This is a genomic window from Pseudomonas nitroreducens (assembly GCF_010994165.1).
Taxonomy (GTDB): Bacteria; Pseudomonadota; Gammaproteobacteria; order Pseudomonadales; family Pseudomonadaceae; genus Pseudomonas; species Pseudomonas nitroreducens.
In genome coordinates this window covers 784,473-873,368 of sequence record NZ_WMBX01000004.1, presented here as the reverse complement: position 1 = coordinate 873,368, position 88,896 = coordinate 784,473, and the positions used below count along the sequence as shown (strand labels likewise).

Below are 88,896 nucleotides of genomic sequence, written 5' to 3'. Positions count from 1 at the left end.
CTCGAATTCACGAGTGTTACTTGCGTTGCTGATAATCAGTCGATCATCAGTCTTACATCACAAGCACCCACACGAATTGCTTGATTCAACTTGTTAAAGAGCAGTTGGTTAAGGCTTTCATCTCAACCGAGGCGCGCATTCTACGCTAGCCTCATCTTTCGTCAAGCTTTATTTTTCGAAAATTTCTTTTCTACTCAATCGCTTGGGCTTCCGAGAAGCCAAACCTCTCATCAGCGGGAGGCGCATTCTACAGCGATCAAACTCGCTGTCAAGCACCTCGGCGACCTTCTTTTCAGCTCGCTGCCGGAGCAGCTAATGAAGAGCAGCAAGTGAATCACCTGCCTGATCACCACTCTCAACCTCTAATCTCTGTAAGTGCTTGATTTTCAAGTTCTTTCAGCGCTTCGTCGCTGGGAGTGGTGCGCATTATAGGGAGTTTAAATTGGCCGTCAACGACTAATTTAAACTTTCTGCAAAAAACTGTCCGATCGATCAGTTTATCGCCATCGCCTGCCCTGGCAGACGGCGCTCTTGGCGCAGCAGGTAGACACCTACCAACAGGCCGACCAAGCACAGCGCCACCACATAATAAGCCGGGCCCAGCGGATCCTCCTTCATTAGTAGCGCGACGACCATCGGGGTTAGGCCACCGAAGATGGCGTACGCCAGGTTGTACGAGAAGGACAGACCGGTGAAACGGACCACCGGCGGGAAGGCGTTGACCATCACATAAGGCACTGCGCCAATGACGCCGACGCACAGACCGGTAATCGCATACAGCGGGAACAACCAGTCCGGATGCGCCTTCAAGCTGGTATAGAAGGCCCAGGACACTACGCCCAGCAGGATGCTTCCAACTATAAAGGTGCGCCCCGCGCCGAAACGGTCGGCAAGGCGACCGGCCAGGATGCAACCGACGCTCAGGCAGACGATGGCCACGCTGTTGGCCTTCAGCGCGGTCGCCGCATCGAAGCCGTAAATGGTCTGCAGTACCGACGGGGTCATCAGGATCACCACCACGATGCCGGCAGACAGCACCCAGGTCAGCAGCATGGACAGCACCACCGCCGGGCGATGTTCACGCACGACCACGCCCAGCGGCACTTCCTCGGCCAGTTGCTTGCGCAGTTGCAGTTCGGCGAACACCGGCGTCTCGTGCAGCCAGCGGCGCAGGTAGACGGAAAAGAGACCGAAGATACCGCCCAGCAGGAATGGAATCCGCCAAGCGTAGCCATGGACTTCTTCCGCGCTGAAGACACTGTTGATCAGGGTCGCAACCAGCGAACCGATAAGGATGCCCGCAGTCAGACCCGACGTGAGCGTGCCGCAGGCATAGCCGACATGGCGGTGCGGTACGTGCTCGGCGACAAATACCCAGGCCCCCGGCACTTCACCACCAATGGCAGCGCCCTGGATGACGCGCAGCAGCAGAAGCGCCAGTGGCGCCCAGATGCCGATCTGCTCGTAGGTCGGCAGCAGGCCCATGATCAGTGTGGGCACGGCCATGAGGAAGATGCTGAGGGTGAACATCTTCTTGCGGCCCAGCAGGTCGCCGAAGTGCGCCATGACCACGCCGCCCAGCGGGCGGGCCAGGTAGCCGGCGGCGAACAGGCCGAAAGTCTGCAACTGGCGTAGCCACTCGGGCATGTCGGCGGGGAAGAACAGTTTGCCGACCACGGTGGCGAAGAAGACGAAGATGATGAAGTCGTAGAACTCCAGGGCGCCGCCCAGGGCGGACAAGGAAAGAGTCTTGTAGTCGCTGCGGGTCAACGGACGTGACGCGGGCGCGGCAGGAGCGTTCACAGAAGGCATGGTGCTTTTTATCTCTGCAGGCAAGGTGGCTGCGGCCGGCAGCCGCAGGTGCCGCACCATAGCAAATTGCGCGAAGACGACACAGCGGCCGCGCCCGCGGGAAAATCTCGAAGTCCTGCGGTCGTCGCACAGGGCCCTGCTTCTATATAATGCAGCCGGGCCGATCAAAAGCTGCCCCAAGGCCTTGCACCGGCAGGTGTCTTGGGAGAGTTTTTCCACAACCTCACCATGAGTACGCCGGGGGCACGAGGCCCTTACCTATGATCGAGCTTGAACAAGAAGACCCCATCCCGCAGGGCGACCTGGCCTTGCAGATCACCGCCCTGCCACGCGAAACCAACGGCTTCGGCGACATCTTCGGGGGCTGGCTGGTGGCGCAGATGGATCTCGCCGGTACCGCCATGTCCAGCCGCATTGCCGGCGGCCGCGTAGCCACGGTAGCCATCGACCGTATGGCGTTCCTGGTCCCGGTCGCTGTCGGCGCGCAGCTCTCCTTCTATACCCAGACTTTGGAAGTGGGCCGCAGCTCGATCCGCATGCTGGTCGAGGTTTGGAGCGACGACCCGCTGTCCAGCGAGTGGCGCAAGGTCACCGAGGCGGTGTTCGTCTTCGTCGCCATCGATGGCAGCGGCCGTACCCGTCCGGTTCCTCCGCGTCGTGGCTGAAAACTGAAAACGCCGGCTCTCTCGCCGGCGTTTTCGTCTCCGCTTTACGGAATCAGCGTAGCGGTTTGCCGCGCACCGGAGCACCGTTGGCCTTGTAGTAGTCGGCGGTACTGCGGGGCAGTGCCGGACGGCCGCGCACCTTATCGGCGAGCTTCTCGGCCATCATGATGGTGGTGGCGTTGAGGTTGCCGGTAATGATCAGCGGCATGATCGACGCATCGATCACCCGCAACCCTTCCATGCCGTGCACGCGGCCTTCCCCATCGACCACCGCCATGTCGTCCTCGCCCATCTTGCAGGAACAGGACGGGTGGAACGCGGTTTCCGCATGCTCGCGAATGAAGGCATCCAGGTCGGCGTCGCTCTGCTTGTCCAGGCCCGGGCTGATTTCGCGGCCGCGATAAGGGTCGAGCGCCGGCTGGTTCATGATCTCGCGAGTGAGACGGATACCGTCGCGGAACTCCTGCCAATCCTGTTCGCAGGACATGTAGTTGAACAGGATGCTCGGGTGCTTGCGCGGGTCGCGCGAGGTCAGGTTGATTCGCCCGCGACTGGGCGAGCGCATGGAACCGACATGGGCCTGGAAGCCGTGCTCGCTCACCGCGTTGCTGCCGTTGTAGTTAATCGCCACCGGCAGGAAGTGGTACTGGATGTTCGGCCACTCGAATTCCGGACGGCTGCGGATGAAACCGCCGGCCTCGAACTGGTTGCTCGCGCCCAGCCCCGTACCGAGGAACATCCACTGCGCGCCGATCTGCGGCTGGTTCCACCATTGCAGCGCCGGGTACAGCGACACCGGCTGCTTGCAGGCGTACTGCAGGTACATCTCCAGATGGTCCTGGAGGTTCTGGCCGACGCCGGGCAGGTCGTGCACGACCTCGATGCCCAGGTCGCGGAGCAAGGCGGACGGGCCGACGCCGGAGCGCTGCAGCAGTTGTGGGGAAGCGATGGCGCCAGAGCAGACCAGCACTTCGCGGCGTGCTCGGACTTCCTTCAGCGCGTTGTCATCGCCATGCAGATAGGTCGCGCCAATGGCGCGCTTGCCGCTGAACAGGATGCGGTCCGTCAGTGCATGGGTGACGATGGTCAGGTTGGGGCGCTCGCGAGCCTGGTCCAGGTAACCACGGGCGGTGCTGGCGCGCCGGCCCTGCGGGGTAACGGTACGGTCCATGGGACCGAAGCCTTCCTGCTGATAACCGTTGAGATCCTCGGTACGCGGGTAACCGGCCTGCACGCCGGCCTCGACCATGGCGTGGAACAGCGGATTGTTGCCAGCCTTGGGCGTGGTGACGCTCACCGGGCCGTTGCCGCCGTGGTAGTCGTTGGGGCCGATGTCGCGCGTCTCGGCCTTGCGGAAATACGGAAGGCAGTCGAGGTAAGTCCAGTCTTCCAGGCCCTTCTCCTGTGCCCAGCCGTCGAAATCCATGGCATTGCCGCGGATGTAGCACATGCCGTTGATCAGCGAGGAGCCGCCCAGGCCCTTGCCGCGCCCGCATTCCATGCGGCGGTTGTTCATGTACGGTTCCGGATCGGTCAGGTACGCCCAGTTGTAGCGGCGGCCCTGCAGCGGGTAGGCCAGCGCGGCGGGCATCTGCGTGCGGAAGTCGGCGCGGTAGTCCGGGCCGCCGGCTTCGAGCAGCAGGACGCTGACGTCGGCGTCTTCGGTCAGGCGGGTGGCCAGTACGTTACCGGCAGAACCGGCGCCGATGATGATGTAGTCGTATTCCTGGGACATGCAGGCCTTCCTCTTTTTCAGGCATGACACCGCCCGCGACGCGTGCGCGCCGGTGTCTGCGTGTGGGGAATGGCCGGTGGTCAGGGAGTCATGCCTGCGACCGGCCTTTCATGGCTCGATCGCGGCGATCAGAACACCGAGGTGTAGTCGCCCAGCTCTACCTGTACGGATTTGATGCGAGTGTAGTGAGCCAGGGTGGTCAGGCCGTTCTCACGACCGACCCCCGATTGCTTGTATCCGCCAACCGGCATCTCGGCCGGCGACTCGCCCCAGGTGTTGATCCAGCAGATGCCTGCTTCCAGGCGGTGAATCGCCCGGTGCGCGCGGGCCAGGTCCTGGGTGACGACGCCAGCGGCGAGGCCGTACTCGGTGTCGTTGGCGCGGCGGATGGCCTCGTCTTCGCTGTCGTAGACGAGGATGCTCATGACCGGCCCGAAGATTTCCTCGCGGACGATGGTCATGTCGTCACGGCAGTCGGTGAACACGGTCGGGGCGACATACGCGCCCTTGCCGAACTCGCCCTGGGTGACGCGCTCGCCACCGCACAGCAGGCGGGCCTTCTGTTCTTTGCCGGACTCTATATAGGAGAGCACGCTCTCCATGTGTGGAAAGCTCACCAACGGGCCGAAGTTGGTGTTTTCGTCCTGCGGGTTGCCCAGGCGAATGCGCTTCACGCGTTCCAGCACCTTAGCCTCGAAGCGCGCCTGCAGGTTGCGCGGGATGAACACCCGGGTACCGTTGGTGCACACCTGGCCGGAGCTGAAGAAGTTGGCCATGACGGCAATGTCGGCGGCGCGGTCGAGGTTGGCGTCCTCGAAGATGATCAGCGGCGACTTGCCGCCCAGCTCCATGGTGACTTCCTTGAGCGAGGAGCTGGAAGCGCTGGCCATGACCTTCTTGCCGGTGGAGGTGCCGCCGGTGAAGGAAATCTTCTCGATGGCGGGATGCTCGGTCAGCCACTGGCCGACTTCGCGGCCGCTGCCGGTGAGCACGTTGAACACGCCATCAGGAAGGCCGGCCTCGGTGTAGATCTCGGCGAGCTTGAGCACGGAAAGCGGGGTGACTTCGCTGGGCTTGAAGATCATCGCGTTACCGGCGGCCAGGGCCGGCGCGGATTTCCACAGGGCGATCTGGATCGGGTAGTTCCAGGCACCGATACCGGCGACCACGCCCAATGGCTCGCGGCGGGTGTAGACGAAGCTGGTCTCGCGCAGTGGGATCTGCTCGCCTTCGATGGCGGGCACCAGGCCGGCGTAGTACTCCAGCACGTCGGCGCCGGTGACGATATCGACGAAGCGGGTCTCGGCCAGTGGCTTGCCGGTGTCGAGGGTCTCCAGTTCGGCCAACTCGTCGTTGCGTTCGCGGAGGATGTCGACGGCGCGGCGCAGGATGCGCGAGCGCTGCATGGCAGTCATCGCCGCCCAGACTTTCTGCCCTTCCACCGCGCTCTGCACGGCGCGCTCGACGTCTTCCTTCGAGGCGCGTTGTACCTGGGCGAGGACTTCACCGTTGGCCGGATTGATGGTTTCGAAGGTGGCGCCGCTGGTGGCTTCCACGTAGCGACCGCCAATGTAGAGCTTCTGTACTTCGAATCGAGCCATGGTGCGGTGGTCCTCTCTTGTCGGTGTCAGCGCAAGGCTGCGCCCGCTACCCGGGGCGCTTGGCCAGTTGTTGGTCGAGGTAGTCGTTGGCAATTGCCAACGCCTGCTCGGTGTCGAAGGCGTCGCCCGAAAGCGCGCCCCGCAGCCAGAGGCCGTCGATCAGCGCGGCCAGCCCGCGAGCGGCGCTGCGGGCCTGGGCCAGCGGCAATTCGCGGCGGAACTGGCTGCACAGGTTCGAATACAGCCGGTGGTCATTGATCCGTTGCAGGCGACGCAGCTGCGGCTGATGCATGCTGCTGGCCCAGAACGCCAACCAGGTCTTCATGGCCGGGCCGTTGACCTGGGAGCTGTCGAAGTTGCCCGCGATGATGGCGCGCAGATGCGAACGCGGTTCGTCGTTGCGCAAGGTAGCGCGGCGCTCGGCGACGGCCTTGCTCAATGCCGACATCAAATGTCGCATCGTCGCTTCCAGCAGCCCGTTCTTGTCCTGGAAGTAGTGGCTGATGATGCCGTTGGAAACCCCCGCCAGGCGGGCGATCAGGGCGATGCTGGCGTCGCTCATGCCCACCTGGTCCACCGCCTCGAGGGTCGCGTGGATCAGCTGGGAGCGGCGAATCGGCTGCATACCGACCTTGGGCATTTTTCAATCTCCTCTTCGCCGGGCGTACCTGTGCCGTCCGGCGATACTGTGGGCCAGTCTATTCGTTTTTTATTGAACGCTCAATCAACTAAGAATATGCTGCGTTGCATCAACACCTCCAGGCGCCCGCATGGCGGGGCCCGTACCGTTCATCGCTACGCCACACTCCAACCCGCAAGGATCGCAGAATCCGCACCGGATGTGTCGTAGCCGCTCTCCCCGGTGACGTCGCCTGACGGCACCTGCCCGTTGCGACGGGCCCTTCACAGCCCGGCCCCTGCCGGGCTTTCTTTTGCCCTACGTCAGGACCTGCGCCGCGCGCCAACGACTATGGTTTCAGTCATACCCCTCGCGAGGAACGCCGCCATGCCGCAACACCCACTCTGGCAAGCCCTGGGCCGCCACTGGAAATGGATCGCCCTGCGCGGCGTCGCCGCCCTGCTGTTCGGCATCCTCGCCATGGTCTGGCCAGGTATCGTGCTGACGGTGATGGTGCTGTTCTTCGGCGCCTACGCCTTCGTCGACGGACTCTTCACCCTGATCGCCGCCGCGCAGATGCGCGAATCCGGCCGGCCCTTGTGGCCGCTAGTGCTGGTGGGAGTGCTGGGGATTGCTGCCGGGCTGGTCGCCTTCTTCTGGCCACAGCTGACCGCGCTGGGCCTGCTGATGCTGATCGCCGGCTGGGCACTGGTGATGGGCGTGCTGCAGATCATCGCGGCGATCCGCCTGCGCAAGGCGCTGCAGAACGAATGGTGGCTGGGGCTTTCCGGCGTGGTATCAGTGCTGTTCGGCGTATTGATGATCGGTAACCCGGGGGCCGGGGCGATTGCAGTGGCCTGGGTGATCGGCGCCTATTCGGTGTTCTTTGGCGTCCTGCTGATCCTGCTCGCACTGCGCCTGCGCAAGACCTCGACTTTCGATGCCTGATGAGCGGGACTGGTGCCTGCTGCGCCTGGACGACAACGGCAACCGCTTCGTCATGCGCCGCCAGCTGACCCGCGCCGAGGCCGAAGCTCTGGCGCGGGACTACCAGGCGCGCGGCCACAGGCAGACCTACTGGGCAGAGCGCGAAACGCCCCGCCCGGCCTGACTCAGCAGCCGGTCAGGCGCTCTTCCACGCGCTCGGCGGGAAAGAAGATCGGCCGCAGGCGCACCCCCACGGTATTGCCGAAGAACGCCGCGACCAGCCACAACCAGCCATGCAGACTGCCGGAGGCGATGCCGCTGAAGTACGCGCCGATATTACAGCCGTAGGCCAGGCGTGCGCCGTAACCCAGCAGCAGGCCGCCGATCACTGCCGCGACCAGCGAGCGAGCGGGAATCTTCAGGCTCGGTGCGAAGCGACCGGCGAGGCCAGCGGCCAGCAATGCACCGATCATGATGCCGAAGTCCATGACGCTGGTGACGTCCTGCCAGACCGGCGCAGCCAGCGCCTTGGCGTTGGCGTCGGCCTGCCAGAACGCCCATTGGTCGACGGCTATCCCCAGGCTTTCGAACGCCTTCGCGCCCCACAGGGCGAAAGCCGAAGTGACGCCCCACGGACGCCCGGCCAGCGCCAGGGTCGCGAAGTTCAGCAAAGCCAGTGCCACGGCGCCCCACACCAGCGGCCAGGGACCGCGCAGGAAGCGACCGGCACCGTGCTCGCCATTGCTCGCTATCAGCTCCAGCGCGCCATGGCGACGACGTTCCAGCACGACGCTGACGGCTGCAATGCCGGCAAACAGCGCCAGGCTCAGTATCAGCGCGGGGAACAGACCAAGGGACTGGACGATCGAGGTCGGCGGCAACGACGGCAGGGCGAACCACCAGCCGATATGGTGGGTGGCGATCACCGAACCGAGGATGAAGAACAGCAAGGTCACCAGCATGCGCGCATTGCCGCCGCCCACGGTGAACAGCGTGCCGGAAGCGCAGCCGCCGCCCAGCTGCATGCCGATACCGAAGATGAAGGCGCCGACGATCACCGAGGTTCCGGCCGGCGACACCAGCCCCTTCACTGGCTCGCCGAACAGCGTACCGGCCGCAAGCGCCGGGAAGAACAGCAGCACCGCGATGGCCAGCATCACCATCTGTGCGCGCAAGCCGGCGCCACGCCGTTCACGGATGAACACGCGCCAGGCGGAGGTGAAACCAAACGCTGCGTGGTAAAGGGTCAGCCCCAGCGCACCGCCGACCAGGAACAACAGTGCCTGGCGCCCGCTCACCGCCTGGGCGAGGAACAGCACGCCGGCCAGCAACAGAAGGACGGCAATCCAGAGCGCGCTGGACTTGCGCTCGGGGACGGTGGACAAGGCGAGGCTCATGGCGGCTCCGGGTTTTTCGAGAGGGGCGACAGTCTAGGGAGCGTAGTGCCTCCCGCCAACTTCGTAAGTCAGCTAAGGAAATAACCAGGTGTCAGGACACGACTTCGGGCGCATAACGCCTCAAGCGTTATCCGCCAAAACCGCCGTGCCAGGGGCCGGACGGCGGATAACCGTGAACGGTCATTCGCCCTACGCCCAGGCCTTGCGCAGTGCCTTGAGCGCCTCGGCGATCCGCGCCTCCGGCACCGCCGCGAAGCCCAGCACCAGTCCGGCACGCTGGTCTTCCGGCTCGGTGGACTCTGGCAGCCAGTAATCGCTCAGGGCATTTACCTCCACGCCGACGGACGCCGCGCGCCGCACCAATTCCAACTCTCGCTCGCGGCTATCGACCCGCACGCACAGGTGCAGGCCGGCGTCCACCGTCGGCATCGCTGCACAGCCGGCGACCTCCGGCCAGCCACGCAGCAGCGCGTCACGGCGGCTGCGAGCGGCCCGGCGCATACGACGGACATGCCGCTGGAAGTGCCCTTCGGCGATGAAGTCGGCCATCACCCGCTGGGTGCCGACTTCGGAATGACGTACATCCAGCGCCCGGCGGCGGGCAAAGGCCTGCGCCAGCGCCGGCGGCACGACGAGATAGCCCAGACGCAGCGCGGGGAAGGCGATCTTGCAGAAGGTGCCGACGTAGAGCACACGGTCATGGCGATCCAACGCCGCCAGCGGCATCAGTGGCGTGCCGCTGTAGCGGTACTCGCCGTCGTAGTCGTCTTCGACGATCCAGCCGTTGCTGCGCTCGGCCCATTCCAGCAACTCCAGACGGCGCGCCAGCGAGAGCGTTACGCCGGTGGGGTACTGGTGCGAAGGCGTGACGTAGACCAGCCGGCAATCCGGCAATTGCTCCAGTTGGTCGGTTCGCAGACCGTCCGCGTCCACCGCAACGCCATGCAGATGCGCACCCGCTGTGGCGAACGCATGCCCGGCGGCGCGGTAGCCGGGGTTCTCGATGGCTGCGCCGTCACCCTCGGCCAGCAGTACCTGCGCGCACAGCGCGATGCCCTGCTGGGCACCGCTGGTGATGATGATCTGCCCGGCGTCGCAGTGCAGGCCGCGGGTACTGCGCAGGTAGGCGGCGACCAGTTCGCGCAGGCGCTGCTCGCCGGCCGGGTCGCCGTAGCCCAGGCAGTCCAGCGGCGGATCGCGCCAGAAGCGCGCCTGCAGACGCGCCCAGGTATCGAAGGGAAAGAGATCGAAGGCCGGCACACCGACCCGGAAAGCGCGCGGCGCACCGGTGGGCGGCAGCGGCAGATGATGGCGCGCGAGGCGCTCCAGCGACGGTGCGTCGGGGCTGCGCGTTTCATTGCGCACCGTATCAACAGAGGGCTGCACCCGTTCGGCCACATAGGTTCCATCGCCAGTACGCCCCTCGATATAGCCCTCGGCGTAGAGCTGCTCGTAGGCGCGCACCACGGTATTGCGGGAAACATTCAGCGACGCCGCCAGGTCGCGGCTGGCCGGCAATCGCGAACGCGCCGCGAGGCGGCCATCGAGAATCCGCTCACGCAGCGCCTGGAACAACTGCAGCCCCAGCGGGCGCGCGGGATCGAGGCGAATACCGGACGGGTTAAAAGGCAGCGGAACACTCATGGGGCAGCTTCCAGGGCAGCGGCAATGGTTCCTTTGATTTGATCACGAATGGCTCTTTAGCAGAACCAATTCAGCGCCTAGGCTGGAAGCATTCCAACGCACACAAGGCCGTCACCATGTCTTCCGCTGTCGAGATTCGCCCGATCACCACCGATGATCACGCCGCCTGGCTGCCGCTCTGGCAGGGCTACCAGCGCTTCTACAAGACCACCATCGATGAGGCCACCAGCGCGGTCACCTGGCAGCGTTTCCTCGATACGGCCGAGCCGATGCACGCGGCCCTCGCCTGGCGCGACGGCGAGGCCATCGGCCTGGTGCACTTCATCTACCACCGCTCCTGCTGGACCCAGGGCGACTACGTCTACCTGCAGGACCTGTACGTCGCTGAAGGCCAGCGCGGCGGCGGCATCGGCGCGCAGTTGATCGAACACGTCTACGCCGACGCCCGCGCCAACGGCGCCTCGCGGGTGCACTGGCTGACCCACGAGAGCAACACCGACGCCATGTTCCTCTACGACCGGATCGCCGACCGCTCCGGGTTCGTCCAGTACCGCAAGATTCTCTGAGCCGGAGCGCCCATGAACGACCAACCCCTGCTGAACTGGCACCCCGCCGCCAGCCCCGAACGCCGCACCCTGACCGGCCGCAGCATCTACCTCGTGCCGCTGGACGTCGCCCTCCACGGCGATGACCTGTGGCTAGCGCTGCAAGGTCCGGATTCCGACCCGCTCCTGTGGGACTACCTGCCCTACGGGCCCTTCCCCGAACGCGCGCCGTTCGATGCCTGGCTGGCGGGCAACGCGGCGAGCAATGACCCGCTGTTCTTCGCCGTGATCGACCGTACGAACGGCCGCGCTGTCGGCCTGCTCAGCTACCTGCGGATCTTCCCCAAGGACGGCAGCATCGAAATCGGCCACATTGCCTACGGCCGCGTGATGCAGCGCTCGCCGGCCTCCACCGAGGCCGTGTACCTGCTGGCCAAGTGGGCCTTCGAGATGGGCTACCGCCGCCTGGAATGGAAGTGCAACGCGCTCAACGCCCGCTCCATGCGCGCCGCCGAGCGCCTGGGCTTCGTCTTCGAGGGCACTTTCCGCCAGGCTACGGTAGTCAAGGACCGCAACCGCGACACCGCCTGGTTCTCCATCATCGACAGCGAGTGGCCGCGCTGCGAGCAGGCCTTCGAGGCTTGGCTGGGTGCGTCCAACTTCGACGGCGAAGGGCGACAGCGCGCACACCTGGCAGAGCTGCGCCTGCGCTGATCTTTTCATTCTCCGGGAACTGCCTGCGCCGCGAAGGATCGGTGATACTGAAACTTTCGCAGCGCAGTCCCGGAGACCACCATGAGCAGCGACATCCAGACTCCCCGCGTCGAACAGGTGCAGATCGATGAGCTGCCCTGTTGGCGCATCCATACCGCTTATGGTGAAGCCCTGATTGCCCAGCAGGGCGCGCAACTGCTGAGCTACCAGCCCCACGAGCAACCGCCGCTGGTATGGCTGAGCGACACCGCGGAGTACCGCCATGGCCAGTCGCTGCGCGGCGGCGCGCCCGTCTGCTGGCCCTGGTTCGGCAACCTGGAGCGCAACCCGGTGGAAATCCGTACCGCCTACCAGGGCGACAAGCCCCCCGCCCACGGCCTGGTGCGAGCGCTGGACTGGCAGCTGGACGATATCGCCGACGAGCTGGGCCAGCTTTCCGTGCACTTCAGCTTCGACGCGCGCAACGGTCTGCCGGGCTGGGCGCACTCCGCACGGCTGGAGCTGGTGATGCGTTTCGGCGAACACCTGACGCTGGAAATGACCACCCACAACCTGGGCACCGCGTCGTTGCCGATCAGCCAGGCCCTGCACACCTACTTCGCCGTAGGCGACGCGCGCCAGGCCAGCATCGAGGGGCTGCAGGGCTGCCGCTATGTCGAAACGCTGGAAAACTGGGAGCTACGCGAGCAACACGGCGTGGTGCGCATTGCCGGGGAAACCGACCGCATCTACCTGGACGTGGAGAAGCCGCTGGTGATCCGCGACCCGGCCTGGGAGCGCGACATCCACATCAAGGCCAGCGGTTCGCGCTCGGCGGTGGTGTGGAACCCCTGGATCGACAAGGCCCCGCGCCTGTCACAGTTCCCCGACGATGCCTGGCAGCAGATGCTGTGTATCGAGACCGCGCGGGTCTGGGACGACGTGATGAGCGTGGCGCCGGGACGCAGCGAAACGATGACGGTGGAAATCTGGGGCAAACCGCTGGAGGGCTGATGCCTCAGCGGTATGACAATACGTAGGAGCGGACTCCGTCTGCGATCGGTCCGCATCGGGCCGTACGCCAATCGCGGACGGAGTCTCCTACGAGATGCTTCTGCGCTTGGGGTGAGGGAAGGCACTGGCACGGACTTATCTGAAGAAGACCGTTGCTCCTACGAGGGCAATACCCTACAGATCGCTCTCCTCCACCGGCCGCACCTTGGCGTCGTCGATGGCGTAGGCCGCATCGGCCAGGTCATTGCTGACCTTTTCAACCTTCAGCGTGCCGCTGACCCAGATCGGGTTGTAGATATCGTCGATCCGGATGCCCTTGGGGTAGCGCACGAGCACGATCTGGTTCGGCGGCGGCGGCGGCACATGGATGCAGGCGCCTGGGTAAGGCACCAGGAAGAACTCGGTGACACGCCCCTTGGCGTCGTTCTCCAGCGGCACCGGGTAGCCGCCCAGACGCAGCGCCTTGCCATTGAGCGCGGCAACGGTTTTGGTCGAGTACATCACCTGCGGCAGCTTCTTGTCGGACTGCTTGAGCCCGCCCTTGTTGGTGAAGGTGCCATTGGCCTCGGGGCCGTTGTGGGTGATTTCCGGCATGTTTTCCAGCGCCTTGCGGTCACTGGGCGGCATCAGGGACAGCCAGTCGGTTTCCGGGAGTTCGGCGGCGGACGCCAGGGAAGTCAGCAGAATCAGGCAGCAGGCGAGCAATGGTCGGCGCATCGTGGACTCGAGAGGCCCGGTCGGGCACAGGCGGGATATTCCTCCAGCGCCCTCCCCCTGGTGGGAGAGGGCCGGAATTCACCGTCAATTCTTCTTGATCAGGCCGTAAATGACCAGCAGCACGATGGCGCCGATCACCGCGCCGATGAAGCCTGCCGCCTGGCCGGCCGCGTAGATGCCCAGCGCCTGGCCGCCATAGGTGGCCAACAGCGAGCCGCCGATGCCGATCAGGATGGTCATGATCCAGCCCATGCTGTCATCGCCGGGCTTGAGGAAGCGTGCGATGAGTCCGACGATCAGGCCGATGACGATGGTTCCGATTAATCCCATGACAAACCCTCCTTGTGGGTTGAGCGCGGTGAGTACGCGCTTGTCATGGGACAGTGTAGGAAACGTCGGCGTTCCGTGTTTTGCCGCGCCCCAGAGCGACTGCCGGTGTTTCGCCAGCCTTACAGCGTTGTGGAAGACCGGCATGAAAAAAGCCGCGCCAGTGATTGACGCGGCTTCTTTCGGAGCACCGTAACGGTCAGCCCCTGGCGATCAACGCCTCGACCTCGGCGATACGCGCCTTCAGGGTCGGCAGGTCAGCGCTGCGCAGGGTGGCGTGGCCCACCTTGCGCCCGGCCTTGAAGGCCTTGCCGTAGTGGTGCAGGTGGCAGTCGGCGATGTTCAGCACCTCGGCCACCGGCGGCACTTCGCCGATGAAATTGAGCATGGCGCTCTCGCCCACTTTCGCCGTGGAGCCCAGCGGCAGGCCGGCGATGGCGCGCACGTGGTTCTCGAACTGGCTGCACTCGGAGCCTTCGATCGTCCAGTGCCCGGAGTTGTGCACGCGCGGAGCGATCTCGTTGGCCTTCAGGCCGCCGTCGACCTCGAAGAACTCGAAGGCCATCACACCGACATAGGCCAGCTTGTCGAGCACGCGGCCGACGTAGTCCTCGGCCAGCTGCTGCAGCGGATGGTCGGTGCTCGCCACGGAGAGGCGCAGGATGCCGTTCTCGTGGGTGTTGTGCACCAGCGGGTAGAAGCGCGTCTCGCCATCACGGGCACGCACCGCCACCAGCGACACTTCGCCGGTGAAGGGCACGAAGCCTTCGAGGATGCAGGGCACGCTGCCCAGTTCGGCGAAGGCGCCAGTGACGTCCTCGGCCTTGCGCAGGACCTTCTGGCCCTTGCCGTCGTAGCCCAGGGTGCGGGTCTTCATCACTGCCGGCAGGCCGATGCTGGCCACCGCGGCGTCGAGGTCGGCCTGGGACTGCACGTCGGCGAAGGCCGGGGTCGGAATCCCCAGGTCCTTGAACATGGACTTCTCGAACCAGCGGTCGCGGGCGATGCGCAGCGACTCGGCGTTCGGATAGACCGGCACGAACTGCGAGAGGAAGGCCACGGTCTCGGCCGGGACGCTCTCGAACTCGAAGGTCACCAGGTCGACCTGGTCGGCCAGTTGGCGCAGGTGGTCCTGGTCGCTGTAGTCAGCACGGATGTGCTCGCCCAGGGCTTGCGCGCAGGCGTCCGGCGCCGGGTCGAGGAAGGCGAAGTTCATGCCCAGCGGGGTGCCCGCCAGGGACAGCATGCGGCCCAGCTGGCCGCCACCGATGACACCGATCTTCATGGTTCTGCTCAGGCCTCGCGCGGATCGGGATTGTCCAGCACCGTCTCGGTCTGGGTGGCGCGGAACTGCTTCAGCGCCTCGTGGTATTTCGGGTACTTGGCGCCCAGGATGCTGGCGGACAGCAGGGCGGCGTTGGTGGCGCCGGCCTTGCCGATGGCCAGGGTGGCGACCGGGACGCCCGCGGGCATCTGCACGATGGACAGCAGCGAATCGACGCCCGAGAGCATGGAGGACTGCACTGGCACGCCGAGCACCGGCAGGTGGGTCTTGGCGGCGCACATGCCCGGCAGGTGGGCGGCGCCGCCGGCACCGGCGATGATCACTTCGATGCCGCGGCCATCGGCCTCTTCGGCGTACTGGAACAGCAGGTCCGGAGTACGGTGGGCGGAAACCACCTTCACTTCGTACGGAATGCCGAGCTTGTCCAGCATGTCTGCGGTGTGGCTCAGGGTGCTCCAGTCGGATTTGGAACCCATGATCACGCCAACCAGTGCGCTCATCGTCGTGCCTCTCTCAAGTGCGCTCTTGGGCGCGTCAGAAACCAACAAGCCACGACTCCGTGAGGGCGTGGCTTGTACGTGGCCAAACCGGCGGGCAGTGCCGGCTTGAAGGCGGCGCAGTATACCGCAAAGGGCACGACGGAGTGCACTGGGCATGACCGTTGGTCCCGATTTCGTCATTCCTGCATCGAAGATGCCTGCAACGACCTCCGAAGAGACTTCGGAAAAGCTTGCCTCAGCTCAAGATGGCCTAGGCTCAGGGGCTCAGACTCTTCTGACACGTTCCTGTCCCGGACGGGGCAGGTCCCTCACCCTTCAAGGAGCGAGTGCAATGTCCACGACCCTGCCCACGACCATGAAAGCCGCTGTCGTCCACGCCTTTGGCGAGCCGCTGCGGATCGAGGAAGTCAAAGTCCCGCTGCCCGGCCCCGGGCAGATCCTGGTGAAGATCGAGGCCTCCGGCGTCTGCCACACCGACCTGCACGCTGCCGAAGGCGACTGGCCGGTGAAGCCGAGCCTGCCGTTCATCCCCGGCCATGAAGGCGTCGGCTTCGTCGCCGCGGTCGGCGCTGGCGTCACCCGCGTGAAGGAAGGCGACCGCGTCGGCGTGCCCTGGCTGTACACCGCCTGCGGTTGCTGCGAGCACTGCCTGACCGGCTGGGAAACCCTTTGCGAAAGCCAGCAGAACACCGGCTACTCGGTAAACGGCGGCTACGCCGAATACGTGCTGGCGGACCCGAACTACGTCGGCATCCTGCCGAAGAATGTCGGCTTTACCGAGATTGCGCCGATCCTCTGCGCGGGCGTCACCGTGTACAAGGCGCTGAAGGAAACCGAGGCACGTCCCGGCCAGTGGGTGGCCATTTCCGGCATCGGCGGCCTGGGCCACGTCGCCGTGCAGTACGCCAAGGCCATGGGCCTGCACGTGGTGGCAGTGGACGTGGATGACGCCAAGCTGGAGCTGGCGCGCAAGCTCGGCGCCAGCCTGACCGTCAATGCCAAGAAAGAGGACCCGGTCGAAGTGGTGCAGCGTGATATCGGCGGCGCCCACGGCGTGGTCGTCACCGCCGTGTCCAACAGCGCCTTCGGCCAGGGCATCGGCATGGCCCGCCGCGGCGGTACCGTGTCGCTGGTCGGCCTGCCGCCGGGCGACTTCCCCACGCCGATCTTCGACGTGGTGCTCAAGGGCCTGCACATCACCGGTTCCATCGTCGGCACCCGCGCGGACCTGCAGGAAGCCCTGGACTTCGCCGGTGAAGGCCTGGTGAAAGCCACCGTCGCCGCCGGCAAGCTGGATGACATCAACGCCATCCTCGACCGCATGCGCGCCGGGCAGATCGAAGGACGGATCGTGGTGGAGATGTAGGCCCCGCTCCAAACACCAAGCTCTGCGTAGGATGGCGTGGAGCGCAGCGATACCCATCGATTGCGCTGCAGACAGCAAGGGTATCGCTGCGCTCCACCCCTCCTGCAAAAGCGTCCGGGCTCAGCTTCAGAACTCCACAGTGGTCGAAACCTCGAACTGCCGCGGCTCGCCCACGGCGACGTAGAGGTTGTTCGCCGCCGACGGGTAGTAGGTGCGGTCGAACAGGTTCTTCACGTTGAACTGGAAGCCGACGTTGTGGCCACCCAGCTTCGTGTCGTAGCTGGCGAAGGCATCGGTCACGGTGTAGGACGGCAATTCGAAGGAGTTGGACGGGTCGCCCGCACGCTTGCCCACGTAGCGCGGCCCGCCGCCCAGGCGCAGGTTGTCGCCGCCGAAGATCGACCCCGCGTCGTATACCGCCGCCAGCGAGGCGGTTTCCTTGGCCACGTTCTGCAGGCGGTTGCCCTCCAGCACCGGGTCTTCGGTGACCTCGGCATCCAGCCAGGCGTAGCTGCCGATCAGGTTCCAGTGCTCGCTCAGCTGGCCGGTGACATCCAGTTCCGCGCCATAGGAGCGCACCTTGCCGGCGGTGCTGACGCGGCTGTCGCCGTTGGCGTCGAGCTGGGTGACCATCACGTTGCGCTTGCGGATATCGAAGAAGGCCAGGTTGGCGGTGACGCGGCCGGGGATGTCGAGCTTGCCGCCGATCTCCCAGGAGGTCGCTTCTTCCGGCTGGATCGCCGAGTCGATCACCTCGCCCGTGGACAGCGGCGCGATGGTGGAGTTGGGCTTGAACGACTGGGTGTAGCTGCCATACAGCGACATCTCGTCGTTGATCTTGTAGATCACCCCGGCGCGCGGTACCCACTTCTGTCCGCTGATATCGGTGTTGGCCTTGAACGGCCGGCCGCGCCCGGCGTACTGGTCATACATCTGGTAGCGCCCGCCGGCGACCAGAATCCAGTGGTCGTCCAGGTGCCAGGAGTCCTGCAGGAACAGCGAGTCGCTGCGCAGCTTGTCGGTCTGGTCGCTGTCCGCCGGGCTGACGCGCGTGGCGGGTGAAATCTGCCCGTAGACCGGATCGAGGTAATTGAAGGTGGTGTTCTTCGTGTCGCGGATCAGGTCGGCGCGGTAGATCTTGCGCTTCTCGCTGTCGATGCCGAAGCTGACTTCATGGCGGAAGCCGCCCAGTTGCAGGTCGCCGTTCAGCCCGGCGGTGGCGAAGCTGTCGCTGCTCACCGCGCCGCGGGTGGCGTCGGTGCGGCGGGTCAGGGTGCCGTTGCTGTTGACCCTGGTGACGCGGGCCTGGTTGTCGTCGTAGGTCTCGCGGGTCCAGCCGTAGGCGAAATGCGCCTTCCAGGCATCGTCGATGCGCTGCTCGACGTCCAGTCGAGTCAGGTCGGAGCGGCCTTCAGTGATGTTGAAGGGCTCGTCCAGGCGACGCGTACGGGGGATATCCAGCGGCTTGTTGGTGCGCGGGTCGATGGCGGTGCCACGGTCGAACGGCGTCTTGAACTCGCGGTGCTCGTAGCTGAGGTTCACCGTGGTGTCCTCGCCGAACCAGGCCAGCGAGGGCGCGACGAGGGTCTCGCGCTGCTGGCCGAAATTGCGCCAGTAGTTCTCGTCCTGGTGATCGACGATCAGCCGGTAGGCCAGGTTGGTCTCGCCCAGCGGGCCGGTGGTGTCGATCTGCGCGCCGCTGCCCTGTTTGCCGTGGGCGTAGGTCGAGCCACGCAGGGTGACGGCGTTGTACTGCTGCAGCTGCGGCTTCTTGCTCACCACGTTGACGATGCCGCCCGGGTCCTGGATGCCATACAGCAACGAGGCCGGCCCCTTGAGCACTTCGACGTGGTCGGCGGTGGCGGTGAGGTTGCGGCCCAGCACCGAGGGCAGGCCGTCGCGCATGATCGAGCCGTCGCGGTTATCGCCGAAACCCCGCTTCATCACCGCGTCCTGGGTGCCGCCGAGGGTGTTGGCCTGGGTGATACCGCTGATGTTGCCAAGCGCGTCGTCAAGATTGCGCGGCTTCTGGTCGTGCAGCGCCTGGGCCGGGACAGTGACGATGCTTTGCGGGGTTTCCAACACCGGCGTGTCGGTGCGGCCGATGGAAGCAACCGGTGCCGGTTGGTAGCTGGTCGACGCCGCCTGGCCGGTGACGGTGGTGTCGGTGAGGCTCAGGGTGTCGGTCGGTACGCGCTCCAGGGTCAGGGTGCGGCCATCGAGGGCGCGGAAGCGATAGCCGGAGCCCGCTAGCAGGCGATTCAGCGCGTCGTTGGCACTGAGCTGGCCGGAGACCGCCGGGGCTTTGAGGTCGTACGGCGCCTCGTCGGTGTAGACCACACTGAGGCCGGTCACCCGGCTGAACTCGCTCAGCGCCTGGGGCAAGGGTTGAGCCGCGATGGCGAAACCAAAGCGCGCCTGCAGGGCAGCGCCGGCGGCGGCATTCTCGGCCCACGCGGAGGGAGCCTGCGCGGCGACCAGGGCAGCGCCCAGCACGACGGCGGCAAGGGGTTTCAGGGATAGCTCGGGAACAACGCGGCGCAGCGGGATCATCGGGGCTCTCTTGCTCGAAGGTCGGACTACACATGCGAATAAATCGCATTCATGACCACTACACGGAGCAGCCGCCGCAGTACCTCACCCCTTTTTCGAAAAAATCTTCGCCCTCAGCGGATCAGCACGAAGCGACCGAGCAGAGGCTGCTGATGGAAGCCCACCACCGCCTGCAGGGAATCCAGCGCCGCCTGAGGGTCGGTGCTGCGGAAACTGCCGCTGACCCGGCGCTGCGCCAGCTCGCTGTCCAGCAGCACGATGCGGCCCGGGTAGTAAGTGCCCAGGCGCTCCAGCACCTCGCCCAGCGGCGCGCGGTAGAAGGTCAGCCAGCCCTGGCGCCAGGCCAACGCGGCCTGGGCATCGGCGGGCTGCGCATCACCGAGCCGCGTGCCGTCGATGCCGACCCGTTCGCCAGCGCCCAGCACCACTTCCGGCATGCCGGCGGCATGGCTGCCACGCACCGAGACGCGGCCTTCGGCGACCGTGACGCGGGTCTGCTCGCCCTGGCGACGGACTTCGAACTCGGTGCCCAGCACCCGCGCCTCACCCTCTCCGGCGCGCACCACGAAGGGTTTGGGCAGATGTTTCACGGCAAAGGACGCAGCACCGCGCAGCAGGTCGACGCGGCGTTGTTCACCGTCCAGGGAAACCGCGACGGCGCTGTCGGCGTCCAGGGTCAGGCGCGAGCCGTCGCCCAGGGTGATCTCCCGCACTTCGCCCGGCGCACTGACGTAGTCGGCGGAGAGATCGGTCAGCCAGTGACCCGGCGACCACCAGCCACCGGCCCAGAGCATCAGCAACAGGCAGGCGGCGCTGGCCAGCGGGTAGGCCCAACGCCGGTGGTTGCTCTGCGCGCGGCGCGGCGCCGGGTGGTCCATCGCGGTGAGATAGGCGCCCAAAGCATCGCCCTCTTCCCCCGCCAGCCGCTGCGCCGGCAGGGCGCTGGCCTGCCAGAGCGCGTCCACTGCGGCGTAGGCGCGGGCATGTTGCGGATCGGCCGCCAGCCACGCCTGGAAAGCCGCCAGCCATACGTCGCCGCCAGCGTCGTTCAGGCGCAGCAGCCACTGGCGCGCCTGCCGCTGGGCGTCCTCGGGCGAGGTGGCGATTTCAGGCTTCATCGGTCGGCGGCTCCACGGCGATCTGCCCGCGCGGCGGACTCAAGGCTCGCCTTGCAGGCATCGAGGGCGCGCATCATATGTTTTTCCACCGCGCTCTGGGAAAGCCCCATGGCCGCGGCGATCTCGCCGTAGGTGCGGCCATGCACACGACTGAGCAGGAAGATATGGCGGGTGCGCTCGGGCAACTGGCGCAGGGCGTCTTCGATGAGGTCCAGTTCGGCGCCGGCCTGCACCGCCTGCTCTGGGGAAGGCTGGGCATCGTCCTGGTCGGGCAGCAGCGCGCTCAGGGTTCGCCCGCGCGAATCTTCACCGCGCAGGTGATCGATGGCGAGGTTGCGCGCACTGCGCAGCAGGTAGCTGCCGAGTTCTTCCACTGGTGCCTGCGGGCGCTTCCAGAAGCGCAGGAACAGGTCCTGGACGAGGTCCGCCGCGGTGGCCCGGCAACCGACGCGGCGTCGTACCAGGGCTTCCATGCGCGGACGCTGGGAAAGGAACACCCGCAGGAAATCCTCGCGCGGCAACGCCTCGGCGGGCGCCGGGGCGTCCGCGGCGCGGGAATCGGCCGGGCGGTCGGAATGGGACATCGGGGCAGCAGGCTCGCCAGCGGTCCGCACCGAAACCGGTGCGAGGGGGAGACCGTGGAAAGTCGCAAATGATAATGCTTATCAAATAAACAGAATAGCCCCGGCTGTCTGCCTCATGGCGTTTCGTCCAGCCCCAGGCCGCCTTCGAGCTTGCGCCAGAGCAGGCGAATCTGCGCCTTGCGCACCAGCGCACAGCGGTACAGGCGGATTTCCTGCGGGACAATCCAGTGCGGGCCGCCGCACAGCGCCAGCTCACCACGCGCCAGCTCCGACTCCATGCTCAGGCGCGGCACCCAGGCCACACCCATGCCTTGCAGCGCCATGCTTTTAAGGCTGTCGGCCATCGCCGTTTCATAGACCGTCGTGTAACGCAGGTTGCGCTGGCGCAGCAGCAGGTTCACGCCGCGACCGAGGAAGGCACCGGCACTGTAGGCCAGCAGCGGCACGCTCTGCCCGCTGTCGAGATCGAAGAGCGGCACGCCGGCGGAGTTCACCGCGCACACCGGCAGCATTTCGGTGCGCCCCAGGTGCAGCGAGGGGAATACTTCCGGGTCCATCTGCAAGGCAGCGTCCGGGTCGTAGAAGGCCATCATCAGGTCGCAGCCGCCTTCGCGCAGCAGGTGTACCGCCTCGCCGACGTTGGTCGCCACCAGGCGGCTGGCGATATTCAGGCCTTCCGAGCGCAGCCGGGAAATCCACGCGGGGAAGAAGCCCAGCGCCAGCGAGTGCGCGGCGGCGAACTGCAGCACCTCGCCCTGCCCGCCTTCCAGGTGGTGCAGGTGGCGCACCACCTGGCCGAGTTGCTCAACCACTGCGCGGGCGGTGACGAGGAACAGTTGCCCCGCTTCGGTCAGTTCGATGGGCGTGCGCTGGCGGTTCACCAGGGTCAGGCCGAGGGCGTCCTCCAGGCTGCGGATGCGTCGGCTGAAGGCCGGCTGGGTGACGAAGCGCTTTTCGGCGGCCTGGGAAAAACTGCGGGTGGTGGCCAGGGTGCTGAAGTCTTCCAGCCATTTGGTCTCGAGGTTCACGTCAACTCCAACGCATTCACACGCTGATCGATTGGTCAGGAGCCGGGCGCGCGTAGCACAGTCATACGCTCGCCGTCATCAATTCGTCACAGGGTACATTATGCCGTTCGTGCATGAGGCAGCCTTTAACAGCATTGGCCGACGAAAGGCGAAATCCCTAGTCTACCGGGCATCGCGGCACTGGCCGTGTTTCCCTGAGACAATTCCCGTCATGTCCCCTGTTGCATCGTTCCGCATCGAGAAAGACCTCCTCGGCACCCTCGAAGTACCTTCTGACGCCTACTTCGGCATCCAGACCCTGCGCGCTGTGAACAACTTCCGCCTCTCGGGCGTGCCGCTGTCGCACTACCCGAAACTGGTCGTCGGCCTGGCGATGGTCAAACAGGCGGCAGCCGATGCCAACCACCAGCTTGGCCACCTGTCGAACGAGAAGCACGCTGCCATCAGCGAAGCCTGTGCCCGTCTGATCCGCGGTGACTTCCACGACCAGTTCGTGGTGGACATGATCCAGGGTGGCGCCGGTACTTCCACCAACATGAACGCGAACGAAGTGATCGCGAACATCGCGCTGGAAGCCATGGGCCACACCAAGGGTGAGTACAAATACCTGCACCCGAACAACGACGTGAACATGGCGCAGTCGACCAACGACGCGTACCCGACCGCCATCCGCCTGGGCCTGCTGCTCGGCCACGACACCCTGCTGGCCAGCCTCGACAGCCTGATCCAGGCCTTCGCCGCCAAGGGCGTCGAGTTCGCCGGCGTACTGAAGATGGGCCGTACCCAGCTGCAGGACGCGGTACCGATGACCCTCGGCCAGGAATTCCACGCCTTCGCCACCACCCTGGGCGAAGACCTCGACCGCCTGCGTCGCCTGGCGCCGGAACTGCTGACCGAAGTGAACCTCGGCGGCACCGCGATCGGCACCGGCATCAACGCCGACCCCGGCTACCAGAAGCTGGCTGTCCAGCGCCTGGCTGAAATCAGCGGCCACCCGGTCGTTCCGGCTGCCGACCTGATCGAAGCCACCTCCGACATGGGCGCCTTCGTGCTGTTCTCCGGCATGCTCAAGCGCACCGCGGTCAAGCTGTCGAAGATCTGCAACGACCTGCGCCTGCTGTCCAGCGGCCCGCGCACCGGCATCAACGAGATCAACCTGCCGCCGCGCCAGCCGGGCAGCTCGATCATGCCGGGCAAGGTCAACCCGGTGATCCCGGAGGCGGTGAACATGTGCGCCTTCGAAATCATGGGTAACGACCTGGCGCTGACCATCGCGGCCGAAGGCGGCCAGTTGCAGCTGAACGTGATGGAACCGCTGATCGCCTACAAGATCTTCGACTCGATCCGCCTGCTCCAGCGCGCCATGGACATGCTGCGCGAGCACTGCATCACCGGCATCACCGCCAACGTCGAGCGCTGCCACCAGCTGGTGGAGCACAGCATCGGCCTGGTCACCGCACTGAACCCGTACATCGGCTACGAAAACTCCACCCGTATCGCCAAGACTGCGCTGGAAACCGGCCGCGGCGTACTGGAGCTGGTTCGCGAGGAGAAGCTGCTGGACGAAGCCACCCTGGCCGACATCCTGCTGCCGGAAAACATGATCGCCCCGCGCCTGATTCCGCTGCGCGCCTGATCCTCCGCCCGGCGCGAGCCGGGCACGTCTCACCGGTTGAGGGGGAGTATTCCTCCCTCACCTTTCAGGGATTGGTTACCCCCAGTCCCTTCTTTTATACCCGGCGCCGCGGGTTTACCCGAGGCGCCACGTCTCACCGGTTGAGGGGCCTCTTGGCCCACTCTCCTTTAGAAGGGACACCGCTTACCCCGGTGTCCCTATTTTTTTGCCTGAAATCCGGGCGCGGCGAAAAACATGGCGGACGGAGTCCGCGCCTACGCCGGTTCAGGTTTCGTAGGAACGGACTCCGTCCGCGATTGGCATGAGTCGCACGGGACCGTAGGGCGCATAACCGCTTGCTGTGATCCGCCAGTTCCGTGCCAGGCACAGTGGCGGGTAACGCTGCGCGTTATTCGCCCTACAAAACACTTTCCTGGAGTTCCGGTCGTGGCGGTGCGGCTTCTGTAGGAGAGAGAGGTACGCCATCGTCATTGCTCGCGAACACGATCTCCCTCCCGTCAATACCGGCGCAGGAGGGGTTCGCGAGCAAGCTCGCTCCTACAAAAAGCAGGGGCTGCGGGAGATCAATCCTGCCGTTGCAGGTGATCGAGAATCCGCCGATTGAGAGCGGCGATACGCTCCACGGCGTCCGCCTCATCGCACTCGGTATCCGACGCACCGAGCTGGCGGGCGCAGAGGTTGAGCGCAGAGAGCACCATCAGCTCATTGCTGGTGACGTAGGGGAATTTCTTCTTGCTGGCGCTGATCTCCGCCTGCAACAGCGCAGCCGCGTCCTGCAGCCGGCGCTCTTCACCGGCCGGCGCCCGGACGCTGTATTCGCGCCCGAGGATGCGCAGGACGCGGACGCCGTCGCCACTCATGCGCTGGCGCGGCTGTCGCTGACGCGGCGGATCAGCGCCTGCAGGCGAGTCGCGGTGGCGTTGTGCTTCTCTTCCTGCTCCATGAGCGAGAGTTGCAGCGTGTCGTTTTCCTCACGGGCCTTGAGCAGCTCTTCACGCACCTGGGCGTTGTCCTGCACCAGTACTTCATTCTGCTGCAGCAGCTCGGCGACCAGCTGTTCAAGTTGTTCGAGGGTGGAATCGAGCATGGGAGCCTCCGCAAAGCCTTTCAAAGGGTGCGGAGGATAAAGAAAGGGGCGCGGCGGGGCCAGTAAAAACGCGGTTCTTCTGACAAGCCGTATGCTGTCAATTCAATGGCTTACGAGATAATTCTCGTGCTATTTCAATGATTTCCTACCGCCAACGAAATTTGGACCGGGAATCAACCCACAAGGTTCGCCTCCGGCGCCGGCTTCCGCTCCGATGGGGAAGGCATCCTGCAGGAGCGAGCTTGCTCGCGAACCAGGGCTCGCTGCGGGGATTGTTCGCGAGCAATATCGATGGCCCCTCGCTCCTACGAAGAGCCGGAACGTCAGATGCGAATCACGCCTTCCTCACGCAGCAGCTTGAAGATTGCCTCGGCGCCCGCCTCGGGAGAGACGTCCTTGAGGACCTGCCCGGTACCGCCAGAGGCCTTGGCGGTGGCGGCCTTCATGCGTTCGGCGCCGGTCTTCGCCTTGATCACCTTCAGCCGCTTGGGACGCGGGCGCGCGGGTTGCAGGTTGCCGTCGGCAAGCAGTGGATCGTCCACCACCTCCACTTCGTGGGCTTCCAGATAACCCCGGCGAGCCGGGCCGAAGGCGCTCTGGCGAGCCGCCGGCGCGGCATTGTCGACGCTGGCGACGAAGGGCAGGCGCACCTTCAAACGACGGCGCTGGCCGCGAGGCAAGGCCTGCAATACCTGGGCACTGCCGCCTTCGACCTTCTCCACTTCCGCCAGGCCGACCACCAGCGGCCAGCCGAGGCGCTCGGCCAGCAGGAAGGGCAACATGCCGGAGCCTTCACCGGTTTCCGCCTGGGTACCGGTGAGCACCAGTTGCGCATCGCTGTCGCCCAGGTAGGCGGCCAATGCTGGCAGTACGTCGGCACCGGCAGGCTGTTCGAGCACGGCCAGCTCATCCAGGCCCATGCCGAGGTAACCGCGCAGCGCTTCTTCCCCGGCATCACCGGCATGCACGACGCGCAGGCGCTTACCGGCGAGGTTCATGCCCAGTTCCACCGCACGGGCATCCTGGTCGGCGCGCCGCGCACGGCCAGAGGCCGGGTGGGCGCCGATGGACACCAGGGCGACGATGTTCAGGTCGTTCATAAGCCACCTCGGGCTTTCAAGCTGGCGTAAGGCGAATAACGCGCAGCGTTATCCGCCGATGATGCGTTGGCGGCGGATAAAGCCGAAGGCTTTATCCGCCCTACCGAGGAACTCATATCACGCTGCATCGCGCGCCGCTCCATTGCGATGGGCTTCGGCCAGGGCCATCAGCGCCTTGAGGATCGCGGCGGAATCACCGATCACCGAGAGATCGGCGCGTTTGATCATGTCGCAGCCCGGGTCCATGTTGATCGCCACCACCTTGTCGCAGGAACCGATGCCCTGCAGGTGCTGGATCGCCCCGGAAATGCCGACGGCAAGGTAGACCCGCGCGGTGACCCAGGTACCGGTGGCGCCAACCTGACGGGCACGCGGCATGTGGCCGTCGTCCACTGCCACGCGCGAGGCGCCTTCGGTGGCGCCGAGCGCAACGGCGGCGCGATGGAACAGCTCCCAGTCCTTCACGCCGTTGCCACCGGAGAGGATGAACTCCGCCTCGGCCATGGGAATCTGCGCCGGGTCCACGGCCACCGGGCCGAGGTCCTCGATGCGCGGCAGGTTGCGCGCGACGCTGCTTTCCAGCTCCACGGCGCGGGCCTCGTGCCGGGTTTCGCTGACCGGCTCCGCACACTCGGCGGCAGCCAGAATCAGGCGCGGCAGGTCGCGGTGCAGGTCCTGCTGGCCGGCTCCGGCGCGACCGATGCAGCGCTCGCCTTCGGCCTGCCAGACGCGGGTGGCCGGGCGTTCGCCCAGGCTGGCGGCGAGACGGCGGCCGAGTTCGCCGCCACCGGTGCGGCTGTCGGGCAGCAACCAGTGACGCGGTGCGAACTGGCTGTTGGCCGAACGCAGCGCCAGCACCCTTTGTTCCGGGGCGTAACCGTCGTATTCGTTGCCCTCGATCTGCAACAGGCGGTCGACGCCGGCGGTGTCGAAGGCGGTTTCCTTGTGCTCGCCGAACACCACGGCCAGCACCGCACCGTCGCTGCCGGCCAGCTTGCGGGCCAGGCCCAGCAGGTCGCGGTCGTGGCTGGAGAGGCGGCCGCCCACCATGTCGGGCACCACGGCAATCAGGAAGGCCGGCTGCTCGATGATCACCAGCGGCAGCTGCGTCACCTCCGGCGCGCTGCTGCGCTTGCCGCCTGCCGTACCTTGCTGGCCACCGGAACGGTCGATGCGCTTGACGCCATTGGCCCCGATGAAGCCGACGGCGTGGGGATTCTTGCGCACCACGCCGTTCGGCCCCATCCAGCGGCTCTCGCCACCCTGAGCCGATTGCATGGCCGCGTGCAGCGGGTGCAGGCGATTGCGGGCGATCCACTCGGCCCGCGGGTCGCGGCGGATGATGTCGCTCATGCTCGATGCTCCGGGCTGGAGTAGGGCGAATAACGCGCAGCGTCATCCGCCGAAGTGGCCGAGGCGGCGGATAAAGCCTTCGGCTTTATGCGCCCTACGGGGCTACGCAGGACGTTCACAGGTGCACCTCCACCGCTTCTTCACGGCGCGCCAGCGAGGGCTTTTTTGCCGGCACCTCGGTGGCCTCGATGAGGACCTCGGCGACCAGTTCGGCGATGTCCTTGATCTCCGGGCGCGGCGCGACCACGCCTTCGAGCATGGCGGTGCATTGCGGGCAGCCCACGGCAACCAGTTCGGCGCCGGTTTCCTTGATGTCGACCATGCGCATGTCGGGAATCCGCTGCTTGCCGGGGATGTCGGTGATCGGCGCGCCGCCGCCACCGCCGCAGCAGCGTGAACGGAAGCCGGAGCGGGCCATTTCCTTGACCTCGATGCCGATGGCCTTGAGCACGGCGCGCGGCGCTTCGTACTCGCCGTTGTAGCGGCCGAGGTAGCACGGGTCGTGGTAGGTCACGCTGCCGGCCTTGCTCTGGCCGAGGTTCAGCGCGCCCTTGCGCACCAGTTCATCGATGAAGGTCGTGTGGTGCAGCACCTGGTAGTTGCCGCCCAGCGCGCCGTATTCGTTCTTCAGCACGTGGAAGCTGTGCGGGTCGCAGCTGACGATGCGCTTGAAACGGTACTTGGCCAGGGTGGCGATGTTGCGTTGGGCCAGGGTCTGGAAGGTGGCTTCGTCACCCAGGCGGCGTGCCACATCGCCGCTGTCGCGCTCCTCCAGGCCGAGCACGGCGAAGTCGACGTTGGCGGCCTTGAGGACCTTCACGAAGGCACGCAGGGTGCGCTGGTTGCGCATGTCGAAGGCGCCGTCGCCGACCCAGAACAGCACGTCGGCCTGCTGCTTGTCCGCCAGCAGCGGCAGGTTCAGGTCGGCCGCCCAGTTCAGCCGGCCGCCGGGGGCGAAGCCGCCGGGGTTGTCGGTGGCGATCAGGTTTTCCAGCACCTCGGCGCCCTTGTTCGGGGTAGCGCCCTTTTCCAGGGTGAGGTGGCGGCGCATGTCGACGATGGCGTCGACGTGCTCGATCATCATCGGGCATTCCTCGACGCAGGCGCGGCAGGTGGTGCAGGACCAGAGCGTCTCGGCATCCACCAGCGCCTTGCCGTCCAGCGCGACGATCGGCTGGTGCGGGCCGCCGCGGTGTTCGCCCAGCGGTTTACCGGGATACGGGCTGCCGGCAAAGTTGGCGTCGCTGCCACCGGCAAGGCCGATGACCATGTCCTGGATGAGCTTCTTCGGGTTCAGCGGCTGGCCGGCGGCAAAGGCCGGGCACATGGCTTCGCACTTGCCGCACTGCACGCAGGCGTCGAAGCCGAGCAACTGGTTCCAGGTGAAATCGGTGGGTTTCTCGACGCCCAGCGGCGCCATCGGGTCCTGCAGGTCCAGCGGCTTGAGGCCAGTGGAGCGGCCACCGCCGAAGCGTTCGGCGCGGCGGTGCCAGGCCAGGTGCAGGGCACCGGCGAAGGCGTGCTTCATCGGGCCGCCCCAGGTCATGCCGAAGAACAGCTCGGACACACCCCAGGCCACCCCGATGGCAAGGATGGCTGCGAGGAACCAGCCGCCGAAACCCTCCGGCAGGATGCCGGCCACCGGCAGGGTGGCGATGAAGAAGCTCGCCGAGAACATCAGCAGGCTTTTCGGCAGGCGCATCCACGGGCCTTTCGACAGGCGCGACGGCGGGTCAAGGCGGCGCTTGGCGACGAACAGCGCGCCACCAAACATCAGCGCGGTGGCCGCCAGCAGGGCGAAACCGAGAATGCGGCTGTGCAGGCCGAGACCGTGCACGAGGATGGCCAGCAGCGCGGCCAGCACGAAGCCGCCAGCGGTGGCGACGTGGGTCTTCGACATGTACTTGTCGCGCTCGACCACGTGGTGCAGGTCGACCAGGTAGCGACGCGGCATCTTCAGCAGGCCGCCGATCCAGTCGACCTGCGCGGGCCGGCCACGGCGCCACATCGCGAAGCGCTTCACGGCGCCCAGCACGGCGAGGCCGAGGGCGGCGAAGAGCAGGATGGGGAGGATGATGTTGAGCATTTCTGGTCTCCCTACGGGACCTCAGGGGGCGCTGGACAAGCGCCCTCTCCCGCTTGCGGGAGAGGGCGGGGGGAGAGGGTGTTTCCGGTCGGCTCGGTCACTTGGCCCACCACCCTCTCGCCAACCCTCTCCCTGAAGGGAGAGGGGGTTGTCCGTGCTTGCCGGACATCACATGGCGTGTCTTAGAAGTCCTTGCACAGTCGCAGCGCGTCGTAGATCGCCGCATGGGTGTTGCGCTGGGCCACGCAGTCGCCGATGCGGAACAACAGGTAACCGTCACCCGGCTCGCTGAGACACGGCTGCGGCTTGATCGCGAACAGCGCCTCGACGTCGATCTGGCCCTTGTTGCGGGAGCCCTGCTTGAGCGCGTAGTACAGGCTCTCGTCCGGGCGCACGCCATTCTCGACGACGATCTGGTCGACCACCCGCTCTTCCTTCGCGCCGGTGTATTCGTTCTCCAGCACCGCTACCAGCTTGTCGCCCTCGCGGTAGACCTTCTCCAGCATCAGGTCGCCGGTCATGATCACTTCCTTGGGGTACATGCTGCGGTAGTAGGTCGGGAAGGTGGTGCCGCCGATGGCCACGCCCGGCTTGATGTCGTCGGTGACGATCTCGACCTGGGCGCCCTTGTCGGCGAGGAAGTCCGCCACCGACATGCCGCTGAACTCGCAGATGGTGTCGTAGACCAGCACGTTCTTGCCCGGCTCGACCTTGCCGTCGAGTACGTCCCAGCTGCTGACCACCAGCCCGTCGGCGGCGCCCCAGTGTTCGTTCTGCTCAAGGAACGGATGGCCGCCGTTGGCCAGCACCACCACGTCGGGGCGCAGGTCGAGGATGGTGTCGGCATCCGCGCCGGTGCCCAGGCGCAGGTCGACGTTCAGCCGCGCCAGCTCCAGCTGGTACCAGCGGGTGATGCCGGCGATCTGGTCGCGCTGCGGAGCTTTCGAGGCGGTGGTGATCTGCCCGCCGAGCTGTTCCTTCTTCTCGAACAGGGTGACGTCGTGGCCACGCTCGGCGGCGACGCGCGCGGCTTCCATTCCAGCCGGGCCGCCACCGACGACCACCACCTTGCGCTTCACGCCGGTGGTCTTCTCGATGATGTGTGGCACGCCCATGTACTCACGGGAGGTGGCGGCGTTCTGGATGCACAGCACGTCCAGGCCCTGGTACTGGCGGTCGATGCAGTAGTTGGCGCCGACGCACTGCTTGATCTGGTCGATCTGGCCCATCTTGATCTTGGCGATCAGGTGCGGGTCGGCGATGTGCGCGCGGGTCATGCCGACCATGTCCACGTAACCGCCTTCGAGGATACGCGTGGCCTGGTTCGGGTCCTTGATGTTCTGCGCGTGCAGCACCGGCACGTTGACCACTTCCTTGATGCCGGCGGCCAGGTGCAGGAACGGCTCCGGCGGGAAGGTCATGTTCGGGATGACGTTGGCCAGGGTGTTGTGGGTGTCGCAACCCGAGCCGACCACGCCGATGAAGTCGAGCATGCCGGTGTCGCTGTAGTACTTGGCGATCTGCTTCATGTCCTCGTGGGACAGGCCGTCCGGGTGGAACTCGTCGCCGCAGATGCGCATGCCGACACAGAAATCGTCGCCGACTTCGGCACGCACGGCCTTGAGCACTTCCAGGCCGAATTTCATGCGGCCCTCGAAGGTGCCGCCCCATTCGTCGGTGCGCTTGTTGACCCGCGGGCTCCAGAACTGGTCGATCATGTGCTGGTGCACGGCGGACAGCTCGACGCCGTCCAGGCCGCCGGCCTTGGCACGGCGAGCCGCTTGCGCGTAGTTGCCGATCACCCGCCAGATCTCTTCCGGCTCGATGGTCTTGCAGGTGGCGCGGTGCACCGGCTCGCGCACGCCGGAGGGCGACATCAGGGTCGGCCAGTTGAAGCCGTCCCAGCGCGAGCGGCGGCCCATGTGGGTAATCTGGATCATGATCTTGGCCCCATGCTTGTGCATGGCGTCGGCCAGGTTCTGGAAGTGCGGGATGATGCGGTCGGTGGAGAGGTTCACCGAGCTCCACCATTCCTGCGGGCTGTCGATGGCGACCACGGAGGAACCGCCGCAGATGGCCAGGCCGATGCCGCCCTTGGCCTTCTCCTCGTAGTACTTCACGTAGCGCTCGGTGGTCATGCCGCCGTCGGTGGCATACACCTCGGCGTGAGCGGTGGAGAGTACGCGGTTGCGGATGGTCAGCTTGCCGATCTGGATCGGCTGGAACATTGCCTCGAAAGCCATTGCGGCATCCTCACGGGATCAGAGGTTTCTTGTTGTCTGGCGGCCTTGCGGCTGCTTGTTCGCGAGCTAGCTCGCTCCTACAGGGGGCGAAAGATCAGAGCGGTTTGACGACGAACAGGCCGTCGTCGTGGCCTTCCTCGGCGCCGCTGTAGACCTGCTCGGCGACGGTGCGGATATCGCTGCCGCGTGCCTGGAGAATCTGGTCCATCGCGCCGGCGAACCAGCCGGTGAACATGTAGTCGACCTTGCGGTTGACCTTGCCGTAGACGTAGACGAAGGCCGAGTGCTTCAGGCGAACCTGGGCGGTGCCCTTGTCGAGGTCGATCTGCTCGATCTGGAACAGGCCCCAGCCGCGCTGGGACAGGCGCTTCATGTAGTGCTCGAAGACTTCCACGCCGACCAGGCCGTGGCACTCCGCTTCCTTCTCGCACCAGTGCCAGGCGGACTTGTAGCCGGCCTTGTAGAGGATTTGCGCGTAGCGCTCGGCGCCCAGCTCTTCCTCGATGCCCATGTGGTTGTTGACGAAGAAGTGCCGCGGTACGTAGAGCATCGGCAGGGCGTCGGTGGTCCAGACGCCGGTTTCGCTGTCGACTTCGATGGGCAGTTCGGGGGCGTGTTTGGCCATGTGTGCAGCTCCGATTCCGGGTAGGACCCGCTCGCTCTGGGAGAGGGTCGGGATGTAGAGGATCGCGGGTGAGCGCCGGCGGCCCTCACCCCTTGCCTCTCCCGCGAGCGGGAGAGTGGAAAGTCGCTGTTACTCGCCCCACACGTCTTTCAGGACGCGCACCCAGTTCTCGCCCATGACCTTGCGCACCACGCGCTCGGGCATGCCGCGCTTGAGCAGGGTTTCGGTGAGATTGGGGAACTCGCCCACGGTGCGGATGCCCAGCGGGTTGACGATCTTGCCGAAGTTGGTGAGGCGGCGGGCATAACCCTTGTCGTGGGTCAGCCACTCGAAGAAGTCCTGGCCGTGGCCCTGGGTGAAGTCGGTGCCGATGCCGATGGCGTCCTCGCCGACGAGGTTCATCACGTACTCGATGGCTTCGGCGTAGTCGTCGATGGTCGAGTCGATGCCCTTGGCGAGGAAGGGCGCGAACATGGTCACGCCGACGAAGCCGCCGTGGTCGGCGATGAACTTCAGCTCGGCGTCGGACTTGTTGCGCGGATGTTCCTTGAGACCCGACGGCAGGCAGTGGGAATAGGTGACGGGCTTCTTCGACTCGAGGATGACTTCCTCGGAGGTCTTGGAGCCGACGTGGGACAGGTCGCACATGATGCCGACGCGGTTCATCTCCGCGACGATCTCGCGGCCGAAACCGGAGAGGCCGCCGTCGCGCTCGTAGCAGCCGGTGCCGACCAGGTTCTGGGTGTTGTAGCACATCTGCACGATGCCCACGCCCAACTGCTTGAACACCTCGACGTAGCCGATCTGGTCCTCGAATGCATGGGCGTTCTGGAAGCCGAAGAGGATGCCGGTCTTGCCCTGCTCCTTGGCCTTGCGGATGTCCGCGGTGGTGCGCACCGGGATGACCAGGTCGCTGTTCTCGCGGATCAAATTGTTGCTCGTGACTATGTTGTTCACCGTGGCCTGGAAGCCTTCCCACACGGAGACGGTGCAGTTCGCGGCGGTCAGCCCGCCCTTGCGCATGTCCTCGAACAGCTCGCGGCTCCACTTGGCGATGATCAGGCCATCGATGACGATGCTGTCGGCGTGGACTTCGGCTGGGCTCATCTTGGCGTACCCCTTCTCAGGCTTGGCGCGCCGGGGCTTGTGCCGACGCTTTGCAGGCAGGATATCCCTGCCCCCCGAGGCGACCCGGTTCGAAAACGACCAGGGTCGACCCGAAAGCGTCAACCTCGCGACATGGGCGACAGCGTTTGCGTCGCGCTGGGGAATGTGTGGTGCGGAACCCCATGTGCTGCAGGGTTCGCAGTACCTGTAGGAGCGAGCTTGCTCGCGAATGCTCTTCGTTGCGGGACGCGGCGTGAGAGCTGAAAACGCCCTCTCCCCAGCCCTCTCCCTGAAGGGAGAGGGAGCGGTCCTGATTTCGCGGAAAGACCAGCGTCAACCAGCGAGCACTTGATCTGCCCGCTGCACGAACAGTCCCCTCTCCCTTCAGGGGGAGGGTTAGGGAGGGGGTATTTCGTCGGCGGCACCGGGTCCGCCGGGGGACATTCGCGAGCAAGCTCGCTCCTACAAGTAACGCTGCGCCAGGGCGATTTCAGCGCTTGCGCCAGCAGGCGAAGAGGTTCCACGCCACCAGGCCGGTGACGAAGGCGGAGCTGCTGTAGAAGAGCATGGCGTCCAAGGGGATTCCTCTTCAACGACAGCGCCCCCGCAAAGGGGGCGCTGGGTGGCGGGGGCTTACTTCTCGGCGACCAGGCGCGCGTGGGCGGATTCCTCGCCCAGGTTGTTCAACATCCGCTCGCTGTACCAGTCGAGGAAGTTGATCACACCGAACTCGTAGGTCTTGGAGTACGGCCCCGGCTGGTAGGCGGTGGAGTTGATACCACGCTGGTTCTCTTCGGCCAGGCGGCGGTCCTGGTCGTTGGTGGCGTCCCAGACTTCGCGCAGGCGCGCCACGTCGTAGTCGACACCTTCCACCGCATCCTTGTGCACCAGCCACTTGGTGGTGACCACGGTTTCCTGCGCGCTGATCGGCCAGACGGTGAAGACGATCAGGTGGTCGCCCATGCAGTGATTCCACGAGTGCGGCAGGTGCAGGATGCGCATCGATCCCAGGTCCGGGTTCTGGATGCGGCCCATGAGCTTCTTGCTGCCCTGCTTTCCGTCCATGGTCATGGACACGGTGCCCTGCAGCAGCGGCATGCGCACGATGCGGTTGCGCAGGCCGAAGCTGGCGTGGGCGTACGGAATCTTCTCCGCTTCCCAGGCGGTGGTGCAGGCCGCCACCTGGTCCTTGAACGCCTGGCTGGCGCGCGGGTCGGTGACGTCGTCCCACTCCAGCAGGGTGTTCAGCAGCTCCGGGTGCGAGCCGTTGCAGTGATAGCACTCGCGGTTGTTTTCCAGCACCAGCTTCCAGTTGGCCTTTTCCCGCAGCGTGGTCTGCACCGCCACCTTGGTGTTCTCCATGTCGTACGGCTCCATGTAGTGCTCGAGCGTACGCAGGAAGTCATCGATGGCCGGCGGGTTCTCCGACAGCGAGATGAAGATGTAGCCGCCGGCGGTCTTCACATTCACCGGCTTCAGGCTGTAGTCCTTCATGTCGAAGTCCGCGCCCATCTCGGTGCCGGCGAACAGCAGGCGGCCGTCCAGTTCGTAGGTCCACTGGTGGTACGGGCAGACCAGCTTGGCGACCTTGCCCTTGTCGCTGACGCACAGGCGCGAACCACGGTGGCGGCAGACGTTGTGGAAGGCGTGGATCTTGCCCTCGGCGCCGCGCAGCACGATGACCGGGTTGTCGCCGATCTGCAGGGTGAGGAAGTTGCCCTTGGCGGGGATCTCGCAGGTCATGCCGGCGATCAGCCACTCCTTGTGGAAGATCTCCTGCATGTCCAGCTGGAACAGGCGTTCGTCGTTGTAGAAGGGTTGCGGCAGCGAGAAGCTGTGGTCGCGAGTGCGCAGCATCTCGGCGGTGGCCTTGCGGGCCGGTTCCAGCGGATCGCCCAGACTCAGGGTAGTAGTGACGTCCATTGCTAGGTCCTCATGCCGCAGCCCGTTTGGCTGCCGGCGGAAATAAGTGGCTGATACGGTGTGCCACGCAGGGCATTTGCGGCAGGTGCCAGGCGCGCCGAGTGCGCCGTTTCCCGCCGTCTCGCTCAACCTGGGGGGTTGCTCGGCATGGAGCTGAGTGTGGGGCCGCGCCCTGTAGGAACCCTTATCCATGGGCGACACGGCCAGATCATTTCCCGACGCGCAACCGCACGTCCCAGGCGGCAGGTCGCGATAAGCATGCAAATGTCGCTGGCAGGTAAATGCATCGGTCATCCTCGTGCACACAATCCGCCCCATCAGGCATGCCGACAGGCCCCGTGCTTTCTACGCTCAAGCGACGTAGGCAACGGACCCCGGCGCTGCCCCCTCAGGCCCAGCACGGCCCGCGTGCGCGGAGAGACAGCATGTCGACGAACACCTTCCTCAACCCGGTGAACACCCAGACCTGGGCCAACGGCCGCCACCTGGTGCGCTGCGTGAAAGCCATCCAGGAAACCTGGGATGTGCGCACCTTCTGCTTCATGGCCGACGCGCCGATCATGTTCTTCTTCAAGCCCGGCCAGTTCGTCACCCTGGAACTGGAGATCGACGGCCAGCCGATCATGCGTTCCTACACCATCTCCAGCTCGCCCTCGGTGCCGTACAGCTTCTCCATCACCATCAAGCGGGTGCCCGGCGGCAAGGTCTCGAACTGGCTGCACGACAACCTGAAGGAAGGCGACCAGATCCCGGTGCACGGCCCGGTGGGCAACTTCAACGCCATCGATTTTCCCGCCGAGAAGGTGCTGTTCCTCTCCGGCGGCGTCGGCATCACCCCGGTGATGTCCATGTCGCGCTGGTTCTTCGACACCAACGCCAACGTCGACATGGTCTTCGTGCACAGCGCGCGCACGCCCAAGGACATCATCTACCACCGCGAGCTGGAGCACATGAACTCGCGGATCAACAACTTCAAGCTGTACCTGGTCTGCGAGAAGTACGAGATGGGCGAGTCCTGGGCCGGCTACCGGGGCTTCCTGAACAAGGCGATGCTGCAACTGATGGCGCCGGACTACCTCGAACGCGAAGTCTTCTGCTGCGGCCCGACGCCGTACATGCATGCGGTCAAGCGCCTGCTCGAAGCCGAAGGCTACGACATGTCGCGCTACCACGAGGAAGCCTTCGGCCCGACCCCACCGGAAGTGCGCGCCGACGTGAAGGAGCTGGCCGCCGAGGCCGCCGAAGCACCAGCCGTGCCGCTGGCCGAGCAGAACCTCGTGGAATTCTGCGAAACCGGCAAAAGCATCCGCGTGGCGCCGGGCGAGACCGTCCACGCCGCCGCTGCCCAGCTCGGCCTGCACATTCCCAAGGCCTGCGGCATGGGCATCTGCGGCACCTGCAAAGTAATGAAGCGCTCCGGCGAGGTGGAGATGGAGCACAACGGCGGGATCACCGACGAAGATGTCGCCGAAGGCTACATCCTGTCCTGCTGCAGCGTGCCCAAGGGCGATGTGGTGATCGAGTACTGATCACAGGCTGCCCCCATCCGTCCCACACGTTACCCACCGAGTTATCCACAGGAAAGGGGTGTCCCGGCGCAAGGCTGGAGACACCTCCGGCCGACCCGAATGGCCGCCTCGATCCCGCCTGCAACCCGCATGCCACGTGGCTTACAGCAGACCGGCGAGGCCATTGTGGCGACGCGTGGAAGCGCACAGGCACGGGCCTTTGCGGCGCCCGCCTGCGACAACTATCCACATTCGTTCAGTCTTCTTCCGGGGTTGCCTTGTAGCCACTGGACAGGCGCTGCTGCACGTCCTGTGGGACGGCGCTGTAATGGCTGGAGGAAAGGCTGTAGAGCCCCTGCCCGGCGGTAATGGATTTCAAGCGATTGGCGTAGCCGTCCATCTCCGCCAGCGGGACCTGGCCACGCACCAGCGCGACGCTGGCCGACAGCGACTCGGTACCCAGCACCTGGCCCCGGCGGCCGGTGAGATCGGCGGTGATATCGCCCAGATGCGACTCGGGCGTCGTCACCTCGATCTGCATCACCGGCTCCAGCACGATGCCCCCGGCATTGCGCAGCGCATCGAGCATCGCCTTGCGCCCGGCGGCCTGGAAGGCGATGTCCTTGGAATCCACCGAATGGCTCTTGCCGTCGAACACCGTGACCTTGACGTCTTCCACCGGGAAGCCGGCCAGCGGCCCGGCTGCCAGCGCCGCGCGCACGCCCTTTTCCACCGAGGGGATGAAGTTGCCGGGGATCACCCCACCCTTGATCGCATCGACGAAGGCGAAGCCCTCGCCACGCGGCAGCGGCTCGATGCGCAGGAACACCTCGCCGAACTGCCCCGCTCCGCCCGTTTGCTTCTTGTGCCGGCTGTGGCCCTCTGCCGCTCGCGTGGCGGTCTCGCGGTAAGGGACGGCCGGCGCGCGGGTCTGCACCTCCAGCTTGTATTGACCGGCCATGCGTTCCAGCAGGTAGCGCAGGTGCATCTCACCCATGCCGCGCAGCACGGTCTGCTGGGTCGAGGCGTTGTAATCCAGACGCACACAGGGGTCTTCGGCCTGCAGGCGCTGGAGGATTTCCGCCAGGCGCTGCTCGTCGCCGCGGCGGCTCGCCTCGATGGCCAGGCCCTGCATCGGCTCGGGGAATTCCAGCGGCTTGAGGTGGATGTGGTCCTCATCGTGGGAATCGTGCAGCACCACCCCGTACTCCAGTTCGTCGACCTTGGTCAGCGCGCCGAAGTCCCCCGGGATCAGCCACGGCGCCTCCTCATGCTTCTTCCCCTGCAGGCGCAACAGGTGTCCGACCTTGAACGGTTTGCGCCCGTCGCCGGCGAACAACTGCATTTCCCGGCGCACCGTGCCCTGATGCACGCGGAATACAGCCAGGCGGCCGACGAAGGGATCGATCACCACCTTGAACACGTGGGCCAGCACATGGGCCTTGGGGTCCGGCTGGCAGGTCACCGGGTGTTCCTTGCCCTTGTCGTCGGTGCGCAGGAACAGCGGCGGGTTGCCTTCGCCGGGGTTGGGCGCGAGGCGCGCGAGAATGTCGGCCAGCTCAGGGACGCCAGCACCGGTGCGGGCGGAAACGAAGCACAGGGGAATCAGGTGCCCTTCGCGCAGCGCACGCTCGAAGGGTTCATGCAGCGCCTCGGGCGCCACCTCGCCCTCCTCCAGGTAATGCGCCATCAGCGCCTCATCCACTTCCACCACCTGGTCCACCAGCGCCTGATGCGCCTCGGCCACGGAGGAGAAGTCAGCCTGCCCGTCAGGATTGAAGAAGCAATCCACAACCCGCGCGCCACCCTCGGCGGGCAGGTTGAGGGGCAGTACTTCCTTGCCGAACGACTCGCGCAAACCCGCCAACAGGGCCGGCAGGTCAACGCGCTCGGCGTCGATCTTGTTCACCACCAGCATCCGGCACAGGCCGCGTTCGCCCGCCCAGTCCATCATCCGCCGCGTGGACAGCTCGATGCCGTTCTGCGCATTCACCACCACCAGCGCGGTTTCCACCGCAGCGAGCGCCGGCAACGCGTGGCCGATGAAGTCGGGATAACCAGGGGTGTCGACCAGGCGGATGTGTGCGCCCGCGTGCTCGAAGTGCGCCAGTGCGGCGGCCAGTGAGTGGTGATACTCGCGCTCCATGGGGTCGGAATCGCAGAGGGTGTCGCCGCGCTCCAGCGAACCCATGCTGGGGATTGCGCCGGCGTGCTGCAGCAGCGCCTCGGCAAGCAGGGTCTTGCCGCTGTCACCGTGGCCGACCAGGGCCACGGTGCGGATCTGTTCCACCGAGTAACTGGACATGCTGGATCTCCCGCCACCAGGGTTTCTGCCCGCCGTGGCTAAATTATAGGCAGCCTCCCCCAGGGCCCTGGACAAATATTGATCAGCCCCGCGAGAGCCATAGGGAGCGGGGCTCGCAGCGATCCATCCACAACCCGCCCACAAGTTCCTGGCAGAACGCTGCACAGCCGATGTGGAAAACTCGCCGGAAAATCCGCTGGAAGCCAGTAACGACGCCACTTTCGCCATTTGATCAAAAAATGTACTGAGACGAGGACGGCGCGCCGTGCGCGGCCTCCAGCGATCTGGGTACAGCTTGTCCACAGCTTCCTCGAGATTCGCCCCACAGCCATTGTGGAAAGTTTTACGCCGCTCCCGGCGCCGGGGAAAAGTCGCTGTGGATCAATTGCTTGCTCCCTTGCTGGTCAATCCTTGAGCAAGGCTGTGAAACCCACGGCGGGCGTGGCACGGAGGATGTTTTCCACAGGAGGCGCACAAGCGGGTCAACACAAACCGGGGATAGCGGAGGAAAGATCGTGCACAGACCCTTTGCCGAAATCGATACACAGACTCCCAAGTGGTTGAAAAGAAGGAGTTGATCAGAAAACAGCCAGATTCTGGCAAGCCAGGCACCACCAGCTCCGCAGGCACCTCCCAACAGATTTTCCACAGGTTGGGCAAGCGTGCCTCCACAGCAGCTGTGGAGATCTCCCCAACGCTCACTTCTACCTCTGCAAGCCACGAATAACGGGCACCTTGCGAAAATGAGCGACGATTTTCCAGCCGTCACGAAAGTGCCGCGGGAGTGTCATTTTCCACCAGGTTGTCCACAGCTTTATCACAAGGTTTCCCCGGTATCTTCGCCAAACGCTGAAACACAGCCGGCGCGGCCTTCCCTGGGGTGCAGGGCTATGCTGGATTTCCCCAGCAGAGGAGCCAGTCCCATGATCCTGACCACCACACCCACCATCGAGGGCAAGACCATCCAGGAATACCGCGGCATCGTGGTCGGCGAGGCGATCCTCGGCGCCAACGTGTTCCGCGATCTGTTCGCCGGCCTGCGCGACATCATCGGCGGCCGTTCCGGTGCGTACGAGAAGGAGCTGGGGCGGGCGCGGGAGATTGCCTTCGAGGAGCTGCAGGAACGCGCCGAGGAGCTGGGCGCCAACGCCGTGGTCGGCATCGACCTGGATTACGAGGTGGTGGGCCAGAACGGCAGCATGCTGATGGTCAGCGTGAGCGGGACGGCGGTGCGGGTGTGAGCGGAGGCGTCACGCCTTGCGCGTCCGATTAATCCGCCCCAGGGCTTTCCCCTCACCCCAACCCTCTCCCTCAGGGAGAGGGAGCATTCCGTGCCAGCGATGGTACGGTTTTATCCTGCTCCGAACGGTCCCCTCTCCCTTGGGTGAGGGCTAGGGTGAGGGGCTCTGCGCGCTCTTGATTGAACTTTGAGCACATCGCTGCAGAACACGCCGCCCGTGACCTGCAAGCATCCATCCACAGGTTGGCGACAGGTTGCGCGAACAACCGTCCCCAGCGCCTGGGGACAACTCAGGCGCTCATCACCTTCCGAATATCCGCCGCCAGCGCCTCGACCCGCTCGATCTCGGTGTCCCACGAACACATGAAGCGCGCGCCGCCGGCGCCGATGAAGGTGTAGAAGCGCCAGCCGAGCTGACGCAGGGCTTCCAGCGCCGGTTCGGACATCTGCAGGAACACGCCGTTGGCTTCCACCGGGAACATCAGCTGCACGCCCGGCACATCGGCGACGCGCTCGGCCAGCAGTTGTGCACAGCGGTTGGCATGGCTGGCGTAGTGCATCCAGGCATCGTCCTGCAGCACGCCCACCCAGGGCGCGGCGAGGAAGCGCATCTTCGAGGCCAGTTGGCCGGCCTGCTTGCAGCGGTAGTCGAAGCCTTCGGCCAGTTCGCGGTTGAAGAACAGGATGGCCTCACCCACCGCCATGCCGTTCTTGGTACCGCCGAAGCACAACACCTCGACGCCGGCCTTCCAGGTCAGCTCGGCCGGGGTCGCGCCGAGGAAGGCGCAGGCATTGGAGAAGCGCGCGCCGTCCATGTGCAGATGCAGGCCCAGCTCGCGGCAGGTGGCACTGAGCGCCTGCAGCTCATCCGGGCGGTAGACGGTGCCGACCTCGGTGGCCTGGGTGATGGTGACCACGCGCGGCTTGGGATAGTGGATGTCCTGGCGCTTGAGGGCGATCTCGCGGATCGCAGCCGGGGTCAGCTTGCCCTGGGCGTCGGTGCGCGCCAGCAGCAGCTTGGAGCCGTTGGAGAAGAACTCCGGCGCGCCGCACTCGTCGGTCTCGACGTGGGCGGTCTCGGCGCAGATCACGCTGTGGTAGCTCTGGCACAGGGCGGCCAGGGCCAGGGAGTTGGCCGCGGTGCCGTTGAAGGCGAAGAAGACTTCGCAGTCGGTCTCGAACAGCTCGCGGAAATAGTCGGAGGCACGGGCGGTCCACTGGTCGTCGCCGTAAGCGCGCTCGTGGCCGCGGTTGGCCTCGGCCATCGCCGCCCAGGCTTCGGGGCAGATGCCGGAATAGTTGTCGCTGGCGAACTGTTGGGTGTTGTCGGTCATGGGGCTGCCTCGGCACTGCGCAGAAATGTCAGTCAGCAGCGTAGCGAAAACCCCGCCTCTCGTGCAGCCGGACTCTTACAGCCGCTGGTTCACGTAGGCGCTGACGAACTGCTTGGCATCCTGGGTCGCCGACAACTGCTGGTCGTAGCAGACCTTCCGGGTATTGCTCTCGCCGGGGAGCATCACTTCACCGCAATCGCCCCGCAGTACCAGGGCGATAGGTTCCCTGTCCTGGGAATGCAGCTTGAACAGGGATTCGTCGAGCAGGCTGAGGCCATCCATCCGATGGATGCGCATGTTCCATGCGTGGGCCACCCCGCCGATGCGCACCAGGAACATATTGGCCTTGCGCGGGCCTATCTGTTCAAGCCAGACCTTGACGCCGTCCGCACCGCTGTAGGCCTTGACCTCGGGTGCGGGTTGCGCGGGTATCTGCGTCGCATGGCCGGCCAGCGAAAACGCCGCTGCCAGCAGCAGGGGCAGGTTTCTCAATTTGAATTTCATGGTCCTCCACCTCGGCCTCTGGCGATCGGTAACGAACGATGCCGAGAATCTTCCTAAGAACTAGGTGAGATGGAGGATCAGAAACCGGAATGACTTCCTGTCAGATATATCTCTATCTGTCAGGGCAGCTTGGTCAGCGCCATCTGCTCGGAGATCGGCACGAACAGCTCGCGCAGGGACTGGGCGGTGCCGCCGTTGGGCTTGTCCGGCGAGGTCATGTTGAGCACGTAGCGGCCCTTGATCAGCCCCGTCAGGCTCGACTCGCCAGCCTTGTCGTCCGGGCCCGGCACGCTGATGGCCAGCGGGTCGCCCATACGGGTGCTGTCGATCACCGGCAGGTACTGCTCGCCGCCGAACTGCGCGGCGGTGCCGTTCTGCAGCGCGGCCTGGCGCGCCTGGTTGAGCAGCGAGACGTTCTTCGCGGTGGTGTCGCGCAGCTTGGCCTGGGCGGCCAGGTACTGCTTGGCGGCCTCACCCTGCTGGTCGGCGCCCGGCGCCGGCAGGCCGGTGTCGGTCAGGGTCACGACCAGTTGCTGGCTGCCATCGGCCTTGCCGTAGACGATGGTGGCACTGTCATAGCCGCATTCGCGGGACAGGTAGGGATAGCCGTAGACGGCCTTGGTCGGCGGCAACGCGCGTTCCAGTTCATGGCCGGAGCAACTGTCGCCAGCCGGGGTAGCGGCGGCGCTGCTGGCAGCCTGGGGCGCTTCGGCCTTGGCGGGTTTGCTGTCGTCACCACAGCCCTGCAGCGTCGCGGTGAGCAGCAGGGCGGAAAGCAGAGTCAGGGAACGGTTCATGGCGTCCTCGCATTTCGTGAGGGCCGCAGTTTAGTCCCTTGGCCGGGCGGTTCCTATCCGTAGCTTCGTTGCGCGGGTTTGCAAAGCCAGCGACCGGCTCCCTCGTCGAAGCCCGCGTCAATGACTGCGAGCCCATCGCCGCGCGACTCCAGGCAGAAGGTCCTCATGAACGTCGCCCGTGCGCCGTCCCCGCGGCTGTCGTGCCCACCAACGGTGACGCTGTACAGGCCCGGCTCGAGGGGCCGGGCCGGAGTTTTCTCGGTGAAGCCGGGGATCGCCTGGCCGTAGGCGAAGCAGGTGTCGCTGCGCAGCGGCACGCCCTGGGCCGGCTCGATACTGGAAGATGCCCAGAACGGCTCGTAAGGCTCGCGGGAGACCTCGATGTCATGCACCGCTACCTGCCGCTCATCCACCTTCAGCGTGCGGTTGAAGAACAAACCGGGCGACTTGAACGCCGCGCCGCCGAAGCACAGCGTCCTGCCCTGCATCCAGACATTGGCGTCGCCGTCGAACAGGCGCGACATGCCCCAGGCCGACCCCGTCGACACCAGCAGGGCAAGGCCCAGCGCCCCCCATAGAAAGCAGCGCTTCATCCGCATGACTCCACCGGCCACGCCGCCCTGGCGCAGGCATGTCGCATTCTGACCAGCCGTCGCGAGCAATTCCACGCACCCGGTCGCTTTTGCGCCTGTCGCGGCATGTCGCAAACGCACCTACCCGCGACGTGCGCAGGCATCTGGACCGGCTGGGCCAGTCATACCATCGCTGCCATGGGGGCCACTCGGCTCCGTACCGGCCATGGCGCTTCCGGGCGCCGCAGGGAGACCAGCGATGTTCAGCAAGCACGACCAGATCCAGGGCTATGACGACGAACTGCTCGCGGCGATGAATGCCGAGGAGTCCCGCCAGGAGGACCACCTCGAGCTGATCGCCTCGGAGAACTACACCAGCAAGCGCGTCATGCAAGCCCAAGGCAGCGGGCTGACCAACAAGTACGCCGAAGGCTATCCGGGCAAGCGCTACTACGGTGGCTGCGAGCATGTGGATAAGGTCGAGCAGTTGGCCATCGACCGCGCCAAGCAGCTGTTCGGCGCCGACTACGCCAATGTGCAACCGCACTCCGGCTCCTCGGCCAACGCCGCCGTGTACCTTGCCCTGCTCAACGCCGGCGACACCCTCCTGGGCATGAGCCTGGCCCACGGCGGCCACCTGACCCACGGCGCCAAGGTGTCGTCCTCGGGCAAGCTGTACAACGCGGTGCAGTACGGCCTGAACACCGACACCGGGCTGATCGACTACGACGAGGTCGAGCGCCTGGCCGTGGAGCACCAGCCGAAGATGATCGTCGCCGGCTTCTCCGCCTACTCCAAGACCCTGGACTTCCCGCGCTTCCGCGCCATTGCCGACAAGGTCGGGGCGCTGCTGTTCGTCGACATGGCCCACGTTGCCGGCCTGGTCGCCGCCGGCCTCTACCCGAACCCGCTGCCCTACGCCGACGTGGTCACCACCACCACCCACAAGACCCTGCGCGGCCCGCGCGGCGGCCTGATCCTGGCCAAATCCAACGAAGAGATCGAGAAGAAGCTCAACTCGGCCGTCTTCCCCGGCGCCCAGGGCGGCCCGCTGATGCACGTGATCGCCGCCAAGGCGGTGTGCTTCAAGGAAGCGCTGGAGCCCGGCTTCAAGGACTACCAGGCCCAGGTGATCAAGAACGCCCAGGCCATGGCCAAGGTGTTCATCGAACGCGGCTATGACGTGGTTTCCGGCGGCACCGACAACCACCTGATGCTGATCAGCCTGGTGAAGCAGGGCCTGACCGGCAAGGAAGCGGACGCCGCCCTCGGCCGCGTCGGCATCACGGTGAACAAGAACGCCGTGCCGAACGACCCGCAGAGCCCGTTCGTCACCTCCGGCATCCGCATCGGCACCCCGGCGGTCACCACCCGTGGGCTGAAGGAAGAACAGTGCCGCGAGCTGGCCGGCTGGATCAGCGACGTGCTGGACCACCTGGGCGACGCCGACGTCGAGGCCAAGGTGGCGACTCAGGTCGCCGGGCTGTGCGCGGACTTCCCGGTCTACCGTTGACGAACTTCCTTCTCCCTCTGGGAGAAGGTGCCCGAAGGGCGGATGAGGGGGAGCAACCCCCTCACCCCAGCCCTCTCCCCAGGGGAGAGGGGGAAGAGATCAGGAGCACCCCATGCAACGCTACTCCGGCTTCGGCCTGTTCAAGCACTCCCTGAGCCACCACGAGAACTGGCAGCGCATGTGGCGCACGCCCACGCCCAAGCCGGTGTATGACGTGGTCATCGTCGGCGGTGGCGGGCACGGCCTGGCCACGGCCTACTACCTGGCCAAGGAGCACGGCATCACCAACGTCGCGGTGGTCGAGAAGGGCTGGCTGGGCGGCGGCAACACCGCGCGCAACACCACCATCGTGCGTTCCAACTACCTGTGGGACGAGTCGGCGCTGCTCTACGAACACGCGATGAAGCTGTGGGAAGGCCTGTCCCAGGACCTGAACTACAACGTCATGTTCTCCCAGCGCGGGGTCTACAACCTCTGCCACACCCTGCAGGACATGCGCGACGGCGAACGCCGCGTGAGCGCCAACCGCCTCAACGGCGTGGACGGCGAGTTGCTCAACGCCCAGCAGGTGGCCGAAGAGATTCCCTACCTGAACTGCACCAAGAGCGCCCGCTACCCGGTGATGGGCTCCACCGTGCAACGTCGTGGTGGCGTGGCCCGTCACGATGCCGTGGCCTGGGGCTTCGCCCGCGCGGCCGATGCCCTGGGCGTGGACCTGATCCAGCAGACCGAAGTGATCGGCTTCCGCAAGCAGGACGGCGCGGTCATCGGCGTCGAGACCAATCGCGGCTTCATCGGCGCCAAGCGCGTCGGCGTGGTCACCGCCGGCAACTCCGGGCACATGGCGATGCTCGCCGGCTTCCGCCTGCCGATCGAATCGCACCCGCTGCAGGCACTGGTTTCCGAGCCGCTGAAACCCATCATCGACAGCGTGATCATGTCCAACGCCGTGCACGGCTACATCAGCCAGTCGGACAAGGGCGACCTGGTCATCGGCGCCGGCATCGACGGCTACAACGGCTACGGCCAGCGCGGCTCCTACCCGGTGATCGAACACACCCTGCAGGCCATCGTCGAGATGTTCCCGGTGCTCTCGCGCGTACGCATGAACCGCCAGTGGGGCGGCATCGTCGACACCACCCCGGACGCCTGCCCGATCATCGGCAAGGCTCCGGTGAAGAACCTGTTCTTCAACTGCGGCTGGGGCACCGGCGGCTTCAAGGCCACGCCCGGTTCGGGCAACGTCTTCGCCGCCACCCTCGCCAAGGGCGAGCCGCATCCGCTGGCCGCGCCCTTCTCCATCGAACGCTTCCACACCGGCGCGCTGATCGACGAACACGGCGCCGCCGCCGTCGCTCACTAAAAGCCGCCCGAAGGGCGAAATCTGATGACCCTCTCCCTTCAGGGAGAGGGTGCCCGAAGGGCGGGAGAGGGTGCTGAAGGCGCGAGCCAACCCTCAACTGAAACGAAACAACGGGAGAGCGACCCTCTCCCCAACCCTCTCCCTGAAGGGAGAGGGAGCCGGTCAGCCGGCAAGATCAGTTTCCGGAGGCTACAAAATGCTAAACATCTTCTGCCCCCATTGCGGCGAGCTGCGTTCCGAAGAGGAATTCCACGCCAAGGGCCAGGCGCACATCCCGCGCCCGCTCGATCCGGCCGCCTGCACCGACGCCGAATGGGGCGACTACCTGTTCTTCCGCGACAACCCGCGCGGCATCCACCACGAGCTGTGGGTGCACGCCGCCGGCTGCCGCCAGTACTTCAACGTCACCCGCCACACGGTGACCTACGAGATTCTCGAAACCTACAAGATCGGCGAAAAACCCAGCGTCACCGCCGCCAACTCCGAGAAGAAATCCGCTGTCCAGCCCGCCGTGGAGAAGGCCTAATGAGCCAGATCAATCGCCTGTCCCGTGGCGGTCGCATCGACCGCAACAAGCCGCTGACCTTCAGCTTCAACGGCCAGAGCTACCAGGGCTTCGCCGGTGACACCCTGGCCGCCGCGCTGCTGGCCAACGGCGTCGACATCCTCGGCCGCAGCTTCAAGTACTCGCGCCCGCGCGGCATCGTCGCCGCCGGCGCCGAAGAGCCCAACGCCATCCTGCAGATCGGCTCGCGCGAATCCACCCAGGTGCCCAACGTGCGCGCCACCCAGCAGGCGCTGTACAGCGGCCTGGTGGCGACCGCCACCAACGGCTGGCCGAACGTGCAGAACGACCTCATGGGGATCTTCGGCAAGGTCGGCGGCAAGCTGATGCCGCCGGGCTTCTACTACAAGACCTTCATGTACCCGCAGTCCATGTGGCTGACCTACGAGAAGTACATCCGCAAGGCCGCAGGCCTCGGCCGCGCGCCCACCGAAGTGGACCCGGACAGCTACGACTGGATGAACCACCACGCCGACGTGCTGATCGTCGGCGCCGGCCCCGCCGGCCTCGCCGCCGCCCTGGCCGCCGCGCGCAGCGGTGCGCGGGTGATCCTCGCCGACGAACAGGAAGAGTTCGGCGGCAGCCTGCTGGATACCCGCGAAACCCTCGACGGCAAGCCGGCCGAGGAATGGGTGGCCAAGGTGATCGCCGAGCTGGAAGGCAACCCGGACGTGCTCCTGCTGCCGCGCTCCACGGTCAACGGCTACCACGACCACAACTTCCTCACCATCCACGAGCGCCGCACCGACCATCTCGGTGAGACCGCGCCGTTGGGTCAGGTGCGCATGCGTGTACATCGCGTGCGTGCCAACCGCGTGGTGCTCGCCGCCGGCGCCCACGAGCGCCCGCTGGTCTACGGCAACAACGACGTGCCGGGCAACATGCTCGCCGGCGCCGTCTCCACCTATGTGCGCCGCTATGGCGTGGCACCGGGCAAGAAACTGGTGCTGTCCACCAACAACGACTACGCCTACCGCGTCGCCCTGGACTGGCAGGAAGCCGGTCTGCAGGTGGTCGCCATCGCCGACGCCCGCCCCAATCCGCGTGGCGAGTGGGTCGAGGAAGCGCGCAAGCGCGGCATGCGGGTCATCACCGGCAGCGCGGTGATCGAGGCACGCGGCAGCAAGCGCGTGAGCGGCGCGAAGGTGGCGTCCATCGACACTTTCCGCCACAAGGTCAATGCGCCCGGTGAGTGGCTGGACTGCGACCTCATCGCCAGCTCCGGCGGCTACAGCCCGGTGGTGCACCTGGCCTCGCACCTGGGCGGCAAGCCGGAATGGCGCGAGGACATCCTCGCCTTCGTGCCCGGCCTGGCCTTCCAGAAACGCCTCTGTGCCGGCGCGGTGAACGGCGTGTTCCGCCTCGCCGATGCCCTGGCCGACGGCTACCAGGCCGGCAGCCAGGCCGCTGTCGACGGCGGCTTCAAGGCTGTCGACGGTGAGCTGCCGGTGGTCGCCGAGCGCGCCGAGGACGCCACCCTCGCGCTGTTCCAGGTGCCCCACGAGAAATCCACGGCGCGCGCGCCCAAGCAATTCGTCGATACCCAGAACGACGTCACCGCCGCCGCCATCGAACTGGCCTGCCGCGAGGGCTTCGAGTCCATCGAGCACGTCAAGCGCTACACCGCGCTGGGCTTCGGCACCGACCAGGGCAAGCTGGGCAACATCAACGGCCTGGCGATCGCCGCCCGCGCCCAGGGCAAGAGCATCGCCGACACCGGCACCACCATGTTCCGCCCCAACTACACCCCGGTGACCTTCGGCGCCGTCGCCGGCCGCCACTGCGGGCACCTGTTCGAGCCGGTGCGCTTCACCGCCCTGCACGCCTGGCACGTGAAGAACGGCGCCGAGTTCGAGGACGTCGGCCAGTGGAAGCGCCCGTGGTACTTCCCCAAGCGCGGCGAAGACATGCACGCCGCCGTGGCCCGCGAGTGCCGCGCCGTGCGTGAAAGCGTCGGCCTGCTGGACGCCTCGACCCTGGGCAAGATCGACATCCAGGGCCCGGACGCCCGCGAGTTCCTCAACCGCGTCTACACCAACGCCTGGACCAAGCTGGACGTGGGCAAGGCCCGCTATGGCCTGATGTGCAAGGAAGACGGCATGGTCTTCGACGATGGCGTCACCGCGTGCCTGGCGGACAACCACTTCGTCATGACCACCACCACCGGCGGCGCGGCGCGCGTGCTGGAGTGGCTGGAGCTGTACCACCAGACCGAATGGCCGGAGCTGAAGGTGTACTTCACCTCGGTCACCGACCACTGGGCCACCCTCACTCTGTCCGGCCCCAACAGCCGCAAGCTGCTGGCCGAGGTCACCGACATCGATCTGGACAAGGACGCCTTCCCCTTCATGACCTGGAAGGAAGGCAAGGTCGCCGGCGTGCCGGCGCGGGTGTTCCGCATCTCCTTCACCGGCGAGCTGTCCTACGAGGTGAACATCCAGGCCAACTACGCCATGGGTGTGCTGGAGGCCATCGTCGCTGCGGGCGCGAAGTACAACCTGACGCCCTATGGCACCGAGACCATGCACGTGCTGCGCGCCGAGAAGGGCTTCATCATCGTCGGCCAGGACACCGACGCCTCGGTCACCCCGGACGACCTGAACATGGGTTGGGCGGTCGGTCGCACCAAGCCGTTCTCCTGGATCGGCTGGCGCGGCATGAACCGCGCCGACTGCCAGCGCGAAGACCGCAAGCAGCTGGTGGGCCTGAAGCCGACCAACCCGATGGACCTGCTGCCCGAAGGCGCGCAACTGCTGTTCACCCCGCAGCACACCGTCCCGGCGACCATGGTCGGCCACGTCACCTCCAGCTACATGAGCAGCAGCCTGGGCTACAGCTTCGCTCTGGCGGTGGTGAAGGGCGGCCTCAAGCGCCTGGGCGAGAAGGTCTACGCCCCGCTGGCGGACGGCCGGGTGATCGAGGCGGAGATTTGCAGCTCGGTGTTCTACGACCCGAAAGGGGAGCGGCAGAACGTGGATTGATTCGGAGCGGCCGGTTGCCCTCACCCTAACCCTCTCCCAGGGGGAGAGGGGACAGGTCGGAGCCGTCGGCGAGCACGACACTCACAGCACACTCAGCTCGGCCCCCTCTCCCTCGGGAGAGGGCTGGGGTGAGGGGAAACAGGCGATAAGCGCCCCCAAGGTGAACAGAACATGAGCAAAGCCAACCTCTACCAGCAACGCCCCGCCGACGGCATCCAGGCCGAATCGCCCCTGCACCACGCCGAGCTGGACAAGCTCGCCGCGCGCAAGGTGGCCAATGCCGGCGTGACCCTGCGCGAGAAGAAATTCCTCGGCCACCTGACCCTGCGCGGCGACGCCCACGACCCAGCCTTCGCCGGTGGCGTGCACCAGGCCCTGGGCCTGGAGCTGCCGGTCGCCCTGGGCCTGGTGGCCAAGGGCGAAACCTCGCTGCAGTGGCTCGGCCCGGACGAGTGGCTGCTGATCGTCCCCGGCGGCGAGGAATTCGCCGTCGAGCAGCGCCTGCGCGAGGCGCTTGGCGAAGAACTGCACTACTCGGTGATCAACGTCAGCGGCGGCCAGACCCTGCTGGAACTCGAAGGCGCCAAGGTCCGCGAAGTGCTGATGAAGTCCACCGGCTACGACGTGCACCCGAGCAACTTCCCGGTGGGCAAGGCGGTCGGTACGAACTTCGCCAAGTCCCAGCTGGTGATCCGCCATACCGGGGAGCACACCTGGGAGCTGGTGGTGCGCCGCAGCTTCTCCGACTACATCTGGCTGTGGCTGCAGGACGCCTGCGCCGAGTACGGCCTGCAGGTAGCGGCGTAAGAAACGCTCTTCCCCCTCTCCCCCTGGGAGAGGGCCGGGGTGAGGGAAACCCCACTCCAACCTCTGCAACCAGAGGAAAACTTCGGAGCCAGACCATGAGCCGCACCCCCGATACCTGGATCCTCACCGCCGACAGCCCTAGCCTGCTGGGCACGGTGGACGTGGTCACGCGCTACCTGTTCGAACAGCGCTGCTACGTCACCGAGCACCACTCCTTCGACGACCGCCTGGCGCAGCGCTTCTTCATCCGCATCGAATTCCGCGCCGGCGACGGCTTCGACGAGGCGGCCTTCCGCGCCGGCCTCGCCGACCGCGTCTCGCCCTTCCAGATGAACGTCGAACTGACCCCGCCGGGCTACCGCAGCAAGGTGGTGATCATGGTCTCCAAGGCCGACCACTGCCTGAACGACCTGCTCTACCGCCAGCGCATCGGCCAGTTGCCGATGGACGTGGTGGCGGTGATCTCCAACCACCCGGACCTGGAACCGCTGGCGCGCTGGCACGGCATTCCCTACCACCACTTCGCCCTCGACCCCAACGACAAGGGCGCGCAGGAGGCGAAGGTCTGGCAGGTGATCGAGGAAACCGGCGCCGAGCTGGTGATCCTCGCCCGCTACATGCAGGTGCTGTCCCCCGAGCTATGCCGGCGCCTGGACGGCTGGGCGATCAACATCCACCACTCGCTGCTGCCCGGCTTCAAGGGCGCCAAGCCCTACCACCAGGCCTACCAGAAGGGCGTGAAACTGGTCGGCGCCACCGCCCACTACATCAACAACGACCTCGACGAGGGCCCGATCATCGCCCAGGGCGTCGAGCCCGTGGACCACTCCCACTACCCCGAGGACCTGATCGCCAAGGGCCGCGACGTGGAGTGCCTGACCCTGGCCAAGGCCGTGGGCTACCACATCGAGAAGCGCGTGTTCCTGAATGCCAACCGGACGGTGGTGCTGTAGAGCAGCACCCGTAGGGCGCATAACGCCACAGGCGTTATCCGCCGTGCCGGCCTGAACGGCGGATGGATGGAGCTCATCCGCCCTACGCTTCTGGAGCCACCGGTGAAGCCGGTGACCAGACAGCGCACCGAACAAGCCCCCTCTCCCTCTGGGAGAGGGCTGGGGTGAGGGGCTCTTAGACCTCCTCCCACGCACCGAGCAACACCGACAGCCCAGCCGGCTGCCAGCTGTACCGACCGGCCCTGTCGCGCAACACACGACATCCCAGTGCAAAACCGCGAGCCGCAGGGCCCGCCTTTGTACCCACAAACACAATGAGGAATGCGTATGTCTGGCAATCGTGGTGTGGTTTATCTCGGCCCAGGAAAGGTCGAGGTCCAGAACATCCCCTATCCGAAAATGCAGGACCCGCAGGGCAAGCAGATCGACCACGGGGTGATCCTGCGCGTGGTTTCCACCAACATCTGCGGCTCCGACCAGCACATGGTCCGTGGCCGTACCACCGCGCCGGAGGGCCTGGTGCTGGGCCACGAGATCACCGGCGAGGTGGTGGAGATCGGCCGTGGCGTGGAAACCATGAAGATCGGCGACCTGGTCTCGGTGCCGTTCAACGTCGCCTGTGGCCACTGCCGCACCTGCAAGGAGCAGCACACCGGCGTCTGCCTGACGGTCAACCCGTCCCGCGCTGGCGGCGCCTATGGCTACGTCGACATGGGCGGCTGGGTCGGTGGCCAGGCCGAATACGTGATGGTCCCCTACGCCGACTTCAACCTGCTGAAGCTGCCGAACCGCGACCTGGCGATGGAGAAGATCCGCGACCTGACCTGCCTGTCCGACATCCTGCCCACCGGCTACCACGGCGCGGTAACCGCCGGCGTCGGCCCGGGCAGCACCGTCTACATCGCAGGCGCCGGTCCGGTCGGTCTTGCCGCCGCCGCCTCCGCACGCCTGCTGGGCGCCGCGGTGGTGATCGTCGGCGACGTCAACCCGACCCGCCTGGCCCATGCCAAGGCGCAGGGCTTCGAGATCGCCGACCTGTCCAAGGACACTCCGCTGCACGAGCAGATCGCCGATCTGCTGGGCGAGCCGGAAGTGGACTGCGCGGTCGACGCGGTGGGCTTCGAGGCCCGTGGCCACGGTCATTCGGGCTCGCAGCACGAGGCTCCGGCCACCGTGCTGAACTCGCTGATGGGTGTGGTGCGGGTGGCCGGCAAGATCGGCATTCCGGGCCTCTACGTCACCGAAGATCCGGGCGCGGTGGACGCGGCGGCCAAGCAGGGTTCGCTGAGCATCCGCTTCGGCCTGGGCTGGGCCAAGTCGCACAGCTTCCACACCGGTCAGACCCCGGTGATGAAATACAACCGCCAGCTGATGCAGGCGATCATGTGGGACCGCATCAAGATCGCCGATGTCGTCGGGGTGGAAGTCATCACCCTCGACCAGGCGCCCAAGGGCTACGGCGAGTTCGATGCCGGGGTACCGAAGAAATTCGTCATCGACCCGCACAACCTGTTCCGCGCCGCCTGACGGCGCACCCGCCCCCGGCCGCGAGCCACTTCCGCGGCCGTCTCTCCAGGGGAGCCGCAAGGCTCCCTTTTTTTGTCCGCGCGGCCGGGGCGTGTAGGAGCGAGGGGGACGCCTAGTTCTTGCTCGCGAACCTGCCCAGCACCGGCGCAACCGGGACATCTGTTCGCGAGCAAGCTCGCTCCTACAGATAAGACGTCAGTGCTTGGGAGCGGGGCAGTTGAAGTCGCCTTCCTGGCAGTCGGACAGCGTCTGCAGCTGCTTGATGCGCTGATCGGTCATGGCCTTCAGGCAGTTGCTGTAGGCCATCGGGTAACCCGAACCACCCTCGACGCTGGAGGTCTCGAACTTGCAGCTCAGGTCGCGGTAGTTCAGCCAGGCTTTCTGCGCGGCGGTGAGCGCTTTCTTCTGTCCGGCATCCAGGCGCTGGCGGTAGTGCCCGTAGAGGTCGTTGAGGCGCTTGTCGCTGGCTTTGTAAGCGGAGCCGATGCAAGCGTTGATATCCGCCTGGGTCTGGGCGTCGGCGCAGTCGGCAGCGGCCTGGGCGAGGGAGGAGAAGGCCAGCAGGCCGAGGGGAAGGAGCAGGAACTTCATGGGGACGCGATCCGTTGTTTTGGATGGAATCCCCACTCTAGCCGCTCGGGCAGGAAAGCGTTGTAGGACGCAGGCCCAGGTTCGATCCAGGACCGGCGGCGGATAACGCCTGGGGCGTTATTCGCCCTACCTGGGGCCGAACCCCTGTCGTAGGGCGGATAACCGCTCGCGGTTATCCGCCGTTTCGTCGCAGGTTCAGCCCAGCAGCTTCGCCGCCATCCGCTCCAGCGCCTGGCGCTGGAAGGCGCGGAAGTCCGCGTCCGGCTGCTGGCCTTCAAGCATCGGCAGGAAGGGATCGACCACCTCGGTGCGCACGCCAACCATTTCCTCGATCACCGCGTGACCGCAGAACGGCACGTAGGCTTCCGCGTAGCCGCCTTCGTGCACCACCACCAGCTTGCCAGCGCACAAGCGCTCGGCGGCGTCACGCACGGCGGCAGTCATGAAGCGGAAGGTCTCGCTGTGGGCGAGCATCCGCGCCAGTGGGTCCACGCCGTTGGCGTCGAAGCCGCTGGCGACCACGATCAGCTCGGGCTGGAAGCGTTCCAGCGCCGGCACGATGAGGGTTTCCATGGCCGCGCGGTAGGCGTCGTCGCCGCTGCCCGGATAGAGCGGCACATTGAGGTTGTAGCCCTTGCCCGCGCCTTCGCCGATGTCGTCCACGGCGCCAGTCCCAGTGGGGTAGCAGTCGGCCTGGTGGATCGACAGGGTCAGCACGTCGTCACGGCCGTAGAAGATCGCCTCGGTGCCGTTGCCGTGGTGCACGTCCCAGTCGAGCACCGCCACGCGCTGGATGCCGTGGCGCGCCTTGGCCGTCTCCACCGCCACGGCGATGTTGGCCAGGTAGCAGAAGCCCATGCCGCGATCGGGCAGGCAGTGGTGGCCCGGCGGGCGGGACAGCGCGTAGGCGTTGTCCAGTTCGCCGCGCAATACCGCGTCCACCGCGGCGATGGTCAGGCCGGCGGATTGCCGGGCGATGTCGTAGGTGCCATGGCTGACCATGGTTTCCTCGCCCATGTCGCCGTGGCCGGCTTCGCTGTACGCCTTGAAGCGCTCCAGGTAACTCGCCGGGTGCACGCGCAGCAGGTCTTCCTCGCTGGCCAGCGGCGCGCTGGACAGGTGCAACTGGCTGCTCAGGCCGGAGACATCCATCAGGCTTTTCAGCCGGCGCTTGCTCTCCGGCGACTCGGCGTGGCCGGCGCCCACCGGCGGCTGCAGCCAGCCGCCGACCGGGAGGATCAGGGCATGCAGCCCGGTCGCGTGCCAGAAGCAGCGCTCGTCGAAGAAGAACCCGGTACGACGGCTCATGCGCGGGCCGCCTTCAGGGCGCGCTGGCGCTTGCGGCTGAACAGCCAGTAGACCGGCGAGACCACGCCCAGGCCGACGACCCAGGAGATGTCCGCGCCGTTCATGGCCTGCGCGGCGGCGCCGGTGTAGAGCGCGGTGGACATGAACGGCACCTGCACCAGGATGCCGAGGATGTAGCAGTTCACCGCGGTCCAGTTGAAGGTGCCGTAGATACCGCCGTCACGCCGGAAGAACGACAGCACGTCGTATTCGCCGTGGGCCACCAGGTAGTAGTCGACCAGGTTGATCGCGCTCCAGGGCACCAGGACGTAGAGCAGCAGCAGGATGAAGTTGGTGTAGTTGGCCATGAAGTTGTCCTGGCCGAGCAGGGCGATGGCCAGCGAGCCACCGAACAGCGCCAGGGCGATCACCGCGCGCCAGCCGGCCTGGGCCGACCAGGACGGCAGCAGGGTCTGGCCGACGGTGATGGCCGAGAGCGTGCCGCAGTACAGGTTCATCGAGTTGGTCGCGGCGATGCCGATGGAGAACACCGCAACCATGATGGCGCTGAAGCCGCCGGTCATCTCGATCAGGCCGGCGATGACGTCGCCCTCGCCCACCGACAGGCCGACCAGCACACCCAGCAGCATTGGCAGGATGGAGCCCAGGCAGCAGCCCCAGTAGCTCGACCAGAACGCAGTGCGCGCACCGGTGCCCTGCGGCATGTAGCGCGAGTAGTCGGAAACGTAGGGGGCGTAGGCCAGCTGCCAGAGCGCGGCGATGGACAGCGCGCCGAGGAAGCCAGGGATGTTGTTCTCGTTGCGCTGCAGCAGGTCCGCCGGCAGGCCGTGGACGAACACCAGCCAGACGAAGCTGACCAGCAGCACCGCGCCGGACAGCCAGGACATCACGCGGGTGTAGCCGTGGATCAGGCGGTAGCCGAACACCGTGGCGATCACGCTGATCGCACCCACCAGCAGGATGCCGGTGTTGGTGCCGATCACCTCGAAGCGCGCGTGCAACGCCTGGCCGCCGAGCACCAGGTTGGAAGCGAAGAAGCCCAGGTACATGATCACCACCAGGGCGACCACCAGCAGCGAGCCGAAGGAGCCAAACTGGCCGCGGGTCTGCACCATCTGCGGCACGCCCAGCTGCGGGCCCTGGGCCGAGTGCAGGGCCATGAACACGCCGCCCACCAGGTTGCCCAGCACCAGCGCCAGCACGGCGGCGAAGAATGGCAGCTTGAACACGGTGACCGCCAGGGCGCCGGTGACCACGGTCAGCAGCATGATGTTGCTGCCGAACCAGATGGTGAAGAGGTCGCGGGCGCGGCCGTGTCGTTCGTGCGCAGCGATGGGCTGGATGGTGCTCAGCTCCAGCGTCGTCGCCTGGTTTTGCGTCGTTGTCATGGTGTTTCTCACGCGTCGTTGGCAAGGCAGGCCCGGCGCAAGCGCCGGGCGCGGATCAGGAAAGGGAAATCAGCGAGCGGCCCAGGCGTTGAAGCGCTGTTCCAGCTCTTCGCCGTGGTCGACCCAGAAGGCCGCGTCCACCGAGCGGGCGCCTTCGAGGTTGGCCGGCGCGGTGGGCAGCGCGTCGCGCACGTCCGCCGGCAGCAGGTCGAGGGTGCCCTTGTGCACGGGGCCGTAGGGGATGTTCTCGGAGAAGGTCTTCTGGGTCTGGGGCTGACTGGCGAAGGCGATGAACTTCTCGGCCAGCGCCTTGTTCGGCGTGCCTTTCACCACGGCCCAGTATTCCGGGTCGTACAGGCTGCCCGGCCAGACGATGCCCAGCTTCACGCCTTCCTTCTGCGCGGCGGCGATGCGGCCGTTGTAGGCGGCGCTCATCACCACGTCGCCGGCGGCCAGCCACTGCGGCGGTTGCGCGCCGGCTTCCCACCACTGGATGTTGCCCTTGAGCTGGTCGAGCTTGGCGAAGGCGCGGTCGACGCCTTCCTTCGTGCCGAGCACCTTGTAGATATCTTCCTGCTTCACGCCGTCTGCCAGCAGGGCGATTTCCAGGGTGTACTTGGCGCCCTTGCGCAGGCCGCGCTTGCCCGGATATTCGGCGGTGTTCCAGAAGTCGGCCCAGGACTGCGGGGCCTTGGCGACCTTGGCGCCGTTGTAGGCCATGACCATGGACCAGACGTAGGTGGCCACGCCGCACTCGCTGAGGGTGCCGGGGACGAAGTTCTTCTCGTCGCCGATGGCCGCCGGGTCGATGCGCTCGAACAGGCCTTCCTCGCAGCCGCGCAGCAGCTCGGGGCTTTCCACCTCGACCACGTCCCAGGTGACTTTGCCGACATCGACCATGGCCTTCACCTTGGCCATCTCGCCGTTGTATTCGCCGGCAACGATCTTGCCGGCGCCACTGGCCTCGAAGGGCTTGAAGTAGGCCTGCTCCTGGGCCGCCTTGGTGGCGCCGCCGAAGGAGATGACGGTGATGCTTTGGGACTGGGCATTCACGCTGCCGACAGCAGCAGCGAGGGCACAGGTGATGGAGATGCGCGTGAGCAAGGACACTTTCATGGAACGACTCCCACAGCCGGATTGGCGTTGTTGTGTTGCTGGGCAGTACCCCCGGCCAGAAGCCGGGCAAAAGGGTTCCATCGCGCGGGCGTCTTTGCGCTCGCGGCGTTGTTGTTGGTGTTCTTTTTTGTAGGAGCGGGATTGCTCGTGAAACTTCGGCGCTAGCGGGTTCCCTCTTCCTAACCCTCTCCCTTCAGGGAGAGGGTTAGGAAGAGGGGCCCTCAGACCCAGCACAAAAGCTTCGCGAGCAAGGACTAGGCGTCCTCCTCGCTCCTACAAAAGTGCGTGCCTTACAGCACGCCGATTTCCTGGGCCGTGCGATCCACCGCGCGGCGGGTCTTGTCGACCAGTTCGTCGATCTCGGCACGACCGGCGACCAGCGCCGGGGCCATGATCATGCGGCCGAGGGTGGAACGGATGATCACGCCTTCCTCGAAGCCGATGGTGCGGCAGCGCCAGGCGATGTCGTTCTCGTTGTCGAAGCGCTTGCGGGTGGCCTTGTCCTCGACGAACTGCAGCGCGGCGACGAAGCCGGTGCCCTGGATGTCGCCCACCAGCGGGTGGTTGCCGAAGACCTCGCGCAGGCACTGCTGCAGGTACGGGCCAGTGTCGTTCTTCACCGCAGTCACCCAGCCCTCGTCACGCAGCGCGCGCAGGTTGGCGACGGCTACGGCGGCGGCCACCGGGTGGCCGGAGTAGGTCAGGCCGTGGGCGAACACGCCGCCCTCTTCCACCAGCGCCTGGGCGATGCGCTTGCTCAGCACCAGGCCGCCCATGGGGATGTAGCCGGAGGTCAGGCCCTTGGCGATGGACAGGGTGTCCGGCTGGAAGCCGAAGTGCTGGTGGGCGAACCACTCGCCGGTACGGCCGAAGCCACCGATCACTTCGTCGGCGCACAGCAGCACGTCGTACTGACGGCAGATGCGCTGGATTTCCGGCCAGTAGCTTTCCGGCGGGAAGATCATGCCGCCGGCGCCCTGGAACGGCTCGGCGATGAAGCCGGCGACGTTGTCGGCGCCCAGTTCGAGAATCTTCTCTTCCAGCTGCAGCGCGCAGCGACGGCCGAACTCGGCCGGGGTCAGGTCACCGCCGGCGGCGAAGAAGTAGGGTTCGTCGATGTGCGCGATGTCCGGGATCAGGCCGCCCATCTCGTGCATGAACTTCATGCCGCCCAGCGCGGTGGCCGCCAGGGTCGAGCCGTGGTAGCCGTTCCAGCGACCGATCATGATCTTCTTCTGCGGCTTGCCTTCGATCTGCCAGAAGCGGCGCACGGTACGGATCAGCACCTCGTTGGCCTCGGAGCCGGAGTTGGTGTAGATCGCGTGGCTGTAGTGGTCGGGCAGCAGGCTGAAGAGCGTCTCGGAGAGTTCGATCACCGCCGGGTGGGTGGTGTGGAAGAACATGTTGTAGTACGGCAACTCGTCCAGCTGGGCGGTGGCGGCGGCGGTCAGGTCCTTGCGGCCGTAGCCCAGGTTGGTGCACCACAGGCCGGACATGCCGTCGATGTACTTGTTGCCGTCGTTGTCCCACAGATGCAGGCCTTCGCCACGCACCATCACGCGCGGGCCCTCGGCGTTCAGCGCCTTCTGGTCGAGGAAGGCATGGATGTGGTGGGCCGCATCGGCTTTCTGGTATTCACGGGTGTCGCGCGGGGCGCGGGTGTTGTCGGTCATCGACTTTCTCCTCTATCCCTCGGCGGTGCTCCGGCAGCCGGCCTGAGGGGTCTTCAGGGGATCGAGGGCGACGGACTTACCTGGGCAGTCTCACCGGCCGTCTCGAACGGTTCGGTTAGAACCTGTTTACGATCTGCTGCGCGTCGGCATGGCGGCGTTAAAAACAGGCTCTTATGAATCGGGGTATTGCTCAGGCGCCGGGTTCGACCCCGGCGGCCTGCCTTGTCTTCAGTCGCGCAGCTGGAACCAGGTGGTCTTCAGCTGGGTGTACTTGTCGAACGAATGCAGCGAGAGGTCGCGGCCGAAGCCGGACTGCTTGCCGCCACCAAAGGGAATCGCCGGGTCCAGCGCGTCCACGGTGTTCACCGACACGGTGCCGGCATTGAGCTTGCGGGCCACGCGGTGGGCGCGGTGCAGGTCGTCGCTCCACAGGGAGGCGGCGAGGCCGTAGATGCTGTCGTTGGCCAGACGCACGGCTTCCTCTTCGCTGTCGAAGGGGATGACTGCAAGCACCGGGCCGAACACTTCGTCGCGGGCCAGGGACTGTTCCGGGCGCACGCCGGTGAAGAGGGTCGGTTCGATGAAGTTGTCCGAGCCATTGAAGCTCAGCTGGCGGCCACCGCAGGCGAGCTGCGCGCCATCGCTCTGGGCGCGGTCGATGCAGGCCATGATGCCGGCGGTCTGCTTGTTGTCGACGATGGAGCCGGCGCGGCTGGCCGGGTCCAGCGGGTCGCCGGGCGCCCAGTCGCGGGCCTTGGCGATCAGGCGCTCGACGAACTCGTCGTGGATCGAACGCTCCACCAGCAGGCGCGAGTTGGCCGAGCAGACTTCGCCCTGGTTGAAGAAGATGCCGAAGGCGGCTTTTTCAGCGGCGAGGTCGAGGTCGCGGCAGTCGGCGAACACCAGGTTCGGGCTCTTGCCGCCGCACTCCAGCCAGACCTGCTTGAGGTTGGACTGCGCGGAATACTGCATGAAGTACTTGCCGACCTGGGTCGAGCCGGTGAACACCAGGGCGTCCACATCCGGGTGCAGGCCCAGCGCCTTGCCGGCGGTTTCGCCCAGGCCCGGCACGACGTTCAGCACGCCTTCGGGGATGCCGGCTTCGAGCGCCAGCTCGGCCAGGCGCAGGGCGGAGAACGGCGACTGCTCGGCGGGCTTGAGCACCACGGAGTTGCCGGCGGCCAGCGCGGGCGCCAGCTTCCAGGCGGCCATGTCGAGCGGGAAGTTCCACGGCACCACGGCGCCGATCACGCCCAGCGGCGTACGGGTGATGGTGGCCAGGGCGTTCTGCGCGGTCGGGGCGACCTGGTCGTAGAGCTTGTCGAGGCTTTCGGCGTACCAGGAGAACACGCCAGCGGCGCCGGGCACGTCGATATTCCAGGCGTCCATCACCGGCTTGCCCATGTTCAGGGTATCGAGCAGGGCCAGTTCGTCGCGGTTGGCCATCATCAGCTCGGCGAGCTTCTGCAGCACGGCCTTGCGCTCACGCGGCGCCATGCGCGCCCAGGGGCCGGTTTCGAAGGCCTGGCGGGCAACCCGCACGGCGGCGTCGATCTCGGCCGCGCCACAGGCGGCGACATTGGCCAGCAGGCGATTGGTCGCCGGGTCGATGGACGCGAAGGTCGCGCCGTCCTGCGCAGCCACGCGGCGGCCGCCGATCAGCGCGCTGTCGATGAAGGTCTGCCGGGCAGCACGCTGCCGCCAATCGTTGAGCTCGTACACCAGGGCACTCCGTGGAGGATCGTTGTTGTTGGAATGTGGATTGGATGGTCGCCGAAGGCCTTGCCAAGGAAAATTATTAAATTTGTCTTCGGGGTATATGAAAAAGCTGGGCAGCCTCGCACCAGCCCGGAGCATGGCGCGCCATCGCGGGGCGTGCCTGCGCACCGCTGCAGGGCCCGTATTCAGCGGGTCAGCGCACCGTACAGCTCGGGGCGGCGGCACGCCAGGTAAGGGAAAGTGCCGGCCTGGCGGGCACGCTGCTGCGTGTCGAGATCGACGATCAGCAGACTCTCCGCGGGCCCGGCGGCAGCCAGGCGCTCGCCGTCCGGCGCGACGATGCAGGAGCCGCCGAGGAAGGCCAGTCCGTCCTCCACGCCGCAGTGGTTGCAGTAGGCGACGAACAACTGGTTCTCCACCGCCCGCGCCGGGACGATCACGCCCGGAACCGCGCCGTACTCCGGCGTCAGCGCGGTGGGGATGAGGATCAGCCCGGCGCCGTTCAGTGCGTGGGTGCGTACCGCCTCGGGATACTCCACGTCGAAGCAGATCAGCAGGCCGATACGCCAGCCGGCGTAGTCGAACGGGGCTTCCAGCACATCGCCGGCGCTGAACACTTCGCGCTCCATGGCGCCGAACAGGTGCGCCTTGCGGTAGTGCCCGATGGCCTTCCCGGATGGGCCGATCACCTGCACCGAGTTGTACGGCTTGCCGCCCTGAGGGTGGCGTTCGGCGTAGCCGTAGGCGATAGCCAGCCCGAGGCGCTGCGCCAGCTCGCCGATACGCCGGGCGGATGGCCCGTCCGCCGCTTCGGCCAGCTCGTTCATCTGCTGCGGGACGTTGTAGCCGCCCAGCCAGAGTTCCGGGCAGAGCAGCAGCTGCGCGCCGGTTGCGGCGGCCGCGCTGGCCTGGCGCTCCAGTTGGTCGAGGTTGCCGGCAACGTCGCCGGGAAGTCCGCAGGTCTGCCACAGGGCCATGCGCATGGGCTTTACTCCAGTCCGCGTGTACGGGATTTGCAGGGTGCATTTAGGGTTTGGGCGGAGTATGCCCGCGCCCGGAGGGACGCAGCAGGCGGCCAAGGCCATGAAAAATGTGGTCCCCGGCGAGGAAAATCTTCGCCACGGGCCGCCCCCCCCGGCCGGCTCAACGCGGTATCTTGTATAAAAAAGCATCAACGAGGCGTGCAGTGGCTTCCTATACCTTGCGGCAACTGAAGTATTTCGTGACCACCGTGGAGTGCGGCAGCGTGGCTGAAGCCTCGCGCAAGCTGTACATCGCGCAACCGTCCATCTCCACGGCGATCAAGGGCCTGGAAGAGAGCTTCGGCGTGCAGCTGTTCATCCGCCACCACGCCCAGGGCGTGTCGCTCACTCCCAGCGGCGCGCGCTTCTACCGCAAGGCGCAGGAACTGCTGCGCATGGCCCACGAGTTCGAGCAGAACGCCCTGGCCGACAATGACGTGGTCGCCGGGCAGATCGACATCGGCTGCTTCGAGACCGTCGCCCCGCTCTACCTGCCGCGGCTGATCTCGGGCTTCCGCGAGCGCTACCCGGGCGTGGAAATCCGCATCAGCGACGGCGAGCAGCAGGAGCTGGTGCAGGGCCTCACCGCCGGCCGCTTCGACCTGGCGCTGCTCTACGAACACGACCTCGACGCGACCATCTCCACCGACCCGCTGATGCCCGCCCAGCGCCCCTACGCGCTGCTGCCGGAGAACCACCGCTTCGCCAAGCAGGACAAGGTGTCCCTGCGCGACCTGGTGCTGGAACCGATGATCCTGTTGGACGTGCAACCCAGCCGCACCTACTTCGTGCGCATCTTCGAGGAACTGGGGCTGAACCCGCACATCGCCTTCAGCTCGCCCTCCATCGAGATGGTGCGCGGCATGGTCGGCCAGGGTTTCGGCTTCTCGGTGCTGGTCACCCGCCCGCATTCGGAGTGCACCTACGACGGCAAGAAGGTGGTGATGGTGAACATCGCCGAGGACGTCAGCGCCTCCGGCCTGGTCGCCGCCTGGCTCAAGCGCGCCCAGCTGACCAAGCCGGCGCAGCTGTTCGTCGACTTCGCACGGGAGGAGTTGAGCGGGAAGCACTGAGGCCTGCTGTTCGTAGGAGCGAGCTTGCTCGCGAACAGACGTCGGCGCTGCGGCCTGCCCTCACCCTCTCCCGGAGGGAGAGGGGACTGGTCGGCATGCACTGAATACACAGCGCTCGCCGGCTAACTCCGAAAACAAGCCAACACTGCGAACGGCCCCCTCTCCCCCTGGGAGAGGGCTGGGGTGTGGGAAACACCCAGGCACCAAACTCCCCTCCCGTCACTCCCCGTGCCCCTCGCCGACATCCGGCGTTACAATCTCGCCCCCTTTCGTTTCCGTTGTCCCATCGTCCCCATGCTCATCTGGAAAGAGCGCGTGCAGCGCCTGATCACCCTCGTCCTCGGCCTGCTGCAGCGCTACCCGCGCCTGATCGCCCTCTTCGGTTTCTGCTCCGGGGTGTTCAGCTTCGTCATGGTCGACCGCCACCGCGCCGGTTTCGCCCGCGCCATGGCCATCGTCATGCTGGTCAGCTGGATCTGGCTGATGCTGGAGAACCTGCTCACCAAGCGCTTCAAGAGCCGCTTCGGCTGGGAAGTACCGCCGGGCCTGCTGCGCTACGCGACCCAGTTGATCCACCAGGAAAGCCTGTTCTTCTGCCTGCCGTTCTTCTTCGTCACCACCACCTGGAACAGCGGCCAGGCGCTGTTCACCGGCGTGCTGACGCTGGCGGGGCTTGCCGCGATCACCGACCCGATCTACTACAAGTGGCTGTCGGTGCGGCGCTGGACCTTCCTCGGCTATCACACCCTGACGCTGTTCGCGGTGCTGCTCACCGCGCTGCCGATCATCCTCCACCTGAGCACCCCGCAGAGTTACCAGGCGGCGCTGGGCATCGCCGTGCTGCTGTCCTTCCCCAGCCTCGCGGTGACGGTGAAGATCCACAAATGGTGGCGCTGGTTCGCCCTCGTCGGCCTGACCCTGTCCATCGGCGCGGTGGGCTGGTTCGCCCGCGCCTGGGTGCCGCCGTCGACCCTGTGGATGACCGAGATGGCGGTGACCGAGAGCTTCGACAACGCCCAGCGAACCCCAGGCGACAGCCTGGAAACGGTCAGCGTCGCGCAGATCAAGAGCCAGGGCCTTTACGCCTACACCGCGATCAACGCTCCGCGCGGGCTGAACGAGCGCATCTATCACGCCTGGCGCAAGGACGGCCAGGAAGTCGACCGCATCGCCCTGGACATCAAGGGCGGCCGCGAAGCCGGCTATCGCGCCTGGACGCACAAGCAGAACTTCCCCAGCGACCCCAGCGGCAAGTGGCAGGTGCAGGTGCTCACCGAAGCCGGACAAGTCATCGGCACATTGCGCTTCGAGGTCACGCCCTGACCGCTCGGTATCCTTGACCCGCCTCGGCGCTTTCCTCTACATAGAGCCTCTCCCGAGAACAAAAAGCACCGAGAGAGTCATGACCGATACTGCCCTGCACCCGTTCGACCGCGCCGTGGCCCTGCAACCCGTCGCCGGCCAGCCCAACCTCTACGAAGGCCACACCAGCCAGGACTACTGGAACATGGTCGGCCCCTTCGGCGGCGTGACCGCCGCGGTCCTGCTGCAGGGCGCGCTGCGCCATCCGCAGCTGCTCGGCAGCCCGGTGTCATTGACGGTGAACTATGCCGCTGCCGTCGTGGCAGGCGCCTTCCAGGTCGAAGCCATCCCGGTGCGCACCAACCGCTCCACCCAGCACTGGCTGCTGCAACTGACCCAGCCCGATGACGCCGGCGAACAGCAGGTCACCACCACCGCCACCCTGGTCACCGCGCTGCGCCGCGAAACCTGGAGCCTGACCGATATCCCCGCGCCGAACGTCGCTCCGCCCAGCGACTTCGAGCCGATGAGCCCAGCCGCCAAGGGCGTGGCCTGGCCCAGGCAGTACGAGATGCGCCCGGTCTCCGGCGCCTTCCCGACGAAATGGGACGGCAGCGGCGAGACCAGCCGCAGCCAGCTCTGGATGCGCGATGCACAACCACGCCCGCTGGACTTCCTGTCCCTGGCGGCGCTGAGCGACATCTTCTACCCGCGCGTCTGGCTGCGCCGCGCCACGCCGGTACCGGCCGGCACCGTGTCGATCACCACCTACTTCCACACCGACGCGGCGCAACTGGCCGAGGTCGGCACCGGCCACCTGCTGGGCGACGCCCGCGCCCAGGAATTCCGCAATGGCTTCTTCGACCAGAGCGCGCAGCTGTGGAGCGAGTCCGGCGCGCTGCTGGCGACCAGCAACCAGATCGTTTACTACAAGGAATAAGTGCCTCAGACCCGTTTTCGGAGGGGCATGGGTCACCTGTAGGAGGTATTGCGGCAGGCAGGCAACAAAAAGCCCGGCACTTGGCCGGGCTTTCTCATCGCTGTGCAGTAGGCTCAGACCTTGCGCACGAACTCCGACTTCAGCTTCATCGCGCCGATGCCGTCGATCTTGCAGTCGATGTCGTGGTCGCCGTCGACGAGACGGATGTTCTTCACCTTGGTGCCGACCTTCACCACCAGGGACGAGCCCTTGACCTTGAGGTCCTTGATCACGGTGACGGTATCGCCGTCCTGCAGCAGGTTGCCCACCGAGTCCTTGATCACGCGCGCGTCGCCGTCAGCCTCGGCGGATGCATCGGCGGACCACTCATGGGCGCACTCGGGGCAGACCAGCTGGGCGCCGTCTTCGTAGGTGTATTCGGAATTGCATTTGGGGCAGGGCGGCAGCTGGCTCACGGCGGTTCTCACAGTGGAAACGGTAAAAAGACCGCAGAGTATATAAGGTTTCTCCCGTCCCTGCCCGGCAACAGCATTGACAATGAGCCAGCACCGTTACAAAAGCGTAAGAATCCATCGCTATAAAAGGCGGCCTCTTCGATAAGAAAAAGGACGCCACGCCATGCTGCACAAGCCCTCCCCGCTCGCGCTGAGCATCGCCGTCGTTCTGGCGAGCCTGGCCGCCGAAACCGCCCATGCCGTTCCGGTATCGCCCATCATCAGCGACGCGCAGACCAGCAGCCGGACCCTGGCCAACCAGGACACCCTGACGGTCACCCGCACCGGCAGCCTGGTCACCAGCGGCAAGAGCCTCGACCTCAAGGGCGCAGCTACCGGCAGCGGCGTGGTCATCGACAACAGCGGCCTGCTGCAGTCCACCACCGGCCGCGTGGTCGATACCTCCGGCAGCGACAGCACCACGCGCTTCTACCAGATCATCAACCGCGAAGGCGGCCGCATCGGCGGCTACGACGACGCCATCCGCATGAACAACCCGTTCAGCGCCGGCAGCCTGCTGATCGACAACGCCGGCAGCATCACCTCGGCCACCGGCCAGGCGCTGGACCTGGACAAGCTGCAGAGCGCCGCCGCCACCACGATCATCAACCGCGCCAGCGGGGTCATCCACAGCGACGGCAACGACGCGATTCGCCCCGGCGGCAACGCGAGCATCACCAACTACGGCGAGATCAGCAGCTCCGACATGGTCACCGCCGACACCAAGAACGACGGCATCGACTTCCAGGGTGCCGCGGGCGGCCAGGTGGAAAACCACGGCCTGATCAGCGGCGGCCGCCACGGCATCACCACCGATGTGGGCGCCACCCTGATCAACCATGCGGACGGCGTGATCATCGGCCGCAACGGCTCGGGCTTCGGCTCGGACGGCGACGGCACCGTGATCAACTACGGGCGCATCAGCGGCGCCTACAACGGCCTGGTGCCGGACGGCGACGGCGATGGCGTGGACATCGACTACACCGGCCACATCGAGAACCACGGCATCATCGAAGGTCTCGGCGCAGCCGGCTCGAAGGACGGCTCGCCCAACGGCAGCGAAGGCATCGCCATGGGCGGCGGCACCGTCATCAACTACGCCGGCGCGGTCATCCGCAGCGTCGACCGCGGCATCCTGGTCGACGACGGCAACGGCAACAGCGGCTTCAGCTCCACCACACTGGAAAACCACGGCACGATTTCCGGCGAATCCTCCTCGGGCGTTACCCTCTCGGGCGACCTCGACGACACCGTGATCAACGACGGTCTGATCCACGGCGGCAACGGCATCGCATTGGAAATGGGCGGCGGCAACGACAGCCTGGTGCTGCTCTCCGGCAGCCGCTTCGAAGGCCTGGTGGACGGCGGCAGCGGCCGCGATAGCGTGACCCTCGACGACGCCGCCGGCGGCAGCTTCGGCAACAGCAGCAACTTCGAATGGCTGGAAGTGAAACAGGGCAGTTGGGCCCTCTCCAGCGTGAACGACTTCAGCGAAGGCGGCGAAGTCTTCAGCGGCGCCAGCCTGAGCAACACCGGCAGCCTCCTCGGCACCCTGCAGGTCAACCAGGGCGCCACCTACTCGGGCAGCGGCAGTGTCGGCGGCCTGGACGTCGCCGGCACCCTGGTCGCCTCGCCGACCCTGGGCGCTGCCCACGTCACCGGCAACCTCAACCTGCAGAGCGGCTCGACGCTCTCCTTCGGCGTGGAGCCCAGCGGCGCCCACGCCATCGTGCAGGTGGACGGCACCGCCAGCATCGCAGGCTCGCACCTCGCCGTGCAGGCTGGCAGCGGCAACTGGCCGTGGCAGAGCAGTGTGCAGGTCATCAGCGCTACCGGCGGCGTCAGCGGGCAGTTCGCCGACGTGAAGAGCAACTTCGCCTTCCTCACCCCGACGCTCAGCTACAGCGCCAATAGCGTCGACCTGCAACTGATCCGCAACGACGTGCAGTTCGGCGACCTGGCCAGCAGCAGCAACGGCCGCAATGCCGGCGCCGCGCTGCAAAGCCAGAACGGCGGCGCGCTGTACAACGCACTGGTCACCAGCGATGCAAGCAACGCCAGCGCTGCCCTGGATCAGTTGGCCGGCGCCAGTAACGCCAGCCTCGCCACCGCGACCATCGTCGGCAGCCAGCAGGTCGGCAGCGCCATGCTCAACGCCGTACGCCAACTGGGCAGCAGCAGCTTGCTGGCTGCCACCGAGCGCAACGATACGCCGATGCTCGCCGCCACCGGCGTGCCCAGCGAAGCGCGCAACCTGAACGACCCGAACGCCTCCGGCCGGCTGTGGGTACAGGGCATCGGCAGCCACGGCAAGCTCGACGAACACAACAAGAGTGGCGACCTGCAACAGAACACCGGCGGCACCCTGCTCGGTGCCGACTGGGCGGTGACTCCGGACTGGCGCCTGGGCGTGCTGGGCGGCTACTCGCACACTGACCTGGATGGCAGCGGCGGTGTTTCCGGCGATATCGACAGCTGGCACCTGGGCACCTACGCGCTGCACCAGAGCGGCCAGCTGGCCGTGCGACTGGGCGCGGCCTACAGCAGCCACGACGGCGAGAGCAAACGCCGGGTCGAGTTCGACGGCGTCAGCGATCGCCCCAAAGGTGACTATGACGCCGACAGCTGGCAGGCCTTCGCCGAGACTGGCTACGCCATGGGCAGCGGCCGCCTGAGCGCCGAGCCCTACGCACGCCTGGACTACCAGCGCTACGAGCGCGATTCGTACGACGAGAAAGGCGGCGCCGCCGCACTGCACGTCGACTCCCAGGACCAGGACAACCTGAGCAGCACCCTGGGCCTGCGCATCGCCCGCCTGGATACCCTGAGCAACGGCATGAGTTTCACCCCGCGCCTGGGCCTGGGCTGGCGTCACACCTTCGGCGACATCGACAGCGAAACCCGCCAGTCCTTCATTGCCGGCGGTGATGCCTTCAGCGTCCAGGGCACCGCGTTGGACCGCAACAGCCTGCTGCTGGACGTCGGTTTCGACGTCGGCCTGTCCGCACGCAATAGCGTCGGCATCGGCTACAGCGGGCAGATGGGGAGCAATGCGCAGAACCACGCGCTGATCGCCCAGTGGCAGATGGCGTTCTGACCTGAACAACGTGCAACGAAAAAAAGCCCGGTACCCACCGGGCTTTTTCCTTTGAGTCTTTGACACGGATGAATCGGAAATTTCCCGGCCAATCTCGGAGCACGGCAAATGGCCTCACACCCCGGAGACGGCAAAGCTTGCGGCCCCGGTCAACCGACCGGCATTCGCCAACCCTCGATGAGTGAGCACCCTCATGAAAAAGCTTTGCCTCCTGATCGCCGCCTGCGCCGTCCTCGCCGCCTGCGACAAGAAACCCGAGCCGACCTCGCAGACCGCTGTGCCCGCAGCCGCCACCCAGCAAGCCAAGCCTGCGCCGCAACCTGAAGCCGCGCCGGCGGAGCAGCCCGCACCGGCTTCCACCGAGGAACAAGCCACTCCGGCAGAGCAGCCAGCCGCCGAACAGGCCGCACCGCAAGCGCAACCCGAGACCGCCGACAAGCCGGCCGAGAACAAGCAGCAGTAGGATTTCACCCGGCTTTACAGCGCATTCCAGCCAGCCGCCGCGGGGCGGCTGGTTGATTCAGGGGCGCAGTTGGCTGAGGTAAGCGGCCAGCGCCTTGATGTCGTCATCGCTGAGTAGCCCGGCTACCGCCAGCATCGGCGAGCCGGCCCGGCTCGGGTCCTTGTCACGGTAGCGCTGCAGCGCGTGGGTCAGGTAAGGCCTGGGCTGCCCGGCAATGCGCGGGAAGCCATCACGGCCCATCGCCTGGGCGCCATGGCAGGTCACGCAGACCGTGGCGAAACGCTGGGCACCCTGCTCGATCTCCGCCGCGTCAGGCACGGCTTCCGTGCGTGGCAGGACCTCCTGCTGGCTGAAGTAGTAAGCGATATTCACCCGCTCGTTGAGCGTCAGCAGCTTGGCCGCCTGGTTCATCACGAAGTCGGTGCGCTGGCCGTCGACGTACTTCTCGAAGGCATCGAACAGGTACTGCGGATTCTGCCCGGCCAGGTTGGGGATGTAATCGCGCTTGCTGTTGCCGTCCTTGCCGTGACACTTGCTGCACAGCAGGATGCGCTCCTCGGCGGCCGCATAGGCCTGTTCGCGCTTGGCCGGGTCCTTCTCCAGGGCAGCAAGCCGATCCATCATTTCCGATGACTGCGCCAATGCCTGGGCGCTCGCGCACAGCAGCACCCACCACAGAACGACTCTCCCCATCACCGCACCCTGGTCAGTTTTCCCAGCGTCGACGCTAATGGGTTTCTGAAGGAAGTTTCCGACGCAGATCAAGCAAACGCGCCGTCGGCTGAAAAACCTGCGGGCAAAAAAAGGGGGAGCATCGTGCTCCCCCGTGGGACTGAACCTTAAAGACCCGTCTGTCCTTGGTCAGCCTTCAATTTCAACCAGGATCTCACCGGGGTTGACCCGGTCGCCCTTGGCTACGTGGATGGCCTTCACGGTGCCGGCGATGCCCGCCTGCACTTCGGTCTCCATCTTCATGGCTTCGGTGATCAGCACGGCCTGGCCGGCCTTCACACTGTCGCCTTCCTTCACCAGCACATCGACGATGTTGCCCGGCATGGTGGTGCTGACATGGCCCGGCTCGCTGGCGTGCTTGCGCTTGTTGCCACCGCCGCCGACGAACTCGTTGAGCGGCTCGAACACCACTTCTTCGGGCATGCCATCCACCGACAGGTAGAAGTGGCGCTTGCCGTCGGTCTTCACGCCGACGCCGGTGATGTCCACGCGGTAGCTCTCGCCGTGCACGTCGACCACGAATTCGGTCGGTACGCCCTCACCGCCGGCAGCGGCGACGCCCTTGCCGTTGGGGATCGGCAGCAGCTCTTCGGGTTTCAGGGTGCCGGCGGCACGCTCCTCGAGGAACTTGCGGCCGATGTCGGGGAACATGGCGAAGGTCAGCACGTCCTCTTCGGACTTGGCCAGGCTGCCAATCTCTTCGCGCAGCTTGTTCAGCTCCGGCTTGATCAGGTCGGCCGGGCGCACGTCGATAACTTCCTCGTTGCCGATGGCCTGGCGGCGCAGCTGCTCGTTGATCTTGCCCGGCGCCTTGCCGTAACGGCCCTGCAGGTAGAGCTTCACCTCGTTGGTAATGGTCTTGTAGCGCTCGCCGGCCAGCACGTTGAAGAACGCCTGAGTGCCGACGATCTGCGAGGTCGGGGTGACCAGGGGCGGGAAACCGAGGTCTTCGCGCACGCGGGGGATTTCCGCGAGCACTTCGGGCATGCGGTTCAGCGCGCCCTGTTCCTTGAGCTGGTTGGCCAGGTTGGAAATCATCCCGCCCGGTACCTGGTTGACCTGCACGCGGGTATCCACGCCAGTGAACTCGCTCTCGAACTGGTGGTACTTCTTGCGCACGGCGTGGAAGTACATGCCGACTTCCTGGATCAGCTCCAGGTCCAGGCCGGTATCGAACGGGGTGTCGCGCAGGGCGGCGACCATGGATTCGGTGCCCGGATGGCTGGTGCCCCAGGCCATGCTGGAGATCGCGGTGTCGATGCGGTCGGCGCCGTTTTCCACAGCCTTGAGCTGGCACATGCTGGCCACGCCGGCGGTGTCGTGGGAGTGCACCACCACGTCCAGCGGCAGCGCCTCTTTCAGCGCCTTGACCAGTTGGCCGGTGGCATACGGAGTCAGCAGGCCGGCCATGTCCTTGATGGCGATGGAGTCCACGCCCATGTCGGCCATGGCCTTGCCCTGGGCAACGAAGGCCTCGATGGTGTGCACCGGGCTGGTGGTGTAGGCGATGGTGCCCTGGGCGTGCTTGCCAGCAGCCTTCACCGCTTCGATGGAGACGCGCAGGTTACGCACGTCGTTCATCGCGTCGAAGATGCGGAACACGTCGATGCCGTTGACCGCCGCCTTGGCAACGAAGGCACGGACCACGTCGTCGCTGTAGTGGCGGTAGCCCAGCAGGTTCTGCCCGCGCAGGAGCATCTGCAGACGGGTGTTGGGCAGCGCGGCCTTGAGCTTGCGCAGGCGCTCCCACGGGTCTTCCTTGAGGAAGCGTACGCAGGCGTCGAAGGTGGCGCCGCCCCAGACTTCCAGCGACCAGTAGCCGACCTTGTCGAGCTTGTCGCAGATGGGCAGCATGTCCTCGGTGCGCATCCGGGTTGCCAGCAGCGACTGGTGGGCGTCGCGCAGGATGGTATCGGTGACGGTGACTTTCTTGGCAACGGTCATGTACGTGATCCTCACAGGCCAGCGTGGGCGGCAATGGCGGTAGCGATGGCGATGGCCAGGTGCGACGGAGTGCGTTTGATGGAGTACTGGGTCAGTTCCGGGTGGCTTTCGACAAAGCTGGTGTTGAACTGGCCATTACGGAATTCCGGGTTCTTGAGGATTTCCTGGTAGTAGGCGGCGGTGGTCTTCACGCCCTGCACGCGCATGTCGTCCAGCGCACGCAGGCCGCGATCCAGCGCCTCTTCCCAGGTCAGTGCCCAGACCACCAGCTTCAGGCACATCGAGTCGTAGTACGGCGGGATGGTGTAGCCGGTGTAGATCGCCGTGTCGGTGCGCACGCCGGGGCCGCCGGGCGCGTAGTAGCGGGTGATCTTGCCGAAGGACGGCAGGAAGTTGTTCTTCGGGTCTTCGGCGTTGATGCGGAACTGCAACGCGAAGCCACGGTGGATGATGTCTTCCTGCTTCACGGACAGCGGCAGGCCCGACGCCACGCGAATCTGCTCGCGGACGATGTCGATGCCGGTGATTTCCTCGGTGATGGTGTGTTCCACCTGCACGCGGGTGTTCATCTCCATGAAGTACACCTCGCCATCGGCGAGCAGGAACTCCACGGTGCCGGCGTTCTCGTAGCCCACGGCCTTGGCGGCGCGCACGGACAGGTCGCCGATGTAGGCGCGCTGCTCGGGGGTCAGCTGCGGGCTGGGGGCGATCTCGATGAGCTTCTGGTTGCGGCGCTGGATCGAGCAGTCGCGCTCGAACAGGTGCACGGTGTTGCCGAAGGAGTCGGCGAGAATCTGTGCCTCGATGTGCTTCGGATTGACGATGCACTTCTCGAGGAAGACCTCCGCGCTGCCGAAGGCCTTGGTGGCCTCGGAGATCACCCGGGGGAAATTCTGCTCCAGCTCTTCGCGGCTGTTGCAGCGACGGATGCCGCGGCCGCCGCCACCGGAGGTGGCCTTGAGCATCACCGGGTAGCCGATGCGCTCGGCTTCGGACAGGGCTTCGGCCAGGTCGGCGACGTTGCCTTCGGTACCGGGAGTGCAGGGCACGCCGGCGGCGATCATGCTGCGGCGCGCCTCGGTCTTGTCGCCCATGCGGCGGATGACTTCGGCGGACGGGCCGATGAACTTGATCCCGCGCTCGGCGCAGATATCGGCCAGCTCGGCGTTCTCGGAGAGGAAGCCGTAACCGGGGTGCAGGGCGTCGCAACCGGTTTCCACGGCCAGGTTCACCAGCGCCCGCGGGTTGAGGTAACCCGCCAGCGGGTCGGCGCCCAGGCTGTGCGCTTCGTCGGCACGCTTCACATGCAGGGCGTGGCGGTCGGCGTCGGAATAGACGGCCACCGAACGAATGCCCATCTCGGCGCAGGCGCGCACGATCCGGACAGCGATCTCCCCACGGTTGGCGATCAGGATTTTCTTGATCACTGCGGCTTTCCCTCGGCCCGGGCCTTGTGGACCCCGGCGTAAAGACCAATCGGCAGCCCCGTTCAGGCAGCTGGATTCTCTTGTGGATATTCGTGGCCGGAGCGGGTTCCGGCGTGTTTTTACCCTAGCGCGGGAGGGAGGATTAACCAAAATCAATAATTATTGGGGTAGCCATAAAGAATGCTTTATAGTCGCTGGAAAATGTCGTCATCGAGCAGGCTTCTATGCGTAAGTCATTGATGCGTATGACCCTTCGCCAGCTGCAGGTTTTCCGCGCGGTGTGCGAAAGCCGTTCCTACAGCCGCGCCGCCGAGGAAATGGCCCTGACCCAGCCGGCGGTCAGCCTGCAGATCCGCCAGCTCGAAGAACTGGTCGGCCAGCCGCTGTTCGAGTACATCGGCAAGAAGCTCTACCAGACCGATGCCGCCGACGCCCTGCTGCGCGCCACCAACGACATCTTCCAGCGCCTGGAAGTGCTGGACATGAACCTCTCCGACCTCAAGGGCTCGCTGCAGGGCCAGTTGCGCCTGGCGGTGGAATCCAGCGCCAAGTACATCACTCCGCACCTGTTCGCCGCGTTCCACGCGCAGCACCCGGATGTCAGCCTGAACCTCACGGTGGTCAACCGCGCCCAGGTGATCAAGCGCCTCTCGGATAACCGCGACGACCTGGTGATCATGTCCCTGGTGCCGCAGGACATGGCGCTGGAGTTCCTGCCCTTCCTGAACAACCCGATCGTTGCCGTGGCACCGCCGGACCACCCGCTGTGCAACGCCGCGAAGCTTTCGCTGAAGGACCTGGAACCCTATCCGCTGCTGATCCGCGAGCCCGGCTCGGGTACGCGCAAGGCCTGTGAGGAACACTTCCAGCAGAAACGCGCGCACTTCGCGCAGACACTGGAGTTCGCCTCGCTGGAGGGGTCACGGGAAGGGGTGTTGGCGGGACTGGGACTGGCGCTGCTGCCACGCCATGCGGTGAGCCGCGAGCTGCAGTCCGGGCTGCTGCACGAACTGCCGGTGGAAGAGCTGCCGCTCTACCGCAGCTGGTGTCTGGTACATGCCCGCGGCAAGCGCCTGAGTCCGGTGGCCCAGGCGTTCGTCGCCTTCATCCGTGAAGAGCGGGCGCTGATCAGCCAGCTTGCCGAACGCTTCGCTGGCCCGCCTTCGCCGAAGTGAGGTAGGCGGCGGCGATCAGGTCAGGGTAATCGGAGGTTTCGAGGGCGAGGCGCTGGGCCTCCATGCGGTCCTCGATGGCGCGACGGAACTGCATGCGCCGCTGGTCTTCGAGCTTGCGGCGGGTCTTGCTGTCCACTTGGAGCTGGGTGTCGTCGATATGGCGGGGCATCTCGCATCTCCCAAGGCCTAAGGGCTGGAGACGCCAGCATGCTGGGGGCGGATGACGGTTTGACGACGCGGCAATGAAAGCGGCGGTGACGCCGACGAGCGGTCGGCGGCACCGTTACGGCCGAATCAGGACGCCTCTTCCGGCCGCTCTTCGTGGTTCTTCACCACCTTGGGCGACAGGCGCAGGCTGCGCAGGCTGCGCTTCACGCTCTTGAGGTGGTTCACCAGGTCCGGGCCGCGGGCCATGGCCACGCCCATCGCCAGAACGTCGATCACCACCAGGTGGGCGATGCGCGAGGTCAGCGGGGTGTAGATGTCGGTGTCTTCATGCACGTCCACCGCGAGGTTCACGGTCGCCAGGTCCGCCAGCGGAGTCTGGCTGGGGCAGAGGGTGATCAGCGTGGCGCCGGCTTCGCGCACCAGGTTGGCGGTCACCAGCAGGTCCTTGGAGCGGCCGGACTGGGAGATGCAGATCGCCACGTCCGAAGGTTTCAGGGTCACCGCCGACATGGCCTGCATGTGCGGGTCGGAATACGCCGCCGCCGACAGCAGCAGGCGGAAGAACTTGTGCTGGGCATCCGCCGCCACCGCGCCCGACGCGCCGAAGCCGTAGAACTCGACACGCTGGGCGTGGGCGATGGCCGCGATGGCGCGCTCCAGGGCGTGAGTGTCGAGGTGCTCGCGCACTTCCATCAGCGAGTGCAGGGTGGTGTCGAAGATCTTCAGGCTGAAGTCCGCCACCGAGTCGCTCTCATTGATCGAGAACTGGCCGAAACTGGCGCCGGCGGCCAGGCTCTGCGCCAGCTTGAGCTTGAGGTCCTGGAAACCGCTGCAGCCGATGGCGCGGCAAAAACGCACGATGGTCGGCTCGCTGACGCCGACACCATGGGCGAGGTCCGCCATGGAGCTGTGCATGACCGATGCAGGGTCCTGCATCACGTGATCGGCAACCTTGAGCTCCGACTTGCGGAGCAGATGACGCGACTGGGCAATGTGCTGCAAAAGGTTCACAGGGATGGGCTCGGTGATAGTTGTCTGAAATTTATGTAGTCTAGTTGTAGTTATACTACAAAACTACTCGCCAAGCCCAGGGAATAAGTCGTTGAATATGCCCGCCAGCCTTAGTCTTCCCAGTTCCTGCGACATCCTGGTATTCGGCGGCAGTGGTGACCTGGCCCTGCACAAGCTGCTTCCGGCGCTCTATCACCTGCACCGGGAGAATCGCCTGCCGGCCGACACGCGGATCTTCGCCCTCGCCCGCAGCAACCGCGACAATGCCTCCTACCTTGCCCTTTCCGAGCGCAACTGCCGGGTGCAGGTGGCGCGCAGCGACTTCTCCGCCGAAGCCTGGCGCAGCTTCGCCCAGCGCCTGCAATACGTCGCCATGGACGCCTCGCAGAGCGCCGACTTCGGTCGCCTGGCCAAGGCCCTCAAGCGCAGCGAAGGTCGCGTGCTGGTGCACTATCTGGCCACCACACCGAGCCTGTTCGCGCCCATTGCACAGAACCTGAAGATCGCCGGCCTGGCCGGGCCGCTGGCGCGCATCGTGCTGGAGAAGCCGCTGGGCCATTCGCTGGAATCGGCGGTGGCGATCAACCAGGCCATCGGCGAGGTGTTCGACGAATCCCGCGTGTTCCGCATTGACCACTACCTGGGCAAGGAAACCGTGCAGAACCTGATGGCCCTGCGCTTCGCCAACACCCTGTTCGAGCCGGTATGGCGCAACGGTTTCATCGATCACGTGCAGATCACCGTCAGCGAAACCCTGGGCGTGGAAAACCGCGGCGGCTATTACGACCATGCCGGGGCCATGCGCGACATGGTGCAGAACCACCTGTTGCAGTTGCTCTGCCTGGTGACCATGGAAGCGCCGGTGCGCTTCGATGCCGAGGCGGTACGCAACGAGAAGGTAAAGATCCTCCAGGCGCTCAAGCCGATCACCGGGCAGGACGTGCAGGACAAGACCGTGCGCGGCCAGTACACCGCCGGACACATTGGCGGACAGGGTGTTCCGGCCTACTGGTTCGAGAAAAACGTCGACAACGACAGCGATACGGAGACCTTCGTCGCCGTTCAGGCGGAGATCGATAACTGGCGCTGGTCTGGCGTGCCGTTCTACCTGCGCACCGGCAAGCGCATGGCGAAGAAGTGCTCGGAGATCGTCATTCAGTTCAGGCCGGTCCCCAACAGCCTGATCGGCAACGGTGCCGGCGCGGCCAACCGTCTGTGGATAAGACTGCAGCCCGAAGAACGCATCAGCGTGCAACTGATGGCCAAGGCCCCCGGCAAGGGCATGCAGCTGGAACCAGTGGAGCTGGACCTCAACCTCGCCCAGGCTTTCAGCATCAACAAGCGCCGCTGGGACGCCTACGAACGCCTGCTGCTGGACGTGATCGAGGGCGACTCGACGTTGTTCATGCGCCGCGACGAGGTGGAAGCGGCGTGGAGCTGGGTCGACCCGATCATCAAGGGCTGGCACGAGCACTACCAGAGCCCGCGCCCCTATCCGGCCGGCAGCAACGGACCGGAGCAGGCGCAGACGCTGCTGGAGCTGCAGGGACGGCGCTGGCTGGAGTGATAGGGCTCCTACAGGATCAAAGGCCCCCTCACCCTAACCCTCTCCCGCAAGCGGGAGAGGGGACCGTTCGGTGGAGGATGAAGCCTTGGCGTCAGCCGGTACGGACGGCTCCCTCTCCTTGGGGAGAGGGCTGGAGCGAGGGGATGCGCTGGCACCGCGTGGCCGACAGAAGACCGTTACTCTTGCATACATCGGACGTACCGAATTCTGGCGCGATCCGTTGACCTCGCTCAGCACGCGCAGCCCGCGGACTTTCTAGAGTGGCAGCCTTTTTCCCACTACCCGCCGCATTGCCATGTCCCGCACTCCGTTTGCCCCTGAACTGCTCTGCCCCGCCGGCTCGCTGAAAAGCCTGCGCCACGCCTTCGCTTACGGCGCCGACGCCGTCTACGCCGGCCAACCTCGCTACAGCCTGCGGGTGCGCAACAACGAGTTCGACCACGCCAATCTCGCCACCGGCATCAACGAAGCCCATGCCCTGGGCAAGCGCTTGTACGTGGTGGTCAACATTGCCCCCCACAACGCCAAGCTGAAAACCTTCCTGCAGGACGTCGAGTCGGTGATCGCCCTCGGGCCGGATGCGCTGATCATGTCCGATCCCGGCCTGATCATGCTGGTTCGCCAGCATTTCCCCGAGATTGATATTCACCTGTCGGTGCAGGCAAACGCGGTGAACTGGGCCAGCGTGGAGTTCTGGCGCCAGCAGGGGCTGAAGCGGGTGATCCTCTCCCGCGAGCTGTCGCTCGAAGAGATCGGCGAGATTCGTGAGCGCGTGCCGGGCATGGAGCTCGAGGTCTTCGTCCATGGTGCGCTGTGCATGGCCTACTCCGGGCGCTGCCTGCTGTCGGGCTACATCAACCGCCGCGATCCCAACCAGGGCACCTGCACCAACGCCTGCCGCTGGGAATACCAGACCCACGCCGCCCACGAAGACGAGCTGGGCCATGCGGTGCGCAACGTCGAGCCGACCCTGGGTATCGGTGCGCCGACGAAGGAGATCGTCCTGCTCGAAGAGGCCAACCGCCCCGGCGAGCTGATGGAAGCCTTCGAGGACGAGCACGGCACCTACATCATGAACTCCAAGGACCTGCGCGCCATCCAGCATGTGCAACGTTTGACGCAGATGGGCGTGCATTCGCTGAAAATCGAGGGCCGCACCAAGTCCCACTACTACGTCTCGCGCACGGCCCAGGCCTACCGCAAGGCCATCGACGACGCCGTCGCCGGGCGCGCCTTCGACCTCGGCCTGATGGACACCCTCGAATCCCTGGCCCATCGCGGCTATACCGAGGGCTTCCTGCGCCGCCACGTGCATGACGAGTACCAGAACTACCAGTACGGCCACTCCCTCTCCGAGCGCCAGCAGTTCGTCGGCGAGTTCACCGACGAGCGCCGTCACGGGCTGGCCGAGGTGCGGGTGAAGAACCGCTTCGAAGTCGGCGACAGCGTCGAGCTGATGACCCCGGCCGGCAACCGCACCTTCCGCCTGAATGCCATGGAGAACGCCCGTGGCGAGTCAATCGGCGTCGCGCCGGGTGATGGCCATCTGGTGCATATCCCGGTGCCCGGGGAACTGGACCTGCAGTACGCCTTACTGATGCGTAACCTGAATGGCGGAACCACACGGGATGCTCGCGAAGCGACGGCCGACGGATGCGCGAACGAGTGCGGCAAGTGTGGGTGTGGTGGCGGTTGATTTAGCTGCAGGAACCGCGAGCTTGGTTAGTCACCTGCACCACTCTCACGGGTTCTGCAGGAACACCACATACCCCCTGAACCACCGGCTCTGCGCCAGGTAATCCGGCGCCTGCCATTCCCCGTACTGCGCCAGCCCGATGCGGAAGGGCAGTTGCAGGCGCGCCACGCGCGGGAGGTAGGCCTGGTAGTTGGGAATGGTCGTGCGTCCCTGGTAGGTCTGCACCACTACTTCGTCGACGACGCCGGCCAGGCGATTGATGGTCTCCGGTGCGCCGTTGCTGCCCCAGTCCATCAGCCCGGTGATGCTCAGCTTGCAGTCCTCGGGCAGGCGCGTGCGCAGGTCCTGGAGGAAGTCGACGTACTCGTCCAGGTAACGCGTGCGCGCATCGAAATCGACCTGCACGCCCACCACCGGGTTGCCCGCCGCGCGCCAGCGGCGCAGCTGGGACAGCAGGGTGCGGTAGATGTCCTCGTTCCAGCGCAGGGTGTGGGCGCGGTAGACCACCCAGACCTCGCCCTGCTTCAGGCGCGGAATGGCGATGCCCTGGGCGATCAGGCGGGCCTGGCCTTCGCGCTGGCGCGGCGCGCTGACCTGGCCCTGCAGGACGTAGAGCGTGCGAGCCTGGGCCAGCACTGGCTGGGGCGCGACGCCGCTCCAGAGCCAGAAGGCATCGTGGTCCGCGGCGTCCACGCCGGCCGCCGAGGCGTTGCCAACGAGCAGCGCCAGCGCCAGCACCACGGCCCGGCGCACCAGGATTACCAGTAGTACTTCAGAGACTTCGCCCAGGGCGTGGCGGAGTACTGGCCCTTGAGCGTGCGGAACCACTGCTTGCGCTGCACCGGGGCAATGTCCTGGCTGCCGCAGCCATTGAAGCCGCTGGGCGCGAAGCAGTTGATGGCGCGGAACAGCGCGTACGCGCGGTCCTCTTCCACCGCCTGCTTGTCGGCGATGACCTTGAGGTAGCCGTCCATGCGCGAGTAGGGCGTGCCGGGGAACAGCGACTCGCCCCCGCCCAGTTCTCGCTCGCTGGGCTGGGTGTCGAGGGGGAAGCCGTCCAGGCCGTTGCGCAGGATGAATTCGCCCAGGCAGTTCAGCGCCTTGGGCGGCTGCGGAGATTGCAGCAGGTCGCGGGCGACGTCGACGATCGCCGGGCACTCGTAGCCGCTGTCGTTCTTGCCGCCGGGCCACTGGAACAGCGACAGCGGCATGCTGCCGTAGAGGTAGCCGATGCTGGCGCCCAGGGGCTTGCCACTGCCATCGGTGGGCAGCAGGGAGAGGTCGTCGATGTAGGCCTGGTACTGGCCATGCAGCAGGTCCTTGTAGAGCAGGGCGAACAGCGCGGTATCGCGCTCTTCCACGGAGACGCTGGTGGATTTCGCCTGCTGGCGCAGCAGTTCGGGCCCCGCGATGTGGCGCAGGAGGATTTCGCGGATGATCGGCGTGTGCACCGGCGAGCCTTCGGCGAACACCTTCACCAGGCGGTCGCTGCGCTCATAGTTGAAGGCCAGGGCCAGCTCCAGCTGGTCGCGCTGCAGCGGCTGTACCGCCTGCGGCAACAGGCGCAACCAGAGTTTCTCGGCGGCGATCCAGTCGTTGCCGGCCTCGAGGGCGAAACCGCGCAGGACCTGCTGGCTGAAGGCAAGGTAGTCGAGCTTGGCGGGCGGCTCTTCGGGCAGCGACTTCAGCGCCTCGACGGGCTTTTCCTCGACATAGAGCTGGTAGGCCGCCGTCAGGTAGTCGTGCAGGCCGGGGTTCTTCGCGAAGAGGTCCTTCTGCGCGGCCAGTCCCGCAGCGTCCAGGGCGCGGGGCTCGCTGGGCTCGTGGTGGCGCATCTGCATCAGATCGAGCACCGCCAGCAGACGCGCATCCCGCACGTCGGCCGGGTGCGCGGTGACCAGCAGCTTGTTGTCGACTTCCTGCACCAGTTGGGCGAGATCGTCGGCATCCTCGCGGGCGAACAGCTCGGCGTACTCGCCGGCCAGCCGGCCTTCATCGCTCATCAGCCAGTAGACACGCCGCGTCAGGCCCTTGGCCGAGGCGCCGTAGCGGCCTTGTGGATAAGCCTTGAGGTAGTCGCCCAGCGCGGATTCGGCCTGGACGAGGATCTTCTTGTCGACCTTGCGCAGATCCGGGTAGCCCATCTCGTCGAAGGCGTTCTGCTGCGCCTGGTTGAGCAGCGCACGGGCGACCATGTAGCGCGAGGTTTCCTTCAGCCAGGCCTGGTCGCTGTCCTGCAGGCTACGGAAGGATTTCAGCGCGTCGGCGAAGCGCCCGCTGTAGAAGTCCGCCGCACCCTTGAGGTAAGTACGGTAGGCCTTGGCCGGGGCGCTCTGCAGGTCGCCCGGCAGCAGCACGCTGAGCTGGGTTTCGTCCCACTGGCAGGCACCCAGCAGGGTCAAACGCGCCCGGGCCAGGCCCTGGCGCTCGCCGGCGGTGAGGCTGTCGGCCAGCAGCAGCTGGCTGAGGAAGTCCTGGGCGGTGAGCGGATTGTTGCTGCGGCAGCGGCTGCCTTCGCCGCTGGCGAAGCTGTCGGCGGAGGACTGCACGGTATCCGCCGGCAGGCCGATGCGCGCGGCAAGATCGGCCAGGGACGCGGTGCTGGTGCTGTCGGTCGCGTCTTCCGGGGCCGCGCCGTCGAGCCAGCGGGCCAGCGGGAAAGGCACCTGGCCGTAACCCAGCTGCTGCTCGTCGTCGGTCAGCGCGCGGTTGGGGATGCTGGCCTGGCCGGCATCGGCCAGCAGCAGTTGCAGATTGACCCGGCTGTCGTTGCCCGGGCTCAGGAAAGGCAGGCTGTTGCACACGTCCAGCGTGTCGCGCTTGAGGTTCCAGCTCGGATAACAGGAGTCGTCGCTGCTCGCGCGCGCCTCCTGCACGCCGAGGCAGCCGGTGATCAGGGCCAGCAGGGTCAGTCCGTACAGACGCATGAATGATCCTTGTCCGTTGGAGCCCGCACGCCGGGCCGGAATTCAGAGCAGGAAGAATCTTACCTCGCCGCGCCTGGTCTTGCCCGCCTGCATGGGGGCAAGACTGTAAAAGCGATCTACCGCACAGCAGGGCCTGCGACACGTTGTCCAGCTGATTCCTTCTTTGTTCCGGCTCAAAGAAGGAATTTGCCGACCGGGTATTTCTTCTCCCAACGACAGATCGTCGAATACGGAGAGTTACCCATGCTTGATCAGGAAGAGATTTCGCTTTCCCGCCGCACCCTGCTCGCCGGCGCCGTGGTCCTGGGCGTCACCGGCAGCATGCTTGGCAGCGGCACGGCAATGGCCGACGGGGAGGCAGCGCCGAAGAACATGGGGCCGGCCGTGGACCTCTCGAAGCTGGAGCACGTCCAGGTCGAGCTGGTTGCGCCACCCTTCGTCCATGCCCACGAGCAGCGCGCCAAGGGCAAGCCCAAGGTCGTGCAGTTCCGCATGGTGATCGAGGAGAAGAAGCAGGTCATCGACGACGACGGCACCGAGATCCACGCCATGACCTTCAATGGCTCGGTGCCCGGGCCGATGATGGTGGTGCACCAGGACGACTACCTGGAACTCACCCTGGTCAACCCGGCGAGCAACACCCTGACCCACAACATCGACTTCCATGCCTCCACCGGCGCCCTGGGCGGCGGCGCGCTGACCATCATCCAGCCCGGCGAGGAAGTGAAACTGCGCTTTCGCGCCACCCGCCCCGGCGTGTTCGTCTACCACTGCGCACCGGGCGGCGCGATGATCCCCTGGCATGTGGTCTCGGGCATGAACGGGGCGATCATGGTGCTGCCGCGCGACGGCCTGAAAGACCGCGACGGCAAGGCGCTGAAGTACGACAAGGTGGTCTATATCGGCGAGCAGGACTTCTACGTCCCGCGCGACAAGGACGGCAACTTCAAGCGCTATGGCACGCCCATGGAAAGCTACAACGATATGCAGCAGGTCATGAAGGGGCTGATTCCCAGTCACATCGTGTTCAACGGCAAGGTCGGCGCCCTGACCGGCAAGAATGCGCTCAAGGCCAATGTCGGCGAGACCCTGCTGATCGTCCACTCCCAGGCCAACCGCGATACCCGCCCGCACCTGATCGGCGGCCATGGCGATCACGTCTGGGCTACCGGCAAGTTCAACAATCCGCCGGAAGAGGACCTGGAAACCTGGTTCATCCCCGGCGGTGCGGCCGGCGCGGCGCTGTACACCTTCCTGCAGCCGGGCCTGTACACCTACCTCAACCACAACCTCATCGAAGCGGTGCTGCTGGGCGCCGCGGCGCATATCCAGGTCGAAGGCCAATGGAACAACGACCTGATGAGCCAGATCCAGCCGCCCACTGCGATCAAGTAGGCCCCGAGGCCGGCCCATCCGGGCCGGCCCCTTCCCAGCAAACGATAACGACGACCGGGCAGACCATGCGCAAGACCATCCTGATCGGCGTAACCGTCGCGCTGCTGCTGGGCGGGGCTTTCCTCCTGCTGCGGCCACAGCACGCAGCGGAACTCGCACCGCAAACCGTGAGACTCGAACCCCGCGACTTCGACTTCCGTCCGGCGGGCGACTACTGGCTGGAGAAACAGGCAGTGGACGCGCCTTCGCGGCGAGAACACCTCGCCCCGCGCTTCGAAGTCATGAAATTCCAGGTCAGCCAGGGCGAATACGCCCGCTGCGTGGCCGAAGGCGATTGCCTGCCGCTGGGCAACAGCGCTCCCCGCGACGACCTGCCTCTCACCGGCGCCAGCCTGCTCGATGCGCAGCTCTACGCCGACTGGCTGTCCAGACGCACTGGCCAGCAGTGGCGGCTGCCGACCGATCGCGAGTGGGCCTTCTTCGCCGGCTCGCGCTGGGCCGACGATGCCCTGCGCATCGACGACGACGATGGCAGCAACCCCGCCCGGCGCTGGCTGGCGCGCTACCGCCTGGAAGCACAGACCCGCACGAGTGCCTCGGCGCTGCCCCAGGTGCGCGGCAATCACGGGCTCAATGAATACGGCGTGGCCGACCTGGGCGGCAATGTCTGGGAATGGACCCGGAGCTGCCATCAGCGGGTCAACCTCGACGCCCGCGGCGCACAGACCGAACGCGCCGAATACTGCTCGATCCGCATCGCCGAAGGTCGCCACCGGGCGGCGATCAACGATTTCGTCCGCGATGCCCGCGGTGGCGGCTGCAGCGCCGGGCAACCACCGGACAACCTCGGCTTCCGCCTGGTCAGGGACATCCCTTGATTCCCCTCAAGTTCCGCCACGGCCCTTAGCCGGTATGCTGCGGCGAACTGACGGGAATCATCGCCGTGACCGCCAATCTCTCGCTCCACCGCGCCTGGCTGGGCAGTTTGCCGCCCTTCGCCAACAGCAGCCGCGAGGAACAGGACGACATCCTCCGCCAGGCCAGCATCCTGCGCCTGGTCAGCGGCGCGGCCGTGTTCGAGCAGGGCGCGCCGGCGAGCAACTTCTACCTGCTGGTGCACGGCCGCCTGAAGGCCACCCAGCTCACCGGCGATGGCCAGCGGGTGCTGGTGCGGGTGGTCAATCCGGGCGACCTGTTCGGCTTCGTGCGCGCCCTGGGCCTTAGCAGTTACCCCGCGACCGCCACCGCCAACCGGGACAGCCTCGTGCTGGCCTGGCCCACCAGCCAGTGGGAACCGCTGCTGGCCCGCCACCCCGGTTTCGCCCTGAACACCGTCCAGGCCATCGGCGAGCGCCTGCAGGAAGCCCACGTACGTTTCTGCGAGCTGGCCACCGAAGAGGTCGAACGGCGCGTCGCGCATACCGTGCTGCGCCTGGTGCAGCAGTCCGGCCGAGCGGAAGCCGACGGTATCCGCATCGATTTCCCGGTGACCCGCCAGGACATCGCCGAAATGACCGGCACCACCCTGCACACCGTCTCGCGCATTCTCAGCGCCTGGGAAGAGCGTGGTCTGGTGCGCGGTGGCCGGCAGAAGCTGCTGGTGTGCAACCCGCAGCAGCTGATGCGAGTGGCCGGTGGCGACGAGCGGGAAGTGCTGGTCGAGGACGCTTGACTGCAATCAAGGAGCGTGGTGCGCGCCCTTCCCTAGACTGACCGCCTCCCTGCCAAGATTGACGGCCACCACGACTGCGGCCGCCGTACCCCACTCCGCCCGAGGCCAGCCATGACCGATACCTTCATCGAACGCACCCTGAGCGACCTGGCCTTCAGCCTGCCGGGCAGCTGTGCGCTGTTCCACGACTACAAGCTCGACTTCTGCTGTGCCGGCCAACGCAGCCTGGGCGAGGCCGCCAGCGAGCAGGGCCTGGACGCCCGGCGCATCGCCGAAGAACTGCAGGCGCTGCCACCGGCCAATGAGCAGACCGACTGGCGTCTGACCAGCAACGACCAGCTCATCGACCACATCCTCGAGCGTTACCACAAGGTCCACCGCGAGCAATTGCCGGCGCTGATCCCGCTGGCCGAGCGGGTGGAGAAGACCCACGCCGCGCACCCGCAGTGCCCCGCCGGCCTGACGGCGCACCTGAAGACCATCCAGGAAGAGCTGGAATGGCACATGTGCAAGGAGGAGAGCGTGCTCTTCCCCTGGCTGCGCCAGGGCATCCCGCTGTCCCACGTGCAGGGCCCGATCGGCGTGATGCGCCATGAGCACGACGAGCACTCGCAATCCCTCGCCGTGCTGGCCGACCTGACCGACGACCTCACCGTGCCAGCGGACGGCTGCAACAGCTGGCGGCGACTCTACAGCGGCCTGGAAGAACTGCGTCGCGACCTGATGCAGCACATCCACCTGGAGAACAACCTGCTGTTCCTCGGCGCCAACCACCCGGCCTGAGCGCCGGACCGGGAGCCAGGAGGGCGACCAGTGACAGCTTGCCTCACCACGCTGCCCGGCGGCATCGCACATACTGGCGGGATTGTCCCCGCCCAGGAGCGCCCCGCCATGCAAGCGCATCGCGTCCACCACCAGATTCTGTGCGGCCACCACCTGTTCAACGTGCTCAACGAGGAACAGCTGGAGCAGTTGCTCGCCACCAGCACGCTGCTCAACCTGGAGAAGGGCGACAAGCTGTTCCTCCAGGGCGAGCCGGCCCATGCCTTCTACTTCGTGATTTCCGGGGCGGTGAAAATCTACCGCCTGACGCCGGAGGGACAGGAGAAGGTGCTGGAGGTGGTCGGCAGCCGGCAGACCTTTGCCGAAGCCATGATGCTGATGGACACCCCCGACTACGTGGCCTCGGCCCAGGCGCTGGAGCCCACGCAGGTCTACCGCTTCGCCAACCGCACCTACATGGAGCTGCTGCACAGCAACCCGCAGCTGCCCTTCTCCCTGCTCGCCACCCTCTGCGTACGCCTGCACCGGCGGATCAACGAGATCGAAACGCTGTCGCTGAAGAACTCCACCCACCGCGTGGTGCGCTACCTGATCACCCAGCTCAATCGCCAGGGCAGCGAAATCAACCGCTTCGAGCTGCCGATGGCCAAGCAACTGGTGGCCGGGCACCTGTCGATCCAGCCGGAGACCTTTTCCCGCGTGCTACGGCGGCTGATCGACGAAAAGATCATCGACCTCGACGGACGCAACGTGCAGGTACTCGACGTCGCGCGGCTGGAACAGTTCGAGTAGGTCCATGCGCCAGTGCCTGTATTGCCAGCACGAGAGCCCCCAGGACGCTGCCGATTGCCCGCAGTGCGGGATGCCTCTGCCGCTTGATCAGGAACTGGCAAAGCAGCGCCGGCTGAAGCGGTTCGCCTGGTACTGCGCGATGCTCGCGGTGTTCTGCGCGGCGATGATGGTCTGGCTGCCGCGCTGAGGCCCGCTCGCCTTTGCTTTTCGTAGGACCGAGGGGGCGCCTAGCCCTTGCTCCTTCAGGAATGCGTCGTCCGCCGTCAGCCTTGGCGACGGGTGAGCTGCCGATACAGCTGCGGCAGTTGCACCGGCAGCTGCGCCGGGTCGTTGAGCAGCAGGTAGCCCTGGCTGCCGAACAGGTGCGGCAGGTAGTCCGCGGCCTCGCGGTCGATGGTGATGCAGAACGGCACCAGCCCAGCGCGACGGGCTTCCAGCACCGCCTGGCGGGTGTCCTCGACGCCGTAGCGTCCCTCATACAAATCCAGGTCGTTGGGCTTGCCGTCGGTGAGGATCAGCAGCACGCGCTGGCGTTCCTTGCGCTCCAGCAATAACTGCGTGGCCCGGCGGATCGCCGCGCCCATGCGTGTGTAATAGCCAGGACGCAGCGCGCGGATGCGCCCGCGCACGGTGTCGTTGTGGCGCTCGTCGAAGGTCTTCAGCTGGGTCAGGCGCACCTGCTGCCGGCGCAGCGAGGAGAACCCGTACAGGGCGAAACGATCGCCAACTGCCTGCAGCGCCTCGCCGAAGAGCAACAGGCTGTCGCTGATCAGGTCGATGACGCGGTGGTCGTTGTCGATATGCGCGTCGGTGGACATCGACAGGTCCGCCAGCAGCAGGCACGCCAGGTCGCGGCGGGTTTGCCGTCGCTCAAGAAACAACCCCGGCTCGCTGCAGGCGCCCAGGCGTCGTTCGACGCTGAAATCCAGCCAGGCCTCCAGGTCCAGTTCGGCGCCCTGGGGTTGCCGGCGCAGCCACTGCGGCTGCTGGCGCAGGCTTTCGAACTGCCGGCGCAGCCGCCGCGCGATGGGCGCCAGAGCGTCCGGCAGCGGCGCCGGCACGGCATCGCGAGGCAGCATCGGCTGCAGGCAGACGTGGTCTTCGATCAGTTGCTGGCGGCGGTAATCCCATTCCGGCAGGCGGATACCCTCGCCCAGCGGCACGTCGTCGAAGTCGGCGGCGGGCAAATCGAGATCGAGCTTCAACCCGCCGCCCTTCTTCTGCCGTTGCCGGGACAGGCTCAGGTGATCGAGGTCGTCGGCAACCTTCGCTGCATCGAGGTCTTCGCTGTCATCGCCGGCGCGATCCAGTTCGATGTGCTCGGACCAGCTGAACAGATTCTCCAGACGGAACAGCAGCAGCCCGCCACGGCCGGGGTCCTGTTCGACACGCTCGGCACGCTTGCGCGCCAGGCCCTTGGCTTCGCTGTGGGCGGAGCGGCCCTGCTCGGCGCCATCGATCAGGTCGGTGTGCTGCGGCGCGGCCAGGCGCTGCGGCGGGTAGAGCCACAGCGGCACCGGCCAGGGCGCCTTTTCACTTCGGGGCAGACGTTCGATGCTGCCCGGATCGCGCAGCGCCTGTTGCAGCGCCAGCTCCAGCTCCGCCTCGGCAGGCGGCAGCGCGCCCGGGTCAGGCCTCAGGCTGAGCAGGGCGTTCACCATTCGGTGATAGCGCGGGCGCAGCAGTGGGTAACGCTCCAGCACCGTTCGCGTCCAGGCCTGGTTATCACGGGCCCAGTGGCGCAGCGGCTGGCTGTGGGCGGCGAGCAGCGCCAGCCAGCGGTAGAGCTCGCGGTTCAGCTCGGCGTCGGGGAATACCGCCAGCTGTGCCGGCAGGCGCAGGGAGTCGGCGTCGAACCAGGCTACCGGCAGTTGCTGGCAGGTACCGGCAACCTGTTGCAGCAGGCTGCGGCGTACCAGCAGCTCACGGGCACTGGCCGCCTCCACGCCGACCCCGGCTTCGCCGCCGGTGCCACGGAACAGCAGCAGCAGGCTGCGCCGCACCTCCTCCAGGGCCACTGCCGCCTCTTCGAACTCCGGGCTGGCGCGGCGGATGATGAAGCGGTGCCAGGCGCGGCCGAAGCCCTCTTCGATTTCGAGGTGGATGGTCATGGCGACTCCGGGAGAAAGAAGGCACAGGGAGGCGCGGCACCGGATGCCGCG

75 protein-coding genes and 1 pseudogene are annotated in these 88,896 nt (G+C 66.1%); 31 read left to right on the top strand and 45 right to left on the bottom strand.

The window, feature by feature from the left end; genetic code table 11:
- Positions 1-492: 492 nt before the first annotated feature.
- On the bottom strand, positions 493-1,812 hold the full coding sequence (locus GJV37_RS21605) for an MFS transporter (RefSeq protein ID WP_024766729.1): 1,320 nt from the start codon (positions 1,810-1,812) through the stop codon (positions 493-495).
- 260 nt (positions 1,813-2,072) lie between these two features.
- Between GJV37_RS21605 and GJV37_RS21600 the strand changes: the two genes are divergently transcribed.
- Positions 2,073-2,477: an acyl-CoA thioesterase gene (locus GJV37_RS21600; protein WP_017521585.1), complete on the top strand. Its 405-nt coding sequence runs from the start codon at positions 2,073-2,075 to the stop codon at positions 2,475-2,477.
- 52 nt (positions 2,478-2,529) lie between these two features.
- On the opposite strand, the gene betA is transcribed toward GJV37_RS21600, so the two are convergent.
- The 3 genes from betA to betI all read right to left on the bottom strand — a co-directional run bounded on the left by betA (position 2,530) and on the right by betI (position 6,453).
- A complete protein-coding gene (gene betA / locus GJV37_RS21595) occupies positions 2,530-4,212 on the bottom strand; it encodes a choline dehydrogenase (RefSeq protein WP_024766730.1) in 1,683 nt (560 codons plus the stop codon).
- A 128-nt stretch (positions 4,213-4,340) separates the two neighbouring features.
- Positions 4,341-5,813 carry a betaine-aldehyde dehydrogenase gene (gene betB, locus GJV37_RS21590; protein ID WP_065085083.1) on the bottom strand — a complete coding sequence of 491 codons (1,473 nt, stop codon included), beginning with the start codon at positions 5,811-5,813 and terminating at the stop codon, positions 4,341-4,343.
- Positions 5,814-5,859: 46 nt separating this feature from the next.
- The gene (betI, locus tag GJV37_RS21585; protein ID WP_024766732.1) at positions 5,860-6,453 is read right to left on the bottom strand and encodes a transcriptional regulator BetI; all 594 of its coding nucleotides are present in this window, start codon (positions 6,451-6,453) and stop codon (positions 5,860-5,862) included.
- A gap of 366 nt (positions 6,454-6,819) precedes the next feature.
- On the opposite strand from betI, the gene GJV37_RS21580 reads away from it, so the two are divergent.
- Positions 6,820-7,380, top strand: a complete 561-nt coding sequence (locus GJV37_RS21580) for an HdeD family acid-resistance protein (protein ID WP_065085084.1) — start codon at positions 6,820-6,822, stop codon at positions 7,378-7,380.
- A complete protein-coding gene (locus GJV37_RS21575) occupies positions 7,373-7,543 on the top strand; it encodes a hypothetical protein (protein WP_170858241.1) in 171 nt (56 codons plus the stop codon). The genes GJV37_RS21580 and GJV37_RS21575 overlap by 8 nt, the downstream gene beginning before the upstream one ends.
- A gap of 1 nt (position 7,544) precedes the next feature.
- Here GJV37_RS21575 and GJV37_RS21570 read toward each other — a convergent pair whose 3' ends face one another.
- Together GJV37_RS21570 and pdxR are read right to left on the bottom strand one after the other, a co-directional pair.
- Positions 7,545-8,756, bottom strand: coding sequence for a YeeE/YedE family protein (locus GJV37_RS21570; protein ID WP_170858240.1), 1,212 nt, complete (start codon positions 8,754-8,756; stop codon positions 7,545-7,547).
- A 189-nt stretch (positions 8,757-8,945) separates the two neighbouring features.
- A complete protein-coding gene (pdxR, locus tag GJV37_RS21565; RefSeq protein WP_024766735.1) occupies positions 8,946-10,400 on the bottom strand; it encodes a MocR-like pyridoxine biosynthesis transcription factor PdxR in 1,455 nt (484 codons plus the stop codon).
- A 116-nt stretch (positions 10,401-10,516) separates the two neighbouring features.
- On the opposite strand from pdxR, the gene GJV37_RS21560 reads away from it, so the two are divergent.
- The 3 genes from GJV37_RS21560 (at position 10,517) to GJV37_RS21550 (ending at position 12,652) form a co-directional block, all read left to right on the top strand.
- The gene (locus GJV37_RS21560) at positions 10,517-10,966 is read left to right on the top strand and encodes a GNAT family N-acetyltransferase (RefSeq protein WP_170858239.1); all 450 of its coding nucleotides are present in this window, start codon (positions 10,517-10,519) and stop codon (positions 10,964-10,966) included.
- A gap of 12 nt (positions 10,967-10,978) precedes the next feature.
- Positions 10,979-11,659 (top strand): GNAT family N-acetyltransferase, encoded by a 681-nt coding sequence (locus GJV37_RS21555; protein ID WP_193452938.1) that lies wholly within the window; start codon positions 10,979-10,981, stop codon positions 11,657-11,659.
- An 81-nt stretch (positions 11,660-11,740) separates the two neighbouring features.
- The gene (locus GJV37_RS21550) at positions 11,741-12,652 is read left to right on the top strand and encodes a D-hexose-6-phosphate mutarotase (protein ID WP_193452937.1); all 912 of its coding nucleotides are present in this window, start codon (positions 11,741-11,743) and stop codon (positions 12,650-12,652) included.
- A 174-nt stretch (positions 12,653-12,826) separates the two neighbouring features.
- On the opposite strand, the gene GJV37_RS21545 is transcribed toward GJV37_RS21550, so the two are convergent.
- The 4 genes from GJV37_RS21545 to purE form a co-directional block, all read right to left on the bottom strand.
- Complete coding sequence (locus tag GJV37_RS21545; RefSeq protein WP_024766739.1) at positions 12,827-13,369, bottom strand: DUF3299 domain-containing protein; 543 nt, start codon at positions 13,367-13,369, stop codon at positions 12,827-12,829.
- An 84-nt stretch (positions 13,370-13,453) separates the two neighbouring features.
- Positions 13,454-13,699 (bottom strand): GlsB/YeaQ/YmgE family stress response membrane protein, encoded by a 246-nt coding sequence (locus tag GJV37_RS21540; protein WP_017521572.1) that lies wholly within the window; start codon positions 13,697-13,699, stop codon positions 13,454-13,456.
- A 196-nt stretch (positions 13,700-13,895) separates the two neighbouring features.
- Entirely contained in the window at positions 13,896-14,981 is a 1,086-nt protein-coding gene (locus GJV37_RS21535; RefSeq protein WP_084359616.1) for a 5-(carboxyamino)imidazole ribonucleotide synthase, read from the bottom strand.
- Between the two features lie 8 nt (positions 14,982-14,989).
- A complete protein-coding gene (gene purE / locus GJV37_RS21530; RefSeq protein ID WP_024766741.1) occupies positions 14,990-15,481 on the bottom strand; it encodes a 5-(carboxyamino)imidazole ribonucleotide mutase in 492 nt (163 codons plus the stop codon).
- A 331-nt stretch (positions 15,482-15,812) separates the two neighbouring features.
- Here purE and adhP point away from each other — a divergent pair, with 331 nt between their 5' ends.
- Entirely contained in the window at positions 15,813-16,847 is a 1,035-nt protein-coding gene (gene adhP, locus GJV37_RS21525; protein WP_038803792.1) for an alcohol dehydrogenase AdhP, read from the top strand.
- Positions 16,848-16,973: 126 nt separating this feature from the next.
- On the opposite strand, the gene GJV37_RS21520 is transcribed toward adhP, so the two are convergent.
- The 4 genes from GJV37_RS21520 to GJV37_RS21505 form a co-directional block, all read right to left on the bottom strand.
- On the bottom strand, positions 16,974-19,400 hold the full coding sequence (locus tag GJV37_RS21520) for a TonB-dependent siderophore receptor (RefSeq protein ID WP_170858238.1): 2,427 nt from the start codon (positions 19,398-19,400) through the stop codon (positions 16,974-16,976).
- Between the two features lie 113 nt (positions 19,401-19,513).
- A complete protein-coding gene (locus GJV37_RS21515; protein WP_170858237.1) occupies positions 19,514-20,518 on the bottom strand; it encodes a FecR family protein in 1,005 nt (334 codons plus the stop codon).
- Complete coding sequence (locus GJV37_RS21510; RefSeq protein WP_240967184.1) at positions 20,515-21,102, bottom strand: RNA polymerase sigma factor; 588 nt, start codon at positions 21,100-21,102, stop codon at positions 20,515-20,517. Before GJV37_RS21510 ends, GJV37_RS21515 begins: the two co-directional genes overlap by 4 nt.
- A gap of 113 nt (positions 21,103-21,215) precedes the next feature.
- Positions 21,216-22,130: a LysR substrate-binding domain-containing protein gene (locus tag GJV37_RS21505; RefSeq protein WP_024766745.1), complete on the bottom strand. Its 915-nt coding sequence runs from the start codon at positions 22,128-22,130 to the stop codon at positions 21,216-21,218.
- Between the two features lie 211 nt (positions 22,131-22,341).
- Here GJV37_RS21505 and GJV37_RS21500 point away from each other — a divergent pair, with 211 nt between their 5' ends.
- Entirely contained in the window at positions 22,342-23,766 is a 1,425-nt protein-coding gene (locus GJV37_RS21500) for an aspartate ammonia-lyase (RefSeq protein WP_065085092.1), read from the top strand.
- 563 nt (positions 23,767-24,329) lie between these two features.
- Here the strand turns inward: GJV37_RS21500 and GJV37_RS21495 are convergent.
- The 9 genes from GJV37_RS21495 to gbcA form a co-directional block, all read right to left on the bottom strand.
- On the bottom strand, positions 24,330-24,626 hold the full coding sequence (locus GJV37_RS21495) for a cell division protein ZapA (RefSeq protein ID WP_024766747.1): 297 nt from the start codon (positions 24,624-24,626) through the stop codon (positions 24,330-24,332).
- On the bottom strand, positions 24,623-24,853 hold the full coding sequence (locus GJV37_RS21490) for a hypothetical protein (RefSeq protein WP_024766748.1): 231 nt from the start codon (positions 24,851-24,853) through the stop codon (positions 24,623-24,625). The genes GJV37_RS21495 and GJV37_RS21490 overlap by 4 nt, the downstream gene beginning before the upstream one ends.
- Positions 24,854-25,176: 323 nt before the next feature.
- The gene (gene etfB, locus GJV37_RS21485) at positions 25,177-25,953 is read right to left on the bottom strand and encodes an electron transfer flavoprotein subunit beta (RefSeq protein ID WP_170858236.1); all 777 of its coding nucleotides are present in this window, start codon (positions 25,951-25,953) and stop codon (positions 25,177-25,179) included.
- Between the two features lie 117 nt (positions 25,954-26,070).
- A complete protein-coding gene (gene etfA / locus GJV37_RS21480; protein WP_193452936.1) occupies positions 26,071-27,306 on the bottom strand; it encodes an electron transfer flavoprotein subunit alpha in 1,236 nt (411 codons plus the stop codon).
- Between the two features lie 115 nt (positions 27,307-27,421).
- Positions 27,422-29,392 carry a dimethylglycine demethylation protein DgcB gene (gene dgcB, locus GJV37_RS21475; RefSeq protein WP_170858234.1) on the bottom strand — a complete coding sequence of 657 codons (1,971 nt, stop codon included), beginning with the start codon at positions 29,390-29,392 and terminating at the stop codon, positions 27,422-27,424.
- Between the two features lie 182 nt (positions 29,393-29,574).
- Positions 29,575-31,635 (bottom strand): dimethylglycine demethylation protein DgcA, encoded by a 2,061-nt coding sequence (gene dgcA / locus GJV37_RS21470; RefSeq protein WP_084359604.1) that lies wholly within the window; start codon positions 31,633-31,635, stop codon positions 29,575-29,577.
- 94 nt (positions 31,636-31,729) lie between these two features.
- A complete protein-coding gene (locus GJV37_RS21465) occupies positions 31,730-32,260 on the bottom strand; it encodes a 4-vinyl reductase (RefSeq protein ID WP_024767038.1) in 531 nt (176 codons plus the stop codon).
- Between the two features lie 129 nt (positions 32,261-32,389).
- Positions 32,390-33,367 carry a dipeptidase gene (locus GJV37_RS21460; RefSeq protein WP_024767037.1) on the bottom strand — a complete coding sequence of 326 codons (978 nt, stop codon included), beginning with the start codon at positions 33,365-33,367 and terminating at the stop codon, positions 32,390-32,392.
- Between the two features lie 633 nt (positions 33,368-34,000).
- Positions 34,001-35,290, bottom strand: coding sequence for a glycine-betaine demethylase subunit GbcA (gene gbcA, locus GJV37_RS21455; protein WP_024767036.1), 1,290 nt, complete (start codon positions 35,288-35,290; stop codon positions 34,001-34,003).
- 425 nt (positions 35,291-35,715) lie between these two features.
- Here gbcA and gbcB point away from each other — a divergent pair, with 425 nt between their 5' ends.
- A complete protein-coding gene (gbcB, locus tag GJV37_RS21450) occupies positions 35,716-36,819 on the top strand; it encodes a glycine-betaine demethylase subunit GbcB (RefSeq protein ID WP_038803790.1) in 1,104 nt (367 codons plus the stop codon).
- 235 nt (positions 36,820-37,054) lie between these two features.
- Here gbcB and fusA read toward each other — a convergent pair whose 3' ends face one another.
- On the bottom strand, positions 37,055-39,103 hold the full coding sequence (gene fusA / locus GJV37_RS21445; protein WP_065085097.1) for an elongation factor G: 2,049 nt from the start codon (positions 39,101-39,103) through the stop codon (positions 37,055-37,057).
- Between the two features lie 923 nt (positions 39,104-40,026).
- On the opposite strand from fusA, the gene GJV37_RS21440 reads away from it, so the two are divergent.
- Positions 40,027-40,344, top strand: a complete 318-nt coding sequence (locus tag GJV37_RS21440; protein ID WP_170858233.1) for a heavy metal-binding domain-containing protein — start codon at positions 40,027-40,029, stop codon at positions 40,342-40,344.
- A gap of 289 nt (positions 40,345-40,633) precedes the next feature.
- Here GJV37_RS21440 and GJV37_RS21435 read toward each other — a convergent pair whose 3' ends face one another.
- The 4 genes from GJV37_RS21435 to GJV37_RS21420 form a co-directional block, all read right to left on the bottom strand.
- Entirely contained in the window at positions 40,634-41,677 is a 1,044-nt protein-coding gene (locus GJV37_RS21435; protein WP_170858232.1) for a threonine aldolase family protein, read from the bottom strand.
- Positions 41,678-41,752: 75 nt separating this feature from the next.
- Positions 41,753-42,181, bottom strand: a complete 429-nt coding sequence (locus GJV37_RS21430) for a hypothetical protein (protein ID WP_024767032.1) — start codon at positions 42,179-42,181, stop codon at positions 41,753-41,755.
- A gap of 119 nt (positions 42,182-42,300) precedes the next feature.
- Positions 42,301-42,978 carry a hypothetical protein gene (locus tag GJV37_RS21425; RefSeq protein ID WP_024767031.1) on the bottom strand — a complete coding sequence of 226 codons (678 nt, stop codon included), beginning with the start codon at positions 42,976-42,978 and terminating at the stop codon, positions 42,301-42,303.
- Between the two features lie 53 nt (positions 42,979-43,031).
- The gene (locus GJV37_RS21420) at positions 43,032-43,646 is read right to left on the bottom strand and encodes a hypothetical protein (RefSeq protein WP_193452935.1); all 615 of its coding nucleotides are present in this window, start codon (positions 43,644-43,646) and stop codon (positions 43,032-43,034) included.
- A 163-nt stretch (positions 43,647-43,809) separates the two neighbouring features.
- Between GJV37_RS21420 and glyA the strand changes: the two genes are divergently transcribed.
- The 7 genes from glyA (at position 43,810) to fdhA (ending at position 53,259) form a co-directional block, all read left to right on the top strand.
- A complete protein-coding gene (glyA, locus tag GJV37_RS21415) occupies positions 43,810-45,063 on the top strand; it encodes a serine hydroxymethyltransferase (RefSeq protein ID WP_170858230.1) in 1,254 nt (417 codons plus the stop codon).
- A gap of 112 nt (positions 45,064-45,175) precedes the next feature.
- On the top strand, positions 45,176-46,426 hold the full coding sequence (locus tag GJV37_RS21410) for a sarcosine oxidase subunit beta (protein ID WP_024766973.1): 1,251 nt from the start codon (positions 45,176-45,178) through the stop codon (positions 46,424-46,426).
- A gap of 196 nt (positions 46,427-46,622) precedes the next feature.
- Positions 46,623-46,952, top strand: coding sequence for a sarcosine oxidase subunit delta (locus tag GJV37_RS21405; protein ID WP_024766974.1), 330 nt, complete (start codon positions 46,623-46,625; stop codon positions 46,950-46,952).
- Entirely contained in the window at positions 46,952-49,972 is a 3,021-nt protein-coding gene (locus GJV37_RS21400; RefSeq protein WP_170858229.1) for a sarcosine oxidase subunit alpha, read from the top strand. Before GJV37_RS21405 ends, GJV37_RS21400 begins: the two co-directional genes overlap by 1 nt.
- Positions 49,973-50,143: 171 nt before the next feature.
- A complete protein-coding gene (locus GJV37_RS21395; protein WP_037012695.1) occupies positions 50,144-50,779 on the top strand; it encodes a sarcosine oxidase subunit gamma in 636 nt (211 codons plus the stop codon).
- Positions 50,780-50,874: 95 nt separating this feature from the next.
- On the top strand, positions 50,875-51,732 hold the full coding sequence (locus GJV37_RS21390) for a formyltetrahydrofolate deformylase (protein ID WP_170858228.1): 858 nt from the start codon (positions 50,875-50,877) through the stop codon (positions 51,730-51,732).
- 327 nt (positions 51,733-52,059) lie between these two features.
- Complete coding sequence (fdhA, locus tag GJV37_RS21385; protein ID WP_170858227.1) at positions 52,060-53,259, top strand: formaldehyde dehydrogenase, glutathione-independent; 1,200 nt, start codon at positions 52,060-52,062, stop codon at positions 53,257-53,259.
- Between the two features lie 195 nt (positions 53,260-53,454).
- Here fdhA and GJV37_RS21380 read toward each other — a convergent pair whose 3' ends face one another.
- The 8 genes and pseudogenes from GJV37_RS21380 to GJV37_RS21350 all read right to left on the bottom strand — a co-directional run bounded on the left by GJV37_RS21380 (position 53,455) and on the right by GJV37_RS21350 (position 62,037).
- A complete protein-coding gene (locus GJV37_RS21380) occupies positions 53,455-53,850 on the bottom strand; it encodes a lysozyme inhibitor LprI family protein (protein ID WP_170858226.1) in 396 nt (131 codons plus the stop codon).
- Positions 53,851-54,045: 195 nt separating this feature from the next.
- Complete coding sequence (locus GJV37_RS21375; protein ID WP_170858225.1) at positions 54,046-55,158, bottom strand: class II histone deacetylase; 1,113 nt, start codon at positions 55,156-55,158, stop codon at positions 54,046-54,048.
- The gene (locus GJV37_RS21370) at positions 55,155-56,546 is read right to left on the bottom strand and encodes a purine-cytosine permease family protein (RefSeq protein WP_084359588.1); all 1,392 of its coding nucleotides are present in this window, start codon (positions 56,544-56,546) and stop codon (positions 55,155-55,157) included. The genes GJV37_RS21375 and GJV37_RS21370 overlap by 4 nt, the downstream gene beginning before the upstream one ends.
- Before the next feature lie 69 nt (positions 56,547-56,615).
- On the bottom strand, positions 56,616-57,662 hold the full coding sequence (locus GJV37_RS21365; RefSeq protein ID WP_084359586.1) for an ABC transporter substrate-binding protein: 1,047 nt from the start codon (positions 57,660-57,662) through the stop codon (positions 56,616-56,618).
- Positions 57,663-57,952: 290 nt separating this feature from the next.
- Positions 57,953-59,335, bottom strand: coding sequence for an aspartate aminotransferase family protein (locus GJV37_RS21360; RefSeq protein ID WP_037013498.1), 1,383 nt, complete (start codon positions 59,333-59,335; stop codon positions 57,953-57,955).
- 12 nt (positions 59,336-59,347) lie between these two features.
- A pseudogene (locus GJV37_RS29870) lies at positions 59,348-59,448 on the bottom strand (hypothetical protein); the annotation flags it as partial.
- A gap of 115 nt (positions 59,449-59,563) precedes the next feature.
- Entirely contained in the window at positions 59,564-61,057 is a 1,494-nt protein-coding gene (locus tag GJV37_RS21355) for an aldehyde dehydrogenase (RefSeq protein WP_193452934.1), read from the bottom strand.
- Positions 61,058-61,239: 182 nt separating this feature from the next.
- Complete coding sequence (locus tag GJV37_RS21350) at positions 61,240-62,037, bottom strand: carbon-nitrogen hydrolase family protein (RefSeq protein WP_065083730.1); 798 nt, start codon at positions 62,035-62,037, stop codon at positions 61,240-61,242.
- A 203-nt stretch (positions 62,038-62,240) separates the two neighbouring features.
- Between GJV37_RS21350 and GJV37_RS21345 the strand changes: the two genes are divergently transcribed.
- The 3 genes from GJV37_RS21345 (at position 62,241) to GJV37_RS21335 (ending at position 65,391) form a co-directional block, all read left to right on the top strand.
- Positions 62,241-63,149 carry a LysR substrate-binding domain-containing protein gene (locus GJV37_RS21345; RefSeq protein ID WP_024766981.1) on the top strand — a complete coding sequence of 303 codons (909 nt, stop codon included), beginning with the start codon at positions 62,241-62,243 and terminating at the stop codon, positions 63,147-63,149.
- Positions 63,150-63,443: 294 nt separating this feature from the next.
- Complete coding sequence (locus GJV37_RS21340; protein ID WP_024766126.1) at positions 63,444-64,472, top strand: DUF5924 family protein; 1,029 nt, start codon at positions 63,444-63,446, stop codon at positions 64,470-64,472.
- Between the two features lie 79 nt (positions 64,473-64,551).
- Entirely contained in the window at positions 64,552-65,391 is an 840-nt protein-coding gene (locus GJV37_RS21335) for an acyl-CoA thioesterase (RefSeq protein ID WP_084359582.1), read from the top strand.
- Between the two features lie 113 nt (positions 65,392-65,504).
- Here GJV37_RS21335 and GJV37_RS21330 read toward each other — a convergent pair whose 3' ends face one another.
- The gene (locus tag GJV37_RS21330) at positions 65,505-65,846 is read right to left on the bottom strand and encodes a zinc ribbon domain-containing protein YjdM (protein WP_024766124.1); all 342 of its coding nucleotides are present in this window, start codon (positions 65,844-65,846) and stop codon (positions 65,505-65,507) included.
- A 163-nt stretch (positions 65,847-66,009) separates the two neighbouring features.
- Here GJV37_RS21330 and GJV37_RS21325 point away from each other — a divergent pair, with 163 nt between their 5' ends.
- Both GJV37_RS21325 and GJV37_RS21320 read left to right on the top strand, forming a co-directional pair.
- A complete protein-coding gene (locus GJV37_RS21325; protein ID WP_170858222.1) occupies positions 66,010-68,982 on the top strand; it encodes an autotransporter outer membrane beta-barrel domain-containing protein in 2,973 nt (990 codons plus the stop codon).
- A 193-nt stretch (positions 68,983-69,175) separates the two neighbouring features.
- Complete coding sequence (locus GJV37_RS21320) at positions 69,176-69,445, top strand: hypothetical protein (RefSeq protein WP_024766122.1); 270 nt, start codon at positions 69,176-69,178, stop codon at positions 69,443-69,445.
- 57 nt (positions 69,446-69,502) lie between these two features.
- Here GJV37_RS21320 and GJV37_RS21315 read toward each other — a convergent pair whose 3' ends face one another.
- From GJV37_RS21315 to GJV37_RS21305, 3 genes are all read right to left on the bottom strand, one after another.
- The gene (locus GJV37_RS21315) at positions 69,503-70,138 is read right to left on the bottom strand and encodes a c-type cytochrome (RefSeq protein WP_231387675.1); all 636 of its coding nucleotides are present in this window, start codon (positions 70,136-70,138) and stop codon (positions 69,503-69,505) included.
- Positions 70,139-70,306: 168 nt separating this feature from the next.
- On the bottom strand, positions 70,307-72,121 hold the full coding sequence (oadA, locus tag GJV37_RS21310) for a sodium-extruding oxaloacetate decarboxylase subunit alpha (RefSeq protein ID WP_170858221.1): 1,815 nt from the start codon (positions 72,119-72,121) through the stop codon (positions 70,307-70,309).
- An 11-nt stretch (positions 72,122-72,132) separates the two neighbouring features.
- On the bottom strand, positions 72,133-73,548 hold the full coding sequence (locus GJV37_RS21305; protein ID WP_024766119.1) for an acetyl-CoA carboxylase biotin carboxylase subunit: 1,416 nt from the start codon (positions 73,546-73,548) through the stop codon (positions 72,133-72,135).
- Between the two features lie 239 nt (positions 73,549-73,787).
- Between GJV37_RS21305 and GJV37_RS21300 the strand changes: the two genes are divergently transcribed.
- Complete coding sequence (locus GJV37_RS21300) at positions 73,788-74,723, top strand: LysR family transcriptional regulator (protein ID WP_024766118.1); 936 nt, start codon at positions 73,788-73,790, stop codon at positions 74,721-74,723.
- Here the strand turns inward: GJV37_RS21300 and GJV37_RS21295 are convergent.
- Both GJV37_RS21295 and hexR read right to left on the bottom strand, forming a co-directional pair.
- Positions 74,677-74,892: a PA3496 family putative envelope integrity protein gene (locus tag GJV37_RS21295; RefSeq protein WP_170858220.1), complete on the bottom strand. Its 216-nt coding sequence runs from the start codon at positions 74,890-74,892 to the stop codon at positions 74,677-74,679. The two genes, GJV37_RS21300 and GJV37_RS21295, sit on opposite strands and share 47 nt — an antisense overlap.
- A gap of 125 nt (positions 74,893-75,017) precedes the next feature.
- On the bottom strand, positions 75,018-75,902 hold the full coding sequence (gene hexR, locus GJV37_RS21290) for a transcriptional regulator HexR (protein WP_024766116.1): 885 nt from the start codon (positions 75,900-75,902) through the stop codon (positions 75,018-75,020).
- 97 nt (positions 75,903-75,999) lie between these two features.
- Here hexR and zwf point away from each other — a divergent pair, with 97 nt between their 5' ends.
- Both zwf and trhP read left to right on the top strand, forming a co-directional pair.
- Positions 76,000-77,469, top strand: coding sequence for a glucose-6-phosphate dehydrogenase (gene zwf, locus GJV37_RS21285; protein WP_425326841.1), 1,470 nt, complete (start codon positions 76,000-76,002; stop codon positions 77,467-77,469).
- Positions 77,470-77,764: 295 nt separating this feature from the next.
- Entirely contained in the window at positions 77,765-79,165 is a 1,401-nt protein-coding gene (gene trhP / locus GJV37_RS21280; protein WP_193452932.1) for a prephenate-dependent tRNA uridine(34) hydroxylase TrhP, read from the top strand.
- A gap of 45 nt (positions 79,166-79,210) precedes the next feature.
- On the opposite strand, the gene GJV37_RS21275 is transcribed toward trhP, so the two are convergent.
- Both GJV37_RS21275 and GJV37_RS21270 read right to left on the bottom strand, forming a co-directional pair.
- Entirely contained in the window at positions 79,211-79,918 is a 708-nt protein-coding gene (locus GJV37_RS21275; protein ID WP_193452931.1) for a DUF3142 domain-containing protein, read from the bottom strand.
- Positions 79,919-79,923: 5 nt separating this feature from the next.
- Positions 79,924-82,092, bottom strand: a complete 2,169-nt coding sequence (locus tag GJV37_RS21270) for a PA5441 family protein (RefSeq protein ID WP_065083735.1) — start codon at positions 82,090-82,092, stop codon at positions 79,924-79,926.
- Positions 82,093-82,335: 243 nt separating this feature from the next.
- Between GJV37_RS21270 and nirK the strand changes: the two genes are divergently transcribed.
- From nirK to GJV37_RS21240, 6 genes are all read left to right on the top strand, one after another.
- On the top strand, positions 82,336-83,487 hold the full coding sequence (nirK, locus tag GJV37_RS21265) for a copper-containing nitrite reductase (RefSeq protein WP_024766111.1): 1,152 nt from the start codon (positions 82,336-82,338) through the stop codon (positions 83,485-83,487).
- A 65-nt stretch (positions 83,488-83,552) separates the two neighbouring features.
- Positions 83,553-84,365 (top strand): SUMF1/EgtB/PvdO family nonheme iron enzyme, encoded by an 813-nt coding sequence (locus GJV37_RS21260; protein WP_193452930.1) that lies wholly within the window; start codon positions 83,553-83,555, stop codon positions 84,363-84,365.
- Between the two features lie 65 nt (positions 84,366-84,430).
- Complete coding sequence (locus GJV37_RS21255; RefSeq protein ID WP_024766110.1) at positions 84,431-85,159, top strand: Crp/Fnr family transcriptional regulator; 729 nt, start codon at positions 84,431-84,433, stop codon at positions 85,157-85,159.
- A gap of 111 nt (positions 85,160-85,270) precedes the next feature.
- Positions 85,271-85,942: an iron-sulfur cluster repair protein YtfE gene (gene ytfE, locus GJV37_RS21250; RefSeq protein WP_193452929.1), complete on the top strand. Its 672-nt coding sequence runs from the start codon at positions 85,271-85,273 to the stop codon at positions 85,940-85,942.
- A gap of 108 nt (positions 85,943-86,050) precedes the next feature.
- Entirely contained in the window at positions 86,051-86,734 is a 684-nt protein-coding gene (locus GJV37_RS21245; RefSeq protein WP_024766109.1) for a Crp/Fnr family transcriptional regulator, read from the top strand.
- A gap of 4 nt (positions 86,735-86,738) precedes the next feature.
- Positions 86,739-86,921: a protein DnrP gene (locus GJV37_RS21240; protein WP_193452928.1), complete on the top strand. Its 183-nt coding sequence runs from the start codon at positions 86,739-86,741 to the stop codon at positions 86,919-86,921.
- Between the two features lie 76 nt (positions 86,922-86,997).
- On the opposite strand, the gene GJV37_RS21235 is transcribed toward GJV37_RS21240, so the two are convergent.
- Positions 86,998-88,845: a nitric oxide reductase activation protein NorD gene (locus GJV37_RS21235; RefSeq protein WP_193452927.1), complete on the bottom strand. Its 1,848-nt coding sequence runs from the start codon at positions 88,843-88,845 to the stop codon at positions 86,998-87,000.
- Positions 88,846-88,896 lie beyond the last annotated feature (51 nt).

Coding starts and splice junctions, on each gene's coding strand:
- GJV37_RS21605 (WP_024766729.1), bottom strand. CDS start 1,812: ATGCCTTCTGTGAACGCTCCTGCCGCGCCCGCGTCACGTCCGTTGACC.
- GJV37_RS21600 (WP_017521585.1), top strand. CDS start 2,073: ATGATCGAGCTTGAACAAGAAGACCCCATCCCGCAGGGCGACCTGGCC.
- betA (WP_024766730.1), bottom strand. CDS start 4,212: ATGTCCCAGGAATACGACTACATCATCATCGGCGCCGGTTCTGCCGGT.
- betB (WP_065085083.1), bottom strand. CDS start 5,813: ATGGCTCGATTCGAAGTACAGAAGCTCTACATTGGCGGTCGCTACGTG.
- betI (WP_024766732.1), bottom strand. CDS start 6,453: ATGCCCAAGGTCGGTATGCAGCCGATTCGCCGCTCCCAGCTGATCCAC.
- GJV37_RS21580 (WP_065085084.1), top strand. CDS start 6,820: ATGCCGCAACACCCACTCTGGCAAGCCCTGGGCCGCCACTGGAAATGG.
- GJV37_RS21575 (WP_170858241.1), top strand. CDS start 7,373: ATGCCTGATGAGCGGGACTGGTGCCTGCTGCGCCTGGACGACAACGGC.
- GJV37_RS21570 (WP_170858240.1), bottom strand. CDS start 8,756: ATGAGCCTCGCCTTGTCCACCGTCCCCGAGCGCAAGTCCAGCGCGCTC.
- pdxR (WP_024766735.1), bottom strand. CDS start 10,400: ATGAGTGTTCCGCTGCCTTTTAACCCGTCCGGTATTCGCCTCGATCCC.
- GJV37_RS21560 (WP_170858239.1), top strand. CDS start 10,517: ATGTCTTCCGCTGTCGAGATTCGCCCGATCACCACCGATGATCACGCC.
- GJV37_RS21555 (WP_193452938.1), top strand. CDS start 10,979: ATGAACGACCAACCCCTGCTGAACTGGCACCCCGCCGCCAGCCCCGAA.
- GJV37_RS21550 (WP_193452937.1), top strand. CDS start 11,741: ATGAGCAGCGACATCCAGACTCCCCGCGTCGAACAGGTGCAGATCGAT.
- GJV37_RS21545 (WP_024766739.1), bottom strand. CDS start 13,369: ATGCGCCGACCATTGCTCGCCTGCTGCCTGATTCTGCTGACTTCCCTG.
- GJV37_RS21540 (WP_017521572.1), bottom strand. CDS start 13,699: ATGGGATTAATCGGAACCATCGTCATCGGCCTGATCGTCGGACTCATC.
- GJV37_RS21535 (WP_084359616.1), bottom strand. CDS start 14,981: ATGAAGATCGGTGTCATCGGTGGCGGCCAGCTGGGCCGCATGCTGTCC.
- purE (WP_024766741.1), bottom strand. CDS start 15,481: ATGAGCGCACTGGTTGGCGTGATCATGGGTTCCAAATCCGACTGGAGC.
- adhP (WP_038803792.1), top strand. CDS start 15,813: ATGTCCACGACCCTGCCCACGACCATGAAAGCCGCTGTCGTCCACGCC.
- GJV37_RS21520 (WP_170858238.1), bottom strand. CDS start 19,400: ATGATCCCGCTGCGCCGCGTTGTTCCCGAGCTATCCCTGAAACCCCTT.
- GJV37_RS21515 (WP_170858237.1), bottom strand. CDS start 20,518: ATGAAGCCTGAAATCGCCACCTCGCCCGAGGACGCCCAGCGGCAGGCG.
- GJV37_RS21510 (WP_240967184.1), bottom strand. CDS start 21,102: ATGTCCCATTCCGACCGCCCGGCCGATTCCCGCGCCGCGGACGCCCCG.
- GJV37_RS21500 (WP_065085092.1), top strand. CDS start 22,342: ATGTCCCCTGTTGCATCGTTCCGCATCGAGAAAGACCTCCTCGGCACC.
- GJV37_RS21495 (WP_024766747.1), bottom strand. CDS start 24,626: ATGAGTGGCGACGGCGTCCGCGTCCTGCGCATCCTCGGGCGCGAATAC.
- GJV37_RS21490 (WP_024766748.1), bottom strand. CDS start 24,853: ATGCTCGATTCCACCCTCGAACAACTTGAACAGCTGGTCGCCGAGCTG.
- etfB (WP_170858236.1), bottom strand. CDS start 25,953: ATGAACGACCTGAACATCGTCGCCCTGGTGTCCATCGGCGCCCACCCG.
- etfA (WP_193452936.1), bottom strand. CDS start 27,306: ATGAGCGACATCATCCGCCGCGACCCGCGGGCCGAGTGGATCGCCCGC.
- dgcB (WP_170858234.1), bottom strand. CDS start 29,392: ATGCTCAACATCATCCTCCCCATCCTGCTCTTCGCCGCCCTCGGCCTC.
- dgcA (WP_084359604.1), bottom strand. CDS start 31,635: ATGGCTTTCGAGGCAATGTTCCAGCCGATCCAGATCGGCAAGCTGACC.
- GJV37_RS21465 (WP_024767038.1), bottom strand. CDS start 32,260: ATGGCCAAACACGCCCCCGAACTGCCCATCGAAGTCGACAGCGAAACC.
- GJV37_RS21460 (WP_024767037.1), bottom strand. CDS start 33,367: ATGAGCCCAGCCGAAGTCCACGCCGACAGCATCGTCATCGATGGCCTG.
- gbcA (WP_024767036.1), bottom strand. CDS start 35,290: ATGGACGTCACTACTACCCTGAGTCTGGGCGATCCGCTGGAACCGGCC.
- gbcB (WP_038803790.1), top strand. CDS start 35,716: ATGTCGACGAACACCTTCCTCAACCCGGTGAACACCCAGACCTGGGCC.
- fusA (WP_065085097.1), bottom strand. CDS start 39,103: ATGTCCAGTTACTCGGTGGAACAGATCCGCACCGTGGCCCTGGTCGGC.
- GJV37_RS21440 (WP_170858233.1), top strand. CDS start 40,027: ATGATCCTGACCACCACACCCACCATCGAGGGCAAGACCATCCAGGAA.
- GJV37_RS21435 (WP_170858232.1), bottom strand. CDS start 41,677: ATGACCGACAACACCCAACAGTTCGCCAGCGACAACTATTCCGGCATC.
- GJV37_RS21430 (WP_024767032.1), bottom strand. CDS start 42,181: ATGAAATTCAAATTGAGAAACCTGCCCCTGCTGCTGGCAGCGGCGTTT.
- GJV37_RS21425 (WP_024767031.1), bottom strand. CDS start 42,978: ATGAACCGTTCCCTGACTCTGCTTTCCGCCCTGCTGCTCACCGCGACG.
- glyA (WP_170858230.1), top strand. CDS start 43,810: ATGTTCAGCAAGCACGACCAGATCCAGGGCTATGACGACGAACTGCTC.
- GJV37_RS21410 (WP_024766973.1), top strand. CDS start 45,176: ATGCAACGCTACTCCGGCTTCGGCCTGTTCAAGCACTCCCTGAGCCAC.
- GJV37_RS21405 (WP_024766974.1), top strand. CDS start 46,623: ATGCTAAACATCTTCTGCCCCCATTGCGGCGAGCTGCGTTCCGAAGAG.
- GJV37_RS21400 (WP_170858229.1), top strand. CDS start 46,952: ATGAGCCAGATCAATCGCCTGTCCCGTGGCGGTCGCATCGACCGCAAC.
- GJV37_RS21395 (WP_037012695.1), top strand. CDS start 50,144: ATGAGCAAAGCCAACCTCTACCAGCAACGCCCCGCCGACGGCATCCAG.
- GJV37_RS21390 (WP_170858228.1), top strand. CDS start 50,875: ATGAGCCGCACCCCCGATACCTGGATCCTCACCGCCGACAGCCCTAGC.
- fdhA (WP_170858227.1), top strand. CDS start 52,060: ATGTCTGGCAATCGTGGTGTGGTTTATCTCGGCCCAGGAAAGGTCGAG.
- GJV37_RS21380 (WP_170858226.1), bottom strand. CDS start 53,850: ATGAAGTTCCTGCTCCTTCCCCTCGGCCTGCTGGCCTTCTCCTCCCTC.
- GJV37_RS21375 (WP_170858225.1), bottom strand. CDS start 55,158: ATGAGCCGTCGTACCGGGTTCTTCTTCGACGAGCGCTGCTTCTGGCAC.
- GJV37_RS21370 (WP_084359588.1), bottom strand. CDS start 56,546: ATGACAACGACGCAAAACCAGGCGACGACGCTGGAGCTGAGCACCATC.
- GJV37_RS21365 (WP_084359586.1), bottom strand. CDS start 57,662: ATGAAAGTGTCCTTGCTCACGCGCATCTCCATCACCTGTGCCCTCGCT.
- GJV37_RS21360 (WP_037013498.1), bottom strand. CDS start 59,335: ATGACCGACAACACCCGCGCCCCGCGCGACACCCGTGAATACCAGAAA.
- GJV37_RS21350 (WP_065083730.1), bottom strand. CDS start 62,037: ATGCGCATGGCCCTGTGGCAGACCTGCGGACTTCCCGGCGACGTTGCC.
- GJV37_RS21340 (WP_024766126.1), top strand. CDS start 63,444: ATGCTCATCTGGAAAGAGCGCGTGCAGCGCCTGATCACCCTCGTCCTC.
- GJV37_RS21335 (WP_084359582.1), top strand. CDS start 64,552: ATGACCGATACTGCCCTGCACCCGTTCGACCGCGCCGTGGCCCTGCAA.
- GJV37_RS21325 (WP_170858222.1), top strand. CDS start 66,010: ATGCTGCACAAGCCCTCCCCGCTCGCGCTGAGCATCGCCGTCGTTCTG.
- GJV37_RS21320 (WP_024766122.1), top strand. CDS start 69,176: ATGAAAAAGCTTTGCCTCCTGATCGCCGCCTGCGCCGTCCTCGCCGCC.
- GJV37_RS21315 (WP_231387675.1), bottom strand. CDS start 70,138: ATGGGGAGAGTCGTTCTGTGGTGGGTGCTGCTGTGCGCGAGCGCCCAG.
- oadA (WP_170858221.1), bottom strand. CDS start 72,121: ATGACCGTTGCCAAGAAAGTCACCGTCACCGATACCATCCTGCGCGAC.
- GJV37_RS21300 (WP_024766118.1), top strand. CDS start 73,788: ATGCGTATGACCCTTCGCCAGCTGCAGGTTTTCCGCGCGGTGTGCGAA.
- GJV37_RS21295 (WP_170858220.1), bottom strand. CDS start 74,892: ATGCCCCGCCATATCGACGACACCCAGCTCCAAGTGGACAGCAAGACC.
- zwf (WP_425326841.1), top strand. CDS start 76,000: ATGCCCGCCAGCCTTAGTCTTCCCAGTTCCTGCGACATCCTGGTATTC.
- trhP (WP_193452932.1), top strand. CDS start 77,765: ATGTCCCGCACTCCGTTTGCCCCTGAACTGCTCTGCCCCGCCGGCTCG.
- GJV37_RS21270 (WP_065083735.1), bottom strand. CDS start 82,092: ATGCGTCTGTACGGACTGACCCTGCTGGCCCTGATCACCGGCTGCCTC.
- nirK (WP_024766111.1), top strand. CDS start 82,336: ATGCTTGATCAGGAAGAGATTTCGCTTTCCCGCCGCACCCTGCTCGCC.
- GJV37_RS21260 (WP_193452930.1), top strand. CDS start 83,553: ATGCGCAAGACCATCCTGATCGGCGTAACCGTCGCGCTGCTGCTGGGC.
- ytfE (WP_193452929.1), top strand. CDS start 85,271: ATGACCGATACCTTCATCGAACGCACCCTGAGCGACCTGGCCTTCAGC.
- GJV37_RS21245 (WP_024766109.1), top strand. CDS start 86,051: ATGCAAGCGCATCGCGTCCACCACCAGATTCTGTGCGGCCACCACCTG.
- GJV37_RS21240 (WP_193452928.1), top strand. CDS start 86,739: ATGCGCCAGTGCCTGTATTGCCAGCACGAGAGCCCCCAGGACGCTGCC.
- GJV37_RS21235 (WP_193452927.1), bottom strand. CDS start 88,845: ATGACCATCCACCTCGAAATCGAAGAGGGCTTCGGCCGCGCCTGGCAC.